At 71.8% G+C, this 115343-nt stretch carries 88 protein-coding genes, 4 tRNA genes, 4 pseudogenes and 1 riboswitch (1 of these 97 running past the window's edge); of the genes and pseudogenes, 49 read left to right on the top strand and 47 right to left on the bottom strand.

All coding sequences use genetic code 11. The features are described 5' to 3' along the window. The 3 genes from IG62_RS0105685 to IG62_RS0105670 all read left to right on the top strand — a co-directional run. Positions 1-26: the end of an HAD family hydrolase gene (locus IG62_RS0105685; RefSeq protein WP_030798309.1), read on the top strand. The gene continues 610 nt to the left of window position 1, outside the view; only the last 26 of its 636 coding nucleotides appear in the window; its start codon lies beyond the left edge, outside the window; the stop codon is at positions 24-26. Between the two features lie 1273 nt (positions 27-1299). Next, positions 1300-2754, top strand: a complete 1455-nt coding sequence (locus IG62_RS48345) for a globin domain-containing protein (RefSeq protein WP_420711047.1) — start codon at positions 1300-1302, stop codon at positions 2752-2754. A gap of 58 nt (positions 2755-2812) precedes the next feature. Beyond that, a complete protein-coding gene (locus tag IG62_RS0105670) occupies positions 2813-3775 on the top strand; it encodes a pyridoxamine 5'-phosphate oxidase family protein (RefSeq protein WP_030798304.1) in 963 nt (320 codons plus the stop codon). A 100-nt stretch (positions 3776-3875) separates the two neighbouring features. On the opposite strand, the gene IG62_RS0105665 is transcribed toward IG62_RS0105670, so the two are convergent. The 5 genes and pseudogenes from IG62_RS0105665 to IG62_RS0105645 form a co-directional block, all read right to left on the bottom strand. After that, the gene (locus tag IG62_RS0105665; protein WP_030798302.1) at positions 3876-4355 is read right to left on the bottom strand and encodes an NUDIX domain-containing protein; all 480 of its coding nucleotides are present in this window, start codon (positions 4353-4355) and stop codon (positions 3876-3878) included. Positions 4356-4459: 104 nt separating this feature from the next. Then, positions 4460-5356: a LysR family transcriptional regulator gene (locus IG62_RS0105660; RefSeq protein WP_030798301.1), complete on the bottom strand. Its 897-nt coding sequence runs from the start codon at positions 5354-5356 to the stop codon at positions 4460-4462. Between the two features lie 363 nt (positions 5357-5719). After that, complete coding sequence (locus IG62_RS0105655) at positions 5720-6874, bottom strand: cystathionine gamma-lyase (RefSeq protein WP_051797666.1); 1155 nt, start codon at positions 6872-6874, stop codon at positions 5720-5722. Positions 6875-7041: 167 nt separating this feature from the next. Beyond that, positions 7042-7512: pseudogene (locus IG62_RS44270) on the bottom strand (low molecular weight protein-tyrosine-phosphatase); the annotation flags it as partial. A 3-nt stretch (positions 7513-7515) separates the two neighbouring features. Next, a complete protein-coding gene (locus IG62_RS0105645; RefSeq protein WP_030798297.1) occupies positions 7516-7893 on the bottom strand; it encodes a phage holin family protein in 378 nt (125 codons plus the stop codon). 49 nt (positions 7894-7942) lie between these two features. Between IG62_RS0105645 and IG62_RS0105640 the strand changes: the two genes are divergently transcribed. The 4 genes from IG62_RS0105640 to IG62_RS0105625 all read left to right on the top strand — a co-directional run bounded on the left by IG62_RS0105640 (position 7943) and on the right by IG62_RS0105625 (position 10888). Continuing rightward, a complete protein-coding gene (locus IG62_RS0105640) occupies positions 7943-8260 on the top strand; it encodes a cupin domain-containing protein (RefSeq protein WP_030798295.1) in 318 nt (105 codons plus the stop codon). Positions 8261-8496: 236 nt separating this feature from the next. After that, the gene (locus IG62_RS43685) at positions 8497-8721 is read left to right on the top strand and encodes a DUF5326 family protein (RefSeq protein ID WP_030411993.1); all 225 of its coding nucleotides are present in this window, start codon (positions 8497-8499) and stop codon (positions 8719-8721) included. An 869-nt stretch (positions 8722-9590) separates the two neighbouring features. Continuing rightward, entirely contained in the window at positions 9591-10361 is a 771-nt protein-coding gene (locus IG62_RS0105630; RefSeq protein ID WP_030798293.1) for an IclR family transcriptional regulator, read from the top strand. Positions 10362-10465: 104 nt separating this feature from the next. Continuing rightward, the gene (locus IG62_RS0105625) at positions 10466-10888 is read left to right on the top strand and encodes an SsgA family sporulation/cell division regulator (protein WP_037837830.1); all 423 of its coding nucleotides are present in this window, start codon (positions 10466-10468) and stop codon (positions 10886-10888) included. 1221 nt (positions 10889-12109) lie between these two features. On the opposite strand, the gene IG62_RS0105620 is transcribed toward IG62_RS0105625, so the two are convergent. After that, complete coding sequence (locus IG62_RS0105620) at positions 12110-13807, bottom strand: YibE/F family protein (RefSeq protein WP_420711046.1); 1698 nt, start codon at positions 13805-13807, stop codon at positions 12110-12112. A gap of 116 nt (positions 13808-13923) precedes the next feature. Next, positions 13924-14080, top strand: a riboswitch (TPP riboswitch). On the opposite strand from IG62_RS0105620, the gene thiC reads away from it, so the two are divergent. Beyond that, positions 14074-15864, top strand: coding sequence for a phosphomethylpyrimidine synthase ThiC (gene thiC, locus IG62_RS0105615; RefSeq protein ID WP_030798287.1), 1791 nt, complete (start codon positions 14074-14076; stop codon positions 15862-15864). (Overlaps the previous riboswitch by 7 nt.) A gap of 147 nt (positions 15865-16011) precedes the next feature. Here thiC and IG62_RS0105610 read toward each other — a convergent pair whose 3' ends face one another. The 3 genes from IG62_RS0105610 to IG62_RS0105600 all read right to left on the bottom strand — a co-directional run bounded on the left by IG62_RS0105610 (position 16012) and on the right by IG62_RS0105600 (position 19644). After that, complete coding sequence (locus tag IG62_RS0105610) at positions 16012-16914, bottom strand: membrane protein (RefSeq protein WP_030798286.1); 903 nt, start codon at positions 16912-16914, stop codon at positions 16012-16014. 225 nt (positions 16915-17139) lie between these two features. Further along, on the bottom strand, positions 17140-18201 hold the full coding sequence (locus IG62_RS0105605; RefSeq protein WP_037837829.1) for a metallophosphoesterase: 1062 nt from the start codon (positions 18199-18201) through the stop codon (positions 17140-17142). Positions 18202-18543: 342 nt separating this feature from the next. Continuing rightward, complete coding sequence (locus tag IG62_RS0105600; protein WP_063755334.1) at positions 18544-19644, bottom strand: LacI family DNA-binding transcriptional regulator; 1101 nt, start codon at positions 19642-19644, stop codon at positions 18544-18546. Between the two features lie 418 nt (positions 19645-20062). Between IG62_RS0105600 and hisC the strand changes: the two genes are divergently transcribed. Next, a complete protein-coding gene (gene hisC / locus IG62_RS0105595; protein ID WP_030798279.1) occupies positions 20063-21142 on the top strand; it encodes a histidinol-phosphate transaminase in 1080 nt (359 codons plus the stop codon). A gap of 118 nt (positions 21143-21260) precedes the next feature. Here hisC and IG62_RS0105590 read toward each other — a convergent pair whose 3' ends face one another. Next, positions 21261-21629, bottom strand: coding sequence for a cyclophilin-like fold protein (locus IG62_RS0105590; RefSeq protein ID WP_030798277.1), 369 nt, complete (start codon positions 21627-21629; stop codon positions 21261-21263). A gap of 267 nt (positions 21630-21896) precedes the next feature. Here IG62_RS0105590 and IG62_RS0105585 point away from each other — a divergent pair, with 267 nt between their 5' ends. The 4 genes from IG62_RS0105585 to IG62_RS0105570 are packed head-to-tail and all read left to right on the top strand — an operon-like array spanning position 21897 to position 29774. Then, on the top strand, positions 21897-23405 hold the full coding sequence (locus IG62_RS0105585; protein ID WP_030798275.1) for a cytochrome ubiquinol oxidase subunit I: 1509 nt from the start codon (positions 21897-21899) through the stop codon (positions 23403-23405). A gap of 9 nt (positions 23406-23414) precedes the next feature. Next, the gene (cydB, locus tag IG62_RS0105580; protein ID WP_030798273.1) at positions 23415-24416 is read left to right on the top strand and encodes a cytochrome d ubiquinol oxidase subunit II; all 1002 of its coding nucleotides are present in this window, start codon (positions 23415-23417) and stop codon (positions 24414-24416) included. Positions 24417-24454: 38 nt separating this feature from the next. Continuing rightward, positions 24455-27997: a thiol reductant ABC exporter subunit CydD gene (gene cydD / locus IG62_RS0105575; protein WP_030798271.1), complete on the top strand. Its 3543-nt coding sequence runs from the start codon at positions 24455-24457 to the stop codon at positions 27995-27997. A 52-nt stretch (positions 27998-28049) separates the two neighbouring features. Next, positions 28050-29774 carry a GAF domain-containing protein gene (locus IG62_RS0105570; protein WP_030798269.1) on the top strand — a complete coding sequence of 575 codons (1725 nt, stop codon included), beginning with the start codon at positions 28050-28052 and terminating at the stop codon, positions 29772-29774. Between the two features lie 24 nt (positions 29775-29798). On the opposite strand, the gene IG62_RS0105565 is transcribed toward IG62_RS0105570, so the two are convergent. Continuing rightward, positions 29799-30767 carry a Cof-type HAD-IIB family hydrolase gene (locus IG62_RS0105565; RefSeq protein ID WP_030798267.1) on the bottom strand — a complete coding sequence of 323 codons (969 nt, stop codon included), beginning with the start codon at positions 30765-30767 and terminating at the stop codon, positions 29799-29801. A 193-nt stretch (positions 30768-30960) separates the two neighbouring features. On the opposite strand from IG62_RS0105565, the gene IG62_RS0105560 reads away from it, so the two are divergent. From IG62_RS0105560 to pspAB, 3 genes are all read left to right on the top strand, one after another. After that, on the top strand, positions 30961-31860 hold the full coding sequence (locus IG62_RS0105560) for an LLM class flavin-dependent oxidoreductase (RefSeq protein WP_030798264.1): 900 nt from the start codon (positions 30961-30963) through the stop codon (positions 31858-31860). A gap of 340 nt (positions 31861-32200) precedes the next feature. Continuing rightward, positions 32201-33097, top strand: a complete 897-nt coding sequence (htpX, locus tag IG62_RS0105555) for a zinc metalloprotease HtpX (RefSeq protein ID WP_030798261.1) — start codon at positions 32201-32203, stop codon at positions 33095-33097. Positions 33098-33170: 73 nt separating this feature from the next. Next, on the top strand, positions 33171-33734 hold the full coding sequence (gene pspAB, locus IG62_RS0105550) for a PspA-associated protein PspAB (RefSeq protein WP_030798259.1): 564 nt from the start codon (positions 33171-33173) through the stop codon (positions 33732-33734). 38 nt (positions 33735-33772) lie between these two features. Here the strand turns inward: pspAB and IG62_RS0105545 are convergent, their stop codons facing one another. Next, on the bottom strand, positions 33773-34315 hold the full coding sequence (locus tag IG62_RS0105545; RefSeq protein ID WP_030798256.1) for an RNA 2'-phosphotransferase: 543 nt from the start codon (positions 34313-34315) through the stop codon (positions 33773-33775). Between the two features lie 42 nt (positions 34316-34357). Continuing rightward, positions 34358-34990: a PadR family transcriptional regulator gene (locus IG62_RS0105540; RefSeq protein WP_078871832.1), complete on the bottom strand. Its 633-nt coding sequence runs from the start codon at positions 34988-34990 to the stop codon at positions 34358-34360. Positions 34991-35125: 135 nt separating this feature from the next. On the opposite strand from IG62_RS0105540, the gene IG62_RS0105535 reads away from it, so the two are divergent. Continuing rightward, positions 35126-35716 carry a hypothetical protein gene (locus IG62_RS0105535; protein ID WP_030798252.1) on the top strand — a complete coding sequence of 197 codons (591 nt, stop codon included), beginning with the start codon at positions 35126-35128 and terminating at the stop codon, positions 35714-35716. Continuing rightward, positions 35713-37065 (top strand): carotenoid oxygenase family protein, encoded by a 1353-nt coding sequence (locus IG62_RS0105530; protein WP_030798251.1) that lies wholly within the window; start codon positions 35713-35715, stop codon positions 37063-37065. The genes IG62_RS0105535 and IG62_RS0105530 overlap by 4 nt, the downstream gene beginning before the upstream one ends. 127 nt (positions 37066-37192) lie before the next feature. Here IG62_RS0105530 and IG62_RS41430 read toward each other — a convergent pair whose 3' ends face one another. The 4 genes from IG62_RS41430 to IG62_RS0105510 all read right to left on the bottom strand — a co-directional run bounded on the left by IG62_RS41430 (position 37193) and on the right by IG62_RS0105510 (position 42092). Then, positions 37193-38326 (bottom strand): MerR family transcriptional regulator, encoded by a 1134-nt coding sequence (locus IG62_RS41430; RefSeq protein ID WP_078871831.1) that lies wholly within the window; start codon positions 38324-38326, stop codon positions 37193-37195. 29 nt (positions 38327-38355) lie between these two features. Further along, positions 38356-39276: a metal-dependent hydrolase gene (locus tag IG62_RS0105520; RefSeq protein ID WP_030798249.1), complete on the bottom strand. Its 921-nt coding sequence runs from the start codon at positions 39274-39276 to the stop codon at positions 38356-38358. A gap of 78 nt (positions 39277-39354) precedes the next feature. After that, positions 39355-41085 carry an SDR family oxidoreductase gene (locus IG62_RS0105515; RefSeq protein WP_030798242.1) on the bottom strand — a complete coding sequence of 577 codons (1731 nt, stop codon included), beginning with the start codon at positions 41083-41085 and terminating at the stop codon, positions 39355-39357. A gap of 140 nt (positions 41086-41225) precedes the next feature. After that, positions 41226-42092, bottom strand: a complete 867-nt coding sequence (locus tag IG62_RS0105510; protein ID WP_051797662.1) for a M24 family metallopeptidase — start codon at positions 42090-42092, stop codon at positions 41226-41228. 238 nt (positions 42093-42330) lie between these two features. On the opposite strand from IG62_RS0105510, the gene IG62_RS0105500 reads away from it, so the two are divergent. The 4 genes from IG62_RS0105500 (at position 42331) to IG62_RS0105485 (ending at position 45996) form a co-directional block, all read left to right on the top strand. Continuing rightward, positions 42331-43386: an ABC transporter ATP-binding protein gene (locus IG62_RS0105500; RefSeq protein WP_037837858.1), complete on the top strand. Its 1056-nt coding sequence runs from the start codon at positions 42331-42333 to the stop codon at positions 43384-43386. Between the two features lie 4 nt (positions 43387-43390). Next, complete coding sequence (locus IG62_RS0105495; RefSeq protein ID WP_107052912.1) at positions 43391-44287, top strand: ABC transporter permease; 897 nt, start codon at positions 43391-43393, stop codon at positions 44285-44287. After that, the gene (locus tag IG62_RS0105490) at positions 44284-45195 is read left to right on the top strand and encodes an ABC transporter ATP-binding protein (RefSeq protein ID WP_030798234.1); all 912 of its coding nucleotides are present in this window, start codon (positions 44284-44286) and stop codon (positions 45193-45195) included. Before IG62_RS0105495 ends, IG62_RS0105490 begins: the two co-directional genes overlap by 4 nt. An 81-nt stretch (positions 45196-45276) precedes the next feature. Further along, positions 45277-45996, top strand: a complete 720-nt coding sequence (locus IG62_RS0105485; protein WP_030798232.1) for an ABC transporter permease subunit — start codon at positions 45277-45279, stop codon at positions 45994-45996. Positions 45997-46033: 37 nt separating this feature from the next. On the opposite strand, the gene mltG is transcribed toward IG62_RS0105485, so the two are convergent. From mltG to IG62_RS41425, 5 genes are all read right to left on the bottom strand, one after another. Continuing rightward, positions 46034-46843 carry an endolytic transglycosylase MltG gene (mltG, locus tag IG62_RS0105480; RefSeq protein WP_051797660.1) on the bottom strand — a complete coding sequence of 270 codons (810 nt, stop codon included), beginning with the start codon at positions 46841-46843 and terminating at the stop codon, positions 46034-46036. A 623-nt stretch (positions 46844-47466) separates the two neighbouring features. Further along, entirely contained in the window at positions 47467-48780 is a 1314-nt protein-coding gene (locus IG62_RS0105475; RefSeq protein WP_030798227.1) for a CynX/NimT family MFS transporter, read from the bottom strand. Positions 48781-48887: 107 nt separating this feature from the next. Next, complete coding sequence (locus IG62_RS0105470; protein ID WP_030798225.1) at positions 48888-49622, bottom strand: FadR/GntR family transcriptional regulator; 735 nt, start codon at positions 49620-49622, stop codon at positions 48888-48890. A 197-nt stretch (positions 49623-49819) separates the two neighbouring features. After that, positions 49820-51382: a diaminopimelate decarboxylase gene (gene lysA, locus IG62_RS0105465; RefSeq protein WP_234326292.1), complete on the bottom strand. Its 1563-nt coding sequence runs from the start codon at positions 51380-51382 to the stop codon at positions 49820-49822. A gap of 17 nt (positions 51383-51399) precedes the next feature. Further along, a complete protein-coding gene (locus IG62_RS41425; protein ID WP_051797658.1) occupies positions 51400-51795 on the bottom strand; it encodes an SAV_915 family protein in 396 nt (131 codons plus the stop codon). Positions 51796-52284: 489 nt separating this feature from the next. Here IG62_RS41425 and IG62_RS0105455 point away from each other — a divergent pair, with 489 nt between their 5' ends. Then, positions 52285-53331 (top strand): MerR family transcriptional regulator, encoded by a 1047-nt coding sequence (locus tag IG62_RS0105455; protein WP_030798219.1) that lies wholly within the window; start codon positions 52285-52287, stop codon positions 53329-53331. On the opposite strand, the gene IG62_RS0105450 is transcribed toward IG62_RS0105455, so the two are convergent. The 3 genes from IG62_RS0105450 to IG62_RS0105440 all read right to left on the bottom strand — a co-directional run bounded on the left by IG62_RS0105450 (position 53282) and on the right by IG62_RS0105440 (position 56825). Beyond that, positions 53282-54286, bottom strand: a complete 1005-nt coding sequence (locus tag IG62_RS0105450; RefSeq protein WP_030798218.1) for a LysR family transcriptional regulator — start codon at positions 54284-54286, stop codon at positions 53282-53284. The two genes, IG62_RS0105455 and IG62_RS0105450, sit on opposite strands and share 50 nt — an antisense overlap. Positions 54287-54531: 245 nt before the next feature. Continuing rightward, entirely contained in the window at positions 54532-54993 is a 462-nt protein-coding gene (locus IG62_RS0105445) for a hypothetical protein (RefSeq protein WP_199812419.1), read from the bottom strand. Between the two features lie 170 nt (positions 54994-55163). Next, complete coding sequence (locus IG62_RS0105440; RefSeq protein WP_078871830.1) at positions 55164-56825, bottom strand: MFS transporter; 1662 nt, start codon at positions 56823-56825, stop codon at positions 55164-55166. A gap of 232 nt (positions 56826-57057) precedes the next feature. Between IG62_RS0105440 and IG62_RS0105435 the strand changes: the two genes are divergently transcribed. After that, entirely contained in the window at positions 57058-58089 is a 1032-nt protein-coding gene (locus IG62_RS0105435; RefSeq protein ID WP_051797656.1) for an Lrp/AsnC family transcriptional regulator, read from the top strand. Continuing rightward, positions 58086-58922, top strand: coding sequence for a rhomboid-like protein (locus IG62_RS0105430; RefSeq protein ID WP_234326290.1), 837 nt, complete (start codon positions 58086-58088; stop codon positions 58920-58922). Before IG62_RS0105435 ends, IG62_RS0105430 begins: the two co-directional genes overlap by 4 nt. A 116-nt stretch (positions 58923-59038) precedes the next feature. Here IG62_RS0105430 and IG62_RS0105425 read toward each other — a convergent pair whose 3' ends face one another. From IG62_RS0105425 to IG62_RS0105385, 9 genes are all read right to left on the bottom strand, one after another. Further along, positions 59039-59869, bottom strand: coding sequence for an HAD family hydrolase (locus IG62_RS0105425; protein ID WP_030798209.1), 831 nt, complete (start codon positions 59867-59869; stop codon positions 59039-59041). Then, positions 59866-61176, bottom strand: coding sequence for a serine--tRNA ligase (gene serS, locus IG62_RS0105420; protein ID WP_030798207.1), 1311 nt, complete (start codon positions 61174-61176; stop codon positions 59866-59868). The genes IG62_RS0105425 and serS overlap by 4 nt, the downstream gene beginning before the upstream one ends. A 770-nt stretch (positions 61177-61946) precedes the next feature. After that, positions 61947-62873 (bottom strand): prephenate dehydratase, encoded by a 927-nt coding sequence (gene pheA / locus IG62_RS0105415; RefSeq protein ID WP_030411952.1) that lies wholly within the window; start codon positions 62871-62873, stop codon positions 61947-61949. 137 nt (positions 62874-63010) lie between these two features. Then, entirely contained in the window at positions 63011-64330 is a 1320-nt protein-coding gene (gene efeB / locus IG62_RS0105410; RefSeq protein ID WP_030798204.1) for an iron uptake transporter deferrochelatase/peroxidase subunit, read from the bottom strand. Next, positions 64330-66474 (bottom strand): copper resistance CopC/CopD family protein, encoded by a 2145-nt coding sequence (locus IG62_RS0105405; protein WP_030798203.1) that lies wholly within the window; start codon positions 66472-66474, stop codon positions 64330-64332. Before IG62_RS0105405 ends, efeB begins: the two co-directional genes overlap by 1 nt. A gap of 57 nt (positions 66475-66531) precedes the next feature. Then, entirely contained in the window at positions 66532-66978 is a 447-nt protein-coding gene (locus IG62_RS0105400; protein WP_030798202.1) for a copper chaperone PCu(A)C, read from the bottom strand. Then, a complete protein-coding gene (locus IG62_RS0105395) occupies positions 66975-67625 on the bottom strand; it encodes an SCO family protein (RefSeq protein WP_030798201.1) in 651 nt (216 codons plus the stop codon). The genes IG62_RS0105400 and IG62_RS0105395 overlap by 4 nt, the downstream gene beginning before the upstream one ends. A gap of 115 nt (positions 67626-67740) precedes the next feature. Next, positions 67741-68544 carry a YcnI family protein gene (locus IG62_RS0105390; protein WP_107052910.1) on the bottom strand — a complete coding sequence of 268 codons (804 nt, stop codon included), beginning with the start codon at positions 68542-68544 and terminating at the stop codon, positions 67741-67743. A gap of 144 nt (positions 68545-68688) precedes the next feature. Next, positions 68689-69585: a hypothetical protein gene (locus IG62_RS0105385; RefSeq protein ID WP_030798198.1), complete on the bottom strand. Its 897-nt coding sequence runs from the start codon at positions 69583-69585 to the stop codon at positions 68689-68691. A 247-nt stretch (positions 69586-69832) separates the two neighbouring features. On the opposite strand from IG62_RS0105385, the gene IG62_RS0105380 reads away from it, so the two are divergent. Continuing rightward, entirely contained in the window at positions 69833-70321 is a 489-nt protein-coding gene (locus tag IG62_RS0105380) for an ATP-binding protein (RefSeq protein ID WP_030798197.1), read from the top strand. Between the two features lie 259 nt (positions 70322-70580). Next, complete coding sequence (locus tag IG62_RS0105375) at positions 70581-71234, top strand: TetR/AcrR family transcriptional regulator (RefSeq protein WP_030798194.1); 654 nt, start codon at positions 70581-70583, stop codon at positions 71232-71234. Between the two features lie 28 nt (positions 71235-71262). On the opposite strand, the gene IG62_RS0105370 is transcribed toward IG62_RS0105375, so the two are convergent. Both IG62_RS0105370 and IG62_RS0105365 read right to left on the bottom strand, forming a co-directional pair. Next, positions 71263-72720 (bottom strand): aminopeptidase P family protein, encoded by a 1458-nt coding sequence (locus IG62_RS0105370; protein ID WP_030798192.1) that lies wholly within the window; start codon positions 72718-72720, stop codon positions 71263-71265. A 149-nt stretch (positions 72721-72869) separates the two neighbouring features. Next, positions 72870-74477 carry a PP2C family protein-serine/threonine phosphatase gene (locus IG62_RS0105365; protein WP_051797654.1) on the bottom strand — a complete coding sequence of 536 codons (1608 nt, stop codon included), beginning with the start codon at positions 74475-74477 and terminating at the stop codon, positions 72870-72872. A gap of 715 nt (positions 74478-75192) precedes the next feature. Between IG62_RS0105365 and IG62_RS0105360 the strand changes: the two genes are divergently transcribed. Both IG62_RS0105360 and IG62_RS41415 read left to right on the top strand, forming a co-directional pair. Then, positions 75193-75942, top strand: a complete 750-nt coding sequence (locus tag IG62_RS0105360) for a bifunctional DNA primase/polymerase (RefSeq protein WP_030798188.1) — start codon at positions 75193-75195, stop codon at positions 75940-75942. A 181-nt stretch (positions 75943-76123) separates the two neighbouring features. Next, positions 76124-76936 (top strand): hypothetical protein, encoded by an 813-nt coding sequence (locus tag IG62_RS41415; RefSeq protein WP_037837824.1) that lies wholly within the window; start codon positions 76124-76126, stop codon positions 76934-76936. Positions 76937-77247: 311 nt separating this feature from the next. Here the strand turns inward: IG62_RS41415 and IG62_RS0105350 are convergent, their stop codons facing one another. From IG62_RS0105350 to IG62_RS0105340, 3 genes are all read right to left on the bottom strand, one after another. Beyond that, positions 77248-78216 (bottom strand): DUF5926 family protein, encoded by a 969-nt coding sequence (locus tag IG62_RS0105350; protein ID WP_030798184.1) that lies wholly within the window; start codon positions 78214-78216, stop codon positions 77248-77250. Positions 78217-78373: 157 nt separating this feature from the next. Then, the gene (locus IG62_RS44265) at positions 78374-79081 is read right to left on the bottom strand and encodes an ATP-binding protein (protein ID WP_078871829.1); all 708 of its coding nucleotides are present in this window, start codon (positions 79079-79081) and stop codon (positions 78374-78376) included. A gap of 53 nt (positions 79082-79134) precedes the next feature. Then, positions 79135-80031, bottom strand: coding sequence for a glycerophosphodiester phosphodiesterase (locus tag IG62_RS0105340; protein ID WP_030798180.1), 897 nt, complete (start codon positions 80029-80031; stop codon positions 79135-79137). A 1142-nt stretch (positions 80032-81173) separates the two neighbouring features. Between IG62_RS0105340 and IG62_RS0105330 the strand changes: the two genes are divergently transcribed. Both IG62_RS0105330 and IG62_RS0105325 read left to right on the top strand, forming a co-directional pair. Beyond that, positions 81174-82745 (top strand): S1C family serine protease, encoded by a 1572-nt coding sequence (locus IG62_RS0105330; RefSeq protein WP_030798178.1) that lies wholly within the window; start codon positions 81174-81176, stop codon positions 82743-82745. 51 nt (positions 82746-82796) lie between these two features. After that, positions 82797-82883 (top strand) — tRNA-Ser (locus IG62_RS0105325). 647 nt (positions 82884-83530) lie between these two features. On the opposite strand, the gene IG62_RS47045 is transcribed toward IG62_RS0105325, so the two are convergent. Continuing rightward, entirely contained in the window at positions 83531-83902 is a 372-nt protein-coding gene (locus IG62_RS47045; RefSeq protein WP_158794986.1) for an SH3 domain-containing protein, read from the bottom strand. A 427-nt stretch (positions 83903-84329) separates the two neighbouring features. Here IG62_RS47045 and IG62_RS47040 point away from each other — a divergent pair, with 427 nt between their 5' ends. Further along, positions 84330-84512, top strand: a complete 183-nt coding sequence (locus IG62_RS47040) for a hypothetical protein (RefSeq protein WP_158794985.1) — start codon at positions 84330-84332, stop codon at positions 84510-84512. Between the two features lie 641 nt (positions 84513-85153). Beyond that, positions 85154-85931: pseudogene (locus IG62_RS41405) on the top strand (class I SAM-dependent methyltransferase). Positions 85932-86048: 117 nt separating this feature from the next. On the opposite strand, the gene IG62_RS0105295 reads toward IG62_RS41405, so the two are convergent. Next, positions 86049-87074, bottom strand: a complete 1026-nt coding sequence (locus IG62_RS0105295) for a bifunctional DNA primase/polymerase (RefSeq protein ID WP_078871828.1) — start codon at positions 87072-87074, stop codon at positions 86049-86051. 721 nt (positions 87075-87795) lie between these two features. Here IG62_RS0105295 and IG62_RS0105290 point away from each other — a divergent pair. The 7 genes and pseudogenes from IG62_RS0105290 (at position 87796) to IG62_RS0105260 (ending at position 94947) form a co-directional block, all read left to right on the top strand. Next, positions 87796-88104 (top strand): hypothetical protein, encoded by a 309-nt coding sequence (locus IG62_RS0105290; protein ID WP_030798170.1) that lies wholly within the window; start codon positions 87796-87798, stop codon positions 88102-88104. A gap of 293 nt (positions 88105-88397) precedes the next feature. Next, on the top strand, positions 88398-89891 hold the full coding sequence (locus tag IG62_RS48340; RefSeq protein ID WP_030798168.1) for an acyl-CoA dehydrogenase family protein: 1494 nt from the start codon (positions 88398-88400) through the stop codon (positions 89889-89891). Then, positions 89888-90988: a bifunctional MaoC family dehydratase N-terminal/OB-fold nucleic acid binding domain-containing protein gene (locus IG62_RS0105280; protein WP_030798166.1), complete on the top strand. Its 1101-nt coding sequence runs from the start codon at positions 89888-89890 to the stop codon at positions 90986-90988. The genes IG62_RS48340 and IG62_RS0105280 overlap by 4 nt, the downstream gene beginning before the upstream one ends. Beyond that, complete coding sequence (locus tag IG62_RS44250; protein ID WP_078871847.1) at positions 90988-92370, top strand: acyl-CoA dehydrogenase family protein; 1383 nt, start codon at positions 90988-90990, stop codon at positions 92368-92370. The genes IG62_RS0105280 and IG62_RS44250 overlap by 1 nt, the downstream gene beginning before the upstream one ends. 46 nt (positions 92371-92416) lie before the next feature. After that, positions 92417-92737: pseudogene (locus IG62_RS46095) on the top strand (MaoC/PaaZ C-terminal domain-containing protein); the annotation flags it as partial. 302 nt (positions 92738-93039) lie between these two features. Continuing rightward, positions 93040-94287 (top strand): lipid-transfer protein, encoded by a 1248-nt coding sequence (locus tag IG62_RS0105265; RefSeq protein WP_078871827.1) that lies wholly within the window; start codon positions 93040-93042, stop codon positions 94285-94287. Positions 94288-94413: 126 nt separating this feature from the next. Further along, a complete protein-coding gene (locus IG62_RS0105260) occupies positions 94414-94947 on the top strand; it encodes a SigE family RNA polymerase sigma factor (RefSeq protein WP_030798157.1) in 534 nt (177 codons plus the stop codon). A gap of 565 nt (positions 94948-95512) precedes the next feature. Here the strand turns inward: IG62_RS0105260 and IG62_RS49780 are convergent. Continuing rightward, a pseudogene (locus tag IG62_RS49780) lies at positions 95513-95957 on the bottom strand (response regulator); the annotation flags it as partial. Beyond that, positions 95954-100423 carry a HAMP domain-containing protein gene (locus IG62_RS0105250; RefSeq protein WP_051797649.1) on the bottom strand — a complete coding sequence of 1490 codons (4470 nt, stop codon included), beginning with the start codon at positions 100421-100423 and terminating at the stop codon, positions 95954-95956. The gene IG62_RS0105250 and the pseudogene IG62_RS49780, both read right to left, overlap by 4 nt. Before the next feature lie 125 nt (positions 100424-100548). Between IG62_RS0105250 and IG62_RS0105245 the strand changes: the two genes are divergently transcribed. Continuing rightward, positions 100549-102408 carry a SpoIIE family protein phosphatase gene (locus IG62_RS0105245; RefSeq protein WP_030798151.1) on the top strand — a complete coding sequence of 620 codons (1860 nt, stop codon included), beginning with the start codon at positions 100549-100551 and terminating at the stop codon, positions 102406-102408. Between the two features lie 50 nt (positions 102409-102458). Here IG62_RS0105245 and IG62_RS0105240 read toward each other — a convergent pair whose 3' ends face one another. Next, positions 102459-102695 (bottom strand): hypothetical protein, encoded by a 237-nt coding sequence (locus tag IG62_RS0105240; protein WP_030798150.1) that lies wholly within the window; start codon positions 102693-102695, stop codon positions 102459-102461. A 294-nt stretch (positions 102696-102989) separates the two neighbouring features. On the opposite strand from IG62_RS0105240, the gene IG62_RS0105235 reads away from it, so the two are divergent. Beyond that, positions 102990-104639 (top strand): long-chain fatty acid--CoA ligase, encoded by a 1650-nt coding sequence (locus IG62_RS0105235; RefSeq protein WP_030798148.1) that lies wholly within the window; start codon positions 102990-102992, stop codon positions 104637-104639. Between the two features lie 49 nt (positions 104640-104688). On the opposite strand, the gene IG62_RS0105230 is transcribed toward IG62_RS0105235, so the two are convergent. Continuing rightward, positions 104689-108756 carry a PAS domain-containing protein gene (locus IG62_RS0105230; RefSeq protein ID WP_030798145.1) on the bottom strand — a complete coding sequence of 1356 codons (4068 nt, stop codon included), beginning with the start codon at positions 108754-108756 and terminating at the stop codon, positions 104689-104691. 192 nt (positions 108757-108948) lie between these two features. Then, on the bottom strand, positions 108949-109716 hold the full coding sequence (locus IG62_RS50035; protein ID WP_420711045.1) for an SSI family serine proteinase inhibitor: 768 nt from the start codon (positions 109714-109716) through the stop codon (positions 108949-108951). A gap of 240 nt (positions 109717-109956) precedes the next feature. On the opposite strand from IG62_RS50035, the gene IG62_RS0105220 reads away from it, so the two are divergent. The 6 genes from IG62_RS0105220 (at position 109957) to IG62_RS0105195 (ending at position 113165) form a co-directional block, all read left to right on the top strand. Continuing rightward, positions 109957-110047: transfer RNA gene (locus IG62_RS0105220), tRNA-Ser, on the top strand. A gap of 637 nt (positions 110048-110684) precedes the next feature. Next, positions 110685-110757, top strand: a tRNA-Arg gene (locus IG62_RS0105215). A gap of 467 nt (positions 110758-111224) precedes the next feature. Beyond that, positions 111225-111617, top strand: a complete 393-nt coding sequence (locus IG62_RS0105210) for a helix-turn-helix domain-containing protein (RefSeq protein WP_199812418.1) — start codon at positions 111225-111227, stop codon at positions 111615-111617. A 97-nt stretch (positions 111618-111714) separates the two neighbouring features. Further along, a complete protein-coding gene (locus IG62_RS0105205) occupies positions 111715-112125 on the top strand; it encodes a VOC family protein (protein WP_030798137.1) in 411 nt (136 codons plus the stop codon). 357 nt (positions 112126-112482) lie between these two features. Further along, a complete protein-coding gene (locus IG62_RS0105200) occupies positions 112483-112707 on the top strand; it encodes a cold-shock protein (RefSeq protein ID WP_030798135.1) in 225 nt (74 codons plus the stop codon). A gap of 384 nt (positions 112708-113091) precedes the next feature. Further along, a tRNA-Met gene (locus IG62_RS0105195) sits at positions 113092-113165 on the top strand. Between the two features lie 199 nt (positions 113166-113364). Here the strand turns inward: IG62_RS0105195 and IG62_RS0105190 are convergent. Further along, positions 113365-114159: an NAD(P)H-dependent oxidoreductase gene (locus IG62_RS0105190; protein ID WP_030798134.1), complete on the bottom strand. Its 795-nt coding sequence runs from the start codon at positions 114157-114159 to the stop codon at positions 113365-113367. On the opposite strand from IG62_RS0105190, the gene IG62_RS0105185 reads away from it, so the two are divergent. Beyond that, the coding region (locus IG62_RS0105185; protein ID WP_267887857.1) for a helix-turn-helix domain-containing protein at positions 114158-115343 on the top strand (1186 nt) is incomplete at its 3' end. The genes IG62_RS0105190 and IG62_RS0105185 overlap by 2 nt on opposite strands.

Genomic DNA, 115343 nt, shown 5'->3' with positions numbered 1-115343 from the left:
ACGCATTGGTCCGTACCGGCGAGTAATTCCGCGCTTTCTGCGGCGGATTCACCCATGTGTGCGCGGAAAATGCGCTCTGTGCTGAGGATCGCGGATATCGGAGGGGTGTGCGGAGTGTTCCAAGATCCGGGCTTGTGGTTTCAACTACTGCCGGTATGGTCGAGTCCGGCTTGGCGGTGGTGAGGGCTTCCGCGGGTACGCAAGGACGCGGGCAAAGCTCGTCAGCCTAGCGGTGAAGGGGCCCGTGACACCCGGACTTCCGACTGTTTGTCCGTTGTGCTGGACTGAGTGGCATGCTGCTGACGCGGCATCTGCTCCACATTGCCGCAAGGAAGTGAGATTTGTCCGCTTTAGAGGGTGTTGCCGGAATCGCTTGAGTCGATTAAGAATTCCGGTCACGGCGGGGGAATTCCGGGCAGTTCCGGTCTACGGAAGTGCGAAGACGACCGAAAGACGTTCGAGGCGAGGCAGACCATGGACGCTCCGACCACCACATCGGCCGATAGCGGCTCTTCTGGCGGCAGCAGCGGCGATTGGGGTTGGTTCACTCCGCCGGCGAAGCAGTCCTCCGGAGAACAGCCGGAGCGACAGAATGCCCGGGACCACCAGGATCCGGGCGGTCAGGACAGTCAGCGCCGGGGCGGCCAGGACCGGGATGGCCAGCATCAGGAAGGCCGGGATCGGAACGCCCCCTACGGGCGTGGCCGGCCCGAGTCCGATGACTGGAACGAGCCCAACGGCCAGGGTGGGCCCCACCACCAGGGCGAACGCGCCTATCGGGACGAACGCGCCTACCCCGGCGGACAAGGCGAGTACGGCGGACAAGGCGAGTACGGCGAGCACGTACATCGTGATGAACGGGACTACCGTGGCGAACAAGGCGAACAGGACTACTCCGGCGCACAAGACGGCCGTAATGCGCCGCACATCCCAATCCCCCACACTCCGAACGACCGGGAGCGGATACCCAGTCGGCCGGTCAACCCGATCCGGCCGGTAGGCACCGCCGCCGATCGTGGGACGGAGCCGCCGCAGGCTCCCCAGCCGCACCGCGAGCCACCCAACCCGTTCGGCGAGCCCGACGGCGAGTACGCGGACCCCACCCGCCCGTACGGCGACCCCGCCCCGGCATACCAGGACCCATCGCGCCCCTACGGCGAGCCGGTTCACCGGCCGGCCCCAGAGCCAACCGGCCAGCGGGCGCCAGAGTCCACCCGTCGGCCGGCCCCAGAGCCCACCGGCCAGCCGGCTGCCGGCCTCACTCGCCAGCAGGCCCCAGAGGCCGCCCTTCGCCAGCCCGTGGAGCCGTCGCCCCGCCCGTCCGTATGGGAGCGCGGCGCCGCCCGTGGCCATGAGCCCGAGCCCGTCCATGATGTGGCGCGCCGCACGGCAGCAGGGCACGCCCCCAGCGCCACCCCCAGCCCCGGTAACCCCCACCGCGATACGGCCAGCCCCACCACGAACAGCCCCGCCCAGAACCACCCCGCCACGAACACCCCCAACACCGGCAACCCCACCACCGGTACCCCCGCCGCTCCCCCCGGCCCCCCGCGCTCGCCCGCCCCCCAGCACTCCCTCGCCGCGCTCGGGGCCACCGTGTCCGAGGCGGCCGCTTCGCCCGACGCGATCCTCATCCGTCGCACCATGGCCGAGATCGGGCCCGTGGCCGACAAGGTCACCTCGTACTTCTACGCGCTGCTCTTCGTCCAGCACCCGGACCTGCGGGCCCTCTTCCCGGCCTCGATGGACACCCAGCGCGACCGGCTGTTCAAGGCGCTGCTCACCGCGGCCACGCATGTCGACGACACCGAGGTGCTCACCGGCTACCTCTCCAACCTCGGCCGCGGTCACCGCAAATACGGCACCCAGCCCGACCACTATCCCGCGGTCGGCGAATGCCTGCTCAGCGCGCTCTCCCGTTACGCCACGACCAGTTGGGGCCCGGAAACCGAAGCCGCGTGGGTGCGCGCGTACACCGCGATCTCCCAGATCATGATCGACGCGGCTGCCGAGAACGAGGCCGTGGCGCCTGCCTGGTGGCAGGCCGAGGTCGTCTCGCACGAGCTGCGCACGCCCGAGATCGCGGTGGTCACGGTCCGTCCCGACCAGCCGTACCCGTTCCTCGCGGGGCAGTACACCAGCATCGAAACGCCCTGGTGGCCGCGGGTCTGGCGGCACTACTCCTTCGCTTCGGCGCCGCGTTCCGACGGTCTGCTCTCCTTCCACGTGAAGGCGGTACCGGCAGGCTGGGTCTCGAACGCCATGGTCCACCGTGCCCGCCCCGGTGACGTCCTCCGGCTCGGCGCACCGGCCGGTTCGATGACCGTCGACCACACCACCCGCAACGGCCTGCTGTGCGTCGGTGGCGGCACCGGCATCGCGCCCATCAAGGCGCTGATCGAGGACGTCGCCGACCACGGCATCCGGCGCCCGGTCGAGGTGTTCTACGGCGCCCGCAGCGATCACGATCTCTACGACCTCGACACCATGTTGCGTCTGGAGCAGACCCACCAGTGGCTCTCGGTCCGGCCGGTCGTCGCCACCGGGCCCGCAGTCCGCGGCGGAACAAGCAGCGAGACCGGTCAACTCCCCGATGCGGTGCGGCAATACGGGCCGTTCCGGGAATACGACGCCTATCTTTCCGGGCCGCCGGGCTTGATCCGCAGCGGCGTGGACGCTTTGGTGAGGGTCGGCATTCCGTCCGACCGTATACGGCACGACTCGGTGGAAGAGCTGGTCTCGGTAGGGGATTGAGGTCTTGGCAGAGCACGGCGAATACGGGCGTACACGAGAGGCGCGGGATATGTGGGATATGCCGCAAGGGGAGCGCCCCGGGAGCGATGGCGAGCACCTGGTGCAGCAGAGACTCGGTACGACCGAGCGTGCCGACCGGTTCTACCGGGACCAGGTGCTGGACCACCTCAATGCCCGTATGCAGGAGTTCGTCGCCCGGCAGGAGATGTTCTTCCTGTCCACGGCCGACCGCCACGGCGAATGCGATGCGACGTTCCGCGCCGGCCCGCCCGGTTTTGTGCAGGTGCTCGACGCCCGCACGCTGACGTACCCGGAATACCGGGGAAATGGCGTCATGGCGTCCGTCGGCAATATCTCGGAGAACCCCCGGCTCGGCATCCTGATGGTCGACTTCACCCGGGACCGCATCGGGCTGCACGTCAACGGCCGGGCCCGGGTGGTGATGGACGAGGAGATGCGGGCCGGCCATCCCGGCCTGCCGGTCGATCCGATCCCCGGCCGGCGCGCCCAGTTGTGGGTCATGGTCGAGGTCGAGGAGGCGTACGTCCACTGCGCCAAGCACATACCGCATCTGCAGAAGGTCCCGCCGCAGCAGCGCGGGGCGCGGGCGTGGGGCACCGACGACGTCAAGCGGAAGGGTGGTGACTTCTTCGGCGCGGCGGCCGAGGCGAGCGACCGAGCGCCTTTCCGCCGCCCGGAGCGCAAGAACGAACACCTCCGCGGTGGCCTGCATGAGGACACGCAGGGGGAGCCGCCGGCGCCGTACGGTGCCGGGAACGGAAGCGGAACCCCTTCTCCCTCCTCTCCCCTCTCTTCCCTTTCTCTCCCCTCCCAGCCCTCGCTGACCGGCCCCTCGTCCAGTGCCCGAGCGGCCGCTGTCCCGGGTGGGGACGACTTCGTGGGGGAGCTGAACGCGGAGTTCCTCGACCGGGTCGAGCGGGTGCTGGCGCGTGCCCAGCCGCGTCGGGCAGCGGAGGACGAGCCACAGTTCCGCGGCTGGTTCGACCGACGCGACGCCTGAGGCGTCAGCCCGGCCGCGGCCCCTGCACGCATCCTCTGCACGCGGACCCTGCACGGTGGGCTCACTCCGGGGCAGGCTCAGCGCGAACCGGTCTCCCGGCTCACCCCAGATCCGGCGCGTGCATCGCCCGTACGCCCTCGATGTTGCCGTCGAGATAGTGCCGCAACGACAGCGGGACGACCTCGACGGAGGCGATGCCGACGCGGGTGAACGGCACCCGCACGATCTCGTAGTCGCCGCACGGCTCGTCGACCTCGGGGCCGTGCCGGCGGGTGGGGTCCATGGAGTCGAGCCGGCAGACGAAGAAGTGCTGGACCTTCACGCCGTCCACCCCGCCGTCACTGAAGTGCTCGACGGTGTCGACGAAGACCGGGACCACGTCCGCGATCTTGGCGCCCAGCTCTTCGTCCAGTTCGCGATGGAGCGCGTCGACGACCGTGGCGTCCTCCGGTTCAACGCCGCCACCAGGGGTGATCCAGTAGGGGGCGCGTCCCGGCTTGGTGCGTTTGATCAGAATCAGGTCCTCGCCGTCGAGCAGAATCGCGCGGGCGGTGCGTTTGACGACTGGCCGTACGGTCATAGTCGTCAGATGCCGCAACCACGCCCTGGTGAAACCCCCGCCCCTCCGTCACCAGCCGCCCGGGCACCGCAGCTCCTCACCGGTCCACCGGCCACCGCGGCACGTCACCAGTCGACCGCGGACCGCAGCAGCCACTCGTGGGCCCGGGCGATATGCGGCAGGCCCAGCGTCCCGGTCCGTACGGCGAGGAAGTAGGTGCGCAGCGGGGGCACCGGAGGATCGAGGAGCGCCACGACCTCGCCGCACGCGAGCGCCTCGGCGCAGAGATAGCGCGGCAGCACGGCCAGCCCCGCCCCGGCCGTCACACACGCCAGTACCGCGCGCAGATCGGCGGCGATGACGGCGGCGGACGTCGCGGGCTTGGCGTCGAAGACCTCGGCCCAGTAGCGGGCGATCATCGGCAGGCTTTCGTGGACCTCGACGAGCGGTACGGAATCCAGTACGCGGACCCCGCCCGCCTGCAGCACGGCCGGGCCGCCGAACTGCGCCGACCAGGACGGTGCGGCGATCAGTACGTGCTCCTCGTCGCACAGTGCGGTGGCGGTCAGCAGCCCGCCGCGCGGCCGGGTGGTGGTGACGGTCAGATCGTGGTGGCCGGCCGCCAGCCCGGTCAGCAGCTCGTCGGCGGAGCCGAAGGCGGTGCGGAGGGAGAGGCCCTGGGTGATGAGCGGCGCCAGCGCGGGAAGGGCGCGTTGGGCCATGAACTCCGGTGGCCCGGCGAGATGCAGGGTGCGGGTGACGGACTCCCGGTCGAGCCCCGCCTCGGTGATCTCGGTGAGCGCGTCGAGGTGGGGTGCCACTTTGTGGGCGAGCTCATCGCCGATGGTGGTAGGCGTGACACCACGGGCGCAGCGGAGGAAGAGCGGACGGCCCAACTGGCGTTCCAGCGCCCGGATCTGGCTGGTCACGGCGGGCTGGGACAGCCCGAGTAACGCCGCGGCGCGGGTGAAGGAACCGGCTCGGTGCACCGTGACGAAGGTGCGCAGCAGAGCCAGATCCATCCCGTACCTCCTGCGCCCCTCGGAAGCCTGGTCGCGGGCCAGCCATAAAATTGTGGATAGGGCTGTGTCTATAGCGTGATTGGACACTGACGCTCAGTCAACTAGCCTTGTTCGAGCGGTTGGTTTCACGTGGAACATTCGGTTTCACGTGAAACACGTGGCGGCGCGCACCACACAACCGCGGCCGGCAGGGTGACGAGGGGGGATACCCTGCCGGCCCCTCTTATGTCCGGCTCTTCTCATGTCTGACTCCTGGCATGTGGGGTCCTGGGGCTGGCCGTTCGATCTCCGGCCGTTGCCGCTGCCGCTGCCGCTGGTGCCAGGCCAGCTCGACGGGGGCCCGCGTCGGCCGCCGATGGCAGATCAGCCGGCGTTGCCGACGTTGCCCGCGTTGCCCGTGGTGGCCGTGTCCAAGGCGCGGAGGACATCCGCGATCAGGTCGTCCGGGTCCTCGATGCCGACCGAGAAGCGGATGAAGCCCTCGGGGACGGCGTCCCCGCCCCAGCGGGCGCGGCGTTCGGCGGTGGAGCGCACGCCGCCGAAGCTCGTGGCGTCGTCGACCAGGGTGAGGGCGGCCAGGAAGCGTTCTGCGTGGGCCTTGTCCGGGAGGGTGAAGGACACCACGGAGCCGAAGTGGCCGGGGCGCATCTGGCGAACGGCGAGCGGATGGGCCGGGTCGGCCGGCAGGCCGGGGTGGCGCAGGCCGGTGACCTCCGGACGGTCGACCAGTGCGGTGGCGAGTGCCAGGGCGCCGGCCGACTGTTGGCGGACGCGCAGGGCGAGGGTGGCCAGCGAGCGGTGCGCCAGCCAGCTCTCCATGGGGCCGGGGATCGCGCCCACGGTCTTGCGCCACTGCCGTACGGCGTCGGCCAGCGCGGCGTCGCGGGTGCTGGCGTAGCCGAGCAGGACGTCACCGTGGCCGGTCAGTGCCTTGGTGCCGCTGGCGACCGAGAAGTCCGCCCCGAGGTCCAGCGGGCGCTGGCCGATAGGTGTGGCCAGGGTGTTGTCGACCGCGACCAGGGCACCGCGCCGATGAGCCTCGTCGGCGAGCCGGCGGACGTCACACACGTCGAGGCCGGGGTTGGAGGGCGTCTCGATCCACAGCAGCCGGGCGCCGTCCAGCACGTCGAGTTGGGCGTCCTGTGCGGTCGGGGCCGTACGCACCTCGATGCCGTAGCTCTCCAGCCGGGTGCGGACGGCGGGCAGCAGCTGGTAGCCGTCGCTGGGCAGCACGACCGCATCGCCGGAGCGCAGCTGGGAGAAGAGCACGGCGCTGATCGCCGCCATCCCGGAGGCGAACGCGACGGTGTGCGCGGTGCCGCCCGGGGACTCCAACTCCCCGATGGCGCGTTCCAGATGGGTCCAGGTCGGGTTGGTGTCGCGGCCGTAGGTGTACGGGCCGGCGGCGTCACCGGGGAGGTGGTAGTGGGCCGCGAAGACCGGTCCGGGCAGCGCGGGTTCGAAGGCTTCCGGCTCCGGGAGCCCGGCTCGTACGGCGCGGGTGCCGTCGCCCGTCATGCGTTCTCCTTCTCCTGCGGGTAGGACGGGGCCTCCTGCGGGTGGTGCGGGCCCTGCGTCTCCTGCGGGATCTGCGTGCCCTGCGGGCGGTACGGGATCTGGGCGGGGCGCCGGTCGTCGGGCTCGGGTGCGCGCGCCGGGAGCGGCGTCCGTGCGGTGAGCACGGTGCGGACCTCGGCCAGCAGGCCGTCGCTCGCCGTCTCGATCATCTCCAGGCACTCCTCGAAGTCCTCGAAACCGCCGTAATAAGGGTCCGGGACGTCGAGGTCGCCAGCAGCCTGCACCGCGTACGAACGCAGCAGCCGCACCTTCGCGGCGTCCTGCGGGGTGGGAGCCAGCCTGCGGAGCTCGCGCAGATGGCCGGAGTCGAGGGCGATCACCAGGTCGAGGCGGGCGAACCAGGAGGCGCGGAACTGCCGGGCGGTGTGGGCGGTCGGGTAGCCGGCCGTGCGCAGGACGGCGACCGTGCGCGGATCGGCGCCGTCACCCTCGTGCCAGCCGCCGGTGCCCGCGCTGTCCACCTCCACCAGGCCGTCGAGCCCGTCCTCCGCGACCCGGGCGCGGAAGACGGACTCCGCCATCGGCGACCGGCAGATGTTGCCGGTGCAGACGAAGCAGACGCGGTACGGAACGGTCAACGGTCAGTCCTCGTCGGGAAGGATCACGTGCATCGCCCAGGAGACGACCGAGACGATCACGCCACCGAGCACAGCCGTCCAGAAGCCGTGCACATGGAAGGCGAGGTCCACCTTGCCGGCGAGCCAGGAGGTCAGCAGCAACATCAGCGCGTTCACGACCAGCGTGATCAGGCCGAGGGTGAGGATGAACAAGGGCAGGGACAGCAGCTTCACGACGGGCTTCACGATGAAGTTGACCAACCCGAAGATCAGCGCCACGAGGATCAGGGTGAGTATCTTGCGGCCGGTGTTCTCGCCGGTCAGCGTGATGTCCTTGAGCAGCCAGATGGCCACGGCAAGCGCCGCGGCGTTGGCGATCGTCTTGACCAGAAAATGCTTCATGGTGAGATCGTCGCAGACGAGTGTGAATCATCAGAGGGGTGCGAACGGCATGAAGGCTTTCAGGCTGGAGGAACTGGAAGCAGAGAGGGTCGCGAACGACGGCGCTTATCTGCAGTTCATCCGGGAGCGCAACATGTCGGTCGGGCTGTACGCGCTGGATGCCGGCAGCACCGATCCGCAACGGCCGCACGCCCAGGACGAGGTGTACCTCGTCGTCAGCGGCCGGGGATTGATCACTGTCGGGGCGGAGACGGAGCCGGTGGCGCGCGGCAGCGTCGTCTACGTGCCGGCCGGGGTACCCCACAAGTTCCATCACATCAGCGAGGATCTTCGGGTGATGGTGGTCTTCTCTCCTCCTGAGAGCTAAGGGTCGGGACCCCGAAACCCGTAGGGGACAAGTCAGGGTTGAGCCGGGGGTGCGAGGCCCCCGCGGCGGTGTCCGGCGCCCTAGCATCGTGGGTGATGGAAGAGCCGGAGGCGGGGTGGCGGCAGGAGCGCGGCCCGCGGACGGTGCCATCGGCGCTGAGACGCAGCGCACCGGACAGATAGCGCGGTACGGACAACGGTACAGACAGCGCGACCGACAGAAAGCAGGGCAGAGCAGTGGCTGGTAAGGGGATATTCACAGGACTTCCGTGGTGGGTCACCTGGGTTGTGGTGCCCGTCATCCTGATCGTGGTCTTCGGCGGCCTGATCGCCTCCGCACTCCACTTCCTGATCGGCCTGCTGTTCAAGGTCCTCATAGCGGCGGCTCTGATCGCGGGTGTCATTTACCTGGTTCGCCGCTTCACCGGCTCCTCGTCGTCCTCGTCGAAGACCGACTGGTAAGCCACGGGGCTGCGCCGGGGACCGCCCACCGCGGCGGTCCACCAGTGCGTGTGCGCTCCGCCCCCGTGCCCACGCACGGGCGGCGGCTTCCCCTCCCCGCGGTCGCCCGCCCGGGCACCCCCTCTCCGCAGCGGCCCGCGCCCGGGGCCCGCTTCCCCGGGGTGGGCGATCACCCGCCCTCGACCGGCCCGGGATGGGGCGGGCCGCAGGCGAAGGTGCACTCCGGACCGAATGGGACCTCATGCGGACACGACCTGGGATTTGACCTGGCCTCAGGCCGACGACCTCGGGTGAACGCGACCCGGGACTGACCTGACCTCTGGCGGGTGCGACCACGGGCGGATGTCGCTTCGAATGGCCGTCGCTTCGGGCGGATGCGGATCCGGCCGGATGTGGATCCGGGTGACGGCGGCGTCTGGACGAGTGTGGTCCAGAGGCAGGTCGAGCCGGGACGGCGGTGGTCCCGGGTGCCGGTGCTCGGCAAGGACCGAACGCAACCACGCCCCGCCGCCGCATCAACTTCCCTTGAGGTTGCCGCTGGGCCAGGCGGGTTAACTCCCCCGGCTTTCGGCCTATCGGCGCGATGTGCGGAGCTAGAGTGCGGACCGCAGACGTCTTCCGGATGGTGACGTTCCGCATGTTGACGTTCTCACGGTGCTGCCCGGACGTGACGCCCGGGCGGTGGCGTTCGGGCGATGGCGTGTGGATCTCGCGGTGCGGGTGGTGACGTTCGGGAGGCGCTGCATGAGGCGAGGCCGGGACGGGTGTCACCGCGAGGGGACGGACGACGCGCGCGGGCGCGGGAGCGGTTCCCGCGACCGCGGTGCCCAGGCCCCGCGGCGAGCGGAACCTGGGGGTTGGCGTTGGCAATGGCGAATGACGAATCCGGCTCTCACCCCACCCTGATCGGATCGGTGCAGCGGGCGCTCCGGTTGCTGGAGGCGGTGGGGGCGCACGAGGACGGGGCGCCTGCCAAACAACTCGCCAGAGAGACCGGGTTGCCGCTGCCGACGACGTACCACCTGCTGCGGACCCTGACCCACGAGGGCTATCTGCGCCGGGAGAACGGCGTGTTCGTCTTCGGGGAGGCGGCCGAAGCCATCGGCCGGGCCGGGGCCAGGCGCCGGCAGCGGGCCCAGATCTCGGAAGCACTGGCGCTCGCGGGCCGGGAGTTGGGAGCCGCCGTCTACTTCGCCGTCTACCGCGAGGGTGAAGTGGAGGTCGTGGCGGTGACCGACGACCCGGAACGGCCGCCGGTGGAGGAGTGGGTCGACTTCCGCAGCACCGCCCACGCCCACGCGATCGGGCAATGTCTGCTCGCTCAGCTTGACGACGCGACGAGGAAGGAGCATCTGGCGCGCTATCCCGTGCAGTCCATAACCCCGTTCTCCCTGGACACCGAGGACGATCTGCTGCGCCGTCTGGATACGGTGCGTCGCGGTCAGGCCGCCTACGAACGCCACGAATATGCCCTGGGCACGGTCTGTGCGGCCATTCCCATCCAGGTCGGTGCGGCCGCGGCGGCTCTGGCGGTCTCCCTGCCCGCGGAAGAACTGCATCGATTGCGGTCCGTTACGGATCGACTACGAAAAATGGCGGAGGCGACACTAACGACACTCGCCTTCTCTATCAGTATCTGAAAACTCACTCCTTGTGATCTGCCTGCGCCTGGCCGACGATGGCGTCAATAGGGCTATGGGGGATGTTTCCCGGCTATCTCCGATCAAGTGCGGGGCAGTGGTTGATGACCGACACAGTTCAGGCAGAAGTGATCATGAGCTTCGTCGTCTCCGAGGAGCTTTCGTTCCGGATCCCGGTGGATCTCGACTTCGACAGCGCCGATCCGTATGCCGTCCGTCTCACCTTCGACCTGCCCGGCGATGCGCCTGTGACCTGGGCGTTCGGTCGTGAGCTGCTGCTGGACGGGCTGAGTCGGCCGTCCGGTGAGGGCGATGTGCGGATCGAACCGGCCTCGCCCGCGCACCTCAGCGACGTCTTCATCAGTCTTCAAGTGGGCATCGAGCGGGCCCTGTTCCGGGTCAGTGCGGCGCCCCTGGTCGCCTTCCTGGACCGTACGGACCGGCTCGTCCCGCTGGGCAAGGAAGAGGTCTGCGACACCCTGGAAGCGGTGCTGGACCAGATCCTCACGGAGGCCCCCGCCGGCTGACCCGCCCGCGCCTCGCCGACCCTGCCCACTTGGCCCAGGCCCTCGGGTCGTGTCGCCCACCTTGCCGCGACCCCGGGCCGCGCCTGTCTGCAGCGGCCTGGGCCTGGGTTCGTGCCGGTCTGGTTCAGGGCGTGCGTGCCAGTCTGGTGTGGCCCGGTCGTCCCCGTCTGGTGTGGCCCGGGTATGTGCCCGCCCGCCGATGACCCCGATTCGCGCCCGGGTGTCCACGACCGCGTGCCCGCGCCCGCGTGCCCGCGACCGCCGGTCGCGCCCGGTCGGCCGCGCCATCCTGTCCCTGCGTTCGTGCGTTCTCCGCCCCGCGTCCCTGCGTCCCCTGGCCCGCGTCCCTGCGTCCCCGTCTCTCTGCGTTCGCGCGTCCCCCGTCCCCGTCCCGGAGGTCGCATCTCCAAGTCCCCGCGTACGCACGTCTCTTGCCTCTGCGTCCCGGGGGTCGCGTCCTTGCGTTGGGGGTGCCCCGCGCCTCCGGCTCCCGGGGGCCCTGGCTTCGGACTCCCGCCCCGGCCTCCCGCGTCTCTCGGACCTCCCGTACCCCGCGCCGAGCCCACGGGGTCGCGACCCGGTCGCACGCTTCCGGCTGCCCAACGTGGCAACGTCTCCCCCCAGTTCCGGGGGCGGCGTCCTCAGGCCCCGGGGTTCCGGGCACGCCCGCGTACTGGGCTCCCTTGCCTCCTAGCCTTCCGGGCCATCGGCCCTTCCCGACCTCCGGGCTCCAGGCCTCCGGACTCGGATCTCCGCCTTCCTGAGCCTGCGGGACTCCGGGCCTCCGGGCCCGGACCTCCGGGCCCAGACCTCTTGCCCTCCCGAGCCTGCCCACCGCCGAGCCCCGCACCCCGGACCTACGCCCTCCCGGCCCCCGGGCCTCCAAGGCCGCACCGAGCCCCAGCCGCCCGGCCTCCCGGCCCTGGGGGCCTCCTGGCCCAGCCGCCGGCCCCCGGGCCACAAGCCGCCCGCGCACGGCGCGACCCCCGAGCTCCCCGACCGAACCGGGCTTTGGCCCCCCTGCCCCCTTGCCCCCCCGGGGTTCGGGCCCAGCCGGGCCCCGGCCCCCCTGCCCCGCCCCCGAGGCTCAGGCCCAACCGGGCCCTAGCCTCCGGGCCTCAGGCCCAATCGGGCTCGGCCCAATCGGGCTCAGGCCCAGCCCGGCCCCCTGCCTGCCCCCGGCCCCCTGCCTGTCCCCGGTCGCCCCGTACGCCGCCCTGCTCACCGGCGACGTCGCCTGCCGCGGCCTCCGCGGTGGCTGGAGTTTGCGCGGGGGGTGGCGTCGGCTTGCTCTGATGTCCCGGCAGTCTGCTGCGTCTCGTAGGTGTCCGGTGGGACCACCGCGCCCCACGTGCCGGGGATGTCCGATGGGGCGGCTCCGCCACGCGTGTCGGGAGTGGGTGGTGGGGCGGCTGAGCCCCGCGTGGCGGGGGTGGGCAGGGGGGATGTTGCAGCCCCGGGCCCCGAGATATCCGGGCGGGCGCCTCTGCCTCGTGGGGTGGGCTTCTTGCGGTCCGCTGCGACGACCAGGGCTGCCAGTAGCGTCGTCAGGGGTACCGAGGCGACCAGGCCGATGCTGCCCACCAGGGTGCGGACGATCTCCTCGGCCACCACCTCGCTCGTGGCGACCGTGCCGACGCTGCTCTGTGCGATGGAAAACAGCAAAAGCAACGGCAGGGCGGCGCCCGCGTAGGCCAGGACGAGGGTGTTGACGACGGAGGCGATGTGATCCCGGCCGATCCGCATTGCCGCGCCGTACAGCTTCCGCCAGCCGGCCGACGGATCCGCCTCCCGTAGCTCCCAGATCGCCGCGGTCTGGGTGACCGTCACATCGTCGAGCACACCCAGGGATCCGATGATGATCCCCGCCAGCAGCAGACCGCGGATCTCGATGTTCGGATAGAGGCCGTGCACCAGACCCGTGGTGTCGTCCGTATTGCCGGTCAACAGTGCCCAGTTGATGAACACGGATCCCAGCAGCCCGATCAGCAGCAGCGACGCGAGCGTGCCGAGCACCGCAACCGAGGTGCGCGCGGTCAGTCCGTGGCACATGTACAGGGCGATCAGCATGATCGCGCTGCCCCCGACCACCGCCACCACCAGCGGATCGGAGCCCTGGAGGATCGCCGGCAGGATGAACAGCGTCAGAACGACGAAGCTGGCCGCCAGCGCCACCAGCGCCAGCACCCCGCGCAGCCGTCCCACGACGACGACCGCCAGGGCGAAGATCCCCGCCAGAATCCACATCGGCACGGACCGGTCGACATCGCTGACCGAGTACTGGAGCTCCTTCGGCGCCTTGGGGGAGTACGCCACCACGACGTCCTGGCCGGTGGAGTAGTGCCGGAGCGCGTCCGGCGTCACCACCGTCTGGAAGGTGCGTCCGGCGTTCTCGCCCGTGGTGACCTTGATCGTCGCCTGCTGGCAGGGCTTTCCCTTCGCCGCTCCCCCGGTCGGCCGTTGCCCGGTCGGCGACGGCGGCTGGGGCTGCTGCTCGGCATGGACGTCCGCGCAGTCGACCTCCACCACCTTGATCACGCGGGCCCGTTCCGTGGGCTGGTCGAAGCCCACCCCGGACGGTTTGTGCGGCGGTGCACCGCCCGGCCAGAGCACGGCCAGACCGACCGCCACCGCGGCCGCGAACGGAATCAGGACCGCAGCGATCACCTTGCGCAGATGCCGGGAAACGGGCGCGGCAGGTCCGTGGCCATGACTGTGCCCATGCCCGTGCCCGTGACCGTGGCTTTGGGTGTGCGCCGGGTCATGCTCGTGCCCGTGCCCATCCCCCTGCAGGCCGGGCTGGGAGCCTGCCTGCGGACCAGCCAGTGGACCAGCCTGCGCGCCGGACTGCTGACGCCCGGACTGCTGGCGCCCGGTCTGCGGACGGCCGGGCTGAAGGTGGGGCTCGTGAGTGCTCACCGCCCGATCATCGCAAGAGGTCCGGCTGCCCTCGCAAGACGTGCGGCTGCTGTCGGCGCTCCGTTCCGACGGGCCCCCTGTTCACTCCACGGCATCGGCCGCTACCGTGGTGCCACCTTTGCAATCGCGGGAGCTCGGAGCACCGGGCTGAGAGGGCGCTGACCTTCGTCCCAGTCGTGTTTCACGTGAAACACCGGCGGACGGATACGGCTGCGTCGACCGCCGAACCTGTTACCGGGTAATGCCGGCGTAGGGAGTTGGGTCTTATGACTCTGCAGGATGCACGCACGCCCGAAAGCGGAAGCGGTGCCAGCGGCGAGCCGAAGGAGATCGGCTGGCACAAGGGCTATGTCTCCGGATCGCGCTCGGACCTGCGGGTACCGGTCCGGCGAGTGCACCTCACCAACGGCAAGGACGTGACGCTCTACGACACGTCAGGGCCATATACCGACCCGAACATCGAAACCGACGTCCGCCGTGGCCTCGCGCCACTGCGGGAGAACTGGATCATCGGCCGCGGTGACACCGAAGAGTACGCGGGCCGGCCCCTGCGGCCGGAGGACGACGGCCTCAAGCACACCTCGCCGCGCGGCGGCCTCAAGAACCTCGACGCGGTCTTCCCCGGCCGCCCGCGCCAGCCGCGGCGCGGCCGTAACGGCGCCGCGGTCACCCAGCTCGCGTACGCGCGGCGCGGCGAGATCACCGCGGAGATGGAGTACGTCGCCCTCCGCGAGAACGTGAGCCCCGAGTTCGTACGCGACGAGATCGCGGCGGGGCGGGCGGTGCTGCCGGCCAACGTCAACCACCCGGAGATCGAGCCGATGATCATCGGCAAGAACTTCCTGGTGAAGGTGAACGCCAACATCGGTAATTCGGCGGTCACTTCCTCCATCGAGGAGGAGGTGGAGAAGATGACCTGGGCGACGCGCTGGGGCGCGGACACGGTCATGGACCTCTCCACCGGACGCAACATCCACACCACCCGCGAGTGGGTGCTGCGCAACTCCCCCGTCCCGATCGGCACCGTCCCGCTCTACCAGGCGCTGGAGAAGGTCGACGGCAAGGCGGAGGAGCTGACCTGGGAGATCTACAAGGACACCGTCATCGAGCAGGCCGAACAGGGCGTGGACTACATGACGGTGCACGCCGGTGTGCTGCTCCGCTATGTCCCGCTCACCGCCCGCCGCAAGACCGGCATCGTCTCGCGCGGCGGCTCGATCATGGCCGCGTGGTGTCTGGCGCACCACAAGGAGTCGTTCCTCTACACGCACTTCGAGGAGCTCTGCGAGATCCTCGCCTCCTACGACGTGACCTACTCGCTCGGTGACGGCCTGCGCCCCGGCTCCATCGCGGATGCCAACGACGAGGCGCAGTTCGCGGAGCTGAAGACGCTCGGCGAGCTGAACACCATCGCCAAGCGGCACGGCGTACAGACGATGATCGAGGGCCCGGGACACGTCCCGATGCACAAGATCAAGGAGAACATCGACCTCCAGCAGGAGATCTGCGAGGAGGCCCCGTTCTACACGCTCGGGCCGCTGACCACCGACATCGCGCCCGCCTACGACCACATCACCTCCGGTATCGGCGCGGCGATGATCGCCTGGTGGGGTACCGCGATGCTCTGCTATGTCACGCCCAAGGAGCACCTGGGCCTGCCGGACCGCGATGACGTCAAGACCGGCGTGATCACGTACAAGATCGCGGCCCATGCGGCGGACCTGGCCAAGGGGCACCCGGGCGCCCAGGAATGGGACGACGCGCTCTCCGACGCGCGCTTCGAGTTCCGCTGGGAGGACCAGTTCAACCTGGCCCTCGACCCGGACACGGCACGCGCCTTCCACGACGAGACGCTGCCCGCCGAGCCGGCCAAGACGGCGCACTTCTGCTCGATGTGCGGGCCGAAGTTCTGCTCCATGAAGATCAGCAGGAGCATCACGGAGCAGTTCGGCGGCGACGCGGACGCCACGCCCGAGGAGGTCGAGGCCGGGATGCTGGAGAAGTCGAAGGAGTTCGCGGCAGCGGGGAACCGGGTGTACCTGCCGCTGGCGGACTGACCGGCTGACGGTGTGTTTGGGGCCCCAACGTGGTTGGGGCCCCAAACAGGGATGGGGCCCCAACAGGGCCTCCCCGCCGCCTCCGCCACCCGGTTCCGAGCGCCGTCCGGTTCCCAGCGCCACCCGGTTCCGAGCGCCGCCCGGTTCCTAGTCCGCCCCCTCGTCCGGCCTCCCGTGATCCGGGCTGGTGAAGTCCGGGCTGGAGTAGCGCGGGCGGGAGGCCGGGGAGCCGCTTTCGGGACTGGAGAACTCGGGGCGGGTGTAACCGAGGGTCGGGATGCGGCTCTCGGAGGCCGGGGCGCGGCGGGGGACGTAGCGGACCGGGTCGTCGTCCGGAGTGGCCGTGGGGTCGGCGAGCGCCTCGCGCAGAAAGGGCAGCAGCCCGCGCTCCAGCAGGGCGCGCCGCCACGCCTCCCGGGCCTGCTCCAGGGCCTCGTACAGCTCGTCGACTCTGGCGGACTCGGCGGACGGGCCGTTGCGCAGTGCGGTGACGACCAGGCAGGTCATCGCGACCAGGGAGCCGGCCGCGGTGAGTGCCGCGAACACCCAGCCGACGCTGATCAGCGGCTGCGCGAGCGACTTGTCGGGGCTGACCGCGCGCAGGACGTAGCCGATGACGAGGAAGAGCACGGCGGCGATACCGGCGAGGACGGGGGCGAGCACGGTGACCGCGGCCGCCAGCCCGGCACCGGTGTTTCCGGCCCCGTTCGCGGCCGGGTCGGTGGCCGGTCCCGGTCCCCCCTCGGCGTCCTCCTCGTGCTCCCCGGCGGGCGCCGCGGGGCCGGACGCCGGGCCGGATGCGGCCGGTGCCGGTGTCCGCAGCTCGGCACGGAGCTGGACATAGCGTTGGTATTCGGCCGTTGCGCAGGCGGCGATGGCGGTGGTCGCGCTGAGCGCCATCGTGCGCAACTGCTCGTTGTTCAGATGCTTTCCCGTGGCGGCGGTGAGGTCGTCCGGGCGGTATTCCGCGGTACGCAGCGCCTCATCAAGGAGCCGCGCGAATTCCGCGCGGTCCTCGTTCAGCAGGTGCGGAGCGCTGTTCATGTGCATCCCCCGATGCTCCGTAGGGCCGTACGGCCGGCGTGGGCCGGGCAGTGGGCGGAAACGGAGGAGAGCCTGCTACGGATAGACCGATGGTAGAGCGACTCCGGTACGGGGTGACAGAGAGTTTGCGGAATTTGAGTAACCGCCCGACCGGATCCCGCCGGTGTCTCCCCTCGTTCCTGCCCGCACCGGTCGTCCCGCCGGTCCGGGGGATACCTGCCCCGGGAACGCTCAGCCAGTCAGGGGGAGTTGGACGACCAGCAGCTTTCCGGCCATCGTGATGCCGCCGTCCATGGCGATGGCCAGACCGTCGGCGTAGACGTGGGGACCGTCGACCGCGATGCCGTCGCCCTCGCCGTCCTCCGTGCCGACCTCGCCCAGGAGGTACGGGATCGGGCTGTGGCCGTGCACGACGCGGTCGCCGCCGTAGGCGTCCAGGAGTTCGCGTACGGCCTGCGAGCCGGACTCGTCGCGGAAGGCGAAGCGCTTGGTGAACTTCCGGAAGAGGTCCCAGACTTCGTCGGCGTCGCTGCGGGTGAGGACCTCGTGGACGGTGTCGTTGACGGCCTCGATGGAGTCGCCGTATTCGAGGTAGGCGGTGGTGTCGGAGTGCACGAGCAGATGCCCGTCCTCCTCCATCACGGCGTCCAGCCGGGCCATCCACTGCAGGTGGTGGTCCTCCAGGCGGTCCATGTCGGTCTTCTGGCCGCCGTTGAGGAGCCAGGCGGCCTGGAACGAGGCGGTGCCGGCGCCGGACTGCACGGGGGTGTCGCCGAACCGCTTGGCGCCCAGCAGCAGCAGTTCGTGATTGCCCATCAGGGCCTTGCAGTAGCCGCCGGCCGCCGCGGCCTCCGCGGACAGCTGCATGACCAGGTCGATCACGCCGATGCCGTCCGGGCCGCGGTCGGTGAAGTCGCCGAGGAACCACAGCCGGGCGTTGCCGGCCGCCCAGCTGCCGTCGGCGTCGATCAGGCCCTCGGCGGCCAGCGCCTCGCGCAGCTCGTCGTAGTAGCCGTGCACATCGCCGACGACGTAGAGGGGGCCCATGCCCTCGGGCGCGTCGGAGCTCCTGGCCGGGTCGGGGACCGGCGCGACGGACGGCTGGTCGATGAGCGTGTCGGTACGGCCCGGGGTGACGACCGGCAGGTCGCGGGCGGTCGGGGTGTAGTCCTCGGGCAGCTCGACCGGCGGCGCGGCCGGCGGCACCGCGGGGGGCGCGGTGGGCGGCGCGACCGGGGGGCCGGCGGGCAGATGGAGCGGCGGGCCGGCCGGCGGCACGGGGGATCCGGACATTCCGGGCGGCGGAGCGGACGCCGGAGCTTGTCCACCCATGGTCCACACCATGGGTTCCTGACTGGCCCCCTGAGTCATCGACCCCTCCACCGTTGCGCCGCCGTGCACCTCTCGGACCTTGCCTGGTCGACGGCGGTCCGCGGTGTCGTGCGCCCATCATAGGAATGCCGGTCGCGGGTTGTGACGCACCCGGGGGTGGTCAATCCGCTGGAGCCTGGCATTCACGGCTGATTTCTCCCGAGATCGCCCTGTTTTTTCTGCGTCAACGCGTGCGCCCCTGGCGTCAACGCGGGCGCCCCGGCGTCGTCCGGCGCGCCCGCTCGTTCGTGTTCGGCGGCACGTTCAGTCGCCGGCGGGTCCTCGTGGCGGGCTGATGGTCGTGCGCGGGGGCCGCCGCTGGGAGGAGGTGCGCACGATCAGATCGGTCGGTATCACCTGCTCGATCGGGCGTCCGGTGTCGAGCCCCTCGATGGCGTCGATGAGGATCTGCACGACGGCGGTGCCGATCCGGCGCGGCTTGAGGGAGAGCGTGGTGATCGGCGGTTCGGTCGTGGCGTAGACGGTGGATTCGCTGCAGCAGACCAGCAGCAGGTCCTCCGGGACGCGCAGGCCGTAGCGCCGGGCGGCGGCGAGCAGATCGGTGCCGTTGGGATCGAAGAGGCCGTACACGGCGTCCGGCCGGTCCGGGCGGGCCAGCAGCCGGTCGGCGGCCACCGCGCCCGCGCACGGGTCGTGGGCCGGGTACGACTCGTAGACCGGATCCTGCCCGACCCGCTCGCACCAGTGCAGGTACGCCGTGGTCGAAAGGCGGGTGTAGGTGTCGGTGGTGGTGCCGGTGAGCAGGCCGATGCGGCGGGCGCCGGCGTCGGCGAGGTGGTCGAGGAGGCCGAGGACGGCGGCCTCGTGGTCGTTGTCGACCCATCCGGTGACCGGCAGGGCGCCGCCGGGACGGCCGTCGGAGACCACCGGGATGCCGTGCCGGACGAGCTCGGTCACGACCGGGTCGCCGTCGGCGGGGTCGATGACGACCGTGCCGTCCAGGGCGACGTTGGACCACACGTCGTGCCGGGAGGTCGCGGGGAGGATGACCAGCGCGTAGCCGCGGGCCAGGGCCGCGGAGGTGGCCGCTCTGGCCATCTCGGCGAAGTACGCGAACTCGGTGAAGGTGAAAGGTTCATCCCCGTACGTGGTCACGGTCAGGCCGAGGAGCCCCGACTTGCCGGTACGGAGGGTGCGGGCGGCGGCGGACGGGCGGTAGCCCAGCCGGTCGGCCACCTCGCGGACGTGGCTACGGGTGGCATCCGGAAGCCGGCCCTTGCCGTTGAGCGCGTCGGAGACGGTCGTGATCGACACACCGGCTGCGGCGGCCACATCGCGGATGCCCGCCCGCCCCAGCCGGCGACCGGTCGCCCGGCTCACCTGGTGCTTCCCTGCTGCTGTCATGGCGAGCCGATAGTAGGGCTCGATAGGGCCATTCGCGGGGCGTTGACTGCGACGGTGGAAAGGCACGTTTCTGCAAGGTGTTCTGCCGTCATATACCTTATAAATAAGGAGAGTTGGCGATTGTGCTGGCTGTTTGAGGGGAGAATTGCTGGCTCGACCTGTCCATCGGTTCAGGTCTCGAAGAGGTCTCAAGTCACCTTGACGAGGGACGCGCGCCACGGCGTAGGCCACCGGCGCGCGGCTGCGAGTGGGGCGCGCCCCGAAGGTCTCACGCCGGCTCCGTCCGGGTGATCTTGGTGCACGGGTGCGGGAGGGATGTGCCGGGCGCCCGATCCCTGCCGGGGCTGCCGCCGAACGGGTCAATCCTCTTAAGGTGTGCAGTATTGGAGATGGACGGGACGGTCGAGGAGGACCTGCGGTGAGCGAGAAGACCCCGAAGCTGCGTGCGGCGCTGGACGGCATCCCCACCTACAAGCCGGGGCGGCCGGCGCCGGCCGACGGTCCCGTCACCTACAAGCTGTCCTCCAACGAGAACCCCTATCCGCCGCTGCCGGGCGTCCTGGAGAGCGCGGTGACCGCTGCGGGGTCCTTCAACCGTTACCCGGACATGGCCTGCACGGGCCTGATGGCGGAGCTGGCCGACCGGTTCTCGGTGCCGGTGGAGCATCTGGCGACCGGCACCGGCTCGGTGGGCGTGGCCCAGCAGCTGATCCAGTCGACTGCCGGACCGGGCGACGAAGTGATCTACGCCTGGCGGTCGTTCGAGGCGTACCCGATCATCACCCAGGTGTCCGGGGCCACCTCCGTGCAGGTTCCGCTGACCTCCGGTGAGGTGCACGATCTCGAAGCGATGCTCGCCGCGATCACCGACCGGACCCGGCTGATCTTCGTCTGCAACCCCAACAACCCCACCGGCACCGTCGTCCGCCGTGCGGAGCTGGAGTCGTTCCTGGACCGGGTGCCGGGCGACGTCCTGGTGGTGCTGGACGAGGCGTACCGCGAGTTCATCCGCGACCCCGAGGTGCCGGACGGGATCGAGATCTACCGTGACCGTCCCAACGTCTGCGTGCTGCGGACCTTCTCCAAGGCGTACGGCCTGGCGGGGCTGCGGGTGGGCTTCGCGGTGGCGCACGAGCCGGTGGCCGCCGCGCTGCGCAAGACGGCGGTGCCGTTCGGGGTGAGCCAGCTCGCGCAGGAAGCGGCGGTGGCGTCGCTACGCAGCGAGCAGGCCCTGCTGGAGCGGGTGGACGCCCTGGTGGCCGAGCGGGCGCGGGTGGTCGACGGGCTGCTCGGGCAGGGCTGGACGGTGCCCGAGACCCAGGCCAACTTCGTCTGGCTGCGGCTGGGGGACCGGACGACCGACTTCGCGGCGGCCTGTGAGCGGGCCGGCGTGGTGGTGCGGCCGTTCGCCGGTGAGGGCGTCCGGGTCACGATCGGGGAGACCGCGGCGATGGATCTGTTCCTGCAGGCCGCGGAGGAGTTCCGCAAGGCGCTGTAAGCCGCTGAAAGGCGCCGGCAGGCGCACCGGAAGGCGCTGCAAGGCGTTGCAGAGGAGTGGCACGGCAAAGGCCGCGGGTCCGTCGACCCGCGGCCTTCGGCGTGGTGTGCGGGGCTGCTCACGCCTGCTGTACGTGGATGGGGTCGCCGCTGCGGACGGTGGCCAGTGCCCGCGGATCGCCGTCGATACGGCCCAGCACGTTGCAGGGGGAAGCCAGCCGGGGTTCGTCGCCCTCGGAGATCGGCGTGGGGCCGTAGGGGAGCGCGAGGGCGTTGCCCGGTGGCCAGAAGGCGACGGTGCCGGCCTCGACGACCTGGCGGGCGTCGGGTTCCAGCGCGGGCGAGAGTCCGGTGTCGAAGTAGACCTCCTCGCCCCAGGTGTGGGCGGTGGCGTCGACCGGGAGGGCGGCCATGAGCGCCGTCGTGGTCGGGGTGTCGTCGAGGGTCGCGGTCAATTGCCCGGCGGGCCAGGTGATGCGGATCTTCATGGCGATGAATTCAACAATGTGTTGAAGCCTTGAGGAGGAGGGTGTCCACACTCGGAGAAGGGCCCCCGCAACCTCGGCGGACGTGTTCATGCGCCATGGATTCAAGCGTGACCGCGGTCACGTACCCCCCTTGCCCAAGGGCGAGGAGGCATGGGAGATAATTGCTTGTGAATGTGAACGCGTTCACAAGCACGTCCCGGTATGAACCGCTTTGTGTGACGCAAAAGGGACATTGCCGTTGGCAAACGGCGAGGTAAGGAGCACGGCATGGAACTGGCCTTGGCGCCGGAGACACTGGCGCGATGGCAATTCGGCATCACCACCGTCTACCACTTCCTCTTCGTCCCCCTGACGATCTCCCTCGCCGCTCTGGTGGCCGGACTCGAGACCGCATGGGTGCGCACGGGCAAGCAGCAGTACCTCAAGGCCACGAAGTTCTGGGGCAAGCTGTTTCTGATCAACATCGCGATGGGTGTCGTCACCGGCATCGTGCAGGAGTTCCAGTTCGGCATGAACTGGTCCGACTACTCGCGGTTCGTCGGTGACGTCTTCGGTGCCCCGCTGGCCTTCGAGGCGCTCATCGCGTTCTTCTTCGAGTCGACCTTCATCGGCCTGTGGATCTTCGGCTGGGACAAGCTGCCCAAGAAGATCCACTGCTTCTGCATGTGGATGGTCTCCATAGGCACGATCCTGTCGGCGTACTTCATCCTGGCCGCGAACTCCTGGATGCAGCACCCGGTGGGCTACAAGTACAACGCCACCACCGGACGCGCCGAGCTCACCGACTTCTGGAAGGTGCTGACCCAGGACACCACCCTGGTCGTCGTCTTCCACACGCTGACCGCCGCCTTCCTCACGGGCGCCGCGTTCATGGTCGGCATCTCCGCCTTCCACCTGATGCGCAAGAAGCACATCAAGGTCATGCGGACCTCGCTGCGGCTCGGGCTGATCACCCTGGTCATCGCCGGCATCCTCACCGCGGTCAGCGGTGACACGCTCGGCAAGGTCATGTTCAAGCAGCAGCCGATGAAGATGGCCGCCGCTGAGGCGCTCTGGGACAAGGAGGCGCCGGCGCCGTTCTCGGTCTTCGCCTACGGAGACGTGGAGAAGGGCCACAACAAGGTGGCCATCGAGATACCCGGCCTGCTCTCGTTCCTGGCCCATGACGACTTCTCCTCGCCGGTCCCCGGCATCAACGACGTCAACAGGTCCGAGCAGCAGAAGTTCGGCCCCGGCGACTACCGGCCCAACATCCCCGTCGCCTACTGGGGCTTCCGCTGGATGATCGGCTTCGGCATGTCGTCGTTCGCCATCGGGCTCGCCGGGCTCTGGCTCACCCGCAAGAAGTTCTGGCTGTCGCCCGGGCTGCGCACGGGCGACGAGGAACCACCGAAGCTCGCGCTCACCAAGAACAGGGTGCTCGGCGCCCGCCTCAGCAAGTGGTACTGGTCGCTCGCCTTCGTCACCCTCGGATTCCCGCTGATCGCGAACTCGTGGGGCTGGATCTTCACCGAGACGGGCCGTCAGCCCTGGGTCGTCTACGGCGTGCTGCGCACTTCCGACGCGGTCTCCCCCGGCGTCTCGCAGGGCGAGGTGCTCACCTCGATGATCGTCTTCACCACGCTCTACGCGATCCTCGCCGTGGTCGAGGTCAAGCTGCTGGTGAAGTACATCAAGGCCGGTCCCCAGGAGCTCACCGACACCGACCTCAACCCGCCCACCAAGATCGGCGGGGACAGCGCCGACGCCGACCGGCCGATGGCCTTCTCGTACTAGGAGGCGACCGTGCAACTCCACGACGTCTGGTTCGTTCTCATCGCCGTCCTGTGGACCGGATACTTCTTCCTCGAAGGATTCGACTTCGGGATCGGCGTCCTCACCAAGCTCCTCGCCCGCGACCGCAGCGAGAAGCGGGTACTGATCAACACCATCGGCCCGGTCTGGGACGGCAACGAGGTCTGGCTGCTCAGCGCGGGCGGGGCGACCTTCGCCGCCTTCCCCGAGTGGTACGCCACCCTCTTCTCCGGCTTCTACCTGCCGCTGCTGCTCATCCTGGTCTGCCTGATCGTGCGCGGCGTGGCCTTCGAGTACCGCGCCAAGCGGCCCGAGGAGCGCTGGCAGCGCAACTGGGAGCACGCGATCTTCTGGACCTCGCTGCTGCCCGCGGTGCTGTGGGGCGTGGCGTTCGGCAACATCGTGCACGGCGTGAAGATCGACGCGCACAAGGAGTACGTCGGCGGCCTGCTCGACCTGCTCAACCCGTACGCGATCCTGGGCGGCCTGGTCACGCTCACGCTCTTCACGTTCCACGGCGCGGTGTTCGCCTCGCTCAAGACGGTGGGGGACATCCGGGAGCGGGCGCGCAGGATGGCGGGTGTCGTCGGACTGGTCGCCGCCGTGCTCGCGCTCGGCTTCCTGGGCTGGACCCAGGCGGACAAGGGCGACGGCAGCAGCCTGATCGCCATGATCGTCGCTGTGGTCGCGCTGATCGCGGCGCTGGGTGCCAACAGGATCGGGCGCGAGGGATGGGCGTTCGCCTTCTCCGGGCTCACCATCGCGGCGGCGGTCGCCATGCTGTTCCTGACGCTCTTCCCGAACGTCATGCCGTCCACGCTGAACGAAGGCTGGAGCCTCACGGTCAGCAACGCCTCGTCCAGCCCCTACACCCTGAAGATCCTGACCTGGTGCGCAGGGATCGCCGCACCCCTCGTGATGCTCTACCAGGGCTGGACGTACTGGGTGTTCCGTAAGCGCATCGGTACCCAGCACATCGCCGAATCCCACTAGCCGATACGCCGCCCCTCGGGGCGGCCCGGCAGGATGGAATGTTTCACGTGAAACCCGTCGACCCGCGCCTGCTCCGTTACGCCCACGCCACCCGCGGCTTCCTGATCGCGGTGGTGGTCCTCGGGCTGGCCGGAGCGGGCCTGGTCGTCGGCCAGGCGATGCTGATCGCCGAGATCGTGGTCGGTGCCTTCCGGCACGGCCTCGGTCCCGGCGGTCTGGCCACTCCCCTGGCGCTGCTCGCCGCGGTGTCCGTGGGGCGTGGTCTGGTCTCCTGGCTCACCGAGCTGGCCGCGCACCGCGCCGGCGCGGCGGTCAAGTCCGAGCTGCGGATGCGGCTGGTCGAGCGGGCGGCGCGGCAGCGTCCGGAGCGGGCCACCGGTGAGCTGACCACGCTCGCCACCCGCGGTATCGACGCCCTCGACGACTACTTCTCCCGCTATCTGCCGCAGCTGGGGCTGGCGGTCGTCGTCCCGGTCGCGGTCCTGGCCCGGATCGTCACCGGCGACTGGATCTCCGCGCTGACGATCGTCCTCACGCTGCCGCTGATCCCGCTCTTCATGATCCTCATCGGCTGGGCCACCCAGTCGCGGATGGACCGCCAGTGGCGGCTGCTGGCCCGGCTGTCCGGGCACTTCCTCGACGTCGTCGAGGGCCTGCCCACCCTCAAGGTCTTCGGCCGGGCCAAGGCCCAGGCCGCCGCGATCCGCACCATCACCGGCGAGTACCGGCGCGCGACGCTGCGCACCCTGCGGATCGCCTTCCTCTCCTCGTTCGCCCTGGAACTGCTCGCCACGATCTCCGTCGCCCTGGTCGCGGTCGGCATCGGCATGCGGCTGGTGAACGGCGAACTCGATCTGTACACCGGGCTGATGGTGCTGGTGCTCGCGCCCGAGGCGTACCTGCCACTGCGGCAGGTGGGCGCGCAGTACCACGCGGCGGCCGAGGGGCTCGCCGCGGCGGAGGAGATCTTCGCCGTGCTGGAAGCGCCGCTGCCCACGCCCGGCACCGCACCGGCGCCCGAGGGCACCGCGCTGACCGTCGAGAACCTCGTGGTCCGCCACCCGGGACGGGCCGCGGACTCGCTGCCCGCCACCTCGTTCGAGGTCCGGCCCGGCGAGACCGTCGCCCTGGTCGGCCCCTCGGGCGCGGGCAAGTCCACGCTGCTCAGCGTGCTCCTCGGCCTCACCGCGCCGACCGGGGGCCGGGCCCTCGTCGACGGCCGCGACATCGCCGAACTCTCCCCCGACAGCTGGCGGCAGCGGATCGCCTGGGTGCCCCAGCGTCCGCAGCTGTTCGCCGGGACCGTCGCCGAGAACGTACGGCTGGCGCGGCCGGACGCGGACGACGCGGCCGTACGCACCGCGCTCGCGGACGCCGGTGCGCTGGACTTCGTCGAGGCGCTCCCCGACGGCCTGGCGACCCGGCTCGGCGAATCCGGTGCCGGGCTCTCCGCCGGCCAGCGGCAGCGGCTGGCGCTGGCCCGGGCTTTCCTCGCCGACCGCCCGATCCTGCTGCTGGACGAGCCGACCGCGAGTCTGGACGGCGAGACCGAGGAGGCGATCGTCGCCGCGGTCGGCCGGCTCGCCGCGGGCCGGACCGTGCTGCTCGTCGTCCACCGCCCGGCGCTGCTGGCGGTGGCCGACCGGGTGGTGCGGCTGCCGGGCATCGCTTCTGACGTGCGGGAACCGGCTGTGGACGCGGGCGTACGAGCGGGCCGGGGCGCGGCTCCGGCCGCCCCCGCCGATCCCGCTCCGGACCTCACCGCCGAGCCCAACGAAGGGCTCGACCTCGCCCCCACCCGTGCCTCCGCCCCGGCCCGCCTGCGGCGGATGGCGCGGGCCCGGCGGGCGCGGTTCGCGCTGGCGCTGCTGCTCGGCAGCCTCGCCCTGGGCAGCGCGGTCGGCCTGATGGCCACGTCCGGCTGGCTGATCTCGCGGGCCGCGCAGCAGCCGCCGGTGCTGTACCTGATGGTGGCGGTGACCGCGACCAGGGCGTTCGGCATCGGGCGCGCGGTCTTCCGGTACGCCGAGCGACTGGTCTCCCACGACGCGGTCTTCCGCATGCTCGCGGACGTCCGGGTCGCCGTCTTCCGGCGGCTGGAGCGGCTGGCGCCGGCCGGGCTCGCCGGGCGCCGGCGCGGCGATCTGCTGTCGCGGCTGGTCGCCGACGTCGATGCGGTGCAGGACCACTTCCTGCGCTGGCTGCTGCCCGCGGGGGCGGCGGCGCTGGTCGGCGCGGGCGCGGTCGGCTTCACCGGCTGGCTGCTGCCCGAGGCCGGCGCGATCCTGGCCGCCGGGCTGCTGCTCGCGGGAGCCGGGGTGCCGCTGATCTCGGCCGCGCTGGCCCGGCGGGCGGAGCGGCAGCTGGCCCCGGCCCGTGGCCGGCTCGCCACCCGGGTCGTCGATCTGCTCACCGGGACCGCCGAGTTGACGGTGGCCGGCGCGCTGCCGGCCCGTACGGAAGCGGTGCGGCGGGCGGACCGCGAGCTGACCCGGATCGCGGCCCGGTCGGCGACCGTGGCGGGCACCGGCGCCGGGCTCTCGGCGCTGCTGTGCGGGCTGACCGTCGTCGCCGCCGCGGTCGTCGGCGTCCAGGCGGTGCACGCCGGGCGGCTGGACGGGGTGGCGCTGGCGGTCGTCGTGCTCACCCCGCTCGCCGCGTTCGAGGCGGTCACCGGGCTGCCGCTCGCCGTGCAGTACCGGCAGCGGACCCGGCGCGCGGCCGAGCGGGTCTTCGAGGTGCTGGACGCGCCCGCACCGGTGCGCGAGCCGGCCGCCCCCGCGACGGCCCCGGGGACGCCGTTCCCGCTGGTCGTTCGCGGTCTGACCGCCCGCCACGCCGGGCAGGACCGGCCCGCCCTGGACGGGGTGGACCTCACGCTGGCGGCCGGCCGCCGGATCGCCGTGGTCGGCCCGTCCGGGTCCGGCAAGACCACCCTGGCGCAGGTGCTGCTGCGCTTCCTGGACCGGGAGGCGGGCACGTACACGCTGGGCGGAACGGACGCCCAGGCGCTGGACGGGGACGCGGTCCGGCGGCTGGTTGGGCTGTGCGCGCAGGACGCGCACCTCTTCGACAGCTCGCTGCGGGAGAACCTCCGGCTGGCGCTGCAGGACCGGAGCACCGGTCCGGGCGAGGACGGGGACCGGGTGTTGTGGGACGCGCTCGGCCGGGCCCGGCTCGCCGACTGGGTGCGCGGGCTGCCCGACGGCCTGGACACCATGGTCGGCGAGCACGGTGCCCGGCTCTCCGGCGGCCAGCGGCAGCGGCTGGCGCTGGCCCGTGCACTGCTCGCGGACTTCCCGGTGCTCGTCCTGGACGAGCCGGCCGAGCACCTCGACCTGGCCACCGCCGACGCGCTGACCGCCGATCTGCTGGCCGCGACCGAGGGCCGGACGACGCTTCTGATCACCCATCGCCTCACCGGGCTCGACGCCGTCGACGAGGTGCTGGTGCTGGACGGCGGACGCGTCGTGCAGCGTGGCGGCCCGGCGGAGCTGGCCGCGGCCGACGGCCCGTTCCGGCGGATGCTGGAGCGCGAACGGGCGGTGGACGCGGCCTACGGCATGGCACCGGCGCTCTGACGGGTTTGCGGGTAAATGGCCTCTTATATGGCGTCTCATTAGGCTCAAGGGCATGGATCGCGCCGCCGCCCGCACGGACCCGCCCACCCCCGACCCCCTGCACGCCGCGACCGAGGCCACCCGCAGCCTGCAGGGCCTGTCCTCCGAGCTGACCGCCCGGGTGCCGCAGCTCCTGGAGGCGATGCGCACGGTCGGCGCGGGGCTCGATCTGCACATCACGCTCGACCGGATCGTGCAGACCGCGGCCGAACTCGCCGACGCGCGCTACGCCGCCATCGGGATCATCGACGACGCCCGCGAGGGGCTCTCGGACTTCGTGACGTACGGCGTCGGCGCGCGGGAGCACGAGCGGATCGGCGCGCTCCCGGACGGCCACAAGGGGCTGCTCGGCGCGCTCATCCACGACCCTCAACCGCTGCGGCTCGCCGACCTCGCCCAGGACCCGCGCTCGGCCGGCTTTCCCCCGGAGCACCCGCCGATGCGCACCTTCCTGGGGGTGCCGATCCGCGTCCAGGGTGAGATCTTCGGCAACCTCTACCTGACCGAGAAGCGCGGCGGCGGGGAGTTCAGCGAGGAGGACCTGCACATGGTGCGGGTGCTCGCCACGGAGGCGGGCATCGCGATCGGCAACGCCCGGGTGTACGCGGCGACCCGCCAGCGGGAACGGTGGATCGACGGTTCGGTGGCGGTGACGACCGAACTCCTGGCGGGCAGCGACGTCGACGACGCGCTCGCCGTGGTTGCCGAGCAGGCCAGAAAGCTGGCGGATTCGGCGGCGGGCATCGTGCTGCTGCCCGACGACGAGGGCGGGCTGGAGATCGTCGCCGTATCGGCTGACGACCCCACCGGCATCCTGGGGACGCACATCCCGCCCGACAGCCCGGTGGCCCGTCAACTCCTCGACGGCGAGCCGGTGTTCGTCGACGACTCGGCCAGCGACCCCCGGATGGTCACCGACATCGCGGCCCGTTTCGGGCCCAGCATGCTGCTGCCGCTCAAGAGCGGCGGCCGGGTTCTGGGTACCCTCGCCACCCCGCGGTCCCGGGGCGCCCGTCCGTTCTCCGCCGTCGAGCGGACGCTGGCCACCCAGTTCGCCGCGCAGGCCGCGCTGGCACTGGTACTGGCCGACGCCCAGCGCGACCGGGAGCGGCTGGCGGTCTACGAGGACCGCGACCGGATCGCCCGTGACCTGCACGACCTCGTCATCCAGCGGCTCTTCGCGACCGGCATGATGCTGGAGGGCGCCCAGCGCAGGTCCGTCGTCCCGGAGGTGGCGGCGGGCATCGGCAAGGCCGTCGACGAACTGGACGTCACCATCCAGGAGATCCGGACCGCGATCTTCGCGCTCCAGCAGGGCCCGGTGGAGGCGCCGTCGGGTTTGCGGACCCGGGTGCTGCGCGAGATCGGTACCGCCGCCGCACCGCTCGGCTTCCAGCCGTCGGCCCATTTCGTCGGTCCGGTCGACTCCCGGATCGGCGAGCTGACCGCCAAGAACCTGATCGCCGCGCTGCGCGAGGCACTGTCCAACGCCTTCCGGCACGCCCACGCCTCCCGGATCGACGTCGTCGTCGATGCGACGATCCGGCTGCCGGACGGCACCGACGGGGTCCGGCTGACCGTCGCCGACGACGGCATCGGCATACCGTCCGGCGGCCGGCGCAGCGGCCTGCAGAACCTCACCAAGCGCGCGGAGTCGCTGGGCGGCTCCAGCACGTACGGGCCCGGGGTGGGCGAGGACGGCGCGGGCACGACGGTGGTCTGGGAGGCGCCGCTGTGAGCCGGCGCGCCGATCGGCTGCCGCTCAGGGGCGCGCGGCACCCCGCTCGGCGCACCGCCGCAGAATCTGCTCGATGACCAGCGCGACGCCGTCCTCGTTGTTGGACGCGGTACGGCCCGTGGTGGCGGCCAGCACCTCCGGATGGGCGTTGGCCATGGCGTACGAGGTGCCGGCCCAGCTCAGCATCTCGATGTCGTTCGGCATGTCCCCGAAGGCGACGACCTCCTCCTGGGAGATCCCGCGTTCGGCGCAGCAGTGGGCCAGGGTGCCGGCCTTGCTGACGCCCGGGCCGCTGATCTCCAGGAGGGCGGTGGGGCTGGAGCGGGTGAAGGACGCCAGATCGCCCGCGGCCGACCGGGCCAGCGCGAGGAAGGTGTCCGGCTCGAGGTCCGGGTGGTGCGCGAGCAGCTTGATGACCGGCTGGTCGGGGAAGGGGGGCGGTTCCGCGCCGGCCGCCGGGCCGTCGGGCCCCAGCGGCGCCACGAAGTCGTCGGCCAGCAGCTTCTCGACCGGCGCCACGACCGCGGCCGGGTCCAGCAGGAGCGGCGGGTACTGCGGTTCGTAATGGATGCCGCTGGTGCGCTCGACGGCGAACGAGGTGCCGGGCGCGGCGCTGCGCAGCGCGTCCACGACCTCCCGCGCGAGCGCCTGGTCCAGCGGGCTGACCTCGACGATCCGGCCGCCGCGGTGCAGATCGACGACGGCCGCGCCGTTCGCGCAGATCGCCAGGCCGTGGCCGTGCACATGGTCGCTGACCACGTCCATCCAGCGGGCCGGGCGCCCGGTGACGAAGAACACCTCGATGCCGGCCCGCTCGGCGGCGGCGAGCGCGGCGATGGTCCGCTCGGACACCGTCTTGTCGTCGTGCAGCAGGGTGCCGTCCAGATCGGTGGCGATCAGCCGGGGCACGACGGCCGGTTCGGGCAGCACGGCCGGTCCGGGGGCAACGGCCGTTTCGGGCGCCCGGGGTGGCGTGGCGGAGGCATCAATCACGGGCCCATCTTCCCGCACCGGTGCGCACAGGCGTGCGGTGGGTCGCGCGGATGAGCCGGTGAGGGGGCCGGGCGGAGGACGGGATGGGGGCCTGCTTACGGGCCAGGGCGGTGTACGGACCCACGACGGCCGGCTCCGTGCGGTGGCCGGAGGCGATCGTGGGGAACACCCGGACGGCCGTACGCTCGAGGGCATGCGACTGAGCACCGTGATACTTCCCGTCCGCCGCTGGTCCGAAGGTGGACGGGAGGTGTGGCAGCGCGCCGAGGAGCTGGGCTTCCACGCCGCCTACACCTACGACCACCTGTCCTGGCGGAGCTTCCGCGACCAGACCTGGTTCGGGGCCCTGCCGACCCTGACCGCCGCCGCGGCCGCGACCTCCCGGCTGCGCCTGGGCACCCTCGTGACCTCACCGAACTTCCGGCATCCGGTCACCCTCGCCAAGGAACTGATCTCCCTCGACGACGTCAGCGGTGGCCGGTTCACGCTGGGCATCGGCGCCGGCGGCAACGGCTTCGACGCCACCGCCCTCGGCCAGGAGCCCTGGTCGCCGCGGGAGCGGGCGGACCGCTTCGGCGAGTTCGTGCCGCTGCTCGACCGGCTGCTGACCGAGGACGTGGTCTCGTACGAGGGCGAGCACTACTCCGCACACGAGGTCCGCAACATCCCCGGCTGTGTGCAGCGACCGCGGCTGCCGTTCGCGGTGGCCGCCACCGGGCCGCGCGGCCTGAAGCTCGCGGCCAAGCACGGCCAGGCGTGGGTGACGACCGGTGACCCCAAGGTCTCCAACGGCGGCGGTAGCTCGGCCGACTCCCTGGAGGCGGTTCGCGGGCAGTGCGAACGGCTCGGCAAGGCCTGTGCCGAAATCGGCCGCGACGCCGGCGAGCTGGAGAAGATCATGCTCTCCGGCTTCACCCCGGACCGGCCGCTGGACTCCGTCGACGCGTTCGTGGACTTCGCCGGGAAGCACGCCGCGCTGGGCTTCGACGAGCTGGTCCTCCACTGGCCGATCGCTGATTCGTTCTTCGCGGCGGACCTCGACGTCTTCGAGCGGATCGCCACGGAGGGGCTGGCGCAGCTCGGCACCTCGTAGGGGTCGTAGGGGCGGGGAGAGCGGGCTTCCCGGAGGGACCTCGGTCCGGGCCTCCGGGCGGGCCTCCGTCCGGGCTTCTGGGCGGGCCTCCGGGCGCGGGCCGGATCGGCGGGGCCGGGCCTTCTGGCGGGGCCGGGCTACAGCTGGTTTCACGTGAAACACGCCGCCCGGCCCGCCCCGACGTGCCCGGTCGTTCGCTCACCTCCGCTTTACCCCGCGTATAGCCCGGAAGAGGGAGAATCGGGACAGCGGCGCAGTGTGGCGGACGCGGCGCGCCGGGCGAGACCGGCGCACGAGCGGGCCGGCGCACTGCGCGAAGTGCGGTGTTCGTGGAGGAGCCATGGCACAGACCCGATTCGCCCCGGACCGCGGGCTGACCTCGCGGATGGTCACGACGATGTTCTTCATCGGGCTGCTGTACGTCGTGGTCGTCGGCGTGCTGGTGGTCCTGCTGAAGGGCGCCTGGGTGGTGGTGCTGCTGATCGCGGGGGGCCTGTTCGTCGCGCAGTTCTGGTTCAGCGACCGGATCGCGGCCTTCAGCATGGGCGCGCACGAGGTCACGCCGGAGCAGGCGCCCGTACTGCACGGCGCCGTGGACCGGCTGTGCGCCCTGGCCGACATGCCCAAGCCGCGGGTCGCGATCGCCGAGTCGGACGTGCCGAACGCCTTCGCCACCGGCCGCAGCCAGAAGAACTCGATGGTGTGCGCCACCACGGGCCTGCTCCGCCGGCTGGAACCGGAGGAACTGGAGGGCGTGCTGGCCCACGAGCTCTCGCATGTCGCGCACCGCGATGTCGCGGTGATGACCATCGCGTCGTTCCTCGGCGTCCTGGCGGGGATCATCACCCGGGCCGCCCTGTGGAGCGGCGTCGGACGCAACAACCGGGACCAGAACGCGGCCATCGCCGTGCTGATCGTCACCGCCGTCAGCGCGGTCGTCTACGCGATCAGCTTCCTGCTGACCCGGCTGCTGTCCCGTTACCGCGAACTGGCCGCTGATCGCGCCGCCGCGCTGCTGACCGGCCGCCCCTCCGCGCTTGCCGCCGCGCTGACCAAGGTCACCGGGCAGATCGCCCGGATCCCGACCGAAGACCTGCGCAAGGCCCAGCCGTACAACGCCTTCTTCTTCGCCCCGGCGATCAACAAGGAGAGCTTCCACCGGATGCTCTCCTCGCACCCGACGCTGGAACAGCGCCTGGACCAGCTGGGCCGGATCGCGGCGCAGCTCGGGGCGTGAGGCGGCCGTGACGATCACCGGCCCGGACTGACGGTGCGGGCCGGCCCCTCCAGGAGCAAGGAGTACCCCGCGCATGGGATTTCTGGACGCCCTCCTCGGCCGCAGCAAGCCGGTACGCCCCGATCTGGACCAGCTCTTCGCGCTGCCGTCCGCGGCGGTCACCCTTGAGGCCGCGGCCGGATTCACGCCCACCGGCCTCGGCTCGGTGTGCTTCGCCAGTGTGGAGGGCGGCGCGTTCTCCCGCATCCAGGAGGAGGCCCGGTCCCTGCTGGACGGGCCGGTGGAGTTCACCCAGGACGCGTACGGCTACACCTGGCTGCTCGTACGGCATCCGCCGGAGGACGTGGCGGGCCTGGTCAACGACCTGCACGCGGTCAACACGTCTCTGGAGGAGGCGGGTTTTGGGCCGCAACTACTGTGCTCGCTGGTCGGCTTCCGTGACGAACGGCAGCGGTCGCTCGCGCTGGTCTACCTCTACAAGAGGGGCACGTTCTACCCCTTCGCGCCGAAGCCGGGCGGTGGGGAGAAGCGCGAGAATCCGCTCGAACTCCAGGTCAGGGCGCTGCTCGGGGATGATCTGACGGTCGAGAAGGACCTGGCGCGGTGGTTCCCCGTATGGGGCGCGCCGGGGCTGTGATCCCTCGGGTGGCGTGGTGAAGGGGCGGACGGTACGGCTCACCCGGGGAAGCGGAGGAAGGGCGCGGGCACCCGGTCGGTGAGCCAGACGCCGTTCGCGCTGACCCGGAAGACGTGTCCGGCCCGGTGCATCGCCGCGGCGTCCACGACCAGGACCACTGGTTTGCCGCGTCGGGCGCCCACCCGGGTCGCGGTGTCCCGGTCCGGCGAGAGGTGGACCGCGTGCCGGCCCATCGGCAGGAGCCCCTCCTCACGGATGGCGGCGACATTGCGCGCCACGGTGCCGTGGAAGAGCTGTGCGGGAGGTTCGGCCGGCGGCAGTCCGAGGTCCACCGGTAGGGAATGGCCCTGGTTGGCGCGTATGCGGCCGTCCTCGATGGTGAAGCGCTGTTTGTCGTTGCCGGCCACCATGGCTGCCAACTCGTCCCGCGAGAACGGGAATCCGTGGGCCGCGGCCGCCGCCATCAGGTCGTCGACAGGCACCCAGCCCTGGGCGTCGAGGGTGAGGCCGATCCGCTCCGGTGCATGGCGCAAATGCTTCGACACATACTTCGAGAGACGCACGGAGCGCTGGGTGTTCATGCCTCCAGGGTGCCGCGCCGGGCGCCCCGGAGGCATCCGAATTCACGTCCCGTCGGTCTCGTCCCCCTGCGGAACCTCGGCGCTTTTTCCGTGTGCTTCGCGGCTTCGCCCGTGTCCTTCGTGCTGGGCGTGCGCGAGCTCGCTGGCCCGTCGCGCCTTGGCGGTGGTCACCTGATCGGCCGCCCAGCGGGCCCACTCCTCCTGGGCCGCCGACATCCGCAGGCCGTACTCCAGGGCGATCCGTCCGTAGACCGAAATCATCTCGTCGTCCCACTGGGCGTTCTCGTCGACCTGCTCGCACATGGCGCGGGTGCGCGCGGCGAGCTCGGCCTGATGGAGGAGGAAGGCCTGGGCTTCGAGCGGCGTGACGATGCCGAGGAAGAAGACGCGCAGCAGGCCGTCATCGCGCTGCGGGCCGCTCGGCTCGACCTGGGTGAGCCAGTGGCGCAGCTCCGTCAGCCCCTCGTCGGTGATCGCGTATTCCTTGCGGCCGCGGGGACCGTGGGCGGTGACCTCGACCATGCCGGCGGTGGTGAGCTTGCCGAGCTCGCCGTACACCTGGCTCTGGGTGGCGGGCCAGACCATCGAGAGCGTGGCGTTGAACAGCTTCATCAGGTCGTAGCCGCTTGCCGGGGCTTCGGACAGCAGGCCCAGCACGGCATGTCTCAGGCTCATGACCGGCACATTACCTTCCACTGTTGACATGTCAAAGGAGGACCTTCTACATTCGACATGTCGAAGTTGGAATGTGCGGCGGGGAGCGGACGGCGAAGGCGCCGGTCGTGCGGCCGCGGACGAAGAGGGGGAGACATGAACTATCTGCGGGGCTTCGTGCCGTGGCTGGTCTTCGCGGGGGTGTCCACGGTCGGCTGGCAGTGGGGCGCTCTCGCCGGTCTGCTGGCGGCCGTCGTGCTGCTCGTCGCCGACCGGGCGGCGGGCCTTTCACTGGACTACCGCGTGCTGGAGTACGGCACGATCGTCTTCTTCGCCGCTCTGTCCGCGCTGGCCTTCGCCCGTCCCGACAGCGGCCTCCGGTTGTACGGCAGCGCGCTCTCGATGGGCTGGCTGGCGCTCATCGCCTGGGTGTCGATAGCGGTCCGGCGGCCCTTCACGATGGGCATCGCGCGCCGGATGGCTCCGCCCGAGGTCTGGCACACCCCGCTGTTCCGCCGCATCAACGTCGTGCTCACGGCCGCGTGGGCGCTCTCCTTCACCCTCACCGCGACCGCCCAGGCCCTGGTCTCCGCCTACGAGCTGAACACGGCCTACTCGGTCCTCGTCCAGGTCGCCGGCTTCGTCCTCCCCGTCCGCTTCACCTCCAGCTACCCCGACCGGGCCCGGGCCCGCTTCGAGCAGCAGGCCGTCGCGCAGGCCGGCATCCAGGGAGGTCTGGCGTCATGACCACCACATCCCCGACCACCCCGTCCGCCTCCGACGTCCCCGCTCCGCACCTGGCCGGCAACTTCGCCCCGGTCGCCGAGGAGCTGACCGCCTACGACCTCCCGGTCACCGGCACCCTGCCGCCCGAGCTCAGCGGCTGGTTCCTGCGCAACGGCCCCAACCCGCGGGACGCCGCCACGCCGCACTGGTTCTTCGGTGACGGCATGGTCCACGGGCTCCGCCTGGAGGGCGGCCGGGCCGTCTCCTACCGCAACCGCTGGGTCCGCACCTCGACCTTCACCGACGGAGTGCCGCCCCGCGATGCACAGGGCCGCCGTAATCTGTCGGCGGGCGTGGCCAACACCCATGTCGTCCGGCACGCCGGCCGTACCCTCGCGCTCGTCGAGTCGTCGTTCCCGTACGAAATCGACTGCCGTCCCGGCCACGAGCTGGAGACCCTGGGCGTCCATGACTTCGGCGGACGGCTCACCACCGCCATGACCGCGCATCCCAAAACCTGCCCGACCACCGGCGAGCTGCACTTCTTCGGGTACGGCGGGGCCAGACCGCCCTATCTGACCTACCACCGGGCCGATGCGGACGGGGAGTTGGTGATCAGTCGCCCCATCGACGTCACGGCGCACACGATGATGCACGACTTCCATCTGACCGAGCGCCATGTGATCTTCATGGACCTCCCGATGGTCTTCGACGCCCACCGCCGCCCCGGGATGCCCTACCGCTGGGACCCGGAGTACGGCGCGCGGCTGGGCGTGCTCCGCCGGGACGACCCGTACGGCGAGGTCCGCTGGCTGCCCATCGACCCCTGCTACGTCTTCCATGCGCTGAACGCCCATGACGACGGCGACCAGCGGATCGTCCTCCATGTCTCCCGCTATCCCGATTTCACTGGCAGGAAGCCGTCCTGCCTGTGGCGCTGGACGATCGACCTGGCCTCCGGCACCGTCGCCGAGGAGCAGCTCGACGACCAGTACTGCGAGTTCCCGCGGGTGGACGACCGCCTCGTGGGGCAGCGGGCCCGCTTCGGCCACGCCACCGTCGCCGAGGCCCCGGGGACGGGCCATATACCCGGCGCCCTGCTCCGCTACGACCTGGAGACCGGCGCGGTGGTCCGCCATGACTTCGGTCCGGGCCGCACCCCGGGCGAGGCGGTCTTCGCCCCGGCGGACGACCGTCCGGGCGGACCGGGCTGGCTGCTGACCTACGTCTACGACGCGGCCACCGATACCAGCGATCTGGTCGTCCTCGACGCCGAGGACATATCCGTTGCCCCGGTGGCCACGGTCCATCTGCCGCAGCGGGTGCCGTACGGCTTCCACGGCAACTGGCTGCCGGACCCGGCACGTTGAGCCGGCGAGTCGTCGAGAGGTCCCGACAGATTGTGCATCCGGGGCGGAATAACCGCGATCGCACGCTTCTTGAGAACTGAAGAGCGCTAAGTGGCACGCCTGTTGGCGTGCTGGCTCAGGTGCCGGCTCAGGTGCCGGGCGGGGGCTCGGTGCGGCGGGCGGTGTCCGTGGCGCCCTCGGACGGGGCATGGGGGCCGTTCGGGACCAAGGCGTCCATGGCGCGGGCCTGCACCTCGCGCCGGGCGGCGGCCGCGATGAACGCCGCGGTGTGCTCGGGACCCACCAGGGCCCGTACGGCCGCCACGGCGTCGGCGGGCAGCGCCACCGCCTCGGCGCCGGCCCCGGCCCCGGCCGCCCGGGCGGGCTGCGGCCCGGGACCCGCCGGGGTCTCAGGGGCGGGGCCGGAAGCAGGTTTCGGGTCGGTCGCGGTACGGGGGTCCGTGACCGGCCCGGAGCCTTCCGGTGCGGCGGTGGCCCCCGGGCCGTGGATCTCCGCGGGCAGCGCCTCGCTGAGGTGCTGGCGGAGGTAGCGGGTGGCCAGCGTCCGCATGGCGCGGGCGAGTTCGGCATCGACGGTCTGCTGGGCCAGTGGCCGCAGCCGGCGGACGAGGGCGGCGGCCTCGGCCGCCTCGGCATCGGTGGGCGGATGGTCCAGGAACTGCCGGAAGACGTGCTCGGTGGTGAAGTCCAGGAAGCGCGAGGCGATGTGTTCCACCTGGCCGCGCAGCTCACGGAGATGGGCGGAGATCGCCAGCAGGGGGACACCCGCGGAGTGCAGCTCGGCGGCGACGGCGAGTTCCTGGGGGCTGGGCACGAGGAACTCGTCGTCCCGCCCCGGAAGCCTTTCCAGGACGCCCAGCTCGACGGCCTCGGCGACCGCCGCCTCGTCGGAGGCGCCCCCGAAGGCCGCGTCCAGGTCGCTGCGGCTGATCCGGGACGCCTGCTCGTCGGTCCACGGCCCGTCGATCTCGGCGACCAGGCCCAGCACTCCGCCGAGGTCGAGACCGGCGTCCCAGGCCTGGAGGAGCTCCTTGATGCTGGCGAGGGTGTAGCCGCGGTCCAGCAGATCGGCGATCTGGCGCAGCCGGGCCAGATGGGCGGTGCCGTAGACGTTGGCGCGGCCGCGGCGCTCCGGGCGGGGGAGCAGCCCGCGGTCCTGATAGGCGCGGATCGTCCGGACCGTGGCACCGCTGAGGTGGGCCAGGTCGTCGATGCGGTACTCGGCCGGGCGGGCTGCGGCCGCCGGCGGCTGCTCGGTCACTGCGGTGCTCCTCCTCCGTCGGCCGCGCGCTACGAGACGGCCGCGCGGCCCACCGCGCCCGCCGCGGCCCGGGCGGCCGGCGAGGACGCCAGATAGGCGACGGCCGCGCGCAGCGACCCTTCCTGCGAGGGATGGTACGACCGCCGCAGATAGCGCGGTATCGCCGTTCCCAGCTCACGCCAGGTGGGGAGCAGTCCCTTACGGACGGCCCGGTTGTGCTCCCGCAGCGAGTAGCGGGACCGGGCGGCGAGCTGCGGGTCGTGCCGGAGGAGGTAGGCCGCGCCCCAGGCCCAGAGGTGGAGGAGCACGGGGGCGGTGACGGCCATGCCCAGCACCCGGCGGGCGTACCGGCCGGGGTCCGCGCCGCCGGTGTGCTGGTACATGTCGAAGGCGACCGCCCGGTGCTCGACCTCCTCCGCACCGTGCCAGCGCAGCAGGTCGAGCATGACCGGGTCGGGCCCGGCCCGGTCGAGGCCGTCGGCGGCCAGCACCCAGTTCCCGAGCACCGCGGTGAACTGCTCGATGGCGGCGATCAGGGAGAGCCGGAAGCGCAGCCACTCCCGTTCCGGGACGGGGACGCCGAGCGGCGGCCGGTCGCCCAGCAGCCGCTCGAAGAGGAAGTCGACGTGCCGGGTGTAGGGGCCGGTGTCCAGGCCCTGGTGGGCCAGATGGCCGAGGACGTAGGAGTGCTGGACGCTGTGGGTGGCCTCCTGGCCCATGAAGCCCTTGACGTCCTTGAGGAGCTGCTCGTCCCGGACCAGCGGCAGGGCCTCCTTGAAGACCTTGACGAACCACCGCTCCCCGGCCGGCAGCAGCAGGTGCAGCACGTTGATGACATGGGTCGCGGTGGGCTCGTCGGGTATCCACAGCAGCGGTGTCGCACGCCAGTCGAACGAGACCCGGCGCGGGGTGATCGGGTGGGGCGGCTCCTGGAGGGGGGAGGTACTCATGCGCGGCTCCTGACATGCGCAGTGGTCCGGCTCTCGGCAATGCCCGGTCGCTGGGGGCTCCTGCTGGTCGGGTGCGGACTACAGCCGCGGCTCGATGCGGGCGAGGGCGCGCAGGGCCCGCGGGGCGAAGCGCGACAGGAGATGGGCGCCGCGGGCCTCGGGGGTGACGGGCACCACCGCCTGGTTGCGGACCACCGCCCGCAGAACGGCGTCGGCGACCTTCTCCGGCGGGTAGTTGCGCAGCCCGTACATCCGCGCGGCCTTGGCCTGGCGGCGCTTCTCCTCCTCGGCCGACACCCCGGCGAAGCGGGCGGTGCTGGTGATGGAGGTGTTGACCAGCCCGGGGCAGATGGCCGAGACGCCGATGCCCCGCCCGGCCAGTTCGGCGCGCAGGCACTCGCTGAGCATCAGGACCGCGGCCTTGGAGGTGCTGTAGGCGGGCAGCACCTTCGACGGCTGGAAGGCGGCCGCCGAGGCGGTGTTGACGATGTGGCCGCCCTGACCGCGGTCGGCCATCCGCTTGCCGAAGATCCGGCAGCCGTGGATGACCCCCCACAGATTGACGTCCAGCACCTTCTTCCAGTCGTCGGTGGTGGTCTGCAGGAAGGAGCCGGACAGGCCGATCCCGGCGTTGTTCACCAGCACGTCCACGGGGCCGTACTCGGCGTCGACCTTGTCGGCGAGCTTCTCCATGGCGGCCTCGTCCGCGACGTCGACGACCTCGGGCCAGGCCTGCGGGGCGCCGATCAGACGGGCCAGCTCGGCGGTCCGCGCCGCGCCCTCCGCGTCCCGGTCGACGGCGACGATCCGGGCGCCGGCTTCCGCGAAGGCGAACGCGGTGGCCCGGCCGATGCCGCTGGCCGCCCCGGTCACCAGCACCAGCTGTCCGCCGAACCGGTCGGCGTACGGGCCGCGTGCCGTGACCTGCTTCGCCGGGTCGCCCTCCTCCTTGGCGGTGACGAACTCGGTGATCCAGGAGACCAACTGGTCCGGGCGGGTGCGGGGGACCCAGTGCTTGGCCGGGAGAGTGCGGCGGACGAGCTGCGGCGCCCACTGCTCCAGGTCGTCGTAGAGCCGCTGGGAGAGGAAGGCGTCTCCGGTGGGGGTGATCAGCTGGACCGGGCAGTGCGCGTAGGCGTCGGCGCGCGGGCGGCGGAGCCGGGCGCGGACGTTGTCGCGGTAGAGCCAGGCGCCGTGGGCCGCGTCGGTGGGCAGCGAGGCGGTCGGGTAGTCCCCGGCCGGCACCTTCTCCACCCGCTGCAGGATGCCCGGCCAGCGCTTGCCGAGCGGACCCTTCCAGGCCAGTTCGGGCAGCACGGGTGTGTGCAGCATGTAGACGTACCAGGACTTGGCGCCCTGGTTGAGGAGCTGGGCGGCACGGCGCGGGGTGGGCCGTACCATCCGCTTCTTGATCCAGTGGCCGAAGTGGTCCAGCGACGGCCCCGACATGGACGTGAAGGAGGCGATCCGGCCCTCCGTGCGGCGCACGGTGGCGAACTCCCAGGCCTGTACCGAACCCCAGTCGTGGCCCACGACGTGCACCGGGCGGTCGGGGCTGACGGCGTCGGCGACGGCCAGGAAGTCGTCGGTCAGCTTCTCCAGGGTGAAGCCACCGCGCAGCGGCCGCGGGGCGGTGGACCGGCCGCAGCCCCGGACGTCGTAGAGCACCACATGGAAGCGGTCGGCCAGCTGGCGGGCCACCTCGGACCACACCTCCTTGCTGTCCGGATAGCCGTGCACCAGCAGCACCGTGGGGTGTTCCGGGTCGCCCAGTTCGGCGACGCACAGCTCCACGCCGCCGGTGTGCACCCAGCGCTCCGTCGCCCCGGCGAGCCCCGGCCCTCCGCCCGATGCCCCGCCCGAGGCCCGGCCCGGCGCCCCGCCCTGCGTCCGGCCCGGCTCCTGGCCGCGGCCCGCAGCCGCGTCCCGTCCACGTCCACGTCCCGTCTTCACGCGGCCTTCTCCTCCTGCCAGCGCCGCACGTGCGGCAGATCGTCGTCCAGCCAAAAGGCGCTTTCCTGGGGGTCCTTGGAGTCCGTCACGACCAGGATCTCCTCGAACTTCGCGCCGGTGCCCCGGAACCCGAGGTGGGGTTCGACCGCCCACAGCCCCGGCTGCGGCGGATGGTCGGAGAAGGTGTACGGGCTCCACAGCGGGGACCAGCCGTCCCGGTGACCGTGCAGCGCGTCGGAGGCAAGGCCCTTGAGGGACTGGGTGCCGAACCCGAAGAGGGTGGGGGACCAGCGGCGCTGCCGGACCCAGTCGATCTTGTGCGCGATGACGCCGAAGGGATAGGCGCGATGGCGGTTGGCGTGGCCCTGCCGCACCATGAGCCGGTCGACGTCCTGGTAGATCTCCCGCAGCGGGCGGCGTTCACGGACCTCGCGCAGGATGAGTTCGCGGTGCGCCTCCAGGTCGGCGAGCAGCTTGTCGTGCACGGGGTTGAGGCCGAGGCAGCCGGAGTAGCCGATGTCGGCGGTGAAGCCCTGGTGGACGGGGGCCATGTCGAGGATGAAGGGCATCCCCGGTTCCAGCTCGCGATTGGTGGGGAAGAACTGCAGCGGTATCCGGAAGTTGACGAACGCGGTCCGGTCGCCGAACCAAGCGAACGGCAGGTGGAACCAGTCCCGCACCCCGCGCTCGCGCAGCCACTCGCGCTGCATCCGCGCCGCCGCGCGCTCGGTGATCCCGGGCTTGAGCTGGGCGGCCACGGCCTCCGCGCAGGCGTAGGCGAGCCGCTGGACCTCTCTGAACCCCCTTAGTTCTGCGGTGAGTTCGCCGGCTGCTGCTGAGGTCGCTGTGGTGACTGGGGCCATCGCCAACCGTCCGTCCGTGAGCCGTTCATCGCGGTACGCGCCCGTAACTTGACACTGATGAATGTGACAATGACCAGCGGCGGCGTCAAGGGGTCCGACGCACCCGGCGGTGGGAAGCCGGACGGCCCGCCCCTACGGCCCCGACCCTGAGACGAGGGCCGCTCAAAGCAGGAGAACCCCTACGGGCTCGTAATACCGCAGGGGGATACGGATACCGACTTGTGGGTTGACGACCGGTGTGGCGGGCGCCACTACCGTCGAAGACGTGACTGTGATCGTGACCGAAAGCCTGAGCAAGCGGTACCCGCGGGTGACCGCTTTGGACCGGCTCTCCGTTGACATCGCCCCCGGCGTAACGGGCCTGGTGGGTGCCAACGGCGCCGGAAAGTCCACCCTGATCAAGATCCTGCTCGGACTGGCCCCGGCCAGCGAGGGATCGGCGCGCGTCCTCGGCCTCGACGTGGCCAAGGACGGCAGCGCCATCCGCGAGCGGGTCGGCTACATGCCCGAGCACGACTGCCTGCCGCCGGACGTCTCGGCGACCGAGTTCGTCGTGCACATGGCCCGGATGTCAGGACTGCCGCCGACCGCCGCCCGCGAGCGCACCGCCGACACCCTGCGCCACGTCGGCCTCTACGAGGAGCGCTACCGCCCCATTGGCGGCTATTCGACGGGCATGAAGCAGCGGGTGAAGCTGGCCCAGGCGCTGGTCCACGACCCGCAGCTGGTGTTCCTCGACGAGCCCACCAACGGCCTCGACCCGGCCGGCCGGGACGAGATGCTCGGCCTGATCCGGCGGGTCCACACCGACTTCGGCATCTCCGTCCTCGTGACCTCGCACCTCCTCGGCGAGCTGGAGCGCACCTGCGACCACGTCGTCGTCATCGACGGCGGCAAGCTGCTGCGGTCCTCCGCCACCGATGAGTTCACACAGGTCACGGCCTCCCTCGCGGTGGAGGTCACGGACACCGAGGCCCACCCGGACGGCACGGAGGCGCTGCGCGCGGCCCTGGCCGCCGCCGGCGTCGCGGTGACGACCGGCGCTCAGGGCACCGGCGGCCTCCCCTCCTCCGGCCACCTGCTGTTCGTCGAGGCGGCCGGTGAGCAGACCTACGACCTGGTGCGGGACACCGTCGCCGGACTCGGGCTCGGCCTGATCCGGATGGAACAGCGCCGCCACCAGATCGCCGAGGTCTTCCGCGACGCGGACCGGGCCCAGGCCACCGCCACCCCCGCAGGCGCCCCGGGCGCCCCGTACGCCACTCAGGAAGGAGGCGCCCACGATGTCGCCTGAGCCCATGACCCCGGCATCCACCGCCCCACCCGGCGCCTCCATCCACAACATCGGCTACCGCCACTACGACGGCCCGCGGCTGGGCCGCGCCTATGCCCGCCGGTCCCTGTTCTCACAGAGTCTGCGCGGCGCCTACGGCCTCGGCCGCTCGGCCAAGAGCAAGGTGCTGCCGATGCTGCTCTTCGCGGTGATGTGCCTGCCCGCCGCGATCATGGTCGCGGTCGCGGTGTTCACCAAGGCCCACAGCCTCCCGGTCGGCTACACCCGCTACGCCATCTACCTCCAGGCCGTCATCGGCCTCTATCTGGCCGCCCAGGCCCCCCAGTCGGTCTCCCGGGACCTGCGCTTCAAGACCGTGCCGCTGTATTTCTCCCGCCCCATCGAGCGCGGCGACTACGTGGCCTCGAAGTTCGCGGCGATGGCGAGCGCCCTGTTCGTCCTCACCGCCGCCCCGCTGCTCGTCCTCTACGTCGGCGCACTGCTGGCGAAGATGGACTTCCTCGACCAGACCAAGGGTTTCGCCCAAGGGCTCGTCTCCGTGGTGCTGCTGTCGCTGCTGTTCGCCGGGATAGGGCTGGTCGTCTCCGCGCTCACCCCGCGCCGCGGCTTCGGCGTCGCCGCCGTGATCGCCGTCCTCACCATCCCGTACGGCGCGGTGAGCGCGGTCCAGAACATCGCCTTCGTCCAGGGCAGCGAGTCCGCCGTCGGCTGGCTCGGACTGTTCTCCCCCATCACGCTCATCGACGGGGTGCAGTCCACGTTCCTCGGCGGAAGCAGCTCCTTCCCCAACGGGCTCGCGCCGTCGACCGGCGCCGGGTTCGTCTACCTCCTCGTCACCCTGATCGCCATCGCCGGCTGCTATGCCCTGCTGATGCGCCGCTACCGGAAGGCCGGTCTATGAGTACCCTCCACATCGACCACGCCTCGCGCTGGTTCGGCAATGTCGTGGCCGTCAACGACATCACGATGACCATCGGCCCCGGAGTCACCGGCCTGCTCGGCCCCAACGGCGCCGGCAAGTCCACGCTGATCAACATGATGGGCGGCTTCCTCGCCCCCTCCAACGGCTCGGTCACCCTCGACGGGGCGACGATCTGGCGCAACGCCGGCATCTACCGCCACATCGGCATCGTCCCGGAGCGCGAGGCGATGTACGACTTCCTCACCGGGCGCGAATTCGTCGTGGCCAACGCCGAGCTGCACGGCCTCGGACGACGGGAGGCGGCCCGGGCGCTGGCCACCGTGGAGATGGAGTACGCCCAGGACCGCAAGATCGCCACGTACAGCAAGGGCATGCGGCAGCGCGTGAAGATGGCCTCCGCGCTGGTCCACGACCCGTCCGTGCTGCTGCTCGACGAGCCTTTCAACGGCATGGACCCGCGCCAGCGGATGCAGCTGATGGAACTGCTGCGCCGGATGGGCGACGAGGGGCGCACGGTCCTGTTCTCCTCACACATCCTGGAGGAGGTCGAGCAGCTCGCCTCGCACATCGAGGTGGTGGTCGCCGGCCGGCACGCCGCGTCCGGCGACTTCCGCAAGATCCGCCGCCTGATGACCGACCGCCCGCACCGCTATCTTGTCCGGTCCGACGACGACCGGGCGCTGGCGGGCGCGCTGATCGCCGACCCCTCGACGTCCGGGATCGAGGTCGATCTCGTCGAGGGCGGACTGCGCATCCAGGCGGTCGACTTCGGCCGCTTCACCCAACTCCTGCCGCGAGTCGCCCGCGACCACGGCATCCGCCTGCTGACGGTCTCGCCCTCCGACGAATCGCTGGAATCCGTCTTCTCCTACCTCGTAGCGGCCTGAGGCTGAAAGGAGCCCTGACGCATGTCCACGAGCACGACCACCCCGACCGCCCCGCCGGTGGCCGCCGCGCCCCGGGTCTCGCTGTTCCACCCGACCGTCGCCCGGCTCACCTACCGTGCCCTGCTCGGCCGGCGGCGGGCCCTGATCCTCTTCGTGCTGCCCGCCCTGCTCATCGTCATCGCGGTGGCCGTCCGTGCCCTGGCCGGAGCCGATGACACCACCGCCGGCAGCATCCTGGGCGGCTTCGCCCTGGGCACGATGGTGCCGCTGATCGGCGTCATCGCCGGCACCGGCGCGATCGGGCCGGAGATCGACGACGGATCGGTGGTCTACCTGCTGTCCAAGCCGGTCCCCCGGCCGACGATCATCTTCACCAAACTGCTGGTGGCGATCGGCGTCACGGTCGCCTTCTCCGCCCTCCCCGTGCTGCTCGCCGGCTTCCTGCTGAACGGCAACAGCCAGCAGATAGCGGTCGGGTACGCCGTGTCCGCGGCCGTCGCCGCGGTCGCCTACAGCGCGCTCTTCCTCCTCTTCGGCACGATCACCCGGCACGCCGTGGTCTTCGGGCTGGTCTACGCCCTGGTCTGGGAGGCGCTGGTCGGCAACCTCGTTCCCGGTGCGCAGACCCTCAGCATCCAGCAGTGGGCCCTCGCCGTCGGCCAGCAGACCGCCGCCGAAGGAGCGATCACCTCGGCCGTCCAACTGCCGCTTGCGATAGGGATGTTGGTGGCGCTCACTGCCGCCGCGACCTGGTACGCCGGCCGCCGGCTGAAGGCACTCACCCTGGCGGGCGAGGAGTAGGACGCCGAGGCGGTGCGGGCGCCTCCGGGGTCTCTTCCTAGGCGCCGCCGCCGTTCTTCTGCCGGTCGTTGAACTCCTGCACGTTCTTCAGGTGCTCCTGATAGTCGGCGGTGAAGCGGGTGTCGCCCGGTTTGACGGTGACGAAGTACAGCCAGTCACCCGCGGGCGGCGCGCCGGCCGCCTTGAGCGCGTCCGCTCCGGGGTTGTCGATCGGGGTGGGCGGCAGGCCCTCGTAGCGGTAGGTGTTGTACGGGCTCTTGGTGCGGGTGTCGGCGTGGCTGGTGTGGAGCGTGCTGCGTCCGAGCGCGTAATTGATCGTGGAGTCCATCTGCAACGGCATGTGCCGGGCCAGCCGGTTGTCGATCACGCGCGCGACCTTGCCCATATCGGCGGGCCGGTCCGCCTCTGCCTGCACGATGCTGGCGATCACCACCGTCCGGTAGGAGGTGATGCGGTCCTGGGCGAGCCGCTGGTTGCCGGTCTTGACCATGTACGAGAGCAGCGACGCCGGGGTGGTGTCCGAGCGGATCGGATACGTCGCCGGGAAGAGGTAGCCCTCCGGGTTGCCCTTCGCCTCGGCCGGCAGCGGGAGGTGCGCCGTCTTGGCGGCCTTCGCCGTGGAGCCGCTGGGCAGATGGAGGGCCTTGTCCGCGGCGGCGTAGATCTGGGCGGCGCGCTGGCCCTCGGGGACGGTCAAGGTCTCCTCGTTCGCCCGTTCCCGCAGCAACCGGGTCACCAGGACCACGGCGAGGACGACCAGGACGGCCAGCACGGCCACCACGATGAGCCGGCCGGTGCGGGAGAACCGCGGGCCCGGCCGGCGACCGGTGTGCTGAACATCGCTCATGGGGGCACGGTAAGCCACGCCCCCTGGGCCCCCGAGCGGCCACCCCCGGATCGTTGCCAACGACGGAGATCGTTCACCGGGCCGCCATCCCCCGCCCACACGAGGCGTCACCGCCGGGCTGTTCCGTTCCGCTGTCCTGACGCGGTATCTGGCCATTGGGGTCAGCGCGGTGGCCGCCTGCCGTCGGCTGCCTGCCCGTTGCGGTCGGTGCGGTGGCCTTCTGCCGTCCGCTGCCTGCCGTCAGCTCGGTGGCTGCCTGCCGCCTGCGACTTGCCGGTCGCCATCCGTCCGCTCGCCTGCCGCTCGCCGCCCGCCGTTGGCCGCCCGCCGTTGGCTCGGTGGCTACCTGTCGCCCCTCGCTCGTCGCCCGTCGTTTGTCGTCGGGCCGGACGCGAGCGCCGCCAGTCGTGCGCGGGTTCCTGTCAGGCGTGCCCGTCGCGTGACGTCGGGCGGGTCGTACGCGGGTGCCCGCTGTCAGGCCGTACTCGGGCGTGCCCACAGGCGGGCGTGCCCACAGGCGGGCGTGCGCACAAGCGGGCGGGCGTTCGCCGTCAGGCCACCGGTGGGGGAGCCGCGCCCACCAGACGATGCTGCACCCGTCAGGGTGGGCTTGGTACGCGGCGTCAGGGCGTGTGCGTCGCCGCCTCCCCGATCCGGCGGTTGCGGCCGGCGCCCATGGCCAGCAGGGCCAGGCCGGCGCAGACGGTGAGCAGGAGGAGGAGGGGGACGGTCCAGCCGTTGGTCGTCTGGTGGACGGCGCCGAGGGCGAGGGGGCCGACCGCGGCGAGGAGGTAGCCACCGGTCTGCGCCATACCGGAAAGGCGGGCGGCTGTATGCGCGTCGCCGGAGCGCAGCACCATCATCGTCAGCGCCAGCCCCAGCGCGCCGCCCTGCCCGACCCCGAGCAGCGCCGCCCACAGCCAGGCGCCCGCCACCGGCGCCATGAGCAGTCCGACGACGCCGCAGGCCATCAGGGCGGACACCGCCACCCCCAGCAACCGCTGCCGCTGCATCCGTCCCGCCAGCACCGGCACCACGAACGAACCGGCCATCTGCAGCAGCGTGCTGAACGCGAAGACCAGCCCCGCTTCGCCCTTGCCCATCCCGTGGTCGGTGAAGATCGTCGGCATCCAGGCGATGATCACGTAGGCGACCAGCGACTGCGAGCCCATGAACAGCGTGACCTGCCAGGCGAGCGGCGAGCGGGCGAGCTTCGGGCCGCGCCCGGCCGGGTGCGCGGGCGTGGCCGCGGCGGCGCCGTGCCGGGTGCCGCGCCGCGCCAGCACCGCCTGCGGAACCCAGACCACCGCGGCGACGGCGGCCAGCAGCGCCCAGGAGACCAGCGACCCCCGCCAGCCGCCGAGCGCGCTCTCCAGCGGTACGGCCGTGGCGGCAGAGACGGTCGCGCCGAGGATCATCGCGGTCGAGTACAGCGCCGTCATCCCGGCGGCCCGGTCCGGGAAGTCCCGCTTGATCAGGCCGGGCATCAGCACGTTGAGCAGGGCGATGGCCGCACCGACCACCGCGCAGCCGGCGAACAGCGCGACCACCGGCGGCGCGATCCGCAGCACGATGCCGCCGCACAGCGTCACCAGCGCCCCGCAGAGCACGGTCTCGGTGCCCCAGCGCCGGGCCAGTACGGGGGCGACGACCGAGCCCAGTCCCATGAAGACCAGCGGGATGGTGGTCACCAGGCTGCTGATCGTGGCGGGCAGATGGAAGTGCGTGCCGATCTCCCCGAGCAGCGGCGACACCCCGGCGAGCGCCGCCCGCATGTTGAGTGCGGCGAGGACGATCCCGGCCAGCACAAGCGCCGGATGAACGGTCCGCAGCCGGCGCCGCGCCGCGGCGACCGCCGGTGCCGCGACGAGATCCTCCTCGGCGTCGATCAGCCGAGCGTCCGGGCTCGACGGAGCAGCGGGTCGGGGTCCTGACATGCGTACGTACCTCGCCAAGCGTTACGGGAAGCGGAGAGAAGGGGGAAGCGGAGAGAAGGGGGGAAGTGGGGGGAGGCCGGGGGAACTGGGGGAGCCGGAGCAAGGGGTCAGGCGCGCCGGGCGGCGGCTGCGGGGGGCTCGCCGAGCAGGGCTTCTACGGCCCGTTTCGGCTTCTCCAGCAGGTCGCGGGTGGCCCGCTCCGCGGCGTCCGGGTCGCCCGCGGCGATCGCGTCGAGAACGGCGCGGTGGTCGCCGTGCACGATCTTCGGCATCGCCTGGTCGTCCAGCGCGCTGACCAGCGCCTCCCGTACGGAGCTGCTGAACCAGCCGTAGGTCGCGGTCAGCGCGGTGTTGTGGGCGGCGTCGACGACGGCCTTGTGGAAGGCGATGTCGTGATCGGCGTAGAGCTCCAGGCTGCCTGAGCCGGGTTGCCCGGACGCGTCCGCCAGCTCGGCCTGGGCGTCCAGGGCCGCGCGCATCCGCTCCAGGTCGTCCGGGCGGTGCCGGAGCGCGGCCAGCCGGGCGGCCTCCGCCTCCAGTGCGATCCGCAGCTCCAGGACGTCGCGGATACCGGCCCGCCGGACCCCGCGCAGGATGTCGCCCGGGTCCGCGGCGGAGACGACGAAGGTTCCCTCACCCTGCCGCGAGCGCAGCATCCCGGCGTGCACGAGGACCCGGACGGCCTCGCGCACGGTGTTGCGGCCCACCTGCAACTGCTCGGCGAGCGCGTGCTCGGTGGGGATCCGCGAGCCGACCGGCCACTCCCCGGCCGTCAGCTGACCCCGCAGCGCGTCGACCACGGTGTCCACGAGGGAGTGTCGTCCCGCCGCCTGCAGTGCCATGTCCGTGCCTGTGCCTTTTCCTGTTACTTGGCGGCGGCGCGGTTGCCCGCCCTGCTCACTCGCCCACCAGTTGCCCAGTCATCCTACAAATATGGGTTCATCGTACATGGAAGTTGAGGGGGTGCTGCCTCTGCCTGGGGCCCGGGCCCCAGGCAGAGGGCGAGAGGTGCGGCGGCGTCAGGGAACGATCACAGGCCTTACAGCCCGATATCGCGTTCCTGGATGTCCGCCAGGGATTCGCGGCGGACGAGGAGGCGGGCGGTGCCCGAGGTGACCGCGACGACCGGGGGGCGGCCGACGAGGTTGTAGCCGGAGGCCATGGAGAGGTGGTACGCGCCGGCCACGGGCACGGCGAGCAGATCGCCGGGGCGGAGGTCGCCGGGCAGCCGGGCGTCGGCGGCCAGTACGTCGCCGGCCTCGCAGTGCCGGCCGACGACGGTGACCCGTTCCGGGGCGGCCGACGAGGACCGGCCGACCAGCCGGGGCGCGTAGCGCACGCCGTACAGCGCGGGCCGCGGGTTGTCGCTCATCCCGCCGTCCACCGCCACGAAGAGGTGCGTCCCGGTGCGCTTGACGGACAGCACCCGGTAGAGGACGACTCCCGACGGGCCGGCGATCGCACGGCCGGGTTCGACGGCGAGCCGGGGCACCGGCAGGCCGGCCGCCGCACAGCCGCGTACCAGCTCGGCGCGGATCCGGGCGCCGAGTGCGGCGATGTCGAGCGCGGGCTCGCCGGGCCGGTACGCGACGCCGTGCCCACCGCCGAGGTCCAGCTCGGGCAGGGTGACGCCGTGCTGTTCGCGGATCCGTGCCAGCAGGCCGACCAGCCGCCGTACGGCCGACAGGTACGGCTTGACGGTGGTGATCTGGGAGCCCAAGTGGCAGTGCAGACCGGTGAGTTCGAGGCGCGGCTGGCCGAGGATCCGGGTGATGGCGTGCTGCGCGGAACCGTCCGCGATGGACAGCCCGAACTTCTGGTCGTCGGTCCCGGTCCGGACCTTGGCGTGACCGCCCGCGGCGATTCCCGGGACGACCCGGATCAGCACCTTCTGGCGCGTACCGGCCGGGACCGCGGCGGCCAGCCGGGCGATCTCGGATGTGGAGTCGATGACGATCCGCCCGACGCCGAGCCGGAGCGCGGCCCCCAGGTCCGCCGGGCTCTTGGCGTTGCCGTGCAGCACGATCCGCTCGGGCGGGAAGCCGGTGGTGACGGCGAGTTCCAGTTCGCCCGCGGAGCAGACGTCCAGGCCGAGGCCCTCTTCGTGCACCCAGTGGATCATCGCGCGGCAGAGGAACGCCTTGGCCGCGTAGAAGACGTCGGCGTCGGGGAAGGCCCGGAGGTAGGCGCGGCAACGATGGCGCACCTCGTCCTCGTCCACTACGTAGGCGGGGGTACCGAAGCGGTCGGCCAGTTCGGTCAGCGGGACGCCGCCGAGGGTGAGGTCACCGGGGCCGTGCGGCAACGTGGAGCCGGGCCAGACGGAGAGCGGGTCGGGCGGCGGAGTGGGGAGCGAATCGGGCAGTGGATCGGGCAGCGGGTCGGGCAGCGGATCGGGCAGCGTGGCCCTCAGGCGGTCGGTGGGGACCGGTGCCGGTGTGGGTGTAGCCGCTGGTGCCGGAGCCGGGGGCGAAGACAGTGCCGCGGCGGTGAGGGGGCCGGCGGTCGCGGACGGTGTCGGGGCGGTGAGGGGCCCGGGCGCCGCGGGCGGTGCCGGGGTGCCGGGCTCCTGGGCGGTGCGAGGCAGGGTGCTGTGGCTCATGGTGTGGTTCGCCCCTCTCAGACGGCCCGCAGGCGCGGCGTACGCGACGCCTGGGCCAGGTGCGAGGCGCCCGCTGTCCGGGCCGCCTGGGGCACGCGTGGTGCGCCCGGGGCGCGGGTGGCGCGGGGGGCCTCCGGGGTGAGACGGGGATCGACGGTCAGGTCCGTCGCCCCGAGGGGCTCGGCCAGCGCCCGCAGGGCCGGCTCGGAGAGCCTGACCCACGGCTGGCCGCCGCCGAGGGCCGCGGCGAGGCGTTGGGCCGAGGTGAAACCGACGGCGGTACGCCCGCCGAGCGGAGTGCGGAACAGGCGGGCGGTGCAGCCCGCGGGGCCCGACCGGACGGGGACGAACAGAGGCCCGGCCGGGACGCGATCGGAGGGCTCGGGATCTTCCGCGTAGAGATGGTGGGACACGGCGTTGCTCCTCGAACAGGACATCGGCGGCCCCGGACCGGTGGATGACGATGCGTATGCCGGGGCTCGGCTCTGCCGACGCTATGCCCGGAGAACGGGCCCCTCCGCCGGATGCTGACGCGTCATTGACGAGTTGTGGACCCTACTTGACGCGATGCTGCTGCCCGGTGGCCGATTGTGGGACGGGAGTGACGCTGTGGATCCGGACCAACCGGTGCTCGTTCCGGACCCAACCGGCGCTCGTTCCGGGCCAACCGCCTCTCGTTCCGGGCGAACCACCGCTCGTTCCGGGCGGTCTGCCGACTCGTTCCGGGCCGACTATCGGGACGCCCCGGGCCGACTACCGGCTCGTTCCGCGCGGGCCCGGAAGGGTGGACCCGGCAGGGGGTCCGGAAGGGGGCCCGGCAGGGTGGGCCACCACCGTCCCCCATCGGGTGGACCGTCGCTCTTGACCTTGACACTGTGGAAAGCACTCCACTGGAAGGCGTCATGTTCAGCATCGGAGACTTCGCCCAGTACGGCCGCGTATCGGCGCGCATGCTGCGCCACTACGACGCGCTCGGGCTGCTGTGCCCGGCCCGTACCGACCCCGCCACCGGTTACCGCTTCTACGAAGCGGCTCAACTCGCCCGGCTCAACCGGATCATCGCCCTCAAAGACCTCGGATTCAGCCTCCAGCAGGTGGGGGCGATCCTGGCCGAGGAGGTGAGCGTGCCGGAACTGCGCGGCATGCTGCGGCTGCGCCGGGCGGAGCTGGAGGCGACGCTGACCGCGGCCGGCGAACGGCTGGCGCAGGTCGAGGCGAGGCTCCGCTCCATCGAGAGTGAGGGACACATGTCTGCCGACGATGTGGTGGTCAAGCCGACCGGGACGGTACTGCTCGCGGAGCTGAGCGGGATCGCCGCCAGTTACGGGCCGGAGGACATCGGCCCGGTGATCCAGCCGCTCTACGCGGAGCTGTGCGCACGCCTGGACGCGGCCGGCATCACCCCGGCGGGACCGGGACTCGCGTATTACGAGGCCGTAGGGGCGGGCGACTACGAGCACGTACCCGGGGCCTACGAGCACGTGCCCGGCGACCACGGTGGCACGCCCGGAGGCCACGCGGACGTACCCGGAGGCCACACCGACGTACCGGGGAGCGCCGAGGCCGCGGCGGCCTCGGCGGGGGACGAGCCGGGGCACGGTGCCGTCGTCGTGCACGCCGGGCTGACGGTCACCGCGGAGGCGCTGGCCAGGGCCGGAGCCCGGGGCGGCGGGACGGGCGCGCCGGCCACCGGCACCCCCACCGCGACCGGCCTCGGCTTCGACGTGGTCGCGCTGCCCGGGCTGGAGTGCGCCGCCACGGTGGTGCACCGCGGGCCGATGAGCCGCATCCTGCCCACCGCGCAGAACCTGGCGCACTGGATCGACGCGAACGGTTACCGCTCCGCCGGATACGCCCGCGAGCTCTACCTGGAGTGCCCGCCGGACCAGGAGAAGTGGGTCACGGAGATCCAGGAACCGGTGGTGCGGGCCGTCCCAGGGACGCCGTGACGGTCTCCGCGAACGCCACTGCCGCCGGGCTCAGGGCGTCCCACTGACGCACCGCCCACCCCGTGGCGAGCGGCGGCAGCGCGGGGATCGGGACCAGCCGCAGGGACGGGTGGGCGGTGGCCCGGAGGCCCGGGAGCCGGGGGACGACCGCGGGGCCGACGCCGAGTTCGGCCAGCAGCAGGGCGGTGTCCCAGTCGGCGACGCTCGTGGTGCTCGGCGGCGGCACGGCGCCGGAGCCCTCCCCGTGAGGCGATTTGTGGTGATCGTCGGGCCGATGGTTGTCGCGTGCGTCGAGCTGATGGCTGTGGTGCTCGTCGAGTCGATGGCTGAGGTGCCCGTCGAGCCGCATCCGGGAGGTGGAGTTCTCCGGCAGCCGTATGTGCCGGATGCCGGCCAGTTCCTCCGGCTCGATCCGCTCCCGGGCGGCGAGCGGATCATCGCTGCGTACGGCGAGCACCCACGGCAGTCCGATCACCGGGTGCTGCTCGATGCCGCGCACCGGTGGACCGATGGTGATCCAGGCCAGTTCGGAGTCGCCGTCCGCCACCGCCTCGAAGCAGCGGCGGCTCGAACTCTCCGTCCTGAACTCCAGGTTGACGTGCGGATGGCGGCCGCGGAAGGCGACCACGGCCTCGGACATGAAGTGCCGTACGGTCGTCGCGCCGGTGGTGACCCGTACGGTGCCGCCGTCGCCCGCCCGCAGATCGCCGAGTTGTCGTAGCGCCAGGTCCAGCCCGCTCAGGCCGTCCGCCGCGGCGCGCTGGAGGATCCGGCCGGCCTGGGTGGGGGCGACCCCGCGCGGCCGGCGTTCCAGGAGCTCGATGCCCGTCTCGCGCTCCAGGCGCTTGATGCGCTGGCTGACGGCGGACTGGGTGCAGCCCAGGTCACGGGCGACGGCGCTGAGATTGCCCGCCTCGCAGACCGCCACGAAGGCGCGCAGATCATCGAGAGTCACCCGGGTACGCTACGCCGCGCCATGCGCTCAACCCAAGCCACGGCTAAGGAATTTGGAAGGAAGTCAGAGGATTGACTTGGGGTTGCGGACGACGCGACGATCGTCCCGGCCCCCCGGGCGGCAACCCGGAACCGCGTACGGCCGTACGGTTCCGGGTGCCGACCCAGCACCGCACCACCGCTTGGCGATACCTCACCCCCTAGCGGCACGTCACCGCCTGCCGACCACCCGCCGGTATCGCGTCATCACGCGCCGAGCGACGACCGCAGCTGCCGGCCGTTGACGATCAGTGCGACGCCGACCAGGGCGATGCCGCAGACCCCCTGCTCGATCTTCAGCCACACCGGGAAGGCGCCGGGGATCGCGATGATCACCGCGATGGCCGCCAGCATCACGCCGGAGAGGATCCGCACGCGGCGGTACGCCGGGCGGGAACCCCGGGCCGCGCGGAGGGCGGAGACGAACATCACCACCGCGCTGGCCACGACGATGGTGGTGCGCACCCAGACGGCGTCGTTCACCACCGCGGCGTCGTCGCGCAGGGCGACGACGGCCGCGAGGGTGAGGACGCTGAGGCCGAGATAGCCGCCGACGAGCAAGGTCGTGCGGCGGAGGGCCGCCAGGGCGCCCGGGGCGAGCGGCGCCTTGCTCAAGGAGGGGAGGTTGGCGGGGGAGGAGGTCGCGGGGCGTAAGTTCCGGGCGGCCATGGGGGTCGTCCTTTCGTTCCGTCGGAGGGCCGGCTTCCAGGATCCGGGCCGTCCGGCGCCGATTCCTCGGCCGCGTGGACGAGACGAGGCACGACCGTTTTCCGGGTCCCGTCCGGGTCGCCCCGTAGTGGACCGGACCCGGGAACCCGGAAATCTCCCCTGATCCGCCTCTACAGACCCGCCGCACGGGCAGTGCTTTCGCCCCCGCCCACGTCCTCGCCCCCGGCCGCGTTCTCGCCCCCGCCCGCGTTCTCGCCACCGGAACCGCTACCGTCCCCGTCCTTGCCGCCAGGACCGCTACCGTCCGCGCCGTCGACCGCGCGGCCCTGCCGGACGATTGCCAGCACCAGCAGGCCGGCCGCCACGGCCACCAGCCCGGAGAGCACCACGATGTCCCTCAGCCCGGACACGTAGGCGGCGTTGACGGCTTGACGGGAGACGGCCGGGTGCGCGGCGGATCCGTGCACGTCGTGCAGCGCGTCGGCGAAAACGGTGCCGAGGACCGCGATGCCCAGCGCGTAACCGAGCTGGCGAAAGATGTTGACCGCGCCGCTCACCATGCCCGCGCGCCACGGTGGTGCCGCGCCGAGCGCCGCCGATACCAGTACCGGCATCGCCATCCCGATGCCCACCCCGCTCACCGCGAGACCGGGCACCAGCGCCGCCCAGCCGGATCCGGAGGCGGAACCCAGCAGCACCCAGTGCAGCAGGGCGCCCGCACCGGTCAACAACAGACCGATTCCGACGGGGAGTTGGGGCCTCATCCGCTGCAGCTGACGGCCACCCAGCGCGCCGACCAGCAACGACATCACCGCCATCGGCGTCACCGCAAGACCCGCCTGCACCGGACTCAGCCCGAGGATGTTCTGCACCCACAGCCCCACGAACGTCAGGTACGGGAACGCCGCCGCCTGCAGCAGGAGCGCCGCCGCCAGCAGCGTCGCGAACGACGGCCGGCGCATCAACCCCAGGTCGAGCAGCGGCCGGCGCACCCGCCGTTCGATCACGAGGAACGCCGCAAGCGCCAGGAAGGCGACCGCCAGCGAGCCCAGCGTCCCGGCCTCCGACCAGCCGCGTTCACCGCCGCGGATCAGTCCGTACGTCAGCGCGCCCGCGCATACAGTGAAGGACGCCGCGCCGGGCCAGTCGATCCGGGCTACGGGGCTCGTCCCGCCGGCCGGGTCCGTTCGAGGCCGGGGGAGGTCGCCGTAGGACTCGGGGACCCGGCGCAGCGTGATCACCGCCGCGACCGCGGTCAGCGGCAGATTGACCAGGAAGATCGCCCGCCAGTCGACGTACTCGGTGAGCAGCCCGCCCAGGACGGGACCGATCGCGGCCGCGGCGCCGCTGGTGCCACCCCAGACGCCGAACGCCACACCGCGGTCGCGGCCTTGATAGGAGGCCATCAGCAGCGGGGTGTTGGTGGCGAACATCGCCGCCGCGCCCACGCCCTGGACGGCGCGTGCCGCGATCAGCACGCCCGGGCCCGGTGCCAGCCCGCGGGCCAGCGAGGCGAGCGCGAACAGGGCCAGCCCCGCCACGTACAGCCGGCGCCGCCCGAAGAGGTCGGCCACCGAGCCGGCGACCATCAACAGCGCGGCCAGCGCCAGCGCGTAGATGTCCATCACCCATTGGAACGAGCTGAAGGAGGCACCCAGGCCGTCGGCTATCCGGGGCAGCGCGGTGTTCACGATCGTCACGTCGACCAGCAGCAGGAAGTTGCCGAGGGTGATGGCGGCCAGGGGCCACCACTTGCCGCGCCGGCCGGAGCCCGCGGCGCCCTCGGGTGCCGCGCCGTCAGCAGGTCCGTGGGGTGCACCGTGACCGTGCATGCCTGGTTGCCCTGTGCCGGGTCCGTGGGATGTGCCGTGTCCGTGCATGCCTGGTTGCGCTGCGCCGGGTCTGTGGGATGCGCGGTGTCCGTGCATGGCTGCGTGTGCCCTTTCCTCTGTCGTTTCCTCTGTCCCTTCGAAAAATTGCGACCCCACGGTCGGTTCCGCACCCATCGGTCCTCCAGCCACCGTGCTCCCGGCGGCGCAATCCGACAGGCGCTAGCCTCGGACGGTGAAAACCGACGGGAAGCCCGGCGCGGGTGGTGGCGGTTTCGACGCCCTCGACCGCCGGCTGGCCCATGCGCTGCAGCTCGACGGCCGCGCGCCGTTCAGCCGGATCGCGGAGGTGCTCGGGGTGTCGGACCAGACCGTCGCCCGCCGCTACGGGCGGCACCGGACCAGTGGTGCACTCAAGGTGCTGGGACTGTCCGACGCACGCGCGTTGGGCGAGGTCGAGTGGATGGTCCGGGTGCAGTGCGCGCCGGAGGCCGCAGTCACCGTCGCCGAGGCGCTGGCCCGCCGCCCGGACACCTCGTGGATCTCTCTGATGTCCGGCGGCACCGAGATCGCCGCGGTCTGCCGGGCGGCCAGCAGTGATCACAGTGACGCACTGCTGCTGGAGAAGCTGCCGCGCACGCCGAGCGTGGTCGGCGTCACCGCACACTGCCTGCTGCACGAGTTCTGCGGCGGCCCGCAGGGACTGATCAGCAAGTCCGGTGCGCTGACGGACGAGGAGGCAGCCCGCCTCGGCCCGCCGCCCCCGGACATCGATCCAGCGGCCGAGCCGGTGGCGCTCGGTGACGCCGACCGACGGCTGTTCGCCGCCCTCGCCCGGGACGGCCGGGCGCCGCTGGCCGAACTCGCCGCCGTCACCGGCTGGTCACCCACCACCGTCCGCCGCCGGCTCGCCGAACTGCGCGCGACCGGGGCGCTGTATTACGACGTCGATTACGACCTTCGGCAGTTCGGCTACGGCGTGATGGTCGCCCTCTGGCTGTCCGTCGCCCCCGCCGAACTCGCCTCGGCCGGCGCGGAGTTGGCGGAACACCCGGAGGTCGCCTTCGCCGGTGCCACCACCGGCCCGAACAACCTGTTCGCGTCGGTGCTCTGCCGGGACGTCCGGGCCCTCTACACGTACCTGACGACCCGGGTCGCGGCGCTGCCCGGCGTTCGGACGATGGAGAGCGCGCCCCGCGTCCGGCAGATCAAGGGGCCGGGCCCGCTGGTCGCCGGCTCGCCCGCGGCCCGGGGACGCCGCCGATGAGGGCGCCGGCGAGGATCCTGCTGGAGCCCCCGCGCGACCCCTGGGCGCGCCCCGCGGGCAACCCCGTGGCCTGGGTGAAGAACTGGGTCAGGTCATCCCCCGGGACCCACATCTGGCTGCTGATCATCGGCGTCACCAGCCTCGTGATCGCCTCCGCCTCGGAGGGACTGGGCCAGTTCCTCATCCACCGCACCAGCAGCAACATCCACGAACTGAATGAGCATCCGCTGCCGTCGCTGCTGATCAGCGGCTTCTGGATCGAGAACCCCGGATCGTTCCTGCTGTACGTCGTGATGTTCGAGCTGGTGCACGCCAACGTCGAGCGGTGGACGGGCAGTTGGCGCTGGCTGCTGATCGTCGGCGGGGCACACGTCGCGGCGACCCTGGCCAGCCAGGAACTCGTCCTGCTCGCCATCGAGGGACACCAGCTGCCGCGCTCGATGACGCACGTCGTCGACATCGGCGTCTCGTACGGCCTGGCGGCCGCCGCCGGCGCACTGACGTACCGTCTGCGGTCCCCCTGGCGCTACGGCTATCTCGTCGGCGTCCTGGCCTTCTTCGCCATCCCCCTGACGACCGGCGCCACCTTTACCGACTTCGGCCACGCCATCGCCCTGACCATGGGCTTCGCGGCGTGGCCGTTGACCCCGGCGGCGGAGGAAGAGGAGGGAGCGGGGGCCGAAGCCGACGTGGGGGAAGCGGGAGAAGCGGGGCAAGCGGGGGAAGCGGGAGCCCGTACGCGGGAAGCGGGAGCCCGTACGCGGGAAGCGGGAGCCGACGCGGGAGAAGAAGAAGCCGACGCGCGGGAAGAGGGCGGCAGGGGCGGGCGTTAAGGGTTCAAGGGGCCTTCGGAACCCCTACGGGTCGTTCGAACAGATCCCGTAGGGGACGCGAGCGCCCCCTCGGGGCCTCAACGCGGCAGCAGGGGACGGTATTCCAGGCGGGAGACTCACATCCCGTACAGCCGCTCCAGGACCACCGCGATGCCGTCGGCCTCGTGGGAGGTGGTCACCTCGTCGGCGACCGCCTTCAGTTCGGGGTGGGCGTTGGCCATGGCCACGCCGTGGGCGGCCCAGGCGAACATCGGGATGTCGTTGGGCATGTCGCCGAACGCCAGTGTCTCCTTGGCGGTGCGGCCCAGGCGGCGGGCGGCCAGGGACAGCCCGGTGGCCTTGGTCAGGCCCAGCGGCAGGAGTTCGACGACGCCGGGGCCGGCCACCATGATGCCGACCAGGTCACCGGCGACCTGGCGGGCGGCCGCGGCCAGTGCGTCGTCGTCCAGCGTCGGATGCTGGAGGTAGACCTTGTTGATCGGGGCCGCCCAGAGCTCGCCGGGGTCGTCGAGCAGGACGTTCGGCAGCGGGCCCGCCTGGACGCGGTAGCCGGGGCCGACCAGCACCTCGCCCTCCAGGCCGTCCCGGCTCGCCGCCAGATACAGTGGGCCGACCTCCGCCTCGATCTTGGACAGCGCGAGACCGGCCAGCTGGCGGTCCAGCGTCACCGAGGTCAGCAGCCGGTGCTCGCCGGCGTGGTAGACCTGCCCGCCCTGGCCGCACACCGCGAGCCCGTGGTAGTCCAGGGCGTCGAGGATGTGCCGGGTCCAGGGCACCGCACGGCCGGTGACGACGATGTGCGCCGCGCCCGCCGCGGTGGCTGCGGCGAGCGCCTGGCGGGTGCGCTCCGAGACGGTCTCGTCCGGGCGCAGCAGCGTCCCGTCGAGGTCGGTCGCGATGAGCGTGTACGGCAGCGGCGGGATGTCCGCCGGAGCTGATCCGCTCACTTGGCGCCGGACTCCGGGCGACCGGCGAGGGGCTCCAGCACGGTCCGGCCGCCGAGGTAGGGGCGCAGCACCTCGGGGACGCGCACCGAGCCGTCCGCCTGCTGGTGGTTCTCGAAGATCGCCACGATGGTGCGCGGGACGGCGCAGAGCGTGCCGTTGAGGGTGGCCAGCGGGCGGACCTTCTGCTTGCCGTCGGCGTTCTCGCGCATGCGGACGGAGAGCCGGCGGGCCTGGAACTCGTCGCAGTTGGAGGCCGAGGTCAGCTCGCGGTACTTGCCCTGGGTCGGGATCCAGGCCTCGCAGTCGAACTTGCGGGAGGCCGAGGCGCCCAGGTCACCGGTGGCGACGTCGATCACCTGGAACGGCAGCTCCAGGCTGTTCAGCCACTGCTTCTCCCACTCCAGCAGGCGCTGGTGCTCGGCCTGCGCGTCCTCCGGCGCGACGTAGGAGAACATCTCCACCTTGTCGAACTGGTGGACCCGGAAGATGCCGCGGGTGTCCTTGCCGTACGTGCCGGCCTCGCGGCGGAAGCAGGGCGAGAAGCCGGCGTAGCGCAGCGGCAGCTGGCCGGCGTCGACGATCTCGTCCATGTGGTACGCGGCGAGCGGGACCTCGGAGGTGCCGACGAGGTAGTAGTCGTCCTTTTCGAGGTGGTAGACGTTCTCGGCGGCCTGGCCGAGGAAGCCGGTGCCCTCCATGGCGTGCGGGCGGACCAGCGCCGGGGTCAGCATCGGCACGAAGCCGGCCTCGGTGGCCTGCGCGATGGCGGCGTTGACCAGCGCGAGCTCCAGGAGCGCGCCGATGCCCGTCAGGTAGTAGAAGCGCGAGCCGGAGACCTTGGCGGCCCGCTCCACGTCGATGGCGCCGAGCGCCTGCCCGATCTCCAGGTGGTCCTTGGGCTCGAAGCCCTCGGCGGCGAAGTCACGGATCGTGCCGTGCGTCTCCAGGACCGCGAAGTCCTCCTCGCCGCCCACGGGGACGTCGGGGTGAACGAGGTTGCCGAGCTTGAGCAGCAGCTGCTGGGTCTCTTCCTTGGCCTCGTCCTGCGCGGCGTCGGCGGCCTTGACGGCGGCGGACAGTTCGCCGGCCTTCTTCAGCAGCGCGGCCTTCTCGTCGCCGGTGGCCTTGGGGATGAGCTTGCCGAGCGTCTTCTGCTCGGCGCGCAGCTCGTCGAAGCGGACGCTGGACGACCTGCGCCGCTCGTCGGCGGAGAGCAGTGCGTCGACGAGCGCGACGTCCTCTCCACGGGCGCGCTGGGACGCGCGCACACGGTCGGGGTCCTCACGGAGCAGGCGAAGGTCAATCACACCCCCAGGCTACCGGGGTCACACCCCGCGCTTCGACGCGATATTCCCCGGCATTGCAGTTTGTCCGGTTTGAGAGGTTTATTCCGTTGGTGGGATGCGGTAAATCCGCCGGGGAATTCCCGCCCATTCGCACCCCTTCGCCGTCGTCGTGATCTTCTGGGAGCGGTCGCGGAGTCGTCCGGTATGCGGGCGTTCGCGGCGCGCCGGTGATCGGTGATCCACTAGGCGGGATCGGGGAGTTGGGCGGCCTCCGCGACGCTCGTGCGGCGGGGTTGTCCACAGGGGGAGGGGGTTCCCGGAATTTTATCCACAGGCTGTGCGTGGAATCTGTGGAAGTCGGTGGCGATCATTCCGCTTCCGAATTGCTCGGCTATGGATTCTCTGTCCAAACCCCGTTCACGCACTCTTTCGTGTGGGATTGCCTCGCTCTAAAGGATGGACTGCAGGAATTATGCTGACGGGGTCCGAGGTGGGGTGCTGTGGAGGGATGTGGGATCGGTAGGGCGATTTGTCGACTGTGTCCCGCCGTCATGTCGACTTACCCACAGGTCGAGAACCGAGCCTGTGGATAACTTTGTGGACAACCCACAGGCCCTTCAAAGCCGCAGGTCGTGGAGCTCTTTCCAGCCACCGGGCCCGCGCCTTCCGCGCACCACGACGCGTCTCCTGCGCCACCACGACGCGTCTCCTGCGCCACCACGACGACGCGCCTACCGCGCCCCCATGACGCAGTACCTCCCGCGCCACCGAGCCGCACACCCGCCGGAAGTTCAGCCCCGCCCGTCCAGGCAGCGCGCGAGCCAGTCCGCGGCCTCGGTGAACGCCGAGTCGGTCATCTGCCGCCGCACGCTCGGCGTGGTCTCGTCCGCGCGCGGATACGAACCGAGGAACCGCACCTCGCGGCAGACCCGCTTGAGGCCCATCAGGACCTCGCTGACCCGGCGGTCGGTGATGTGCCCCTCGCAGTCCACCGAGAAGCAGTAGCGCCCGATGCCCTCGCCGGTCGGCCGGGACTCGATCCGCATCATGCTGACCCCGCGCACCGCGTACTCCTGGAGCAGTTCGAGCAGCGCACCGGGGTGGTCCTCGGCCAGCCACAGCACCACCGACGTCTTGTCCGCGCCGGTGGGCGCCGCCGGCCGGGCCGGGCGGCCCACCAGCACGAAGCGGGTCGCGGCGTTCTGTGCGTCGTGGATGTCGGTGACCAGCGGCGTCAGCCCGTACGTCGCCGCCGCGAATTCACCGGCGAACGCACCGTCGTAGCGGCCCTCCTGCACCAGCCGCGCACCGTCCGCGTTCGAGGCCGCCGACTCCCATACGGCCTCCGGGAGTTGGGCCGCCAGCCACTTGCGGACCTGCGGCTGGGCGACCGGGTGCCCGGTCACCGTCTTGACCCCGTCGAGCGTCGTACCGGGGCGCACCAGCAGCGCGAAGGCGATCGGCAGCAGCACCTCGCGGTAGATCATCAGCGGCTCGCCGGAGGCGAGTTCGTCGAGGGTCGTGGTCACCCCGCCCTCGACGGAGTTCTCGATCGGCACCAGGGCGGCCGCCGCCTCCCCCGCCCGCACCGCGTCCAGGGCGGCCGGCACCGACACCATCGGCACCAGCTCGCGCGTCGCCGCCTCGGGCAGGCTGCGCAGCGCGGCCTCGGTGAACGTGCCCGCGGGTCCGAGATACGTATAGCGGCTGGCCGACATCCTTGAGGACTCCCTCGCGTGACTGCGGGGGCACCCCGCCGATCGTCTCCCTGTCCTGCCACGATACCGAGCCGTCCCGGCCCCGGGGCCGGGCTTCCGCAGGCCGGACAGGCCGGCACGGCCACGCGCCGGGGGCCTCAGCCCTCCAGCAGCGGCTGCCCCACGTACCCGCCCGGCGTCGCGGCCGGCGGCACCGCGTACAGGCCGCTCGCCTCGTGCCGCAGGAACGGCGAGAGCGCGTCGCCGCGGTCCAGCTTCCGCTGGACCTGGGTGAAGGCCCGCAGCGGGTCGGCCTGCCAGCAGATGAACAGCAGCCCGGCGTCCGGCGCGCCGTCCTCCCGGAAACCGTCGTGGTACGAGAACGGGCGGCGCAGCATCGCCGCGCCCTGGTTGGACTCCGGCGCCGCGACCCGGGCGTGCGCGTTGGCCGGGATGACCGGCAGCCCGTCCGCACCGGTGGCGTCCAGCTTCATGGGCGTGGTCTCGGAACCGCCGGTCAGCGGCGCACCGTTGTCCTTGCGGCGCCCGATGACCCGCTCCTGCTCGTGCCGGGAGCGCTTCTCCCAGTCGTCCAGCAGCATCCGGATCCGGCGGACGACGGCGTACGAACCGCCGCGCATCCACTCCTGCGTGGCGTCCCGCCCGACGAAGATCCGCTCGTCGAAGTCCGCGTCGGCCGGTTTGGGGTTGTTGGTGCCGTCGACCTGGCCCATCAGGTTGCGGGCGGTCATCGGGTGCGCGGTGGCGCCCGGGGAGCGGTTGAAGCCGTTCATCTGCCAGCGCAGCCGGGCGGTGCCGGCCGCGTCCTTCTGCAGGGCGCGCAGCGCGTGGAAGGCGACCAGCGCGTCATCGGCGCCGATCTGGATCCACAGGTCGCCGTTGCTGCGCTTCGGGTCCAGCGCGTCGGCGGAGAAGTCCGGCAGCGGATCGAGCTGCACGGGGCGGTGCTTCGTCAGGCCCGTACGGTCGAAGAAGCTGTGGCCGAGGCCGAGGGTGACGGTCAGCGAGGACGGGCCGGCGTCCAGCGCGACGCCGGTGTCGGCGTCCGGGGTGCGGCCGGCCATCAGCTGCTCGGCCGTCCGCGACCAGCGGCGCAGCAGCGCGGCGGCGGCCTTGCGGTCGCTGCCCGGTGTCAGGTCGAAGGCGACGAGGTGGCCGCTGGCCTGCAGCGGGGTGGTGATCCCGGCCTGCTGCTTCGCCCGGTCGTCCCGGAACGGCACCTCGGTCGAGCCCAGGGAGCTCAGGGCCGCGGCGGGGCCGTCCTCATGGGCGGCGGCCGTGCTCAGGGCACCGCCGGCGCCGCCGACGACCAGTCCGGCGGCGCCCGCCGCGCCGACGGTGCCGAGCAGCCGGCGGCGGGAGAGCGTCAGGGCGGTCCGCGGGCCGGCCGGCTCGGGCGCCGGGGCCTGCGGTTCGGGGGCCCGGGGGTCGGGGGCCTGCGCGGTTCGCTTGCTCATCAGCCGATCTTCACGTTCCTGAACTCGGTCACCTGGTCGATGTCGGAGGTCCGTACGAGCAGCGAGAGCTGCCACCGTCCGGGTACCGGCAGCAGGACGCCGCTGGCGCGCCAGTGTCCCTTGCCGGTGTGCCGGGGCACCACCGTCAGCGGCCCGAGCTTCTTGGCCTTGAGGGTGAACTCGACCTTCACCTCGGGGACGTCCTTGGCCCGGCCCTTCGGGTCGGAGATCCGCAGCCGCAGCTCGTTGGCGTTGCCGCTGCGGCCGGGGTCGAGGTCGAGGCGGGCGGTGCCCTTGCCGCCCGGGCCGCCGGTGTCGAACGGGACGGTGAGGACCTGCGGCTGGTTGGCCGTGGCCGACTGCCCGCCCGACACGGCCTTGACCGCCTCCTCGGTACGGGCCGGCTCGGTGGCGGTGAGCACCGTCGTCACCACCAGCAGGACCACCGCGACCGACGCCTCGGCCAGCACGGACCGGCGCAGCCCCAGCCGCTCGGGATCGGCGTCGCGCTGCCGCTTGGTACGGGCGGTGCGCAACGCGGCCTGCTGACGGGCGAGTTGGGCGGCGCGGGCGGGGTCGTCCGGTTCCGCCGTGGGCTCCGCGGCCGGTTCCGCTGCCGGTTCGGCCGTCGGGTCCACCGTCGGTTCCGCCGCCGGTGCCGCCGCCGTTTCCACGCCCTTCCGAGCCGTCTTCACGGTCGGTGTGCCGGTCGCCGGGACGGTCACGGCCTTCTCGGAGAGCACGTCGGCCTCCTCGTCGTCCGGGGCTGCGACCGCCGCTTCCGCCGCTTCCGCCGCTTCCGCCGCGTCCGCCGCTTCCGCTTCCGGTGTCCGTACCTCGGTCAGCCGCGCCGTCCAGCGCCGTGAGAACCAGGCGAGGCCCACGAGCACCGCCACCAGCCCCACCTTGAGCAGCAGCAGCCGCCCGTAGGTGGTGCCGGTCAGGGCGGTCCAGGTGCCGACCTGCCGCCAGGACTGGTAGAGGCCGGTGGCCACCAGCACCAGGACGGAGCCGAACGCGATCCGGGAGAAGCGGCGGACGGCGGTCCGCTCGATCGGCGGCCCCCAGTACAGGGACACCACGAGCGCGGCCAGCCCGCCGAGCCAGGTGGCGACGGCGAGCAGGTGCAGGACGTCGACCGGCATCGCGATCGCGGGCTGCAGCCCGGTCGAGGCGTGTTCGGCCATCGCCCAGGTCGCCGCGAGGCCGGTGGCGACGATCACCCCGCCGATGCCGAGCCCGAACGACAGGTCCTTGCGCCGCCGGGCCTCCTCGGCGGGGTCCTCGGGGTCCTCGGGGCCGCCGGGGCCGTCCTCCCGGGGTTCCTGCGCCCGCGCGTACGCCCCGAACAGCACCGCCACGAACAGCGCCGCCGCGGCGAGCAGCAGCAGCCGGGAGACCAGCGCCGCGCCCGGCTTGGTGATCAGGACCTGCTGCAGCCCGCCGAGGTCGAAAACGTCCGAGAGTTCGCCGGAGCCGGTGTACGGGGTGCGCAGCAGCAGCATCGCCACGGTGGTGCCGGTCAGCACCGCCCATCCCTGGACGACCAGGCGCTGGACGGACCGTACCCGGGCGGCGGCCGGCCGGCAGGTCACCACGAAGGCGGCACCGCCGGCCAGCAGGATGAAGCCCGCGTACGCCAGCGCGCGGGCGATGCCGTAGAGCGCCCCCACGAGCCCTCCGCCGGCCTCCTGCTGGGCCACCGGCGCGGTGGTCTTCGAGGGCGCGCCGATCGAGAAGGTGAAGGCACCGGAGACCGGGTGGCTGTCGGCGGAGACCGCCTGCCAGGCGACGGTGTACGTACCGTCGCGCAGGCCCGGCGGCAGCCCCGTGCCGTATTTGACGGTGCTGCCGCTGCACAGGTTGCGCAGTTTGCCGCGGTCCACCCGCTTGCCCTGCGGGTCGAGCACCCGGATGGAGTCGTCGCCCATCGCGACGCCCTCGGAGAAGGTGAGCGCCACCTGCTCGGGCGCCTGGTCCACCACCGAGCCCTGGGCGGGGGTGCTGCCGGTCAGCGCGGCGTGCGCCGAGGCCGGGGCGGCACCGCCGAGCAGCCCGCCGAACAGCGCGCCCGCCAGCGCCACCGCGACGACGAGCAGGCGCAGCGCGGCGGACCGTCGCGGCCGGAGACCGGTGGTGACCATGGATCGCTCCCTCAACTGCCGTGTGAGTGCCTGTGCTGTGACGTACCGGGCCGCCCGTTACTTCTTCGGCTGGTAGTTGACGGCCCTGACCGGGACGGTCACCTTGACGGGCTCGGCGTGGGCGAACCGCAGCGTGACGCCGATCGAGTCGCCCTTGGCCGGCTTGTACTTGAGGCCCATGAACATCAGGTGGGTGCCGCCGCGTGCGAACTGGAGCTCGCCGCCCGCGGATATCGGCAGCGACGTGACCTGCTCCATCTTGTTGCCGACCGTCTTGTGCATCGAGACGTCCTTGGCCAGGTCACTGCTGACCGACACGATCTTGTCGGCGGCGCCGTTGTTCTTGACCGTGAAGAACGCGCCGGCCATGTCCTGGGTGACCGGCTGCGGCATGTAGGCGCCGTCGACCTCGAAGTGGGGGTCTGCGTCCCCGGCGCCGCACGCCGACAGGGCGAGTGGGGCGGTGAGGGCGAGGGCGGCGGCGAGGGTGGTGCGGCGGTTCACGGGTTCTGCCCCTTGATGATCTTCGGAAGTGCGGTGGTGTAGTTGTCGGAGGTCGCCTCCTGCATGCCCAGCCAGTGGATCTTGTCGTCCTTGGGGGAGCTCAGCAGGACCTGCGCGCCATGGGTGGAGACCACGTCGCCGTTCTTCTTCTTGACCGGCTTCTCGATCCCGATGTTGACGCTGCGCGCGCCCGCCTGGATGGTGTCGAAGCGGCCCGTCAGCCCGATGAAGTCCTTGTTGATGCCGCCGAGCCACTTCTTGAGGGCGGCGGGGGTGTCGCGCTCCGGGTCGGAGGTGACGAAGACGACCCGCAGGTCCTTCTGCTCGGCCTTGGGCAGCTGCTTCACCGCGACCGCGATGTTGGCCATGGTCAGCGGGCAGACGTCCGGGCAGTGGGTGTAGCCGAAGTAGATCAGCGTCGGGTGGCCCTTGGTCTTCTCCAGCAGGTCGTACTTGGCGCCCTGGGAGTCGGTCAGGACCAGGTCCGGCTTCTCCATCGGGGTGTCGAGCGTGACGAGGGGCTTGGCGGCCGTGCCCCCGGAGACCTCGGCGGCCGGCTTGTCGCGGTCGCCTCCCTGGTCGCAGGCGGTCAGGCCGAGTGCCGTGACCGCCGCGACGGCGGAGGCGAGCAGGGCCCTTCTACGCATTGCGCTACGCATTGCAGATGTATCCCGTGTGTGTGGTGTGGTCCGGCGCCCCGCTCATGGGGAACGGGGCGACGGGCCGGCGGCGCGGTGGGGCGCCGCCGGCCCGGGGTGGCGATCAGGTGTTGCGCCGCCGGCCGGCGAACACGCCGAAGCCGACGCCGATGACGCCGACGACGATGCCTGCGGCGCCCAGCAGGCGGGCGGTGTTGTCGCTGGTGTCGGCGGCCGCGGCGGTCTTCGCGTCCCCGCCGTCGTCCCCGCCCTTGGCGTCGGCGGTCGCGCCGTGCGCGTCGTCCTCGGCCGCGGTGAGCTTGAGCACCGGCGCCGGGTTCTCCGGCTCCGGGCCGCCCTCCTTCGTCGGCTCGATCCAGCGCACGACCTGCTTGTTGTCGTACGTCTGGAGGGCCTTGAAGACGAGCTGGTCGGCGTCCTGGGGCAGCTGGCCGATGGAGAGCGGGAACTGCTGGAACTGGCCGGGCTCGACGCCCTTGCCGTCGGCGGTCCAGGTGACCTTCGAGGGCGCCTCGGTGATCTTCTCGCCCTCCATCTCGATCGGCTTGGCGAGCTTGGTCTTGGTGACCGACACCTTCCAGCCGGGCACCGGCTGCGGCATGACGGACGCCAGCGGGTGGTCGGTCGGCAGGGTCACCTCGACCTTCACCGTCGAGGCGTTGTCCCGCTCGTTGGGGACCTTGAAGTTGACCGTGGCGAAGCCGCCCTTGGGGGCCGCGCCGGGCTGCACGCTGACGTGCGCGAAGGCCGGCCCGGCGAGCAGCAGCACACTGCCGGCCGCGATCCCGCCCACCAGGGGCAGTCGGGTCTTGAGGAATCCGGCCGTTCCGGAGGACTTGGACGTCGCGGAAGTCCCGGAAATGACGGACGTCGTGGGCTCGCTGGGCATGGTCGACGCGTTCGGCATGGAAAGCACTCCACAGGAAGGAGAGAGATACGGGTGACGGTGATCGGTGGCACGCCCACGGCGACGCCGCGCGACCCCGCACCCTCCCCCGTGCCTTTGCGGGCACGGGAGGTACCTCCACGTGGGAACGTGCGTCGCGTGACGTCAGGCCGCGAGGGCCAGGGCGGTCACGGCAGGCGGCCCTCGCCGGATCACACTGTGGTCGAGCGCGGCGCCCTGCGGGCCGGGTTTGTCATCCCCGTACGAAACGAGGGCGCGCAGCAGCGCCTCGTGCGCCGCGCCGAGGCCCGCGAGCAGGGCGCCGACGAGCGTGAGCACCCCGCGCACCGCACCGAGCAGGGCGCGGACGGTCAGCTCGTACGCCGCCGGGACCGACAGCCGGACCAGCCGCCACAGCGCCGCCTCACCCCGCCGCAGCAGCCAGCCGACCGCAAGCGCGGCCAGCAGGTGGCCCAGCAGCATGGGCAGCGACGGCAGCAGACCGTGCGTCATCGCCGGGTCGGCGGCGGCGCCACCCGCCGTCCCCGGTCCGCCGGGCGCGCCCAGACCGGCCGCGGAGGCCATGTCGTAGCCGCCCCCGTCGAGGAGCCGCCGCGCCCGCGCACCATCCAGCCGGCCCGTGCCGAGCCCGCACATCAGGTGCCGGGCCAGGTCCACGGCCGTCGCGTCGGACAGCGCGCCGTGCCCGGAACCCCCGGAGCCGGCCGCCATCCCGGCCATCGGCATCCGCTGCCGCGCCATCAGCTCGGCAGTCGTCAGGCCGCAGACCTGCCCCCACACGAACAGCGAGTGCAGTGCCAGCTGGCCCACGGCGAGTCCCGCGGCGATGCCCGGCAGCGACCGCTCCCGGCCGGCCAGCGGCGCCGCGACCGCGAACACCACGGCAGCGGCCACGCCCAGCGTCCACAGCGGGACGGCGGCACAGGAAGCGATCATGTGCCCGGCCGCGGACAGCGCGACACAGACCGCGGTGAAGACCGCGGCCCTCAGCAGCCGCAGGTCCGCGGCCGCGCGCGCTGGGGAGGCGGGCGGGGCAATCATGGCCGCGCCATCATCCCACTGCCCGCGCCCGCGGCCTACGGCAGGGCGGCCCGAGGTGGCGCCTCCCGGGGGCGTCCAGGGCGTCCGGGAGGGCGCGCGGAGGCGCGTGCTCGGCGCTGCACCTACACCGATGCGCTCACTCTTCGCATCCGCCGAATGAGCGGTATCACGTCCCGGACATGCTTACGGACCATGGGGCACGGCAATACGTAACGATATGTCGAGCCGCGGCCAGGAGGCTGGAGCGATGAGCATCTGGTGGTCACTCCATTTGCGGCGCGAGGCTGCGAGCGTGCCGCTCGCCCGGCGTCTGCTGCTGGGCACGATGGAAACGGCGGGCGTGGACCCGGACATCTGTTACGACCTGTCGGTCGCGCTGTCCGAGGCGTGTGCCAACGCCGTCGAGCACGGCGGCGACGGAGCCCCCGAGGACTACCGCGTGACGGTCTTCATCGACGGCGACACCTGCCGCATCGAAGTCACCGACTCGGGCCCCGGTTTCCGCGGCGCTCCCGCCGCCCCGCCCCATAGCCCCGCGGACCGCCCCCTGCCGGCCCCGGTCCCCGCCCCCGCCCAGGCCCCCGCGTTCGCGGAGGCCGGCCGGGGGCTCTTTCTGATCGAGGCCCTCACCGACCACGTCCGCTACCGCAACCGCACCGGTCGCCCGGGCGCGGTGGTCAGCTTCGACAAGATCCTCAAGTGGCGGGAGGGCGCGGCGCTGCCGATGGCGTCGTGAGGCGGCGCCGGGGTGCTGAGCGGGAATTGGACGCGGCGGCGCGGAGTGTAAGGGCGGAAGTGCCCCGCGAGGCCGCGGGCTGGCCGGAAAGTGCCTGCTCGGGAGGGTTGGCGGCGGCGGTCTCGCGGTGGGAGGACCTCCCCCGCGGCGTCCCCTGTCCCTGCGAGACCGGCGCGCACCAAATCTAACGCGAAGATGCTCGCGTTAGTCTTTCCCGGACAATACTTGGCGTGATCCCGCACTGCAATACGGAGCCGGCGTGACGACAGCGCACCAGCCCCAGGGCGCCCCGGGCGAGACCCGACCCGGCGGGCGCACGGCGCGTACCCGCGAGGCCGTACTGGCCGCGGTCTTCGAGGAGTTGGGCGCCGGTGGGTTCGCCGCGCTCACCATGGAAAAGGTCGCCCACCGCTCGGGGATCCACGTCGCCACGCTCTACCGGCGCTGGCGCAGCATCGAGGGTCTGGTCTGCGACTTGCTGACCGAACTGAGCTCCGACGTGCCGCTGCCGGACACCGGCACGCTCCCGGGCGACCTGCATGCGCTGGCCCGCTCGATAAGCGCGTTCTACGGCGAGGCGCGGATGCGGCGGCTCATCGAGGCGGTGGTGTCCGCGGCGGCCCGCGATCCGCAGGCGGCCACCGTGCTGCGGTCGTTCTTCGACGAACGGCTGGCGCTGGCCGGCCAGATGGTGGAGCGGGCCGTCGCGCGCGGCGAACTGCCCGCGGACACCGATCCCGAGCAGGTGATGTCGGCGCTCGGCGCGCCCTTCTACTACCGGATCCTGATCGCCCGCCGCCCGGTTGACCCGGCCCTGGCGGAATCCGCGGCCACCGCCGTGTGGGCCGCGGCCCGCGCGGGCGCGTACCCCCGGGAAGGCCACGGGCCGGTGGACGACGCCACCGGCCCGTGAAGCAAAGCTGCTTTTCCGTGGACCAGGGCTACTTCTTCAGCCCGGCCATCCAGGCCTCGACCTCGTCGGACCGGCGCGGCAGCGCGGCCGAGAGGTTCCGGTTGCCGTCCTCCGTGACGAGGATGTCGTCCTCGATGCGGACGCCGATGCCGCGGTACTCCTCGGGGACCGTCAGGTCGTCCGCCTGGAAGTACAGACCGGGCTCGACGGTGAGGACCATGCCGGGCTCCAGCGTGCCGTTGACGTACGTCTCGGTGCGGGCCGCGGCGCAGTCGTGGACGTCCAGGCCGAGCATGTGGCCGGTGCCGTGCAGGGTCCAGCGGCGCTGCAGGCCGAGCTCCAGCACCCGCTCGGCGGGGCCCTCGACCAGGCCCCACTCGACCAGCCTCTCGGCGAGCACCCGCTGCGCCGCGTCGTGGAAGTCGCGGTAGGCGGCGCCCGGCTTGACCGCCGCGATGCCCGCCTCCTGGGCCTCGTGGACCGCGTCGTAGATCTTGCGCTGGAGGTCGGAGAAGCGGCCGTTGATCGGCAGGGTACGGGTGACGTCCGCGGTGTAGAGGGTGTCGGTCTCCACGCCGGCGTCCAGCAGCAGCAGGTCGCCGGAGCGGACCGGGCCGTCGTTGCGGACCCAGTGCAGGGTGGTGGCGTGCGGACCGGCGGCGCAGATCGAGCCGTAGCCGACGTCGTTGCCTTCGACGCGGGCGCGCAGGAAGAACGTTCCTTCGATGTAGCGCTCGGACGTCGCCTCGGCCTTGTCCAGGACCTTCACGACGTCCTCGAACCCGCGGACGGTGGAGTCGACGGCCTTCTGCAGCTGGCCGATCTCGAACTCGTCCTTGATCACCCGGGCCTCGGAGAGGTAGACCCGCAGCTCCTCGTCGCGCTCGGCGGTGACCTTGTCGGTCAGCGCGGCCTCGATGCCGGCGTCGTGCCCGCGGACGACGCGGACCGGGCCGGTGGCCTCCTTGAGCGCCTCGGCCAGCTCCCGCACGTCCTTGCAGGGGATGCCGAGCAGCGCCTCGGACTCGGTGAGGCTGTGGCGGCGGCCCACCCACAGCTCGCCCATGCCGTTGAGCCAGAACTCGCCGTTCTCGCGGTCGGAACGGGGCAGGCGGTAGAGCGTCGCCTCGTGGCCGTCCTTGGTGGGCTCCAGGACCAGCACGCTGTCGTCGGTCTGGTCGCCGGTGAGGTAGACGTACTCGGTCGAGGCGCGGAAGGAGTACTCGGTGTCGTTGGAGCGGGTCTTGAGGTTGCCCGCCGGGATCACCAGGCGCTCACCGGGGAAGCGCGCGGACAGCGCGGCGCGGCGGCGGGCGGCGTTCGGGGCCTGCTCGATCGGCTGCAGGTCGCGCAGCTCGGTGTCGGCCCAGCCGCTCTTCATGTTCTCCGCGAGCTCGTCCGAGACGCCCGGGTAAAGGCCGTTCTTGCGCTGCTTGATCGGCTGCTCGTCCTCGTCCGGGGTCTCCGGCGTGAGCTCGTCGGTCACAATGCCTCCTTTTAAGAGTGAACCGCATTCCATCGTATGTGCCGATGGATGACGGTCCAGGGGGCAAGAAGGTGTGACCTGTCGGGCAGCGGCCGCGCCCCTTTCCGGGGCACCGCCGCTCACCCGTCTGACCTGCGACATCGCGGGCCCTACTCCTCGAAGTGCGCCACCAGCAGCACCACGTCCTCCTCCGACGACGGGTCGTGGAGCCCCCGCGGCAGCATCGTGCGCAGAATGTGGTCGGCCACCGCCTCCGGATCCGGGCGGATCGCCCGGGGGACGCCCGCGGCGGCGGTGTGCAACCGGGCGAAGGCGCGGTCCATGGGCTCCCCGGTGCGGTGCAGCAGCCCGTCGCTGTAGAGAAGCAGGGTCTCGCCGCCGGCCGGTTCGATCTCCACGCTGGGTGCTTCCCAGCAGGCCAGCATGCCCAGTGGCGCGGACAGCGTGGTCTCCACGAACTCCGTCCGCAGGTCCCCGAGGATCAGCGGCGGGCAGTGACCGGCCCCGGCCAGCACCAGCTTCCGCGGCAGCACGCCCGGCACCGGCGGCGCGGGCGGGCCGCCCGGCGCGCCCGGCGGCGGCTCGGTGAACGCGAACAGCGCGGTCGCGCTGCGCGCCGGCTCGGTCAGCCGCAGCAGCAGCTCCAGGTCGGAGAGGACCGCGACCGGGTCCTCACCCTCCATGACCGCGTACGCGCGCAGCGACGCCCGCAGCCGTCCCATGGCGGCCACCGCGCTCGGCCCGGACCCGGTCACCGAGCCGACGGCCAGGCCCAGCGCGCCGTCCGGCAGCGGCAGCGCGTCGTACCAGTCGCCGCCGCCGCGCGGCCCGGTGGCGTGCCGCACCGCGAGGCGGACGCCCGGGACCCGCGGCAGCCGGTGCGGCAGCAACTCCTCGCGGAGCGTGGCGGCGGCCTGCCGGCTGCGGTGGAGTTCGAGGAGGCGGGCGAGGTGTTCGGCGGCGTGGCCGCGGTAGAGGCCGACGAGATGGCGCTGGCGCTCGGTGGGGGCGGCTGGTTCGTCGTAGAGCCAGACCGCGGCGCCGGTCCGGCCGACGGGATCGGCGGTGAGCGGTACGGCGTAGCTGGCGGCGTACCCGAGGCGGGCGGCGACCTCCCGCAGCCGGGGGTCGAGGTCCTTCTCCCCGGGGATGTCGGGCTCGCTGATCTCCGTGCGGTCCTCGGGCCCGCCCTTGCCCTCGGGAGGGTCGTCACCGGCGCCGGAGATGCCCGGCTCCGGAAGGCCGTCCAGTATCCGCGCGTACGACAGGGCGCGGCGCGGCACGGTCTCGATGTGTCCGATCTCGGCGTGGCCGAGACCGAGGCCGACCGTGGTCTCCGGGCCGAGTCCGTCGGCCGGCGCCAGGACGACCAGACCGCGGCGGGCGCCGACCAGCGAGGCGCCGGCGCGCAGCAGCTCGTGCAGCGCCTCGTCCAACGTCCGTGTGCGGGCGAGCCGTTCGGTCAGGTCGTGCAGGGTGCTGAGGTCGGAGATCCAGCCGGCCAGCCGGTCCTGGACGGCGGCCAGTTGGTCGAGGGCGGAGACGTCGGGGGTGGCGGGGGAGGAGCCGGGTGGGGGGTCTGGAGCGGCGTTCCCGGCTCCGTCGGTGGCGGTGTCGGACGCGTCGTCGGAGGGGTCGGACGGGCTGCCGGAGGCGGGGTCCGCGGAGGTGTTCGCCACATGCGGGCCGACAGTGTGCGTGGGAGCGGGCAGAGCTGGTTCGATTCCAGCCACTTTCGGTACGTGAGGGGCAGTCATGGCCGGCGGCTATCGTCGCGCCAGGCATTGCTCCAGTTCAGGCCGCTGTTTGTGAGGGAGTGCGGCTTTTTGTTGAGTGACGTTGTGCGATCCGTTCGGGCGCTCAATTTCCTCAATAGCATCGCAAACCCCCATGTCATGCTGCTCCGCTATTAATGCTCCACATGTACACGCACCAGAGAGGGGATGTCCAGCACTGTCCCCGTGGGGTTTGTGGTGTCCGTGAGGTCTGTAGATTGGCCTGAAAAAAGCCCCACGAGCGTCAATTTGAGGTCGACTGTCGCCGATCGACAGCGCGTCATCACCACCATGGCGGGTACGTACTCGGAAAGGTGCGAGGCCAGTTGGGCTCGCACCGGGAACTCTCCGGCGGACACCGGCGTCTCATACGGCGACGACCGCACGCACTCCCAAGTGGCGGGGACTGAACCACCGGAAGCGCAAGCGCCATGCGCGCGCCACCCCTCGCCACGTTCCCCGCTCGGCGTACGACGTGATGCGCTGCCTTGTACACGCGGTGATCAGAGATCCACGTGGCGTGATCGACGCGCGATCGACCCCGGCGTGCATGACCGGGCCGCAAGAACGCCACCACGGCGTCGAGCGGCCCGTGCGGGACCATGCGGACCGGGCAAGCAGTGCCTGAAGTGCCCTGAAGAGCGATGGACGAAGCCCTCGGCAAGCCCTTGGCGTTAACGGAAAGGAACGAGCGCTCATGCGCGAGATCCTCGGAAGGCGACGCAAGATCCTGTTCCGGCGCACGGGGAGGTCGGCGCTGCTCGGTGCGGCGCTCCACTGCGCCACCGAGTGGCAGTGGCCCGTACTTCCCGGCGTGGCGCTCGGCCCCGCCGGCCGGCAGCCCGCCGGTGCCCGGCTCGGCCTCAGTGAGCGGCCCACCCGCCGCTGCAGCTGCCCCGACCCCGATTGTGTGGTGCCCGGCGCGCACCCCTTCGACCCCGGCCTGCTCGCGGCGACCACCGACGCCCGGATGGTGCGCTGGTGGTGGACCAACCGCCCGTCCGCCCCGATCGTGCTGGCCACCGGCGGCCGCGCGCCCTGTGCGGTGAGCCTGCCGGCGGTCGCCGGTGCCCGCGCGCTGGCCGCCCTGGACCACTTCGGCGTCCGCGTCGGCCCCGTGGTCGCCACGCCCACCCGCTGGTCACTGCTCGTATCGCCGTACGACCTTGCGGAGTTGGGGGAGCTGCTGCACTCGCAGGACTGGGTGCCCAGCTCGCTGCGATTCCACGGCGAGGGCGGCTATGTGGTGCTCCCGCCGTCCCAGATCGGCGCCGGCCGGGTGCGCTGGGAGCGGCCGCCGGCGGCCCCCAAGCTCTCCACTTCGTTCGAGCAGGGGGGACCCCCATCCCCCGCCGCCCCCTGGCTGCCGAAGGTGACCACCATCGTCGACGCCCTGGTGACGGCCAGCACCAGCACACCGGACGGCGGCAGCCGGCTCGCGTACTGACGGGCGCGGCACGGGCGACCTCGAAGAAAACGCGGGCGGTTCACCCGTACGGGTGTGACGGGCCCGATCACTACGGGAAATGGGTGTCCGGGTGACCGGACGCACCGTCCGCGGCCGATAGGTTCGGCCCACCGTCAAGCCGTCGGCGTCGACGACGGCCTCTCAATCGCAGGTGGGGCCCATGCAGCGTGCGCAGAAACTCCGCATGACCGGGCTCGCCGGTGTGGCGGTGCTCGCCGTCGCCGTACCGCTCGGCGCCGCGACGGCCGGCCCGGCCGCACCGCTGCTCCCGCACCGCCGGGCCGCGGCCCTCCGCGCCGGACAAGGAACGCGCACGGCCGAAAACCATCCCCTGCTCGCAGGGGACAAGGCGGGGAAAAGCGGCACCGAGGCACGGAGAAACGGCGCCAAGCCGGGGGAAATCGTCACCAAGGCGGGCGAACGCGATGCCAAGGCCGGGGGACGCGGCGCCAAGGCGGTCAAGGGTGCCGGTGCCGCCGCTTCCCGCCGCCCAGCCGGGTCGCCGGCCGGATCCCCCGACGGCCTCCTCGGCGGCCCCCTCGACGACCTCGGGCTGCCGCTCCTCTCCGGCCGGATCACCCACTGCGGCCCCGAACTCGGCTCCGGGCGGGGCGTCGAGGCCCAGACCTGTGTGCTCACCGAACGCGGCCGGACCTGGGCGCGGACGTACTACCGCAATGTCACCGGCGGCGCGCTGCGCGCCGTACTGACCCTGCTGCGCCCGGACGGCCGCAGCAGCCAGGTGAACTGCGAGGTACCGGCGGCCGATGCGCCGGGCGTGTGCGAGACGCCGGCCGGCCGGACCGTACGCGGGGACCGCACCGGGTACGCGGCGGTCGCGGAGTTCACGGACGCGGCGGGGGAACGGCTGCTGTTGCGCTCCGGAAGCAACTCGGCGGCGGACGCAGGAAGCCCGGCGGCGGGCGGCCCGGGGGCGGAGGGCCCAGGGGCGGACGGCAGCGGCTCGGGCTGATCGCCGCGCGTGGTTGCCGTGCTGAGCGCCGTGCGTGCTCGTTCCGTGGGTGCTCGTCCGTGCGCGCTGATCGTCCGGCCGATCGGAATGCCTGGTTCCGGACATGGAAGCGCCCGGTCGCTGGCGACGGGGGATGCACCAGCGACCGGGCTTTTAGAACCGTAACAAGAGATCGGCGGTTCGCAAATTCGATCGTGGAATTCCGGACGCTCATTTACCGTCAGGTAGGGGGAGTTGTGACCGGTGCCACGCCAGGGGTCCCCCGATGCGTACGGTGCGTGCGAGCGCCGCCGGGGCGGTCAGCCCACCGGTCAGCTCAGGGTGATCTGACGGTTGGTGAGGCCGCCGCGCGCCCGGCGTTCGTCGGCGGTCAGCGGGGTCTTCGCCGCGAGCGCCTCGGTCAGCCGCTCGGCGAACTCCACGGCCGGCTTGGTGACCTCGTCCGCCCCCATCGCGGAGGGCAGGTCCCACACCGGCACGACCAGCCCGTGGGCGCGGAACGAACCGACCAGGCGGGTGCCCTCGCCGAGCGAGGACGCCCCCGCGGCGTGCAACCGGGCGAGCGCGTCCAGCAGCTGCTCCTCGGGGTGGGCGGTGACCCAGCGCAGGTGGTTCTTCTCGGGCGCCTCGCACCAGTACGCGCCCTCCAGGCCGGCAATCCGGGCGGTCGGAATGGCGGCCGCGTTGGCCCGCTCCAGAGAGGCGGCGACCTCACCGGTGGCGTTCTCGGCGTTCTCCACCCAGAACTCGAAGCCCGTGTGGACGGTCGGCTCAAAAGGTGCGTTCAGGTCGAGCAGATCCTGCAGACGCGAACCTTCGGCGGAGGGGCGCGCGGCAGCGACCGGATTGCCCGGTTCCACGGCCAGTGCGCGCTGCAGGGTGTCCGCGAGGTCGCGGCTGATGTCACCGGAGGCGGTGTCGTTCTGCAGCCCGAGCAGGACCGCCCCGTTGTCGCGGCGCAACGCGGGCCAGGCCATCGGCAGCACCGTCGCCAGCGTCACGGAGGGCACGCCCTCGGGCAGCCCGCCCTTCAGCGTCAACTCGGCGGTGGCGGCGGGCACCAGCTCGCGCATCGCCACCCAGTCGCACTCGCCGGGCAGGCCCTCGAAGGGGCGCTGCACCAACTCGGTGACGGCGTGCGCCGCGCGCCGCCCGTGACACGCCTTGTACCGGCGGCCGGAACCACACGGGCAGGGCTCACGAGCGCCGACGACCGGCACCTCCCCGTCCTTGATCTGCGGTGCTGCGGACTGGGGCTGGGGGCGGCGCTTCTTGGCCATGCGACGGCTTCTCCTGGTCGATCACGGGCGTACGCGTTTCGGCGCGAGCCTAGGCCATCGCGTACCGGGGCGCCCTGACCGTGCGCGGGGCCGTCGCGGGTGTCTTGGCTCTCGGCCCCTGGGCCAAGTCCTGTACCTCTACGCCAAGTCGTCGGCCCTACGCCAAGTCCTCGATGTCCAGGAAGGCGGCCGGGTTCAGCGGCCGGCCGGTGGGGGCGAGTGAGGTCGGCAGCCCGGCGACCGGGTCGGTCATCGCGGCGGCCGTCGGATCGGGCATCAGATCCACGCGCGTAGCGAACGCGCCCTGAAGAGAGAGCACCGCCCAGACCGTGACCTCCCCCGGGGCGCTGTCGCGTACGCCCCAGTCCTTGGCGAGCGAGCGGATGATCGCCAGTCCCCGGCCGCCGTGCGCGGTGACGGAAGGGGTCGCCGGACGCGGTCGGGTCGGCCCGCCGCCGTCCGTGACCGCAACGGTCAGCCGGCCCTGCCCGTCGATCTGCCAGGACGCCCGCACGGACGCCGCGGCCCCCGCCCGCGAGCCGTTCCGAGCCGCCACCGGGCCCGCCGGGCCGGGTTCGTCGATCGGACGGGCATGCCGACAGGAATTGCTCAGCAACTCCGAAAGGACCAGGACCGCGTCATCGACGACCGTGTCCTGAACTCCGCTTGCCGACAGCTCTTCACGCATGCGCCGCCTGGCCATGCCCACGCCCACTGGACCATGGGGTACGGCCATGATCGACGACGTCGGCACCTCTTGTGCCACCACCAACGCCACCCCCGAGACCTCCTTTGCCCCACGCCACGGGATGAATGCCCCAATGGACTGGACCGGAAACCGGCCACCCGGCACGCGGTGACGCACAAACCGGCATCGGATACCGGCCGAATGCGCCGGTGCACACCCTGTGAGGGGCTTTAGCCAAGGCCGAGTTGCATTCGTACCTGTTTGGGGCGATTTGTGATCACCGCATCGACTCCCAATTCCTGGCACAGCACGACATCGTCGGGCTCATTGACCGTCCACACATGCACCTGATTGCCCGCTCGATGTGCCTTGGCGACGTATTCGGGATGTGCCCGGAGGATCCGGATACCGGGTCCCGCGATGCCCACGCCCGCCGGCAACCGGCCGTCGCGGTAGCGGGGGGTGAGGAACTGCATCAGGTAGACGACGGGGATGGCGGGTGCCGCGGTCCGGACGCGGTGCAGCGAACGGGCGGAGAAACTCATCACCCGGACCGGAGACGGCTGGTCGGCGTGCGTGGCCGGTTTCGTGTAGCCGAACCGGCCCAGCAGCTCGACCAGCCGCTCTTCCACCTGTCCGGCCCAACGCGTCGGATGTTTGGTCTCGATGGCCAGCTCGACCCGGCGGTCCGCGTCTGCCACCAGCTCCAGCAGCCGCTCCAGCGTCAGTACGGACGTCCGCTCGGGATCCTCGTTCTGCCGGTCCGGCGCCTCGCCGCCGAACACCCCGCCCTGGCGGTCCGGCGCCTCGGCCCCGAACGCCCCGCTGCCGAGCGACTCCTCCTTCCAGGAGCCGAAGTCGAGGGAGGCGAGATCGGCGAGTTCGAGGGCGGAGACCGCGCCGCGCCCGTTGGAGGTGCGGTTCACCCGCCGGTCGTGCACGCAGACCAGATGGCCGTCCGCGGTCAGCCGGACATCGCACTCCAGGGCGTCCGCCCCGTCCTCGATCGCCTTGCGGTACGCGGCCAGGGTGTGTTCCGGAGCGTCCTCCGAGGCGCCTCGATGGGCCACTACGGACATGGCGGGGCGATCCGGGTGGCGGTCCTGGGCGGGGCGTGCATAGCTCACCGCGTTATCGTGCCACTCGCCGGTGCCGGGCGGACCGGGCGGACCCCGGGGCCGGGGGAGTGGGTCCCTTTCGGTCTTCGCTGTGGTGTTCGCTGTGGTCTTTGCCGGGGCCTTGGCTGGGGCATTGGGCGGGCCTTGGACGAGCCTTCTCCGCGGTCTTCGCTGTGGTCCTCGTCACGGGCCTGGTCGCGGTCCTCGTCACGGCCTTCGGCGCGGTCTTCGGTGCGGTCTTCGTCACGGGAGCCTGCCGTGGAGGCCGGCTGCGGGCGTCGCCGTAGGGCCTGGTGTGGACTCCGGTGTGGACCCCTGCGGTGGAGCCCGGCGTGGACCCGGCGCGTGGGGCGGCCTTACTCCGACGTGCGGAACATCGGATGCGCCCGTTTTGTCCGGCGTAAAGGATGAGAGCACAGTCACAGCCTCGGCTTACGGCGCTCTGACGCGCGGTGGGAAAGGCTGGGACGGAGCTTCGCCCGTATCGCCCGGCCCGTACCGCCCGGCCAGGGACCCGCGGACCCACCGCGCGGCCCCCACCGGCGGCCCGGTCCGGCGGCCCGGGACTCGCCGAGACCACCGGGATCCTGAATCCTGGGGTATCGGACTGCGGGAGCACTGAAGCAGTCGAGAACTGGAGTACTTGAAGACTGGCGTACCGGAGGAGGACAGGAGCAGCGGAGAGCTGGGAGTACTGAGATTACTGGGAGTACTGGAGCACGGAACGGCGCGCCGGGCGTACTGGCGAGCCGAGAAGTGGGTAGCCGAGCCACCAACCGGTGGCCGATCCGGTCGATCAGGCCCTACCGGGCCAACTGGTCCAGCCGGTCCGACTGGTCCAGCCGGTCCGACTGGTCCGACTGGTCCACTCGGTCCGGCCGAGCCTCTCAGTCCGACCGGCACTCCGGCGACGATCGCGGATGACGCCCTCCGAGAGGTACTCGGAGACGTCTCCGGAAGCACTCGGAGACGTCGTTCGGACGTACTCGGGGACGCCCTCCAAGGCGCCGCGGGGACGCACTCCGTGTCACTGTCACTGTCACTGTCATCACCACCCGGTCGGACCGTGAGGCCCGGCCGGACCGTAAGACCCCCATACGGGCCGCCGGGCCCGGCCGGGACCGTAAGGCCGTGAAGCTGAGGAGAGAGCTGTGAGCACCGAGAACGAGGGAGCCGTTCCGTCGGAGGCCAGGCCGCCGACCGGGGCGCAGCCGGACAGCGCTGCCGCGTCCGCCTCCGGCGCCCAGACTCCCGACGCCCCGCCCGCGCCCGCGACTCCCCCCGCGGCACCCCCGCCGCCGGACTTCGCCCCGACCGTCGCCTCTGCGGGCGGCCCCGGCCACCCGCAGCAGCCCCACCAGTCACCCCCAACGCACCAGTCACCCCAGTCGCACCAGTCGGGATACCCGGGTGGCGAGCCCACGGGGCCCGGGCACCCGGGTGGTGAGTCCACCGCGCCCGGATACCCGGGTGGTGAGCCCACTGCGCAGCTCCCGCCGTACGCCGCGGCCGGACACGGTTCCTCCGGTGGCGGCTGGGGCGGGCCCCCGTACGGCGGTGGCGGCGACCCGTGGGCGGGGGCCGGCACCCCGGCTCCCAAGCGGCGCACCGGCGGACTGATCGCCGCCGTCCTGGTGGCCGCGCTGGTCGCCGGCGGAGTCGGCGGCGGCATCGGCTACTGGGCCGCGGGTCGCGACGACACCGCCTCGACGACGGTCTCCGCGCCCGGTGACTCCGGCGCGCTGAACCGCAAGCCCACCTCGGTCTCCGGGATAGCGCAGCGCGCGCTGCCGAGCGTCGTGACGATCGAGGCGCAGGGCGCCTCTGGTGAGGGCGGCACCGGCACCGGCTTCGTCTACGACAAGCAGGGCCACATCCTCACCAACAACCACGTCGTCGCCAGTGCGGCCGACGGCGGCAAGCTCACCGCGACGTTCTCCAACGGCAAGAAGTACGACGCCGAGGTCGTCGGCCACGCCCAGGGCTACGACGTCGCCGTGATCAAGCTCAAGAACCCGGGTGACGCCACCCTCAACCCGCTTCCGCTGGGCAAGTCGTCCAACGTGCAGGTCGGCGATGCCACGATCGCGATCGGTGCGCCCTTCGGCCTGTCCGGCACGGTCACCACCGGCATCATCAGCGCCAAGGACCGGCCGGTGGCGTCCAGCGACGGCGGCGGCAGCCAGGCGTCGTACATGAGCGCCCTGCAGACGGACGCGTCGATAAACCCGGGTAACTCCGGCGGTCCGCTGATGGACGCCGGCGGCAACGTCATCGGCATCAACTCCGCGATCCAGTCGGCCGGCAACGGCGGCGGCCTGGGTGGCGAGTCCGGCCAGTCCGGCAGCATCGGGCTGGGCTTCGCGATCCCCATCGACCAGGCCAAGCGGGTGGCCCAGGACCTGATCAAGACGGGCAAGCCGGTCTATCCGCAGATCGGCGTCCAGGTCGGCATGCGGGACACCGGCGACGGCGCGACCATCGCCCAGACGGGCAACAACGGCTCCGACGCGGTCACCCCGAACGGCCCGGCCGACAAGGCCGGCCTGCAGCCCGGCGACACGATCACCAAGCTCGACGACACGGTCATCGACAGCGGCCCCACCCTCATCAGCGAAATCTGGCAGCACAAGCCCGGCGACCAGGTCACCCTGACCTACAAGCGCGCCGGCAAGGAGCACACGACCAAAGTCACCCTGGGGCAGCGCACGGGCGACAAGTGACGCGCTAATCTGATCCCGCGGCACCCGCGCTCCCACGCGCCGGCGCCGCGGGGAGGCTTGCCCGAGCGGCCTAAGGGAACAGTCTTGAAAACTGTCGTGGCGGCAACGTCACCGTGGGTTCAAATCCCACAGCCTCCGCCGAGGTAGGAAACATGCAGGTCGGAGCGGGTTCCGGAGTCATCCGGGCCCGCTCCGACTGTGTTTGCTGTCTCACCTCGTGCCACTGGGTCTCACCGCTGGCCAGGGTGTGTGACCAACTTATGGCCAGGATTCGAGGGGAAGCGCGGGACCTCACGCCGTTGTGGTGCTGGCATCCTCAGGTGTCCCAGGGCGTCATCGATGAGCTGGTCGGCTCGTTGCTCCTGGCCCCGAGGATCTTCGCGTAGAACTTCCACAGCACGGTGATGCTGTGCCCGGCCCGTCGAGCGACTTCCACCAGGTCTACACCGGCCTTGCTCCAGAGCGATGCAGGGGCAGGTCCAGCCGCAGGCATCGGAGACCGGCTCGTATGACTTCCGCCCCGCTTCCGCCTTGGCGGACCTCAGGGTTTCCCGGCTCGCGCGACGAATCGAGTCAGCTGTCCAGGCCGCACCGCAGGAAGAGTGGCCTATCTGGAGCTCGGCCGCGAAGTTCAGCACACGGGCATGACTTGCCAGATCACTGGGGGAACGTTCATCACCATCGAGGAAGACTCGACGTTCACCAACCTCCCAGGTCAGCGCACCTAAGACGACGAAGACCCGCCTTGGTCGAAGCGGGTCTTCGTCGCTGAATTAGAGATGTTCCTAATTGGCGGGCTTAGTGCAGATCCAAGGCACCCAGCCCTTAACACCTTGGTAGTTGATGTACGACCAGCGGGCGTCCTCATCGTTGCACAGGTGGTAGTAGTCGCCCATCTCTACCTGGCACTTCGCCGTTGCCGTTTTGCCCTTCGGGAAAACTCCAAGGGCGGTGGCCTTCAGCTTCGGCGACTTGCGGATCTTGAGGCTTTCCTTCGCTTTCAGGTGCTCATAGCACCCGGAGGCAGAGGCAGTAGGAACCTGCAACGCGGTGGACGGCGCATGCGGCGTGACCGCGCTGGCCGAGCCCACCCCTGCGGCGAGCGTCCCACCCACTAGGACCACTGCGCTCAGCGCGGATGCCAACTTGTTTCGCAAGGAAATCCCCCATTGAGTGCATGACAAACGATCAAGCTGACCCTACAGGAGGGCGCATTGGCCTGAGCGCTGTCGTGGCGGCAATGGCACCTCCGTCCATCGGTGCATGTTGATTCTGGCCAACGCCCCAAGTGAATCGGCCATCATGACCCGCGAGGGCCACGCCTTCTCCGGCTGTGTTTGCTGTCTCACCTCGCGTCCATGGGGCTTACTGCTGGCCAGGGTGGGGGGGAAGCTTGCGTTATGGGCCAGGATTCGCGGGCGGCGTGCACGCCGGGGTGCCGGCATCCTCAGGCTCCCCCGGACGTCATCGATGAACTGGTTGGCCTGGTGCTCCTGGCCGCGGAGGATCTTCGCGTGGAACTTCCAAAGCACGGCGATGCTGTGCCCGGCCCGTCGAGCGACCTCCACCGGGTCCACACCGGCCTTGATCCAGAGCGACACCCCGGCATGCCGCAAGGAGTACGGCACCTCCGCGAGGGGGCTCGCCGCGTCCTCGGTGGAGAGCGCCTTCTTCCGAGGCTCCTGCCACACCTCGGCGTACTCGGTGGATCTCACCCGGCCGCCGCAGGCGGCGACGAACAGCCGACCGTCCGGAGCGGTGCCGTAGGTCTCCAGGTGTTCACGGAGTATCGCCACCAGGGTGGGCGGGATCGGGACCGGCCGAGTGGTCTTGCGCGCACGACGCTTGAGCCTTCGCCGTCCTCGTCCTCGTAGTCGTCCAGCCGGTCCCACGGGGGGATGACGACCAGGCGGCGACCTGCAGGAACGCCTCGCCCTCCTGGTCACGGAACGCTTCCTCCGAGGGGAACCTCTCCCACACCGCCTCTTCCAGGAGATCCAACGACTCGGGGGAGAAGTCCCACAGACCACTGACCTCCTGCACCCATGTCGAGAACCGGGACTGCTGCTCATGCAACCACAGGGGCAGGACATCGTTCTCCGACCGCAGCACGTCCAGCTCGCGCGCTTCCCGGACGTCCTTGGCGCTCCAGTTCCCTCTGCTTCCCTCTGCTCATGGGCTCGGCCTTAGCCACCGTAGGAACACCCCCCGGGGGGGCAACGGGCGTGGGAGATGGAGGAGTTGAGTCGCGGCCCGGCCCGGCCCGGCACGGCACGTCGCCTGCTGTGCGGTCCCCCCCCCGGAGACTCCGTGTGCCGGCTGCGGAGGGGAGCAGTCGGAAAGGGGATGCGCTGGGGCTAGAGATAAATGGGTGGTGGGGGTGGGAGTGGTTGGGGAAGTGTGGGGTTATGGGTTGTATGCGGGAGTTTGAGGAATTGGTTGCCGAGGCGGAGGCCGTTTCGGTGGAGGGGTGGGATTTTTCGTGGTTGGAGGGGAGGGCCACGGAGGAGCGGCCCTCTTGGGGGTATCAGCGGGCGATGGGGGAGCGGTTGGCGCGGGTGGGGGCGGCGCTGGACATCCAGACGGGGGGCGGGGAGGTGCTGGCCGGGGTTCCGAAGGTGCCGCCGGTGATGGCGGCCACGGAGTCCTGGCCGCCGAACGTCGCCAAGGCCACCGCGCTGCTGCACCCGCTCGGTGCGGTCGTGGTGGCCGATGCGGACGAGCCGCCGCTGCCGTTCGGCGATGCGGCCTTCGATCTTGTGACGAGCCGTCATCCGGTGACCGTGTGGTGGGAGGAGATCGCCCGAGTGTTGCGGCCCGGGGGGACGTATTTTCTCCCAACAGGTGGGGCCGGCCAGTGTTTTCGAGCTGGTGGAGTACTTCCTCGGGCCGCAGCCTGAGGACGTACGGCGGGCGCGGCATCCCGAGGACGCGCGGCGGGCGGCGGAGGCGGCCGGGCTGGAGGTGGTCGATCTACGGGCCGAGTCGTTGCGGACCGAGTTCTTCGACATCGGGGCGGTTGTCTATTTCCTGCGGAAGGTGGTGTGGATGGTGCCGGGGTTCAGCGTCGAGCAATACCGGGACCGGCTGCGGGAGTTGGATGAGGAGATCCGGCGGGAGGGGTCCTTCGTGGCGCATACGACGCGCTTTTTGATCGAGGGGAGAAAGTCGGACCGCGGGATTTAGGAGGATTGAGTTGGGTTTAGCAGGGTGTGGGTTGTCGGGGGGAGTGTGTTGTTGGGGAGGGGGAGGGCGCAGTGCAGTGCAGTGCAGTGCAGTGCAGTGCGTCCTGGGGGGCTCCTGTTAGCGGTGGCGGGACGCTGAGGTGATGGTTGCGCGGGCCTCGTGTTCGGGGAGGCCGGTGTGGCAGGCGGCCTCGGTCAGGCGGGCGGCGAGCTCCGGGCCGAGGCCGTCCTCGTAGGCGCGGCAGGCGGCCCAGAAGAGCCGGGCGTTGCGCTGGCCGACCGGGGAGGAGCGCACGAAGCGTACGAGCGCCGCGGCGGGCTGGGGCGGGACGCCGGGCGGTGGCTCGTATCCGGCACGGCCGTGCTGTGGGGAGGCGTGCCGGGTGGGCGTGGGCGGGTCCGTGAGCAGCGTGAGCAGGGCGCTGGGGACGGGGGCCGGGCGGGCCGGGGCGTTCGGTGCGAGGACGTAGCGGCCGTGGGCGGTGAGTGAGCCGGGGCCGACCAGATAGCCGCCCGCGCCGCGGACGTCTATACCGGGGGCGAGGCGGCCGACCGAGTTCGGGACGGGCGGGGACGGCGGGCCGGTGAACCAGACGTGTCGGCCGCCGCTGGGGGTGCGGACCATGATCGTCGGCGGAACCGGGAAGTCGTGTGCCTCGGCGAGGAACAGTAGGGCGGTGAGGCCGTCGGCGCCGTTTTTGGTGTCGAGGTCGAGACCTATGAGGTGGTGCGGCGGCAGCCCGCAGGCGATGCCGTAGCCGGTGGCCCAGGGGGCGGCGGCGAACATGCGGCGGATGGTGAACGGGTCGGTGCTGGCGTCGTGGACACCGTGTCCGAGACGGCCGCAGCCGCCGTGGCAGGGCGGGACCTCGGGGTGGCCACGGTGCGGGGACCGCAGGGCGGGCAGCTTGGCGCGGGTGAGCGGGATGACGGGATAGCCGCGCTCGGCGGCCACCAGCGCTTCGGTCAGGGCGGCGGTGTGGGCGTCGGGGGGTGGGGTCAGGGTGGGAGTGGAGCTGCCGTCCCGGTCGGAGCGCGGCGGGGGGCCGGTCGGGGGGTCGGTCGAGGGGCGGTGGCCGGCGGTCGGCTCGCCAGCCGTTTGTTTGCCGGCGGTCTGCTCGCCCGTTGTTTGCTTGCCGGCCATCCGCTCGCCGGCGGTCTGCTTGCCGGCCGTGGGGTTGTCGGTGGTGGGGTGGTCGGACGGTGGGCGGGTGGGCGCGGGGGCCGGTGGGCGTGATGGGGTCGTGGGTGGTGGTGCCCACCGTTTGCCGGCGGGTGGGCGCGGCGGGGCGGCGGTCGGTGACTCCTGCCGCCCGTCGGCCGATGACGCTTGCCACCGCCCGTCGGCCGATGACGCTTGCCACCGCCCGTCGGCCGGTGATGCTTGCCATCGCCCGGCGGCCGGTGGTTCCTGCCGCCGTCCGTCGGCCGGGGGCTCGGTATGGCGTCGGTGCAGGGGTGCCATGCCGTTATTTTCGTACGAATGTTCGATGAAGGGAAGGGGGCGCGCGGCGGAGGGTTCGCGCGCCGGGTGGCTGCGCCGGGCGGGTTAGGGCGCTCACCCCCGCCGGGGGTGGGGGTGCCGGTGGGTCGTGTCCTCGTCGTCGGGTGGGGGCGGGGCGACGTGATGCAGCGGGGTTTACCCGGGCTTCCTCATGCTTGCGGGGGAATCGGACCTGCGCGGCGGATTCGCCGGGGATTCGTGGGCAAGCCTGAGTTCGCGACGTCGCGGCAAGCATCGTGGTGGCCGGCCAACTGCCCGATGGGTCAACGGAGTTACCGCAATTGACCAGGCGTGATCAGGCCCCCGCGGGCCCGGTTCGGCAGGTCGGATCCAGAAGTTGTGTTCCGTAGGAGGAATTGACATGGCAAGCACCCGTACTGCCCGCGTCCTCGCTGTGGCCGCCGCACTGCCCTTCGCGGTGGCGCTCCTTTCCGGCGTGGCGCAGGCTGACAACGGCGGCTTCGCGAGCAACGGGTCGAATGCGGCGTCGACGAGCCAGGGGGGCGTCTTCATCGGCGGCGACAATCACGGCAATGCGACCAACGGCCAGCAGGTTGCCAACGGTGCCGGCGCCTCCAACCAGAACAACACCGCGAGCGTCAACGGGTCCGGTTTCACGACCATCGACCAGGACAACGCCACCGTCAGCTTCGGGAACAACATCGGCTGACCCGGGGCCGCCGTATGGGGAGTGGCGGCTGACCGAGGGGTGATACGTCGAGGCCGGTATCGAGGGCATGGGCTGCCCGGGGTTCGCCGCACCGGCCTTGACAGTGAGCGGGTTTCTGACGGACAGTCAGAAACCCGCTCACTTGTGCGTGCCGGTGTGGAGCCGTCACGGGTCACCGGACCGCCCGAGTCCTATGCCCTCGCGCCATCGGGCCCTCAGGCCATCGGGCCAGGGGGACATCGGGCCGTCCGGGCCCGCCGGGTGTCGGGCCACAGAAGGGGAGGCCATTCGACGTGCACCTCGCCCCCACCGAGCGCCAGGAACGCCTGCGCGCCGAACTCCGCGCGTACTTCCGGGATGTGATGCCGGACGGGGTGCCGGAAGGTGCTGCCGCGCAGCGAGCGGTGCTGCGCCGGATCGGCGCCGACGGCATGCTCGGCCTCGGCTGGCCGACGGAGTACGGCGGGCAGGGGCGCGGCCCCGACGAGCAGTTCGTCTTCTTCGACGAGGCGTACCGCGCCGGCGTTCCGGTCTCCATGGTCACCCTCAACACCGTCGGTCCGACCCTGATGAAATACGGCACGCGGCGGCAGAAGGAGTTCTTCCTGCCGCGGATCCTCCGGGGCGAGATCGTCTTCGCTATTGGCTATACGGAGCCGGAGGCCGGGACCGACCTCGCGGCGCTCCGTACTCGTGCGGTGCGCGAGCCGGCCTCTGATAGGCGCGAGCCGGCCTCTGATACGGAGGGGCGGCAGGGGCCCCCGGGAGGCGCAAACGGGGGTGGGTCCGGTGGCGGGGACGATGGCGGGTCCGACAGCGGGCCGCCCGGAAGCGGGCCCGGCAGTGGTCCCGGTGGAGGGGGAGCCGACGGTCCCGGTAGTCGGGGAGCCGACGGTCCCAGCAGTGGGGGAGTCGATGGTCCCGGCAGTGAGGGCGCCAGCGGGACGGGTGGCGAGGTCGGTGATGAGGCCGATGGCGTCGCAGGGGGTGAGGCCAGTGGCGTGGTCGGTGGCGGGGGTGGTCGCGACGGCGGTGGGGCGGCCGACGGGCACTGGCTGATCAACGGGGCCAAGACCTTCACCAGCAACGCTCACCAGGCCGACTGGATCTGGCTGGCCTGCCGCACCGATCCCGACGCGCCCAAGCACAAAGGCATCTCGATCATCCTGGTGCCGACCGATACGCCGGGCTTCTCCTGGACGCCGATCGAGACGGTCGGCGGGCTGCGGACCACCGCCACGTACTACGACGACGTACGCGTCCCGGCCGGGCATCTCGTCGGTGCGGAGAACGCCGGCTGGCAGCTCATCACCAACCAACTCAACCACGAGCGCGTGGCGTTGGCCGCGATCGGCATGCAGGCCGAGGACGCGTACCGCGCGGCGCTGGAGCACGCCCGGACGGCCGACCCGCGGACCGGGGAGCGGCCGGCGGACCGACCGTGGGTCCGGTCCCGGCTCGCCGAGGTGCACGCACGGCTGGCCGCGACCCGGCTGCTGAACTGGCGGCTGGTCGGTGAGGTGGGCGCCGGGACGCTCAGCCCCGGCGATGCCAGCGGGGTCAAGTTCGCCGGGACGGAGAGTGCGGTCGAGGTCTACCGGATGTGCCAGGAGGTGGTCGGCGAGGCCGCCCTGGTGCGGGCCGGTTCGCCGGGCGCGTACGGGGACGGCGAGCTGGAGCGGATGAACCGTGCGGCGCAGATCAACACGTTCGGGGGCGGCGTGAGCGAGGTCCAGCGGGAGATCGTCGCGACGATGCGGCTGGGGATGCGGAGGGGACGGCGATGACGGCCACCGGGGACCTGTTCGAGCGGCTGAAGGCGTACGAGGGGCGGCCCGCGGCCACCGCCGGCGTCGGTAAGGACCCGGTCAACGCGGCGATGATCCGGCACTGGTGCGAGGCGATGGGGGACGCCAACCCGGCGTACGAGGGGCCCGACGCGATCGCCCCGCCGACGATGCTCCAGGCGTGGACGATGGGCGGGCTCTCCGGCCATCAGGGCCGCTCGGGGGCGTACGACGAACTGTCCGCGCTGCTCGACGGCGCCGGCTGCACGGCCGTGGTGGCGACCGACTGCGAGCAGGAGTATCTGCGGCCGCTGCGACCGGGCGACCGGATCACCTTCCACGCGGTGATCGAGTCCGTGTCGGAGCGCAAGGTCACCAAGCTGGGGGCCGGTCACTTCGTCACGACGCGGATGGACATCCTGGCGGACGGGGAACTGGCGGGGACGCACCGCTTCCGGATCCTCAAGTACGCCCCGGTGCGGGCACATCGGGAGGGGCCACAACCGCCACCGGCACCACAACCGCCACCGGCACCACAACCGCCATCACCATCGACACCGCAGACGCAGGCACCCTTGGCGCAGGCGCAGGCGCAGGCGCAGGCACCAGCGTCGGCGAAGGCACCAGCGTCGGCGCAGGCACCGGCATCGGCGAAGGCGCGGCGGCCGCGGCCGGTGATCAACCCGGACAACGCGGGGTTCTGGGAAGGCGTGAGCCGGCACACACTGCTGATACAGCGGTGCGGTGGATGCCGGACGCTGCGCTTCCCCTGGCTTCCCGGTTGCCAGGCATGTGGCTCCCCCGAGTGGGACACGGTCGAGGCGAGCGGCACCGGCACCGTCTACTCGTACGTGGTGATGCACCACCCGCCCTTCCCCGCCTTCGACCCGCCTTACGCGGTGGGGCTCATCGAACTCGCCGAGGGCGTGCGGATGGTCAGCAACGTGATCGGTGTGCCCTGCGGCAGGGTGCGGATCGGGATGCCGGTGCGGCTGGAATTCCTGCCGGTGGACGAGGAGTTGGAGCTGCCGGTCTTCCGTGGGGTCGAGGCGTGCGGTGGGCCGCCTTCCGTGGGGTCGGGGAGGGCTGCGGGCTGATGGACTTCACGCCCACCGAGGAGCAGTCCGTCGCCCAGCAGCTCGCGGCGCGGATCTTCGGCGACCTCGCGACGCACGACCGGCTCGCGGCGGCCGGTACCGCTTCGGACGCCGAGCTCTGGAAGGCGTTGTGCGCGGCCGGGCTGCCGGCGGCCGTCGAGGAGATCGGACTGCTGGGGCTGGCGCTGGTCCTGGAGGAGCAGGGCCGCACCACCGCGCAGGTACCGCTCGCGGCAACCTGCGCGTACGGCGTGCTGGCCGTCGCCCGGCACGGCACGGACGAACAGCGGGCACGGCTGCTGCCGGCGCTGCGGGACGGCACCGCGGTGGCGACCGGCGCGTTCCCGGCGCGGGGCGCCGTCACGGCCACTACCTCCACGACCGGCACCCTCGTAGCGTCTACGGGCGCCCTCGCAGCGAATGCGGGCGGCCTCGCAGCGACTCCGGGTGCCGTTGCAGCGACCACGGACGCCCTCGCAGCGACTACGGGTGCCCTCCCCGCGACTGCGGGCGCCGTCGCCGCGTCGCCCTCCGGGCCGGCGATCGTGGAGGGTGGTACCGGGTGGCTGACCGGAGTCCTCCCCGTTGTGCCGTGGTTGCGGGACGCCACCTACGTACTGGTCCCGGACGTGGAGCGGGCGCTCTGGCTGGTGCGTGTCGCGGATGCCCGGGTCGAGCCGGTGGAGAGCACCGCGCCCTGGGCGGCGGGACGGCTCACGCTCGACGGGACGCGGGCGGAGCGGCTGGGCGGCCCGGGGGCCGAGCGGCTCGTCGGGACGCGCACAGGGCGACTGGGCGGCCCGCAGGAGGAGGGGCCGGCGGACCGGCCCCCGACCCCGTACGACGACGTGCTGGCCTGCGCCCGCACCGCCTTCGCCGCCCTGCAGGCCGGGGTCTGTGCCGGCGCGCTGGCGCGTACGGTGGCCCACACCACCACCCGTGAACAGTTCGGCCGCCCGCTCTCCACCAACCAGGCGGTCCTGCTCCGCGCGGCCGACGCGTACATGGATACCGAGGCCATCCGCGTCACCACCTACGAGGCGGCCTGGCGCCACGACGAGGGGCTCCCGTACGACGGGCAAGCGCTGACCGCTGCCTGGTGGGCCTCCGAGGCGGGCAGGCGCGTGGTGCACACCGGCCAGCATCTGCACGGCGGCATCGGCGCGGACCTCGACCACCCCGTCCACCGGCACTTCCTCTGGGGCCGCCAGCTCGACGCCTACCTCGGTTGCGGCGCCGAACTCCTGGAAGAACTCGGCGACTTGATCACCTGGCCGGTGACCGATCCGGTGACCGATCCGGTGTCCGATCTGGTGTCCGAGCCGGTGACCAGTCCGGTGACCGAGCCGGTGACGAATCCGGTGACCGAGCCGCCGACCTAGGAGGAGCAGCATGACGAAGCCTGAACAGTGCACACCTGAAGAGCGCATGCCTGACCGGCGCACGCCGGACATTCGGGCCGGGGACGTGCTGCCCGCACTGGAGATTCCGATCACCCGGACGCTGATCGTCGCCGGTGCCCTCGCCTCCCGCGACTACCAGGACGTGCACCATGACGCCGAGCTCGCCAAGGAGAAGGGCTCCCCCGACATCTTCATGAACATCCTCACCACCAACGGGCTGGTGGGCCGCTACCTCACCGACCACTTAGGTCCCGCCGCCGTGCTGCAGAAGCTCGCGATACGGCTCGGCGCTCCCAACTACCCGGGAGACACCATGACGTTGACGGGAACCATCATCGACGTCGACGCCGCCACGGACACTGCTCCGGGCGCCGCCAGGGACGCTCCCACGGAAGCTCCCATGGACTCCGCCACCGAGACCCATCCCACCACCAAGACCCATCCCACCACCAAGACCCATCCCGCCACCGAGACCCACCCCACCACCGTCCCCACCTCCACCACTGGTGGGACCACCGTCCAGGTCCGCATCATCGGCACCAACGCGCTCGGTCACCACGTCACCGGCACGGCGACCGTCCGTCTCACTCCGGGTGGGGCCGCGGCGTCCTGCCCGTCCTCGCCCCGCCGTTCCCCGGGGGCCACCGTATGAGCCTGCACCGCCCCGACGCGCTCTCCGGGCGCGCCGCCATCGCTGGGATCGGTGCGACGGAGTTCTCCAAGGATTCCGGCCGTAGCGAACTCAAGCTCGCCGTCGAGGCGGTACACGCCGCGCTCGACGACGCCGGGCTGGGCCCGGCCGACGTCGACGGTCTGGTCACCTTCACCATGGACACCACCCCCGAGATCACCCTCGCGCAAGCAGCGGGCATCGGGGAGCTGACCTTCTTCTCGCGCGTCCACTACGGCGGGGGCGCTGCCTGCGCCACCGTCCAGCAGGCGGCCCTCGCCGTCGCCACCGGGATCGCCGAAGTCGTCGTCTGCTACCGGGCGTTCAATGAACGCTCGGGCCGCCGCTTCGGTTCCGGCGTCCAGGAACGGCAGCCCTCCGCCGAGGGTGCGGCGCTCGGCTGGAACCTCCCCTTCGGTCTGCTCACCCCCGCCTCCTGGGTCGCGATGGCGGCCCAGCGCTACCTCCACACCTACGGCCTCACCCCCGAAGCCTTCGGTCATGTCGCGGTCACCGACCGCCGGCACGCCGCCCGCAACCCGGCCGCGTATTTCTACGGCAAGCCGATCACCCTCGCCGACCACGCGGCCTCCCGCTGGATCGCCGAGCCGCTGCGGCTGCTGGACTGCTGCCAGGAGACCGACGGCGGCCAGGCCCTCGTCGTCACGACCCCCGAGCGGGCCCGTGACCTGCGCCGGCCGCCCGCACTGATCACTGCCGCGGCCCAGGGCGCCGGCCGCGAACAGGAGCAGATGACCAGCTTCTACCGCGACGACCTGACCGGCCTGCCGGAGATGAACGTGGTGGCCCGCCAGCTCTGGCGCACCTCCCGGCTGACCCCCGCCGACATCGACGTCGCCATCCTCTACGACCACTTCACCCCCTTCGTCCTCATGCAGCTGGAAGAGTTCGGCTTCTGCGCGCCCGGCGAGGCGGCCGGCTTTGTCGCGGCGGACGCCCTTCCGTTGAACACCCACGGCGGACAGCTCGGCGAGGCGTACCTGCACGGCATGAACGGCATCGCCGAGGCCGTCCGGCAACTCCGCGGCACCTCCCCCAACCAGGCCCCGGACGCCAGCCACGTGCTGGTCACGGCGGGGACCGGCGTACCGACCTCCGGGCTGGTCCTCAGCCGTGACCAAGCCGGCGCCCCGGCCGGCCCCACGGCGGGCCGCACGGACAGTCCCCCGGCCGGCCCCACGGACAGCCCACCGGACTCCCCCTAGGGGACCGCCGCGCCCCCTCCCCCCAAAGGAGGTGGGGCCCGCCGTCTCCGTACAACTTGAGGGGGAGGCCGCTTCGGCACCTGGGACCGATCCGCCCGCACCCCCCTCGCTCCTAGCGTGGGAGCCATGACCACGCCTGTGTGCACCAGCGCTTCGACCGCCGCTGTGTTCCCCAGCTTCTCGTCCTACGTACGGGCCCGGGGGCCGGTCCTGCTGCGCGCCGCGCGGTCCCTGTCCGCCAACCCGAACGACGCCGAGGACCTCCTTCAGACCGCCCTGGCCAAGACGTATGTGGCCTGGGAGCGGATCGAGGATCACCGCGCGCTGGACGGCTACGTCCGCCGTGCGCTGATCAATACCCGTACCTCGCAGTGGCGCAAGCGCAGGGTGGAGGAGTTCGCCGTCGACGAGCTCCCCGAGCCCGACCCGCTGCCGTCCCCCGACCCGGCCGAGCTGGAGGGCCTGCGCGATGCGATGTGGCGCGCGGTGATGCGGCTGCCCCCGCGCCAGCGGGCCATGGTCGTCCTCAGGTATTACGAGGACCTGAGCGAGGCCCAGACCGCCGAGGTCATGGAGGTCTCGATCGGCACGGTCAAGAGCGCCGTCTCCCGTGCCCTGGCCAAGCTCCGCCAGGACCCCGAACTCGCCATGATCGCCTGAGGGAACGGCCGGGGAGCGGGAAGCAGAGGCGGGGCCTACGCCTCGCGGTTCACCAGCAGCCTGCCGACTGCCTCTTCCAGCTCGGCGACGCGGTCGGCGAGGTGGGCGCGGTCGACCGAGGAGGCGTCGCGCAGGAGGAGCTCCAGGTCCGCCAACTGGCCGGCGATGTCCGCCAGACGGGCCGCCTCGCCGGGGATGGGGGAGGGGGCCGGGGGTGTCGCCGGGTGGGGGACGGGGCCTTCCGGAGGGCCGCCGGCTACCTCGGTCTCCCCGTGCGCCTTTGATTCTCCGGACGTCGCGGTCTTCCCGTGCGCCTTGGATTCCCCGGAGGTCGCGGTCGCGGATGCGGCCGCGTTCTCTGGCCCGTCGGCAGACGCACGGGCCTCCCCCGGCCCCTTCTCCGGCCCACGGGCCTCCTCCGACCCAGGGATCTCGTCCAGGCCACGGATCTCCTTCGGCCCATGCCCCTCCTCCGCCCCGCGAGTCTCCGTCGGGGTGGAGGTGGACGTGGACGTGGCTGAGCCAGCCGCCTGTTCCGTTTCGGCGGCGCCCGGGCGGTTCTCGTTCGTCAGGAGGCGTTTCAATTGTTCAGCCTGCGCGGCCAGTTGGCGGTTTTTGCGGTGGAGGTCCAGGAAGACGTTCACCTTGGTGCGCAGGAGCCAGGGGTCGAAGGGCTTGATGAGGAAGTCGGCGGCGCCGACCGTGTAACCGCGGTAGGCGTAATTGGGGTCGACCGAGGCGCCGGTGAGCAGAATGATGGGCACGTCCTTCGTCTGGTCCAGGCCCTTGATGTTGGCCGCGGTCTCGAAACCGTTCATGCCGGGCATCAGGACGTCGATGAGGACCACCGCGAATTCCTCGCGGAGCATTGCCTTGAGGGCTTCTTCGCCGGAGCGGGCGCGGACGACTTTCTGGGTGAGCGAGCCCAGCACGGCCTCCAGCGCGACGAGGTTCTCCTCCATGTCGTCGACGATGAGGATGCTCGATGAGGTGTCCGGTGTCGTCGTCATGACCGCCGCCCTGACTCCGGCCCCGCCGTGTCGTCCTCCCGGTCGGCCTCTCCGGTCTTCCCGGCCTTCCCGGTCAGCTTGGCCTCCCCGGTCTTCCCGGTCAGCTCGGCCTCCTTGGCCTCCTTGGCCTCCCCGGCCTTCCCGGCCTTCCCGGTCTCCCCGTCCCCGCCATCCGGATCGCAGCCGCTCCCGGATTCCTGGGCCGCGTTCGGGTCCAGCAGTTGGCAGATCACCGAAAGGAGACGGTCCACGTCCACCGGTTTCGGGATGTAATCGTTGGCGCCGCTTTCGATCGCCTTTTCGCGGTCGCCGGGCATGGCCTTAGCGGTGAGCGCGATGACCGGCAGGTCCGCGAATCGGGGGGCTTGTCGGATCGCCTTGATCATCTCGTAACCATCCATTTCCGGCATCATGATGTCCATCAGCACCAGGGAGACGTCCGGTGTCCGGTCGAGAACTTCAAGGCCCTCGCGGCCGTTCTCGGCGTATTTCACATTGATGCCGACCCGGCCCAGTACGTGGGTGAGCGCGAAGACGTTGCGGATGTCGTCGTCGACGATGAGGATCCGGCGGTTCATCAGGATCCGGCCGGCGCGGCCGCTCAGCCAGTCCTTGAGGCGGGTGGTCTCGGGCCAGGTCACGTCGCCGCCGTCGGCGGGGCGGGGGCCCGTACGGGAAGCTGCCGGCTCGGACCGGACGGGGGAGGTCTCGCCCTTCGCCGGACCCGGGCCCTGGCCACCCGGTGCCGGGGCGGACGGCGCGGTGGGGGCGGTCGGGGCGGCCGGTGCTCCCAGGGTGACGGGGGCGAGCCCGGTTCCGCGGGCGGTCCCGCCGCCCGGGCGGCGCTCCGCCGTGTCGCCGGGACGGCCCTCGGGCCCGCCGTTGGGCCGGGGTTCGGTGCCGTCGACGGGCCGGGGTGGCGCGGCCGGGCCGAGGGCCGGGATCGGTGCGGTGTAGCGGGCCGGGACGTAGAGGGTGAAGGTCGAGCCGACGTCGGGTTCGCTCTCGGCGGCGATCCGGCCGCCGAGCAGCGCCGCCATGTCGCGGCTGATGGACAGGCCCAGGCCGGTGCCGCCGTATTTGCGGTTGGTGGTGCCCTCGGACTGCTGGAACGCCTCGAAGATCCCGCCGAGTTTCTCCGGCGGAATGCCGATACCGGTGTCCTTGACGGAGAACGCGACGACGTCGTCGGCGGTGCGCAGCGATTCCTCCTCGAAATGCCGCCCGGAAACGCGTGCCACGAGGAGTTCCACGCCGCCGGTGGAGGTGAATTTCACCGCGTTGGAGAGGAGGTTGCGGAGGATCTGCTGCAGGCGCTGTTCGTCGGAGAACAGTTCCTCGGGGACGTCGTCGGCGACCTTGACGTCGAAGGTCAGGCCGCGGTCGACGGTGAGCGGCCGGAACGTCGCGCGGACGTAGTCGAGGAGTTTGATGAGCGGCAGCGGCTTGGGGTGCACGTCCATCCGGCCGGCCTCGATCTTCGACAGGTCGAGGATGTCGTTGATCAGCTGGAGCAGGTCGGAGCCGGCCCGGTGGATGGTGACCGCGAATTCCACCTCCTGCGCGGAGAGCCGCCCGTCGGGGTTGTCGGCGAGGAGCCGGGAGAGCACCAGCAGGGAATTCAGCGGGGTGCGCAGCTCGTGCGACATGTTCGCCAGGAATTCGGACTTGTACTGGGAGGAAGTGGCGAGGAGTGCGGCCTTCTCCTCCAGTTCGGCGTTGGTGAGCTGCAACTCGTCGGAACGCTGGCGGAGTTCGGCGGTGAGCCGCTGGGATTCCGAAAGGAGCGATTCGGTACGGGAGTTGGCGAGGATGGTGTTGATGGACACCCCGATGGTGTTCACGAACTGGTCGATGAAGGCGAGGTGGACGTCGCTGAAGCGGCTGAAGGACGCCAGCTCGATGACGCCGAGCACCTGGTCCTCGAAGAGCACCGGCAGGATGACGATGTTGGCCGGGGCGGCGGCGCCCAGGCCGGAGCTGATGGTGATGTAGTCGGCCGGCACGGCGTCGACCACGATCCGCTTCTTCTCCATGGCGGCCTGGGTGATCAGCCCCCAGCCGGGGGTACCCAGACGCAGCCGCGGCAGGGAGCGCCGGCCCTCCAGCTGGCCGGTGCCGTAACCGGCGATGAGCTCCAGGCCCTCGCCCGGCTCGGCGCCCGCCTCGGCCAGGAAGAACGCGCCGAACTGGGCGTTCACCAGCGGGGTCAGCTCACGCAGGATCAGGTCGGCGACCTCGACCAGGTCGCGGTGACCCTGCATGAGGCTGGCGATACGGGCGAGGTTGGACTCCAGCCAGTCCTTGGCGCGGGTGGTCTCGCGGAGGTTGGCCACCATCAGGTTGATGTTGTTCTTCAGCGCGGCGACCTCGCCCTGGGCGTCCACGGTGATCGAGCCGGACATGTCGCCCTGGGTGACCGCGCTGGCCACCTCGGCGATCGCGCGCACCTGCGTCGTCAGGTTCAGCGCCAGGTCGTTGACGCTGGTGGTCAGCCGCTTCCAGGTGCCGTAGACGCCCTCGACCCGGGCCTGGCCGCCCAGCTGCCCCTCGCTGCCGACCTCGCGGGCGACCCGGGTCACCTCGGAGGAGAACGAGGAGAGGGTGTCGACCATGGTGTTGATCGTCGTCTTGAGTTCGAGGATCTCGCCGCGGGCGTCGACGTCGATCTTCTTGGACAGGTCGCCCTTGGCGACGGCGGTGGCGACCTGGGCGATGTTGCGGACCTGGGACGTCAGGTTGTCCGCCATGAAGTTGACGTTGTCGGTGAGGTTCTTCCAGACGCCGGACACGCCGTGGACCTGGGCGCGGCCGCCGAGCCGGCCCTCGGTGCCGACCTCGCGGGCGACGCGGGTCACCTCGTCGGCGAACGCCCGCAGCTGCTTGACCATGGTGTTGACGGTGTCCTTGAGTTCGAGGATCTCGCCGCGGGCGTCGACGTCGATCTTCTTGGACAGGTCACCGTTGGCGACGGCCGTGGTCACCTGGGCGATGTTGCGGACCTGGGAGGTCAGGTTGAGCGCCATCGAGTTGACGTTGTCGGTGAGGTCCTTCCAGACCCCGGACACGCCCCTGACCTGCGCCTGACCGCCCAGGTTGCCCTCGGTGCCGACCTCGCGGGCGACGCGGGTGACCTCGTCGGCGAAGGCGGAGAGCTGGTCGACCATGGTGTTGATCGTCGACTTCAGTTCGAGGATCTCGCCCTTCGCCTCGACGGTGATCTTCTTGCCGAGGTCGCCCTCCGCGACCGCGGTGGCGACCTGGGCGATGTTGCGGACCTGGGAGGTCAGGTTGTCCGCCATGAAGTTGACGCTCTCCGTGAGGTCCTTCCAGACCCCGGACACGCCTCGGACCTGGGCGCGGCCGCCCAGCTGGCCTTCGGTGCCGACCTCACGGGCGACGCGGGTGACCTCGTCGGCGAAGGCGGAGAGCTGGTCGACCATGGTGTTGATCGTCGACTTCAGTTCGAGGATCTCGCCGCGCGCGTCCACGGTGATCTTCTGGCTCAGGTCACCGTTGGCGACGGCCGTGGTCACCTGCGCGATGTTGCGGACCTGCCAGGTCAGGTTGGACGCCATGAAGTTGACGTTGTCGGTGAGGTCCTTCCAGACCCCGGAAACTCCCCTGACCTGGGCGCGGCCGCCCAGCTGGCCCTCGGTGCCGACCTCGCGGGCCACCCGGGTCACCTCGTCGGCGAACGCCCGCAGCTGGTCCACCATTTTGTTGACGGTCAGCTTCAGCTCCAGCAGCTCGCCGGTGGCCTCGACCGTCACCTGCTGGGTCAGGTCGCCGCGCGCCACCGCCGTGGTGACCACCGCGATGTCCCGGACCTGCGCGGTCAGCCGCGACGCCATGGTGTTGACCGCCTCGGTCACGTGCAGCCAGTCGCCGGACAGCCCCTGGACCCGGGCCCGGCCGCCGAGCCGGCCCTCGGTGCCGACCTCACGGGCCACCCGGGTGACCTCGCCGGTGAACAGGGAGAGCTGGTCGACCATGCGGTTGACCCCGCTGCCCAGACGGCGCAGATCGCCGCGGAGCTCCCGGCTGCCGTCGTGCAGCTCGACGTGCTGGGTCAGATCGCCGTCGGCCACTGCGTCCAGCACCCGGGTGGCCTTGGCCAGCGGGACCACCAGCGCGTCCAGCACGGTGTTGGCCGCCTCGATGCTGGTCGTCCAGGCGCCCTGGCCGGGGCTGGCGGAGATCCGCTCGTCCAGCCGGCCCTGCCGGATGATCTCTCCGCGCACCCGTTGGAGTTCGGAGGACAGATGGGCGTTACGGGCCACGATCTGGTTGAGGGCGCCGACCAGGTCCGCCAGGACACCGTTCCCGGCGGGGCCGTCCGGGATCTCCACGCGGCTGGTGAAGTCCCCGTCGCGCAGCGCGTTCATCGCTGCGAGCAGCGGCCGCAGTTCGCTCGTGCGCACCCATTGGCCGTTGCCGTCCGGCTGGGGCGGGTCGGAAGCCATGACGCGCCCTCCCCCCAATGATCGTTGTGGAGAGACACATTCCCGCGGAGAGATCCTTTTGGGGCGGGTATGACATAGTATAAAGCGCTTGTAATCACATTCTCCCGGTATATCAGGGGCCCGTAGTGGCAGCGCTGTCCAGCCCGTACGCGACGGAAACCGTGTCCCGGAAGGGTCTGCCGGCCAACCAGCTCGCGGCTTCCGGCGCGCGCAAATTCGTCCGCGCGCTGCTCACCGAACGGGCCGCCGCACCACCCGCCACCGCCGGACCGGGAGCCCCGGCGATCAGCTCCGAACTCATCTACACCGCGGTTCTGCTCACCAGCGAGCTGGTCACCAACGCCGTGATGTACGCCGGCACCGACATCGACGTGACCTGCCGCCTGGAACACGGCCCGCCGCCCGACCCCGAAACGGGGAGCGGCCCGGCGACGGTGGGCGTGGTCCTGGAGGTCTCCGACCGCCACCCGGCCCGGGGCGTACGCGGCGGGGTGGACGCCCGCACGGGAGAGCCCGGATACGGCCTCCAGCTGGTCAGCGCGCTGTCGGCGGCCTGGGGCGTCACCTACCGCAGGGCGGTCAAGACGGTCTGGTTCCGGCTGGAGGCCACCGAGGGCGAACCGGTCAGCCCGTCCCAGCCCCAGCCCCCGGACGAGCGGCGCCGCGCCGAGGCCCCGGCCCGCCCGGACCACCAGGACACCGCGCGGCTCCCCGGCGCGCACGCCGCCGAATGGGCCGACCGCGGCGGCCCGTCCTTCCTCGCCGAGACCAGCGAGCTGCTGGCCGGCCAGCTCGACCAGGACCTGGTCACCGCGCTCGCCGCCCAGCTGCTGGTCCCCCGGCTCGCCGACTGGTGCGCCATCTGGCTGAGCACCGAGGGCGGCGAACGGCAGCTGTCCCGCGTCTGGCACGTCGACGAGCGGCGCATCCCCCCGCTCCGCGCCGACCTGGAGCGCGACCCGCCCCGTGAGATGTTCCGCACCGGCGGCACCCCCTGGCCCTGGCCGGAACGCGCCGGCGCGTCCCCGGCGGGCGGCTCGGCGCTCGCCTTCCCGCTCACCGCCCGCGACACCGACCAGGGCGTCCTGCTGCTCGGCCGGGCCGGACAGCTGCGGATGACCGACACCGTGGTGCGGATGGTCGAGGACGTCGCGCGGCGGGTCGCCCAGGCCGTCCACACCGCCCGTCAGTACACCCGGCAGACCACCATCAGCCTGGCCCTCCAGCGCCGCCAGCTGCCCGCCTCACTGGCCAGCATCGAGGGCGTGGACACCGCGATCGTCTACGAGCCGCACGGCGAGGGGCAGACCGTCGGCGGCGACTTCTACGACGTCTTCCCCATGGGCGGCCGCCGCTGGTGCTTCCTGCTCGGCGACGTCCAGGGCAAGGACCCCGAGGCGATGTCCGTCACCGGGCTGGCCCGGCACCTCGTTCGGCTGCTGGCCCGCGAGGGGCACGGCGTGGAGTCCGTCCTCGGCCGGCTGAACCTCGCCATGGCCGAGGAGACCGCCGAGGCCCTGGAGCTGGGCGGCGAGCAGGCCGGCGCCCGCTTCCTGAGCCTGCTGTACGGCGAGCTGGAGGTCGACCCCGGCGTGCCCGGCGCCCGTTGTACGGTCGCCAGCGCCGGGCATCCACCGCCGCTGCACATGTTCGTCGACGGCACCGTCGAGCCGGCCTCCGAACCGCAGATGCTGCTCGGCATCGACGAGGGCACCGAGTACCAGGCCAGCTCCTTCGACCTGCGGCCCGGCGAGACCCTGCTCTGTGTCACCGACGGGGTCACCGAACGGCGGTGCGGCAACTGGCAGTTGGACGACAACGACGGCCTGATCGAGGTGCTCCGGGACGGCCTCGGGCTGGGCGCCAAGGCGCTGGCCGAGCACGTACGGCGGGCCGCCCACGACTTCGGCACCGGCCCGGTGGAGGACGACCTGTCGGTGCTGGTCCTCCAGGCGCTGCTGCCGACGGTCGAGCCACGGGCCTGAGGGCCGGGAGTGGCGGTGCGGCCGGCTCGGGCGGCCGTGCCGCCCCGGGCTCAGGCCCCGCCGGCCCGGCTGACCAGCAGCTCCCCGCCGCCCGCGACGACCCCTCCGCCGTGTCCGACGACCGGGTCGAAGTGCCCGCCGAACGGCCGGTGCCCGGGCGCCGCCCCGCCGTCGGCCGGCCGCAGGACCTCGGTGGCCCGCGGCGCCGCCTGGGCAGCACCGGACGCCAGCACGCTGACACCGCCCAGGGCGGCGAGGACGAGGCAACGGCGGAGGTGGGGGCGCATGAGGGGCTCCAGTGAGCAGAGGTGACCGGTTGCCCGCCAGCGTGCGGCCCGCCCCGGCGCCACACAAGCAACCCGCCCGGCGGGCCATCCCTGTGGGTGAACGCCGGGCTCACGTCCCGGCCGGCCGCAGGTGACCGAATCCCGTCCGCAGGTGACCGAACTCGCACGCAGGTAACCGAACAGAAGGAAGAAATCAGTCCGGTGGCCGCCGGCTAGTGACATACCGCATGGTATGCCAGCACAATCACCAGGAAATTACCCTCGCGTAACGGCCGCTGTTTTGGGAGGCCCCTGGTGTACAGCACGATGCAGGACGTACCGCTGCTGATCTCACGGATTCTGACCCACGGATCCACGGTCCACGGTCGGTCCCAGGTGACCACCTGGACGGGTGGCGAGCCGCACCGCCGCAGCTTCGCCGAGATCGGCCGCCGGGCCGCCCAGCTGGCCCACGCGCTGCGCGACGAGTTGTCGGTGGCCGACGAGGACCGGGTCGGCACGCTGATGTGGAACAACGCCGAACACATGGAGGCCTACCTCGCCATCCCCTCCATGGGGGCGGTGCTGCACACCCTCAACCTGCGGCTGCCCGCCGAGCAGCTGGTGTGGATCATCAACCACGCCGAGGACCGGGTCGTCCTCGTCAACGGCAGCCTGCTGCCGCTGCTCGCCCCGCTGCTGCCCCAGCTGGAGACCCTCCGGCACATCGTGGTCGTCGGCCCCGGCGACCGGTCCGTCCTGGACGGCGCGCGGGCCCGGGTGCACGACTACGAGGAGCTCATCGCCGACCGCCCGGAGACGTACGACTGGCCGGAACTCGACGAACGGGACGCCGCGGCCCTCTGTTACACCTCCGGCACCACCGGCGACCCCAAGGGCGTGCTCTACAGCCACCGTTCGCTCTACCTGCACTCGCTCCAGGTCAACACCGCCGAGGCGTTCGCGCTCTCGACGCGCGACATCACCCTGCCCGTCGTGCCGATGTTCCACGTCAACGCCTGGGGCCTGCCGCACGCCGCCTTCATGGCCGGCGCCTCGCTGCTGATGCCGGACCGCTTCCTGCAGCCCGCCCCGCTCGCCGAGATGATCGAGACCGTACGGCCCACCATCGGCGCCGCGGTCCCCACCATCTGGCAGGGCCTGCTCGCCGAACTCGACGCCCACAAGAGGGACGTGGCCTGCCTGCGGACCGTCGTCATCGGCGGCTCCGCCTGCCCGCCCGCCCTGATGCGCGGCTTCGAGGACCGGCACGGCATCCGCGTCGTACACGCCTGGGGCATGACCGAGACCTCGCCGCTGGGCTCCGTCTCGCACCCGCCGGCCGGGGTGAGCGGCGAGGAGGAGTGGGCCTACCGCGCCACCCAGGGCCGCTTCCCCGCCTCCGTCGAGGCCCGGCTGATCGGCCCGGACGGCGCGCAGCTGCCGCACGACGGCACCGCGGCGGGCGAGCTGGAGGTCCGCGGCCCGTGGATCGCCGGCGCCTACTACGGCGGCGCCCAGGGCGAACCGCTGCGCCCCGACGACAAGTTCAGCCCCGACGGCTGGCTGCGCACCGGTGACGTCGGCACCCTCACCCCGGACGGCTATCTGACCCTGACCGACCGCGCCAAGGACGTCATCAAGTCCGGCGGCGAATGGATCTCCTCGGTCGAGCTGGAGAACCACCTGATGGCGCACCCGGACGTCACGGAGGCCGCGGTGGTCGCCGTACCGGACGACAAGTGGGGCGAGCGGCCGCTGGCGACCGTCGTCCTGAACCAGGGCGCCACCATCGGCTACGAGGACCTCAAGGCGTTCCTCGGCGAGCGGATCGCCCGCTGGCAGCTGCCGGAGCGCTGGGCGGTGATCCCGGCGGTGCCCAAGACCAGCGTGGGCAAGTTCGACAAGAAGGTGCTGCGGCGGCAGTACGCGGACGGCGAGCTGGACGTGACGCTGCTGGCCTGAACCGGCCCCACCGGGCGCCCGACGACCGGGCGCCCGGTACCGCCTGCTTCTAGTTGGTACCGATCTTGGCCAGCAGATCGACGATCCGGGACTGCACCTCGTCGCTCGTCGAACGCTCCGCCAGGAAGAGCACCGTCTCGCCGGCCGCCAACCGCGGCAGCTGTGCCGGGTCAAGGTCGGCGGAGGTGTAGACGACCAGCGGGGTGTGGTCGAGCAGCCCGTTCGCGCGCAGCCAGTCGACGATCCCGGCCCGCCGGCGACGCACCTGCATCAGGTCCATCACGACGAGGTTCGGGCGCATCTGCGCCGCCAGGGTCACCGCGTCGGCGTCCGCGCCGGCCCGCGCGACCTGCATCCCGCGCCGCTCCAGCGACGTGATCAGCGCCCCGGCGATGGCGTCGTTCTGCTCGATCAGCAGCACCCGCGGCGGGTGGTTCTCGCTGTCCCGCGGCGCCAGTGCCTTGAGCAGCACCGCCGGGTCCGCCCCGTAGGCGGCCTCCCGGGTCGCCTGCCCCAGACCGGCGGTCACCAGCACCGGCACCTCGGCCGCGCCCGCCGCCTGCCGCAGCGACTGCAGCGCGGTACGGGTGATCGGCCCGGTCAGCGGGTCGACGAAGAGCGCCGCGGGGTACGCCGCGATCTGCGCGTCGACCTCCTCACGGGAGTTGACGATCACCGGGCGGTAGCCGCGGTCGCTGAGCGCCTGCTGGGTGGCGACGTCCGGCGCCGGCCAGACCAGCAGCCGGCGCGGATTGTCCAGCGGCTCCGGCGGCAGCTCGTCGTCCATCGGCATGGGCTGACGATCCATCACCTCTATGGCGCCGTTCGGCCCGTCCAGCGGCTCGGGGCCCTCGCTGCCCTCGTCGGGCGCGGAGATCGCGAAGGCCCGCCCCTCGCTGGTGTCCATCAGATGCGGCTGCGGCTGCGGCTGTGCCGCGGGCTGACCGGCCGCCGGCGCACGGTCCTGCGGCGCGGCCGGCTGCGGACCGGGACGCGGCCCGGCACCGTCCGGTACGGCCCCGGCGGCCGCCGCGCGCTCACCGTCCTGCGGCGGCGCGGCGAGCTTACGGCGCCGGCCCGAACCCGCGGACGTACCGCCGGGCGGGGTGCTGCCGGGCGGCAACGGCCGCTGCTGCCCGGCGATCTGCTGCGCGAACGGCACGCCCTGCCCGAGCGTGCGCACGCTGAACGCCCGGCCCTGGGCCGCCGCCTCGTCCTCGGAGCCCGGCGGGAGCGGCTGACGGAGCGGGTGGCCGCCCGGCCCGCCCTGCGCGGGTACGGGCGCCGCGGGCGCCTCCTCGGCGGGGCTGGGGCGGCCACGACGGCGTCCGGTCGGTACGGGCGGTACCTCGGGCCCGGCGGGCGCGTCCCCGCCCGGCACCGGCGCGACACCGGGCGCCGGACCGGCCACGGCCCCGGCCGCACCCCCAGGACCGGCCGGCTCGGCGGAACCGTCGGAACCGGCGGGCTGTGCCACCAGACCCTCCGGCCCGGCCACGAACGTCCCGGACGACTCGGAGTCGGCCATCGCGGCCGCCGCGCGCTCCTCGGCGGCCGCCCGGCGGGCCCTACGGCGTCCGGTCGGCTCGTCCCAATCGCCTTGCATCTCGGCCGAGTCGGCGCTCCCGGCGGCAGCCTCCAGGGCGTACCCGGGCTGCCCGGCGGGCGGCATGGCCTCCGGACCGCCGGCCACCGGCCGGCGCGCCCGGCGCCGGCCCGTACCGCCGGCCTCCTGCGGGCCGGCCGCCTGCGCGGGCACCTGATCGGCGACCGCGGGCAGCGCGGGCAGCCCCGACGGCGCCGGCTGCGGGGCCCGGTCCGCCGCGGCCGGCGGCAGCGCGAACGCCGTCCGCTGCCCGCCCTGCTGCGCGGCACCGGTGGCGGCCGGCGCCCGGCCCCGCTCGCCCTGCGCGGCGCGCTCCGGCGCCTCGGCCAGCGCCCGGCGGGCCCGCCGGCCGGCCGGCTGGACGGGACCCAGCCCCTGCGGCTGGGCGGGCGCCGGGGCCTGGCCCGGAATCTGCGGACGTGCCGGCACAGGGCCCGTCGACGGCCCGGCCGCCGCGCCCGGCCCGGTGACGGCCTCGCCCCGGTCCGGCCCGGCGGCCGGCGCCTGCCCCGGCTGCCGACCGGCGGACGGGTCCGCACCCGAGGGCAGCGCGGGCAGCCCGGCGCCCTCCGTGGCACCCTGCCGCGCCCGCCGGCGCCCCGTAGGAGGCACGGCCTCGGCACCCGCCATACCTGGCGGCAGCGCCGGGCCCTCGCCCTCGGCAGCCACCGGCTCGACCGGCGCACCCTCGGGCGCGCCCTGCTCCCCACCGGGGCGCCGGGCCCGCCGGCGTCCGGTCGGCGACGCGCCACCGGCCTGCGCCGGCACCGACGCACCCTGCTCCACACCGGCACCGAGGGACTCACCGGCCCCATCGGTACCGCCGTCAGCCACCGCGGGCCCCTGGCCCGTTCCGCTCTCGTCCGCCGCGTCGACCTGCGTACCCCGGGCCCGCGCGGTCGGGACCGGCATCACCGTCGTCTCGTTGCCGACCGGTACCTCCGTCGTCCCGCCCTCCGCGGCACCGTCCGCCGACGCCGCGCCGTCCGCGCCCTCGATCCCCACCGGCAGCTCCAGCACATACGCGCTGCCGCCTGTACCGGGCCCACTGCCTGGCACCTCATGGGTCTGCAACAGCCCGCCGTGCTTCCGCACGATCCCGCGGACCAGCGGCTCGTGCACCGGGTCACCGCCACCGAACGGCCCGCGCACCTCGATCCGTACGACCTCGCCGCGCTTGGCCGCCGCCACCACGATCGTCGAGTCCCCGGGAATCGCGGTACGCCCGCCGGTCCCCATGGCGTCGTCACCGACCGGCATCCGCCCCGTCGAATCCACGCCCGCCACATCCGCGATCAGATGCGACAGCGCCTGCGCGATCCGCTCCGCGTCCACCACCGCCTCTATCGGCGGGGCGTGCACCGCGAACTGCGCCCGGCCCGGCCCGATCAGCTCGATCGCGCCCTCCACGCCCGCGGCGACCACACCGTCCAGCGACACCTTCGCGCGGTTCAGCTTCTCCTTGCCGGCGTCCAGCCGCTGATAGCTCAGGACGTTGTCCACCAGCGTCGTCATCCGGGCGTGGCCGGCCGCGAGGTGGTGCAGGATCTGGTTCGCCTCCGGCCACAGCTGGCCGGCCGGATCGGACGCCAGCGTGCCCAGCTCGCCCTTCAGCTCCTCCAGCGGACCGCGCAGCGCCTGCTCCAGAACGGCCAGCAGCTGGGCGTGCCGGGCCGCCAGCGCGTCCAGGGCCCGCCGGTCGGTGAAGGTCATCACCGCGCCGACCAGCTGGTCGCCGTCCCGTACCGGCGCCGTGGTCAGATCCACGGCCACCGCACGCCCGTCCTTCGCCCACAGCACCTGCCCGCGGACCCGGTGCTTGCGCCCCGACTTGAGCGTGTCGGCCAGCGGCGTGTCCTCCCAGGGCAGCGCCGACCCGTCCGCCCGCGAGTGATGGACGAGCGGATGCAGTTCCTTCCCGCCCAGCTCACTCGCCCGGTACCCGAGGATCTGCGCCGCGGACGGGTTGACCAGGACGACCTTGCCCTCGGAATCGACCCCGACCACACCCTCGGCCGCGGCCCGCAGGATCATCTCGGTCTGCCGCTGCTGGCGGGCCAGCTCGGCCTCGGTGTCCAGCGTGCCGCTCAGGTCCCGTACGACGAGCATCAGCAGCTCGTCGCCGGTGTAGCCGCGGTGATCCGCGTAGGCGGCCTCGAAGGCGGACTCGTACGGGGTCCGGCCGTCCTCCAGGTTCGCGCTGGTCACCTCGACCAGCAGCTCGGTGCCGTCCGTCCGCCGCGCGACCATCCGCGTCGGCTTCGTCCGCTGCCCCGAGACCTCCTCGTCCCGGCGCCGCATCGAGCCCGGGATCCGCTTGGAGTCGAAGTCCGGCAGCAGGTCCAGCAGACCGCGCCCGACCAGGGCCGTGCCCGGCGCCTCGAAGGTCTCCAGCGCGATGGTGTTGGCGTTGACGACGGTGCCGTTGCAGTTGACGAGCAACAGCGCGTCGGGGAGGGCGTCGAGTATGGCTGCGAGGCGAGCAGCGCCTCGGGATGGCCTGCTGCTCACGAGACGCTTCCCTCCTGTTACCGCACCGTGCCGGGCCCGCCGCGGCGGACCGTCGGGATGGAGTCTACGGGCACTCGCGCGCGACGCGGAGGCGGATGACGGGGAGGTTATGCCGCGGCGCCGTGCGACTCGCCGCACGCCCGACATGTGCCCCTCGTCCTGACCTGGGACGCTACTGCGGCACGAAACGGGTCACGAACTGGTCGCCGGGAGCAGAGGTTCGAAGCGGCTCCAGCGTTCGATCTCACACCCATTGGTGCGCCGGAAGTCCGCGTTGACGGGCCGCCCGGCCCACGTCCCGGTGACATGTGCGGTCGCCGGTCCGCCGTAGATCATGGTGCACTGCGCGTGCTGCGGCACCGGCGCGAACGGGTCCTTGCCCCACCGCGTCATGGAGTCGAGCTTGGCGCACGCCCGCCGCACATGGTGGTGCGTCCCGTGTGCAGGGTGGCAATACAGCTCGAAGGTCCCGTCCGTGTGCGCCGACCCGGACCGGTGGACGGTAACGGTGAGGTGATCCCGCGGCGCCCCCTGGGCCCCATGCCGGTCCGCCGGGGCGACGGGCCGGGCGGCGTGGTGGTCGCCGTGGTGGTCGCCGTGGTGGGCGGCATGGCGGACAGGGGAGGCCGGCCGACGATCCGGTCCCTGGCCGTCCGCCCCCTCCGACCGCCCATAGGGCGTGGCCAGCTGCCCCCGATGCGTATCCCGCCCGACCAGCAGATCCGGCCCGACGAACGCCTGCTGCCCGCCGGCCCTCCCGCCCCCGTGGCTTCCGCCCCCATGGTCGCTCCCGCTCGGGGCGTGGTGACCCGCCCCCGTCACGCCGCCGCCGGACCGGAAATGGGCGAGCGGGATCGGGGCGGCCGACGCGACGGGCGCCACCAGGGCCAGCACGGCGGTGGCTGCGGTGACGGCGGTGGCAGCGGCGGCGAAGGGGGACGACGTCCGGCGGTGCGACATCACAGGCTCCAGAGAGGCGAGTGCGGGGCGGTACGCGGTACGTACACGCCGGGGGCGCACGACACAGAGATCGCCACGGCCCCACACTCCTAACGCGCCGCCGCCCCCGACGTTGCGCCGCAGGAACGTCTTTGCCGGGTGGCCCGCGCGCCTAGTACCGTAGGGGGCGATTGGTGACAGCCCTCGGAGCTGTGCCATCATCGACACACACCACAGCGCGCCTGCGCGCGTGGGGTGCGTGGAGGCGTCGCCTAGTCCGGTCTATGGCGCCGCACTGCTAATGCGGTTTCGGGTTTACCCCCGATCGAGGGTTCAAATCCCTCCGCCTCCGCTCGTCTCCGTCCAGGCCCCGGTCACCCCGACCGGGGCCTGAACGCTTTCCGGCGGCTTTGCGGGGGCTTTGGGGGTCGTCCCGGGCACTGCGGGGGCTGCGCGGCCCATCGCGGGCATCGCGGAGGCTTCGTGGCACGTCCCGGGTACTGCGGGGGCTGTGCGGCCTGTTCCGGGCGTCGCGGAGGCTTTGGGGGACGACCCCGGAGATCTCTCTCCTGGTCTGCCCGGACGCTTCCTTGATTCCTGGGCCTGAATCCCTGGGCTGACTTTCTCTGGAACCTTCCCTGGAGCTTGCCCGAAGCGTTCCCCGGAACCGTCCCCGAAGAGTTCCCCGGATCTTCCCCGGAACCTTCCCCAGCTCTTCCCCGGGCTTCCCTTCTTAGTGGCCCCCCTCACACCCGGCGTCGAGCCCGCCCGTCCAGTCCGTCCAGCCCCGCCCCGAAGAGGGCTCCCCTCGCCCGAACTTCACTCGGATCGCCGACCGCCGACCCGGCCCCGGCTCGCCCCCAATCCCGCCCGCGAACACATTTTCGCAGGTCAGAGGGGGTGAGGGGAATGGATTTCGCCTGACGCCGCAGGTCATGTAATGTTGTTCCCGCAACGCCGACCGGCAAGAAAAACCGCCGGAAAGCCAAGCGCTCGTAGCTTAACGGATAGAGCATCTGACTACGGATCAGAAGGTTGCAGGTTCGAATCCTGCCGAGCGCACAGCAGCCCAGAGGCCCCGTTCGATATCGAACGGGGCCTCTGGTGTTTCTCTTGACGGCAGTGGTTGACGGCAACCGCCTCCGAGGGGCGATGTGGAGTGCGGAAGACGGTCACTGGGGCACCGGCGGTGTCGTCGTCATCGTCCCGTCGGCTGCCGTCGCCCCTCAGCGCGTTCCCGATGCGGTCGAACGCGGAGCGCTGGGAGTCGAGCCGTACGAAGGTGCGGATGTGTGGATGTGTGGATGTCGATGGGTACGCGGAGCGAGCTGGGGGCCGGGGGTTCCATGATCATGTGGGCGACGGTCGGCAGCTCCTTGCCGACCGCTGAAGCGCCTGCCGGACGGTGACGACGCCTCCGTACGGATCCACGTCCGGCCGGCGCGGGCCCAGTACCTCACCAATATGGGCAGCGGAGAGCGGTCACGGCACCGTCTTTGGTCGTAGCAGAGCTGTGGTGTGATGGCGCCGTGAGCCGTGCTGCAGAGGAGAGCAACCGCCGCATGCTTCGAGCGCGGGATGCGATGGACCGTGCCTATGCGCAGCCCTTGGACGTAGCGGCACTGGCGCGGATCGCCCATGTGTCGGAGGCGCACTTCTCGCGCGTCTTCCGGGCCACGTTCGGTGAGACGCCGCACCGCTACCTGCAGCGCCGTCGGGTCGAACGCGCGATGTTCCTGCTGCGGGAGACCGATCGCCGGGTGACCGACATCAGCTTCGAGGTGGGCTTCAACAGTCCCGGGACCTTCAGCCGCACCTTCCATGACATCGTCGGCCGGTCACCGAGGGAGTACCGCAAGCAAGCGGCGGCCACGGGCGTGCCCACCTGCTTCACGATGGCGTGGGCGCGACCGAGCGCCTGACCGCTCGCGCCGGCCGCCAGCTCCCAGTGCGCGGAACGCCGTCGACTGATCAGTTTTGGATAAGTTTTCGTCCGGTGTGCTCAGTAGCGTGAGGGACATGTTCAACGCCATCACGCATTCGCAGATATACGTCCTGGACCAGGACGAGGCCCTCGACTTCTACGTCGGCAAGCTCGGCCTTGAGGTCACCGCCGACGTCGACATGGGCTTCATGCGCTGGCTGACCGTCAGCGTCCCCGGGCACCCCGAGCGCCAGATTCTGCTGGAGAAGCCCGGCGCGCCGGCGATGTCCGAGCAAACCGCTGAGCAGGTACGGGAGTTGGTGACCAAGGGCGCGATGGGCGGCTGGCTCATCTTCACCACGGACGACTGCCGCAAGACCTACGAGACGCTGCTGGGCCGGGGCGTGGAGTTCACCGAGGAACCCACCGATCGTCCCTACGGAACCGATTGCGGCCTCCGCGACCCCTTCGGCAACCGCATTCGCTTCACCCAGCCGCGGGCCTGAGCAGTGTTCGATTCGAAGGGTCGGGCGACTGACCTATTGGACACCTCCACCCCTCCTGGGCCGCCTTTCGCCCCTCCCGCACTACGGCTTCGACGCGTAGCGCAGACGGCAAACACGGGCGGGACACGGGGACTTCGACTATCGCTTGGGTTTCGACCGGCTGGCGGAGAGCCGGACCTTCCGGTGCCGCACCACGGCGCAGACGGAGGCGATGCGGCCAGGGGATGGGACAGGGGATAGGGCAGCTGGTTCTGCTGACAGGACGCCATCGACGGCTTTCCCGTCGACGACCAGCTCCGTTGACTCTCCGCATGACGAACAACTGGCGCAGACAAGGCAGCCGGTAGGGTTCCGCCTATGGTGACCGCGATTGTCCGCGAGTGGCGCGACGAGGAAGGGTGGGGCGTGCTCGACTGCCCCGAGACGCCCGGCGGCTGCTTCGGCCACTACTCCGACATCCAGTCGGCCGGCTTCCGAACACTGCTGCCCGGCCAGCAAGTGGACCTCGTGTGGGAAGCCCCCGGCTTCAAGCAGGACGGCTACGACTACCGTGCGGTGACCATCGTGCCTCGGTCTGCCTGACCTCGCGCCTCGTACCGACAACGGGGCATGCTCACGCTTATCGACAACGGTGCATGTTCACGCTGCCTTGCAGCCCGTTGTGCTCTCCGGCTCTCTGCTGTCGTGTGCAGCGGCGCCCCCGTGACTGTGTGTACGGCTGGGATGAGTGGGTCTTGGACCTTGGGCTTGGGCTTGGGCTTGGGCCTTGGGTCTTTTGGGAAAGTCGTCCAAATCCTCAGTGTCATCGGGGTCACTGTTGGCGATCCCGCTACCGCGGGCAGTCTGGTGCCGGGGCCGGCCTGGCCGGACCGGGCCTGGTCGGACCCGGTGAGTGTCGGTGTTGTGGTCGGTGGTGGGAAAGGATTAGGCGTGGGGGCTGGAGTCGCGTAGTGTTCGGGGAACCGACGCGGGGTGGAGCAGCTCGGTAGCTCGCTGGGCTCATAACCCAGAGGTCGCAGGTTCAAATCCTGTCCCCGCTACTGACGCCGCAGGACCGTGGATCTCTATCCACGGTCCTGCGGCTTTTTGCGTTCCTGGTGTTTTTCGCTCCGGGCTTTCCTCGCCTTCTGAGGCTTTCCTTGCGTTTCGAGGCTTTTGCGTGCCCGCCGGCTGGGGGTTTGTGCCCGTGTGCCCGTGTGCCCGTGTGCCCGTGCGGCCGTGTGCCCGTGTGCCCGTGTGTCAGGGGTGGTGGGGTGGGGGCGGGGTTGTGTAGTGGGCGGAGGGGCCTGTGGGGGGTGTGGGGGTGAGGTGGGGGTGGAGGAGGAGGTTGTCGTCGTAGTCGCCGGTGTTCTGGTGGCGGAAGGCGAGGGGCTCTGTGGTGGGGAGGGTGCGCAGGCGCTCGCGTAGTCGGGTGGCGGCGGTTGCGTAGGCGGTGGGAGTGGTGCGGTCCGCGGCGGGGATCAGGAGGGGCGGGAGGACCGACATGCCGGTGTACCAGAGGGTGCCGTGCTGCAGGGGGAAGAGGAGATCGTTGAGGTCGCCGTTGACGCCGCGCGGGCCCAGGGTGGCGGCGCGGGCGCCGGCGGTGGTGATCACCATGGCGCGCTTGCCGGTGAGCCGGCCGTCGCCGTAGCGCAGTGGGCGGCCGGTCTCCGAGTCGGTGTGGCCGAAGGCGAAGCCCTTGATGAAGACGCGGTCGAACCAGCCCTTGAGGATGGCGGGCATGCCGTACCACCACAGGGGGAACTGGATGATCACGGTGTCCGCCCAGGTGACCTTCTCTTGTTCCACGGCGATGTCCGGGCTCAAGTGGCCCTGGTGGTAGGCACGTTCGGAGGCCGGGCCGATGTGGAGGCGGTCGGCGGGGTCGTGGCCGTAGTCGGTGGCGTCGACCACCGGGTTCCATTTCATGGCGTACAGGTCGGAGACGCGGTACTCGTGGCCGTGGGCTTCGAGCGCGCGCAGGCCTTCGTCCTTGAGGGCGCCGCTCAGGGAGCGCGGGTCGGGGTGGGCGAACAGCCAGAGGATCTTCATGACACCCACTGTCCGGGCGGGTGGGCGTACGGACGAGTGGCCGGATGGCCATACTGTGCAAGGATCGGGCCATGAGGTGTCGTGGGATGGGGTGGGGCGAGTGAGGGACGGGGATGGGGTGCGGCGGCATCGGGTGGCGGTGCTGGTGCGGGACGGGATGCTGCCGATCGAGGTGGGCATCGTGCACCGGATCTTCGGCGAGGCCCGTTCGGCGGACGGGGAGCGGCTCTACGAGCTGGTGACCTGTGCGCTGGAGCCGGGTGAGGTGCGGACGGACACGGATTTCACGGTGTGTGTGGCGCACGGGCCGGAGGCGCTTGCCGAGGCCGACACCGTGGTCGTGCCGGCCTCCGGGGCGGATTACGACCGGGCGGAGCGTACGGCCGGGCGGCTGAGCGCGGAACTGGCCGAGGCGCTGGGGCGGATCCGGCCCGGGACGCGGATCGCGTCGATCTGTACGGGCGCGTTCGTGCTCGCGGCGGCCGGGCTCCTGGACGGGCGGCGGGCGACCACGCACTGGCGGTCGGTGGACGACTTCCGCCGGCTGTTTCCGCACGTCGAACTGGACGCGGACGTGTTGTACACGGATGAGGGGGACGTGCTGACGGCGGCGGGGGTCGCGTCGGGCATCGACCTGTGTCTGCACATGGTCCGGTGTGACCACGGGGCGGCCGTCGCCAATGACGTGGCCCGGCGGACCGTCGTACCTCCGCACCGGGAGGGCGGCCAGGCGCAGTACATCCGGCGGCCGGTGCCGGAGCCGCAGGTGTCCTCGACGGGCCGGGCGCGGGCCTGGGCGCTGGAACACCTGGACCGGCCGGTGACGCTGCGGGAGCTCGCGGCGTGCGAGGCGATGAGCGTGCGGACCTTCACCCGGCGGTTCCGGGAGGAGGTGGGGATCTCGCCGTTGCAGTGGCTGACCCAGCAACGGATCGAGCGGGCACGGCAGTTGCTGGAGGAGACGGAGCTGACGGTGGACCGGATCGCGACGGAGGCCGGCTTCGGGACGGCGGCGTCGCTGCGGCAGCATCTGCAGTCGGCGCTGGGGGTGTCGCCGCGGATGTACCGGAATACGTTTCGGGGAGCGGGGCCGGAGGCGCCCACGGGGCCGGCGTTGGGGGCGCGGGCGAGGGCGAGTGTGAAGGGGAGGGCGGAGGCGCGGGCGAGGGCGGGCAGTCGGGGTG

Origin of the sequence: Streptomyces sp. NRRL S-337, from assembly GCF_000720175.1 — a bacterium.
Taxonomy (GTDB): Bacteria; Actinomycetota; Actinomycetes; order Streptomycetales; family Streptomycetaceae; genus Streptomyces; species Streptomyces siderophoricus.
The sequence above is the reverse complement of the archived record's forward strand: the minus strand, read 5'-3'. Positions and strand labels throughout refer to the sequence as shown.

What these genes read in the sequence shown, in the direction of transcription:
- IG62_RS0105670 (WP_030798304.1), top strand. Translation starts at nt 2,813, where the DNA reads ATGCCGCAAGGGGAGCGCCCCGGGAGCGATGGCGAGCACCTGGTGCAG.
- IG62_RS0105665 (WP_030798302.1), bottom strand. Translation starts at nt 4,355, where the DNA reads ATGACCGTACGGCCAGTCGTCAAACGCACCGCCCGCGCGATTCTGCTC.
- IG62_RS0105660 (WP_030798301.1), bottom strand. Translation starts at nt 5,356, where the DNA reads ATGGATCTGGCTCTGCTGCGCACCTTCGTCACGGTGCACCGAGCCGGT.
- IG62_RS0105655 (WP_051797666.1), bottom strand. Translation starts at nt 6,874, where the DNA reads ATGACGGGCGACGGCACCCGCGCCGTACGAGCCGGGCTCCCGGAGCCG.
- IG62_RS0105645 (WP_030798297.1), bottom strand. Translation starts at nt 7,893, where the DNA reads ATGAAGCATTTTCTGGTCAAGACGATCGCCAACGCCGCGGCGCTTGCC.
- IG62_RS0105640 (WP_030798295.1), top strand. Translation starts at nt 7,943, where the DNA reads ATGAAGGCTTTCAGGCTGGAGGAACTGGAAGCAGAGAGGGTCGCGAAC.
- IG62_RS0105630 (WP_030798293.1), top strand. Translation starts at nt 9,591, where the DNA reads ATGGCGAATGACGAATCCGGCTCTCACCCCACCCTGATCGGATCGGTG.
- IG62_RS0105625 (WP_037837830.1), top strand. Translation starts at nt 10,466, where the DNA reads ATGACCGACACAGTTCAGGCAGAAGTGATCATGAGCTTCGTCGTCTCC.
- thiC (WP_030798287.1), top strand. Translation starts at nt 14,074, where the DNA reads ATGACTCTGCAGGATGCACGCACGCCCGAAAGCGGAAGCGGTGCCAGC.
- IG62_RS0105610 (WP_030798286.1), bottom strand. Translation starts at nt 16,914, where the DNA reads ATGCACATGAACAGCGCTCCGCACCTGCTGAACGAGGACCGCGCGGAA.
- IG62_RS0105605 (WP_037837829.1), bottom strand. Translation starts at nt 18,201, where the DNA reads ATGTCCGGATCCCCCGTGCCGCCGGCCGGCCCGCCGCTCCATCTGCCC.
- IG62_RS0105600 (WP_063755334.1), bottom strand. Translation starts at nt 19,644, where the DNA reads ATGACAGCAGCAGGGAAGCACCAGGTGAGCCGGGCGACCGGTCGCCGG.
- IG62_RS0105590 (WP_030798277.1), bottom strand. Translation starts at nt 21,629, where the DNA reads ATGAAGATCCGCATCACCTGGCCCGCCGGGCAATTGACCGCGACCCTC.
- IG62_RS0105585 (WP_030798275.1), top strand. Translation starts at nt 21,897, where the DNA reads ATGGAACTGGCCTTGGCGCCGGAGACACTGGCGCGATGGCAATTCGGC.
- cydD (WP_030798271.1), top strand. Translation starts at nt 24,455, where the DNA reads ATGTTTCACGTGAAACCCGTCGACCCGCGCCTGCTCCGTTACGCCCAC.
- IG62_RS0105570 (WP_030798269.1), top strand. Translation starts at nt 28,050, where the DNA reads ATGGATCGCGCCGCCGCCCGCACGGACCCGCCCACCCCCGACCCCCTG.
- IG62_RS0105560 (WP_030798264.1), top strand. Translation starts at nt 30,961, where the DNA reads ATGCGACTGAGCACCGTGATACTTCCCGTCCGCCGCTGGTCCGAAGGT.
- htpX (WP_030798261.1), top strand. Translation starts at nt 32,201, where the DNA reads ATGGCACAGACCCGATTCGCCCCGGACCGCGGGCTGACCTCGCGGATG.
- pspAB (WP_030798259.1), top strand. Translation starts at nt 33,171, where the DNA reads ATGGGATTTCTGGACGCCCTCCTCGGCCGCAGCAAGCCGGTACGCCCC.
- IG62_RS0105545 (WP_030798256.1), bottom strand. Translation starts at nt 34,315, where the DNA reads ATGAACACCCAGCGCTCCGTGCGTCTCTCGAAGTATGTGTCGAAGCAT.
- IG62_RS0105540 (WP_078871832.1), bottom strand. Translation starts at nt 34,990, where the DNA reads ATGAGCCTGAGACATGCCGTGCTGGGCCTGCTGTCCGAAGCCCCGGCA.
- IG62_RS0105535 (WP_030798252.1), top strand. Translation starts at nt 35,126, where the DNA reads ATGAACTATCTGCGGGGCTTCGTGCCGTGGCTGGTCTTCGCGGGGGTG.
- IG62_RS0105530 (WP_030798251.1), top strand. Translation starts at nt 35,713, where the DNA reads ATGACCACCACATCCCCGACCACCCCGTCCGCCTCCGACGTCCCCGCT.
- IG62_RS0105520 (WP_030798249.1), bottom strand. Translation starts at nt 39,276, where the DNA reads ATGAGTACCTCCCCCCTCCAGGAGCCGCCCCACCCGATCACCCCGCGC.
- IG62_RS0105510 (WP_051797662.1), bottom strand. Translation starts at nt 42,092, where the DNA reads ATGGCCCCAGTCACCACAGCGACCTCAGCAGCAGCCGGCGAACTCACC.
- IG62_RS0105495 (WP_107052912.1), top strand. Translation starts at nt 43,391, where the DNA reads ATGACCCCGGCATCCACCGCCCCACCCGGCGCCTCCATCCACAACATC.
- IG62_RS0105490 (WP_030798234.1), top strand. Translation starts at nt 44,284, where the DNA reads ATGAGTACCCTCCACATCGACCACGCCTCGCGCTGGTTCGGCAATGTC.
- mltG (WP_051797660.1), bottom strand. Translation starts at nt 46,843, where the DNA reads ATGAGCGATGTTCAGCACACCGGTCGCCGGCCGGGCCCGCGGTTCTCC.
- IG62_RS0105475 (WP_030798227.1), bottom strand. Translation starts at nt 48,780, where the DNA reads ATGTCAGGACCCCGACCCGCTGCTCCGTCGAGCCCGGACGCTCGGCTG.
- IG62_RS0105470 (WP_030798225.1), bottom strand. Translation starts at nt 49,622, where the DNA reads ATGGCACTGCAGGCGGCGGGACGACACTCCCTCGTGGACACCGTGGTC.
- lysA (WP_234326292.1), bottom strand. Translation starts at nt 51,382, where the DNA reads ATGAGCCACAGCACCCTGCCTCGCACCGCCCAGGAGCCCGGCACCCCG.
- IG62_RS0105455 (WP_030798219.1), top strand. Translation starts at nt 52,285, where the DNA reads ATGTTCAGCATCGGAGACTTCGCCCAGTACGGCCGCGTATCGGCGCGC.
- IG62_RS0105445 (WP_199812419.1), bottom strand. Translation starts at nt 54,993, where the DNA reads ATGGCCGCCCGGAACTTACGCCCCGCGACCTCCTCCCCCGCCAACCTC.
- IG62_RS0105440 (WP_078871830.1), bottom strand. Translation starts at nt 56,825, where the DNA reads ATGCACGGTCACGGTGCACCCCACGGACCTGCTGACGGCGCGGCACCC.
- IG62_RS0105430 (WP_234326290.1), top strand. Translation starts at nt 58,086, where the DNA reads ATGAGGGCGCCGGCGAGGATCCTGCTGGAGCCCCCGCGCGACCCCTGG.
- pheA (WP_030411952.1), bottom strand. Translation starts at nt 62,873, where the DNA reads ATGTCGGCCAGCCGCTATACGTATCTCGGACCCGCGGGCACGTTCACC.
- efeB (WP_030798204.1), bottom strand. Translation starts at nt 64,330, where the DNA reads ATGAGCAAGCGAACCGCGCAGGCCCCCGACCCCCGGGCCCCCGAACCG.
- IG62_RS0105405 (WP_030798203.1), bottom strand. Translation starts at nt 66,474, where the DNA reads ATGGTCACCACCGGTCTCCGGCCGCGACGGTCCGCCGCGCTGCGCCTG.
- IG62_RS0105395 (WP_030798201.1), bottom strand. Translation starts at nt 67,625, where the DNA reads ATGCGTAGAAGGGCCCTGCTCGCCTCCGCCGTCGCGGCGGTCACGGCA.
- IG62_RS0105390 (WP_107052910.1), bottom strand. Translation starts at nt 68,544, where the DNA reads ATGCCGAACGCGTCGACCATGCCCAGCGAGCCCACGACGTCCGTCATT.
- IG62_RS0105385 (WP_030798198.1), bottom strand. Translation starts at nt 69,585, where the DNA reads ATGATTGCCCCGCCCGCCTCCCCAGCGCGCGCGGCCGCGGACCTGCGG.
- IG62_RS0105380 (WP_030798197.1), top strand. Translation starts at nt 69,833, where the DNA reads ATGAGCATCTGGTGGTCACTCCATTTGCGGCGCGAGGCTGCGAGCGTG.
- IG62_RS0105365 (WP_051797654.1), bottom strand. Translation starts at nt 74,477, where the DNA reads ATGACTGCCCCTCACGTACCGAAAGTGGCTGGAATCGAACCAGCTCTG.
- IG62_RS0105360 (WP_030798188.1), top strand. Translation starts at nt 75,193, where the DNA reads ATGCGCGAGATCCTCGGAAGGCGACGCAAGATCCTGTTCCGGCGCACG.
- IG62_RS41415 (WP_037837824.1), top strand. Translation starts at nt 76,124, where the DNA reads ATGCAGCGTGCGCAGAAACTCCGCATGACCGGGCTCGCCGGTGTGGCG.
- IG62_RS0105350 (WP_030798184.1), bottom strand. Translation starts at nt 78,216, where the DNA reads ATGGCCAAGAAGCGCCGCCCCCAGCCCCAGTCCGCAGCACCGCAGATC.
- IG62_RS0105295 (WP_078871828.1), bottom strand. Translation starts at nt 87,074, where the DNA reads ATGGCCGGCAAGCAAACAACGGGCGAGCAGACCGCCGGCAAACAAACG.
- IG62_RS0105290 (WP_030798170.1), top strand. Translation starts at nt 87,796, where the DNA reads ATGGCAAGCACCCGTACTGCCCGCGTCCTCGCTGTGGCCGCCGCACTG.
- IG62_RS0105280 (WP_030798166.1), top strand. Translation starts at nt 89,888, where the DNA reads ATGACGGCCACCGGGGACCTGTTCGAGCGGCTGAAGGCGTACGAGGGG.
- IG62_RS44250 (WP_078871847.1), top strand. Translation starts at nt 90,988, where the DNA reads ATGGACTTCACGCCCACCGAGGAGCAGTCCGTCGCCCAGCAGCTCGCG.
- IG62_RS0105265 (WP_078871827.1), top strand. Translation starts at nt 93,040, where the DNA reads ATGAGCCTGCACCGCCCCGACGCGCTCTCCGGGCGCGCCGCCATCGCT.
- IG62_RS0105260 (WP_030798157.1), top strand. Translation starts at nt 94,414, where the DNA reads ATGACCACGCCTGTGTGCACCAGCGCTTCGACCGCCGCTGTGTTCCCC.
- IG62_RS0105250 (WP_051797649.1), bottom strand. Translation starts at nt 100,423, where the DNA reads ATGGCTTCCGACCCGCCCCAGCCGGACGGCAACGGCCAATGGGTGCGC.
- IG62_RS0105240 (WP_030798150.1), bottom strand. Translation starts at nt 102,695, where the DNA reads ATGCGCCCCCACCTCCGCCGTTGCCTCGTCCTCGCCGCCCTGGGCGGT.
- IG62_RS50035 (WP_420711045.1), bottom strand. Translation starts at nt 109,716, where the DNA reads ATGTCGCACCGCCGGACGTCGTCCCCCTTCGCCGCCGCTGCCACCGCC.
- IG62_RS0105205 (WP_030798137.1), top strand. Translation starts at nt 111,715, where the DNA reads ATGTTCAACGCCATCACGCATTCGCAGATATACGTCCTGGACCAGGAC.
- IG62_RS0105200 (WP_030798135.1), top strand. Translation starts at nt 112,483, where the DNA reads ATGGTGACCGCGATTGTCCGCGAGTGGCGCGACGAGGAAGGGTGGGGC.
- IG62_RS0105190 (WP_030798134.1), bottom strand. Translation starts at nt 114,159, where the DNA reads ATGAAGATCCTCTGGCTGTTCGCCCACCCCGACCCGCGCTCCCTGAGC.